The 110,398-nt window shown below is 56.7% G+C and carries 119 protein-coding genes, 1 tRNA gene, 4 pseudogenes and 1 other annotated feature (1 of these 125 only partly in view); of the genes and pseudogenes, 68 read left to right on the forward strand and 56 right to left on the reverse strand.

Annotated features, from left to right (window positions below; genetic code table 11):
• Positions 1-140 precede the first annotated feature (140 nt).
• The 13 genes from AFE_RS07060 to nifH all read right to left on the reverse strand — a co-directional run bounded on the left by AFE_RS07060 (position 141) and on the right by nifH (position 10,649).
• On the reverse strand, positions 141-734 hold the full coding sequence (locus AFE_RS07060) for a hypothetical protein (protein WP_012536569.1): 594 nt from the start codon (positions 732-734) through the stop codon (positions 141-143).
• Between the two features lie 66 nt (positions 735-800).
• Positions 801-1,454, reverse strand: a complete 654-nt coding sequence (locus AFE_RS07065; RefSeq protein WP_012536570.1) for a nitrogen fixation protein NifQ — start codon at positions 1,452-1,454, stop codon at positions 801-803.
• A gap of 21 nt (positions 1,455-1,475) precedes the next feature.
• On the reverse strand, positions 1,476-1,784 hold the full coding sequence (fdxB, locus tag AFE_RS07070; protein ID WP_012607081.1) for a ferredoxin III, nif-specific: 309 nt from the start codon (positions 1,782-1,784) through the stop codon (positions 1,476-1,478).
• Between the two features lie 4 nt (positions 1,785-1,788).
• Positions 1,789-2,052, reverse strand: a complete 264-nt coding sequence (locus tag AFE_RS07075; protein WP_012536572.1) for a CCE_0567 family metalloprotein — start codon at positions 2,050-2,052, stop codon at positions 1,789-1,791.
• Between the two features lie 57 nt (positions 2,053-2,109).
• Complete coding sequence (locus AFE_RS07080; RefSeq protein ID WP_012536573.1) at positions 2,110-2,577, reverse strand: NifX-associated nitrogen fixation protein; 468 nt, start codon at positions 2,575-2,577, stop codon at positions 2,110-2,112.
• Positions 2,570-3,067 carry a nitrogen fixation protein NifX gene (gene nifX, locus AFE_RS07085; RefSeq protein WP_229129793.1) on the reverse strand — a complete coding sequence of 166 codons (498 nt, stop codon included), beginning with the start codon at positions 3,065-3,067 and terminating at the stop codon, positions 2,570-2,572. Before nifX ends, AFE_RS07080 begins: the two co-directional genes overlap by 8 nt.
• Positions 3,039-4,400, reverse strand: coding sequence for a nitrogenase iron-molybdenum cofactor biosynthesis protein NifN (gene nifN, locus AFE_RS07090; protein ID WP_012536575.1), 1,362 nt, complete (start codon positions 4,398-4,400; stop codon positions 3,039-3,041). Before nifN ends, nifX begins: the two co-directional genes overlap by 29 nt.
• Positions 4,397-5,788 (reverse strand): nitrogenase iron-molybdenum cofactor biosynthesis protein NifE, encoded by a 1,392-nt coding sequence (nifE, locus tag AFE_RS07095; RefSeq protein ID WP_012536576.1) that lies wholly within the window; start codon positions 5,786-5,788, stop codon positions 4,397-4,399. The genes nifN and nifE overlap by 4 nt, the downstream gene beginning before the upstream one ends.
• 18 nt (positions 5,789-5,806) lie before the next feature.
• Positions 5,807-6,151 carry a 2Fe-2S iron-sulfur cluster-binding protein gene (locus tag AFE_RS07100; protein WP_012536577.1) on the reverse strand — a complete coding sequence of 115 codons (345 nt, stop codon included), beginning with the start codon at positions 6,149-6,151 and terminating at the stop codon, positions 5,807-5,809.
• A gap of 24 nt (positions 6,152-6,175) precedes the next feature.
• The gene (locus tag AFE_RS07105; RefSeq protein ID WP_012536578.1) at positions 6,176-6,520 is read right to left on the reverse strand and encodes a 2Fe-2S iron-sulfur cluster-binding protein; all 345 of its coding nucleotides are present in this window, start codon (positions 6,518-6,520) and stop codon (positions 6,176-6,178) included.
• A gap of 61 nt (positions 6,521-6,581) precedes the next feature.
• On the reverse strand, positions 6,582-8,141 hold the full coding sequence (gene nifK / locus AFE_RS07110) for a nitrogenase molybdenum-iron protein subunit beta (protein ID WP_012536579.1): 1,560 nt from the start codon (positions 8,139-8,141) through the stop codon (positions 6,582-6,584).
• Positions 8,142-8,219: 78 nt separating this feature from the next.
• The gene (gene nifD / locus AFE_RS07115; RefSeq protein WP_012536580.1) at positions 8,220-9,695 is read right to left on the reverse strand and encodes a nitrogenase molybdenum-iron protein alpha chain; all 1,476 of its coding nucleotides are present in this window, start codon (positions 9,693-9,695) and stop codon (positions 8,220-8,222) included.
• A gap of 63 nt (positions 9,696-9,758) precedes the next feature.
• Positions 9,759-10,649 carry a nitrogenase iron protein gene (gene nifH, locus AFE_RS07120; protein WP_009567494.1) on the reverse strand — a complete coding sequence of 297 codons (891 nt, stop codon included), beginning with the start codon at positions 10,647-10,649 and terminating at the stop codon, positions 9,759-9,761.
• Positions 10,650-11,107: 458 nt separating this feature from the next.
• Between nifH and AFE_RS07125 the strand changes: the two genes are divergently transcribed.
• From AFE_RS07125 to AFE_RS07215, 19 genes are all read left to right on the forward strand, one after another.
• Positions 11,108-11,494 carry a DNA-binding transcriptional response regulator gene (locus tag AFE_RS07125; protein WP_009567495.1) on the forward strand — a complete coding sequence of 129 codons (387 nt, stop codon included), beginning with the start codon at positions 11,108-11,110 and terminating at the stop codon, positions 11,492-11,494.
• Positions 11,495-11,512: 18 nt separating this feature from the next.
• Entirely contained in the window at positions 11,513-12,340 is an 828-nt protein-coding gene (locus AFE_RS07130; protein ID WP_009567496.1) for an NAD(+)--dinitrogen-reductase ADP-D-ribosyltransferase, read from the forward strand.
• Positions 12,341-12,349: 9 nt separating this feature from the next.
• Complete coding sequence (gene draG / locus AFE_RS07135; protein WP_009567497.1) at positions 12,350-13,738, forward strand: ADP-ribosyl-[dinitrogen reductase] hydrolase; 1,389 nt, start codon at positions 12,350-12,352, stop codon at positions 13,736-13,738.
• Positions 13,739-13,763: 25 nt separating this feature from the next.
• Positions 13,764-15,401, forward strand: coding sequence for a nif-specific transcriptional activator NifA (gene nifA / locus AFE_RS07140; RefSeq protein ID WP_012536581.1), 1,638 nt, complete (start codon positions 13,764-13,766; stop codon positions 15,399-15,401).
• 324 nt (positions 15,402-15,725) lie between these two features.
• The gene (gene nifB / locus AFE_RS07145; protein WP_012536582.1) at positions 15,726-17,294 is read left to right on the forward strand and encodes a nitrogenase cofactor biosynthesis protein NifB; all 1,569 of its coding nucleotides are present in this window, start codon (positions 15,726-15,728) and stop codon (positions 17,292-17,294) included.
• 50 nt (positions 17,295-17,344) lie between these two features.
• Positions 17,345-17,563 (forward strand): 4Fe-4S binding protein, encoded by a 219-nt coding sequence (locus tag AFE_RS07150; RefSeq protein ID WP_009563004.1) that lies wholly within the window; start codon positions 17,345-17,347, stop codon positions 17,561-17,563.
• A gap of 9 nt (positions 17,564-17,572) precedes the next feature.
• Complete coding sequence (locus AFE_RS07155) at positions 17,573-17,908, forward strand: HesB/IscA family protein (protein WP_009563003.1); 336 nt, start codon at positions 17,573-17,575, stop codon at positions 17,906-17,908.
• A 40-nt stretch (positions 17,909-17,948) separates the two neighbouring features.
• Complete coding sequence (locus tag AFE_RS07160; protein ID WP_012536583.1) at positions 17,949-18,179, forward strand: hypothetical protein; 231 nt, start codon at positions 17,949-17,951, stop codon at positions 18,177-18,179.
• Complete coding sequence (locus AFE_RS07165) at positions 18,176-18,685, forward strand: hypothetical protein (protein WP_012536584.1); 510 nt, start codon at positions 18,176-18,178, stop codon at positions 18,683-18,685. The genes AFE_RS07160 and AFE_RS07165 overlap by 4 nt, the downstream gene beginning before the upstream one ends.
• Positions 18,678-19,469, forward strand: coding sequence for a 4Fe4S-binding leucine-rich repeat protein (locus tag AFE_RS07170; protein ID WP_012536585.1), 792 nt, complete (start codon positions 18,678-18,680; stop codon positions 19,467-19,469). Before AFE_RS07165 ends, AFE_RS07170 begins: the two co-directional genes overlap by 8 nt.
• Entirely contained in the window at positions 19,466-19,759 is a 294-nt protein-coding gene (locus AFE_RS07175; RefSeq protein WP_012607085.1) for a nitrogen fixation protein NifZ, read from the forward strand. Before AFE_RS07170 ends, AFE_RS07175 begins: the two co-directional genes overlap by 4 nt.
• A complete protein-coding gene (locus AFE_RS07180) occupies positions 19,756-20,010 on the forward strand; it encodes a nitrogen fixation protein NifZ (RefSeq protein WP_009568025.1) in 255 nt (84 codons plus the stop codon). Before AFE_RS07175 ends, AFE_RS07180 begins: the two co-directional genes overlap by 4 nt.
• Before the next feature lie 2 nt (positions 20,011-20,012).
• Positions 20,013-21,188, forward strand: a complete 1,176-nt coding sequence (locus AFE_RS07185; RefSeq protein ID WP_225487438.1) for a cysteine desulfurase family protein — start codon at positions 20,013-20,015, stop codon at positions 21,186-21,188.
• A gap of 15 nt (positions 21,189-21,203) precedes the next feature.
• Complete coding sequence (gene nifT, locus AFE_RS07190) at positions 21,204-21,413, forward strand: putative nitrogen fixation protein NifT (RefSeq protein WP_012536588.1); 210 nt, start codon at positions 21,204-21,206, stop codon at positions 21,411-21,413.
• A 4-nt stretch (positions 21,414-21,417) separates the two neighbouring features.
• Positions 21,418-21,690: a hypothetical protein gene (locus tag AFE_RS07195; protein WP_012536589.1), complete on the forward strand. Its 273-nt coding sequence runs from the start codon at positions 21,418-21,420 to the stop codon at positions 21,688-21,690.
• Entirely contained in the window at positions 21,687-22,829 is a 1,143-nt protein-coding gene (locus AFE_RS07200) for a DegT/DnrJ/EryC1/StrS family aminotransferase (protein WP_012536590.1), read from the forward strand. Before AFE_RS07195 ends, AFE_RS07200 begins: the two co-directional genes overlap by 4 nt.
• 41 nt (positions 22,830-22,870) lie before the next feature.
• Positions 22,871-23,176 carry a 2Fe-2S iron-sulfur cluster-binding protein gene (locus AFE_RS07205; protein ID WP_012536591.1) on the forward strand — a complete coding sequence of 102 codons (306 nt, stop codon included), beginning with the start codon at positions 22,871-22,873 and terminating at the stop codon, positions 23,174-23,176.
• Positions 23,177-23,186: 10 nt separating this feature from the next.
• Positions 23,187-23,411, forward strand: coding sequence for a hypothetical protein (locus AFE_RS07210; RefSeq protein ID WP_012536592.1), 225 nt, complete (start codon positions 23,187-23,189; stop codon positions 23,409-23,411).
• A gap of 6 nt (positions 23,412-23,417) precedes the next feature.
• A complete protein-coding gene (locus AFE_RS07215; RefSeq protein ID WP_230959347.1) occupies positions 23,418-24,251 on the forward strand; it encodes an SIR2 family NAD-dependent protein deacylase in 834 nt (277 codons plus the stop codon).
• Positions 24,252-24,299: 48 nt separating this feature from the next.
• On the opposite strand, the gene modD is transcribed toward AFE_RS07215, so the two are convergent.
• The 3 genes from modD to AFE_RS07230 all read right to left on the reverse strand — a co-directional run bounded on the left by modD (position 24,300) and on the right by AFE_RS07230 (position 26,978).
• Positions 24,300-25,154, reverse strand: coding sequence for a ModD protein (modD, locus tag AFE_RS07220; protein WP_012607087.1), 855 nt, complete (start codon positions 25,152-25,154; stop codon positions 24,300-24,302).
• Between the two features lie 123 nt (positions 25,155-25,277).
• Positions 25,278-25,484, reverse strand: coding sequence for a TOBE domain-containing protein (locus AFE_RS07225; protein ID WP_009560719.1), 207 nt, complete (start codon positions 25,482-25,484; stop codon positions 25,278-25,280).
• 66 nt (positions 25,485-25,550) lie between these two features.
• Positions 25,551-26,978 carry an NAD-dependent succinate-semialdehyde dehydrogenase gene (locus AFE_RS07230; RefSeq protein ID WP_012536595.1) on the reverse strand — a complete coding sequence of 476 codons (1,428 nt, stop codon included), beginning with the start codon at positions 26,976-26,978 and terminating at the stop codon, positions 25,551-25,553.
• 201 nt (positions 26,979-27,179) lie between these two features.
• Between AFE_RS07230 and AFE_RS07235 the strand changes: the two genes are divergently transcribed.
• Complete coding sequence (locus AFE_RS07235) at positions 27,180-27,569, forward strand: group II truncated hemoglobin (RefSeq protein ID WP_012536596.1); 390 nt, start codon at positions 27,180-27,182, stop codon at positions 27,567-27,569.
• On the opposite strand, the gene AFE_RS07240 is transcribed toward AFE_RS07235, so the two are convergent.
• Complete coding sequence (locus tag AFE_RS07240; protein ID WP_012536597.1) at positions 27,566-28,984, reverse strand: MFS transporter; 1,419 nt, start codon at positions 28,982-28,984, stop codon at positions 27,566-27,568. The genes AFE_RS07235 and AFE_RS07240 overlap by 4 nt on opposite strands.
• 183 nt (positions 28,985-29,167) lie before the next feature.
• Between AFE_RS07240 and AFE_RS07245 the strand changes: the two genes are divergently transcribed.
• Genes AFE_RS07245 through AFE_RS07260 form a run of 4 tightly spaced genes read left to right on the forward strand, consistent with a single transcriptional unit; the run spans position 29,168 to position 35,159 of the window.
• The gene (locus AFE_RS07245) at positions 29,168-29,740 is read left to right on the forward strand and encodes a mechanosensitive ion channel family protein (protein WP_009562641.1); all 573 of its coding nucleotides are present in this window, start codon (positions 29,168-29,170) and stop codon (positions 29,738-29,740) included.
• A complete protein-coding gene (locus tag AFE_RS07250; RefSeq protein WP_012536598.1) occupies positions 29,737-30,648 on the forward strand; it encodes a PfkB family carbohydrate kinase in 912 nt (303 codons plus the stop codon). The genes AFE_RS07245 and AFE_RS07250 overlap by 4 nt, the downstream gene beginning before the upstream one ends.
• Positions 30,641-32,785 (forward strand): HAD-IIB family hydrolase, encoded by a 2,145-nt coding sequence (locus AFE_RS07255; RefSeq protein ID WP_012536599.1) that lies wholly within the window; start codon positions 30,641-30,643, stop codon positions 32,783-32,785. The genes AFE_RS07250 and AFE_RS07255 overlap by 8 nt, the downstream gene beginning before the upstream one ends.
• Positions 32,778-35,159: a sucrose synthase gene (locus tag AFE_RS07260; protein ID WP_012536600.1), complete on the forward strand. Its 2,382-nt coding sequence runs from the start codon at positions 32,778-32,780 to the stop codon at positions 35,157-35,159. Before AFE_RS07255 ends, AFE_RS07260 begins: the two co-directional genes overlap by 8 nt.
• Positions 35,160-35,303: 144 nt before the next feature.
• On the opposite strand, the gene AFE_RS07265 is transcribed toward AFE_RS07260, so the two are convergent.
• Positions 35,304-35,828 carry a methylated-DNA--[protein]-cysteine S-methyltransferase gene (locus AFE_RS07265; protein WP_012536601.1) on the reverse strand — a complete coding sequence of 175 codons (525 nt, stop codon included), beginning with the start codon at positions 35,826-35,828 and terminating at the stop codon, positions 35,304-35,306.
• A gap of 152 nt (positions 35,829-35,980) precedes the next feature.
• Positions 35,981-36,586, reverse strand: a complete 606-nt coding sequence (locus AFE_RS07270; RefSeq protein WP_230456340.1) for a YidH family protein — start codon at positions 36,584-36,586, stop codon at positions 35,981-35,983.
• Positions 36,587-36,793: 207 nt separating this feature from the next.
• On the opposite strand from AFE_RS07270, the gene AFE_RS07275 reads away from it, so the two are divergent.
• Positions 36,794-36,868 (forward strand) — tRNA-Val (locus AFE_RS07275).
• A 19-nt stretch (positions 36,869-36,887) separates the two neighbouring features.
• Here AFE_RS07275 and AFE_RS07280 read toward each other — a convergent pair.
• The 3 genes from AFE_RS07280 to AFE_RS07290 all read right to left on the reverse strand — a co-directional run bounded on the left by AFE_RS07280 (position 36,888) and on the right by AFE_RS07290 (position 38,715).
• Positions 36,888-37,883, reverse strand: coding sequence for a tyrosine-type recombinase/integrase (locus AFE_RS07280; RefSeq protein ID WP_012607090.1), 996 nt, complete (start codon positions 37,881-37,883; stop codon positions 36,888-36,890).
• A gap of 144 nt (positions 37,884-38,027) precedes the next feature.
• A complete protein-coding gene (locus AFE_RS16920) occupies positions 38,028-38,162 on the reverse strand; it encodes a hypothetical protein (RefSeq protein WP_257248164.1) in 135 nt (44 codons plus the stop codon).
• A gap of 319 nt (positions 38,163-38,481) precedes the next feature.
• Positions 38,482-38,715, reverse strand: coding sequence for a hypothetical protein (locus tag AFE_RS07290; protein WP_009564935.1), 234 nt, complete (start codon positions 38,713-38,715; stop codon positions 38,482-38,484).
• Positions 38,716-38,925: 210 nt separating this feature from the next.
• Between AFE_RS07290 and AFE_RS07295 the strand changes: the two genes are divergently transcribed.
• Positions 38,926-39,204, forward strand: a complete 279-nt coding sequence (locus AFE_RS07295; RefSeq protein ID WP_012607092.1) for a hypothetical protein — start codon at positions 38,926-38,928, stop codon at positions 39,202-39,204.
• Positions 39,205-39,206: 2 nt separating this feature from the next.
• Positions 39,207-39,545: a hypothetical protein gene (locus AFE_RS07300; RefSeq protein ID WP_009569651.1), complete on the forward strand. Its 339-nt coding sequence runs from the start codon at positions 39,207-39,209 to the stop codon at positions 39,543-39,545.
• A 131-nt stretch (positions 39,546-39,676) separates the two neighbouring features.
• On the opposite strand, the gene AFE_RS07305 is transcribed toward AFE_RS07300, so the two are convergent.
• The 3 genes from AFE_RS07305 to AFE_RS07315 are packed head-to-tail and all read right to left on the reverse strand — an operon-like array spanning position 39,677 to position 41,857.
• Positions 39,677-40,531, reverse strand: coding sequence for a DUF3037 domain-containing protein (locus AFE_RS07305; RefSeq protein ID WP_012607093.1), 855 nt, complete (start codon positions 40,529-40,531; stop codon positions 39,677-39,679).
• 1 nt (position 40,532) lies between these two features.
• The gene (locus AFE_RS07310; protein ID WP_012607094.1) at positions 40,533-41,255 is read right to left on the reverse strand and encodes a protein kinase family protein; all 723 of its coding nucleotides are present in this window, start codon (positions 41,253-41,255) and stop codon (positions 40,533-40,535) included.
• Positions 41,252-41,857 (reverse strand): helix-turn-helix domain-containing protein, encoded by a 606-nt coding sequence (locus tag AFE_RS07315; protein ID WP_041645813.1) that lies wholly within the window; start codon positions 41,855-41,857, stop codon positions 41,252-41,254. Before AFE_RS07315 ends, AFE_RS07310 begins: the two co-directional genes overlap by 4 nt.
• On the opposite strand from AFE_RS07315, the gene AFE_RS17075 reads away from it, so the two are divergent.
• From AFE_RS17075 to AFE_RS07345, 7 genes are all read left to right on the forward strand, one after another.
• The gene (locus tag AFE_RS17075) at positions 41,828-42,052 is read left to right on the forward strand and encodes a transcriptional regulator (protein ID WP_012607096.1); all 225 of its coding nucleotides are present in this window, start codon (positions 41,828-41,830) and stop codon (positions 42,050-42,052) included. The two genes, AFE_RS07315 and AFE_RS17075, sit on opposite strands and share 30 nt — an antisense overlap.
• A gap of 117 nt (positions 42,053-42,169) precedes the next feature.
• Positions 42,170-43,165 (forward strand): YdaU family protein, encoded by a 996-nt coding sequence (locus tag AFE_RS07320; protein WP_235826650.1) that lies wholly within the window; start codon positions 42,170-42,172, stop codon positions 43,163-43,165.
• 10 nt (positions 43,166-43,175) lie between these two features.
• Positions 43,176-44,036, forward strand: coding sequence for an ATP-binding protein (locus AFE_RS07325; RefSeq protein WP_012607098.1), 861 nt, complete (start codon positions 43,176-43,178; stop codon positions 44,034-44,036).
• Positions 44,033-45,229, forward strand: coding sequence for a hypothetical protein (locus tag AFE_RS07330; protein WP_012607099.1), 1,197 nt, complete (start codon positions 44,033-44,035; stop codon positions 45,227-45,229). Before AFE_RS07325 ends, AFE_RS07330 begins: the two co-directional genes overlap by 4 nt.
• Positions 45,226-46,116 (forward strand): DNA adenine methylase, encoded by an 891-nt coding sequence (locus AFE_RS07335; RefSeq protein WP_009566937.1) that lies wholly within the window; start codon positions 45,226-45,228, stop codon positions 46,114-46,116. Before AFE_RS07330 ends, AFE_RS07335 begins: the two co-directional genes overlap by 4 nt.
• Positions 46,117-46,178: 62 nt before the next feature.
• A complete protein-coding gene (gene ssb, locus AFE_RS07340) occupies positions 46,179-46,673 on the forward strand; it encodes a single-stranded DNA-binding protein (protein WP_012607100.1) in 495 nt (164 codons plus the stop codon).
• Positions 46,674-47,637: 964 nt separating this feature from the next.
• Positions 47,638-54,234, forward strand: coding sequence for a DUF3320 domain-containing protein (locus tag AFE_RS07345; protein ID WP_012607103.1), 6,597 nt, complete (start codon positions 47,638-47,640; stop codon positions 54,232-54,234).
• Between the two features lie 124 nt (positions 54,235-54,358).
• Here the strand turns inward: AFE_RS07345 and AFE_RS07350 are convergent, their stop codons facing one another.
• The 8 genes from AFE_RS07350 to AFE_RS16460 all read right to left on the reverse strand — a co-directional run bounded on the left by AFE_RS07350 (position 54,359) and on the right by AFE_RS16460 (position 62,085).
• Positions 54,359-54,847, reverse strand: a complete 489-nt coding sequence (locus AFE_RS07350) for a hypothetical protein (protein WP_041645816.1) — start codon at positions 54,845-54,847, stop codon at positions 54,359-54,361.
• Positions 54,837-55,820: a hypothetical protein gene (locus tag AFE_RS16070; protein WP_012607105.1), complete on the reverse strand. Its 984-nt coding sequence runs from the start codon at positions 55,818-55,820 to the stop codon at positions 54,837-54,839. The genes AFE_RS07350 and AFE_RS16070 overlap by 11 nt, the downstream gene beginning before the upstream one ends.
• A 178-nt stretch (positions 55,821-55,998) precedes the next feature.
• Positions 55,999-58,281, reverse strand: coding sequence for an EcoAI/FtnUII family type I restriction enzme subunit R (gene hsdR, locus AFE_RS07360; protein ID WP_012607106.1), 2,283 nt, complete (start codon positions 58,279-58,281; stop codon positions 55,999-56,001).
• Between the two features lie 9 nt (positions 58,282-58,290).
• Positions 58,291-59,292 carry a restriction endonuclease subunit S gene (locus AFE_RS07365; protein WP_236608983.1) on the reverse strand — a complete coding sequence of 334 codons (1,002 nt, stop codon included), beginning with the start codon at positions 59,290-59,292 and terminating at the stop codon, positions 58,291-58,293.
• 194 nt (positions 59,293-59,486) lie between these two features.
• Complete coding sequence (locus tag AFE_RS07370) at positions 59,487-60,941, reverse strand: type I restriction-modification system subunit M (protein ID WP_012607108.1); 1,455 nt, start codon at positions 60,939-60,941, stop codon at positions 59,487-59,489.
• Between the two features lie 98 nt (positions 60,942-61,039).
• Positions 61,040-61,414 (reverse strand): type II toxin-antitoxin system VapC family toxin, encoded by a 375-nt coding sequence (locus AFE_RS07375; protein WP_009565773.1) that lies wholly within the window; start codon positions 61,412-61,414, stop codon positions 61,040-61,042.
• Positions 61,411-61,608 (reverse strand): type II toxin-antitoxin system VapB family antitoxin, encoded by a 198-nt coding sequence (locus AFE_RS15630; protein ID WP_012607109.1) that lies wholly within the window; start codon positions 61,606-61,608, stop codon positions 61,411-61,413. The genes AFE_RS07375 and AFE_RS15630 overlap by 4 nt, the downstream gene beginning before the upstream one ends.
• 315 nt (positions 61,609-61,923) lie before the next feature.
• Positions 61,924-62,085 carry a hypothetical protein gene (locus AFE_RS16460; RefSeq protein WP_012536621.1) on the reverse strand — a complete coding sequence of 54 codons (162 nt, stop codon included), beginning with the start codon at positions 62,083-62,085 and terminating at the stop codon, positions 61,924-61,926.
• 352 nt (positions 62,086-62,437) lie between these two features.
• Here AFE_RS16460 and AFE_RS07380 point away from each other — a divergent pair, with 352 nt between their 5' ends.
• The 6 genes from AFE_RS07380 (at position 62,438) to AFE_RS16925 (ending at position 64,923) form a co-directional block, all read left to right on the forward strand.
• The gene (locus tag AFE_RS07380) at positions 62,438-63,112 is read left to right on the forward strand and encodes a hypothetical protein (RefSeq protein ID WP_012607112.1); all 675 of its coding nucleotides are present in this window, start codon (positions 62,438-62,440) and stop codon (positions 63,110-63,112) included.
• A complete protein-coding gene (locus AFE_RS07385; protein WP_012607113.1) occupies positions 63,109-63,432 on the forward strand; it encodes an integration host factor subunit alpha in 324 nt (107 codons plus the stop codon). The genes AFE_RS07380 and AFE_RS07385 overlap by 4 nt, the downstream gene beginning before the upstream one ends.
• A gap of 66 nt (positions 63,433-63,498) precedes the next feature.
• Positions 63,499-63,774: an HU family DNA-binding protein gene (locus AFE_RS07390; protein WP_012536624.1), complete on the forward strand. Its 276-nt coding sequence runs from the start codon at positions 63,499-63,501 to the stop codon at positions 63,772-63,774.
• 11 nt (positions 63,775-63,785) lie between these two features.
• Positions 63,786-64,139 carry a hypothetical protein gene (locus AFE_RS07395; RefSeq protein WP_009560827.1) on the forward strand — a complete coding sequence of 118 codons (354 nt, stop codon included), beginning with the start codon at positions 63,786-63,788 and terminating at the stop codon, positions 64,137-64,139.
• Positions 64,140-64,171: 32 nt separating this feature from the next.
• Complete coding sequence (locus AFE_RS15635) at positions 64,172-64,369, forward strand: HU family DNA-binding protein (protein ID WP_329394548.1); 198 nt, start codon at positions 64,172-64,174, stop codon at positions 64,367-64,369.
• Positions 64,370-64,791: 422 nt separating this feature from the next.
• Positions 64,792-64,923 carry a hypothetical protein gene (locus AFE_RS16925; protein WP_012607115.1) on the forward strand — a complete coding sequence of 44 codons (132 nt, stop codon included), beginning with the start codon at positions 64,792-64,794 and terminating at the stop codon, positions 64,921-64,923.
• Positions 64,924-64,968: 45 nt separating this feature from the next.
• Here the strand turns inward: AFE_RS16925 and AFE_RS07400 are convergent, their stop codons facing one another.
• From AFE_RS07400 to AFE_RS07410, 3 genes are read right to left on the reverse strand one after another with little or no spacing between them, the layout of a single operon-like run.
• Positions 64,969-65,106, reverse strand: a complete 138-nt coding sequence (locus AFE_RS07400) for a type II toxin-antitoxin system RelE/ParE family toxin (RefSeq protein WP_318253106.1) — start codon at positions 65,104-65,106, stop codon at positions 64,969-64,971.
• On the reverse strand, positions 65,093-65,362 hold the full coding sequence (locus AFE_RS07405) for a type II toxin-antitoxin system RelB/DinJ family antitoxin (protein ID WP_012536625.1): 270 nt from the start codon (positions 65,360-65,362) through the stop codon (positions 65,093-65,095). Before AFE_RS07405 ends, AFE_RS07400 begins: the two co-directional genes overlap by 14 nt.
• A gap of 24 nt (positions 65,363-65,386) precedes the next feature.
• Positions 65,387-66,283, reverse strand: coding sequence for a hypothetical protein (locus tag AFE_RS07410; protein ID WP_009560830.1), 897 nt, complete (start codon positions 66,281-66,283; stop codon positions 65,387-65,389).
• A gap of 261 nt (positions 66,284-66,544) precedes the next feature.
• On the opposite strand from AFE_RS07410, the gene AFE_RS07415 reads away from it, so the two are divergent.
• Together AFE_RS07415 and AFE_RS07420 are read left to right on the forward strand one after the other, a co-directional pair.
• Positions 66,545-67,105, forward strand: coding sequence for a 1-acyl-sn-glycerol-3-phosphate acyltransferase (locus tag AFE_RS07415; protein ID WP_012607116.1), 561 nt, complete (start codon positions 66,545-66,547; stop codon positions 67,103-67,105).
• Between the two features lie 255 nt (positions 67,106-67,360).
• Complete coding sequence (locus AFE_RS07420) at positions 67,361-67,879, forward strand: SIMPL domain-containing protein (protein ID WP_330217291.1); 519 nt, start codon at positions 67,361-67,363, stop codon at positions 67,877-67,879.
• Between the two features lie 242 nt (positions 67,880-68,121).
• On the opposite strand, the pseudogene AFE_RS07425 reads toward AFE_RS07420, so the two are convergent.
• Both AFE_RS07425 and AFE_RS07430 read right to left on the reverse strand, forming a co-directional pair.
• Positions 68,122-68,535: pseudogene (locus tag AFE_RS07425) on the reverse strand (IS21 family transposase); the annotation flags it as partial.
• Positions 68,536-68,597: 62 nt separating this feature from the next.
• Complete coding sequence (locus tag AFE_RS07430; RefSeq protein WP_041645821.1) at positions 68,598-69,239, reverse strand: hypothetical protein; 642 nt, start codon at positions 69,237-69,239, stop codon at positions 68,598-68,600.
• 169 nt (positions 69,240-69,408) lie between these two features.
• Between AFE_RS07430 and AFE_RS07435 the strand changes: the two genes are divergently transcribed.
• A complete protein-coding gene (locus tag AFE_RS07435) occupies positions 69,409-70,107 on the forward strand; it encodes a hypothetical protein (protein WP_146778652.1) in 699 nt (232 codons plus the stop codon).
• Positions 70,108-70,540: 433 nt separating this feature from the next.
• The gene (locus AFE_RS07440; RefSeq protein ID WP_041645825.1) at positions 70,541-70,891 is read left to right on the forward strand and encodes a hypothetical protein; all 351 of its coding nucleotides are present in this window, start codon (positions 70,541-70,543) and stop codon (positions 70,889-70,891) included.
• Positions 70,892-71,540: 649 nt separating this feature from the next.
• Here the strand turns inward: AFE_RS07440 and AFE_RS17080 are convergent.
• The 11 genes and pseudogenes from AFE_RS17080 to AFE_RS17085 form a co-directional block, all read right to left on the reverse strand.
• Positions 71,541-71,708: pseudogene (locus AFE_RS17080) on the reverse strand (helix-turn-helix domain-containing protein); the annotation flags it as partial.
• Positions 71,709-71,925: 217 nt separating this feature from the next.
• The gene (locus AFE_RS07450; RefSeq protein WP_009562152.1) at positions 71,926-73,062 is read right to left on the reverse strand and encodes an ABC transporter permease; all 1,137 of its coding nucleotides are present in this window, start codon (positions 73,060-73,062) and stop codon (positions 71,926-71,928) included.
• Positions 73,063-73,065: 3 nt separating this feature from the next.
• Positions 73,066-74,199, reverse strand: coding sequence for an ABC transporter permease (locus tag AFE_RS07455; protein ID WP_012607125.1), 1,134 nt, complete (start codon positions 74,197-74,199; stop codon positions 73,066-73,068).
• Positions 74,196-75,149, reverse strand: a complete 954-nt coding sequence (locus tag AFE_RS07460; RefSeq protein ID WP_041645828.1) for an ABC transporter ATP-binding protein — start codon at positions 75,147-75,149, stop codon at positions 74,196-74,198. The genes AFE_RS07455 and AFE_RS07460 overlap by 4 nt, the downstream gene beginning before the upstream one ends.
• The gene (locus tag AFE_RS07465; RefSeq protein WP_009561830.1) at positions 75,139-76,089 is read right to left on the reverse strand and encodes an ABC transporter ATP-binding protein; all 951 of its coding nucleotides are present in this window, start codon (positions 76,087-76,089) and stop codon (positions 75,139-75,141) included. Before AFE_RS07465 ends, AFE_RS07460 begins: the two co-directional genes overlap by 11 nt.
• Complete coding sequence (locus tag AFE_RS07470; protein ID WP_012607128.1) at positions 76,086-77,081, reverse strand: HlyD family secretion protein; 996 nt, start codon at positions 77,079-77,081, stop codon at positions 76,086-76,088. The genes AFE_RS07465 and AFE_RS07470 overlap by 4 nt, the downstream gene beginning before the upstream one ends.
• Positions 77,082-77,688: 607 nt before the next feature.
• Positions 77,689-78,930, reverse strand: a pseudogene (locus AFE_RS07475) (IS3 family transposase).
• Positions 78,530-78,646: a sequence feature (AL1L pseudoknot), on the reverse strand. (Overlaps the previous pseudogene by 117 nt.)
• Positions 78,931-78,986: 56 nt before the next feature.
• Positions 78,987-80,200 (reverse strand): annotated as a pseudogene (locus AFE_RS16760) (IS701 family transposase); the annotation flags it as partial.
• Positions 80,201-80,591: 391 nt separating this feature from the next.
• Positions 80,592-81,164: a PIN domain-containing protein gene (locus AFE_RS07490; protein WP_009566509.1), complete on the reverse strand. Its 573-nt coding sequence runs from the start codon at positions 81,162-81,164 to the stop codon at positions 80,592-80,594.
• Positions 81,165-81,629, reverse strand: a complete 465-nt coding sequence (locus tag AFE_RS07495) for a helix-turn-helix domain-containing protein (RefSeq protein ID WP_009566508.1) — start codon at positions 81,627-81,629, stop codon at positions 81,165-81,167.
• A gap of 17 nt (positions 81,630-81,646) precedes the next feature.
• Entirely contained in the window at positions 81,647-81,925 is a 279-nt protein-coding gene (locus tag AFE_RS17085) for a TIR domain-containing protein (RefSeq protein ID WP_009566507.1), read from the reverse strand.
• A gap of 139 nt (positions 81,926-82,064) precedes the next feature.
• Between AFE_RS17085 and AFE_RS07500 the strand changes: the two genes are divergently transcribed.
• From AFE_RS07500 to AFE_RS07540, 9 genes are all read left to right on the forward strand, one after another.
• The gene (locus AFE_RS07500; protein WP_012607132.1) at positions 82,065-86,414 is read left to right on the forward strand and encodes a DUF3560 domain-containing protein; all 4,350 of its coding nucleotides are present in this window, start codon (positions 82,065-82,067) and stop codon (positions 86,412-86,414) included.
• A 58-nt stretch (positions 86,415-86,472) separates the two neighbouring features.
• The gene (locus AFE_RS07505) at positions 86,473-87,669 is read left to right on the forward strand and encodes a hypothetical protein (protein ID WP_012607133.1); all 1,197 of its coding nucleotides are present in this window, start codon (positions 86,473-86,475) and stop codon (positions 87,667-87,669) included.
• Positions 87,666-87,944, forward strand: a complete 279-nt coding sequence (locus AFE_RS07510) for a hypothetical protein (RefSeq protein WP_012607134.1) — start codon at positions 87,666-87,668, stop codon at positions 87,942-87,944. The genes AFE_RS07505 and AFE_RS07510 overlap by 4 nt, the downstream gene beginning before the upstream one ends.
• A 10-nt stretch (positions 87,945-87,954) precedes the next feature.
• Positions 87,955-88,344 (forward strand): hypothetical protein, encoded by a 390-nt coding sequence (locus AFE_RS07515; protein WP_012607135.1) that lies wholly within the window; start codon positions 87,955-87,957, stop codon positions 88,342-88,344.
• Between the two features lie 22 nt (positions 88,345-88,366).
• Positions 88,367-89,326, forward strand: a complete 960-nt coding sequence (locus tag AFE_RS07520) for an LPD7 domain-containing protein (protein WP_012607136.1) — start codon at positions 88,367-88,369, stop codon at positions 89,324-89,326.
• Positions 89,327-89,389: 63 nt separating this feature from the next.
• The gene (locus AFE_RS07525) at positions 89,390-90,169 is read left to right on the forward strand and encodes a hypothetical protein (protein ID WP_012607137.1); all 780 of its coding nucleotides are present in this window, start codon (positions 89,390-89,392) and stop codon (positions 90,167-90,169) included.
• Positions 90,169-91,719: a DUF3363 domain-containing protein gene (locus tag AFE_RS07530; RefSeq protein WP_012607138.1), complete on the forward strand. Its 1,551-nt coding sequence runs from the start codon at positions 90,169-90,171 to the stop codon at positions 91,717-91,719. Before AFE_RS07525 ends, AFE_RS07530 begins: the two co-directional genes overlap by 1 nt.
• Positions 91,720-92,579: 860 nt before the next feature.
• Positions 92,580-92,759 (forward strand): Thivi_2564 family membrane protein, encoded by a 180-nt coding sequence (locus AFE_RS16990; RefSeq protein ID WP_009569006.1) that lies wholly within the window; start codon positions 92,580-92,582, stop codon positions 92,757-92,759.
• Positions 92,760-92,777: 18 nt separating this feature from the next.
• Positions 92,778-93,593 (forward strand): hypothetical protein, encoded by an 816-nt coding sequence (locus tag AFE_RS07540; protein WP_009569008.1) that lies wholly within the window; start codon positions 92,778-92,780, stop codon positions 93,591-93,593.
• Positions 93,594-94,009: 416 nt separating this feature from the next.
• Here the strand turns inward: AFE_RS07540 and AFE_RS07545 are convergent, their stop codons facing one another.
• Complete coding sequence (locus AFE_RS07545) at positions 94,010-94,267, reverse strand: hypothetical protein (RefSeq protein WP_236608984.1); 258 nt, start codon at positions 94,265-94,267, stop codon at positions 94,010-94,012.
• Between the two features lie 121 nt (positions 94,268-94,388).
• On the opposite strand from AFE_RS07545, the gene AFE_RS07550 reads away from it, so the two are divergent.
• From AFE_RS07550 to trbB, 6 genes are all read left to right on the forward strand, one after another.
• On the forward strand, positions 94,389-94,580 hold the full coding sequence (locus tag AFE_RS07550) for a hypothetical protein (RefSeq protein ID WP_012607144.1): 192 nt from the start codon (positions 94,389-94,391) through the stop codon (positions 94,578-94,580).
• Positions 94,581-94,699: 119 nt separating this feature from the next.
• On the forward strand, positions 94,700-94,948 hold the full coding sequence (locus AFE_RS07555; protein ID WP_113527129.1) for a type II toxin-antitoxin system RelE/ParE family toxin: 249 nt from the start codon (positions 94,700-94,702) through the stop codon (positions 94,946-94,948).
• 3 nt (positions 94,949-94,951) lie between these two features.
• Positions 94,952-95,251 (forward strand): addiction module antidote protein, encoded by a 300-nt coding sequence (locus AFE_RS07560; RefSeq protein WP_009566792.1) that lies wholly within the window; start codon positions 94,952-94,954, stop codon positions 95,249-95,251.
• Positions 95,252-95,359: 108 nt separating this feature from the next.
• The gene (locus tag AFE_RS07565) at positions 95,360-95,665 is read left to right on the forward strand and encodes a hypothetical protein (protein ID WP_009566791.1); all 306 of its coding nucleotides are present in this window, start codon (positions 95,360-95,362) and stop codon (positions 95,663-95,665) included.
• 151 nt (positions 95,666-95,816) lie between these two features.
• Positions 95,817-96,269, forward strand: a complete 453-nt coding sequence (locus tag AFE_RS07570; RefSeq protein WP_041645837.1) for a hypothetical protein — start codon at positions 95,817-95,819, stop codon at positions 96,267-96,269.
• Complete coding sequence (trbB, locus tag AFE_RS07575) at positions 96,266-97,234, forward strand: P-type conjugative transfer ATPase TrbB (RefSeq protein WP_012607146.1); 969 nt, start codon at positions 96,266-96,268, stop codon at positions 97,232-97,234. Before AFE_RS07570 ends, trbB begins: the two co-directional genes overlap by 4 nt.
• Positions 97,235-97,630: 396 nt before the next feature.
• Here the strand turns inward: trbB and AFE_RS07585 are convergent, their stop codons facing one another.
• Positions 97,631-98,422, reverse strand: coding sequence for a hypothetical protein (locus tag AFE_RS07585; RefSeq protein WP_009564719.1), 792 nt, complete (start codon positions 98,420-98,422; stop codon positions 97,631-97,633).
• Between the two features lie 204 nt (positions 98,423-98,626).
• Here AFE_RS07585 and AFE_RS07590 point away from each other — a divergent pair, with 204 nt between their 5' ends.
• The 8 genes from AFE_RS07590 (at position 98,627) to AFE_RS07625 (ending at position 105,516) form a co-directional block, all read left to right on the forward strand.
• Entirely contained in the window at positions 98,627-99,013 is a 387-nt protein-coding gene (locus AFE_RS07590; protein WP_012536660.1) for a TrbC/VirB2 family protein, read from the forward strand.
• Between the two features lie 3 nt (positions 99,014-99,016).
• Positions 99,017-99,394 (forward strand): VirB3 family type IV secretion system protein, encoded by a 378-nt coding sequence (locus AFE_RS07595; RefSeq protein ID WP_012607147.1) that lies wholly within the window; start codon positions 99,017-99,019, stop codon positions 99,392-99,394.
• On the forward strand, positions 99,394-101,916 hold the full coding sequence (locus AFE_RS07600; RefSeq protein WP_012607148.1) for a VirB4 family type IV secretion/conjugal transfer ATPase: 2,523 nt from the start codon (positions 99,394-99,396) through the stop codon (positions 101,914-101,916). The genes AFE_RS07595 and AFE_RS07600 overlap by 1 nt, the downstream gene beginning before the upstream one ends.
• A complete protein-coding gene (locus tag AFE_RS07605; protein ID WP_012607149.1) occupies positions 101,913-102,176 on the forward strand; it encodes a hypothetical protein in 264 nt (87 codons plus the stop codon). Before AFE_RS07600 ends, AFE_RS07605 begins: the two co-directional genes overlap by 4 nt.
• Before the next feature lie 82 nt (positions 102,177-102,258).
• Positions 102,259-102,999 carry a P-type conjugative transfer protein TrbJ gene (gene trbJ / locus AFE_RS07610; RefSeq protein WP_012607150.1) on the forward strand — a complete coding sequence of 247 codons (741 nt, stop codon included), beginning with the start codon at positions 102,259-102,261 and terminating at the stop codon, positions 102,997-102,999.
• A 5-nt stretch (positions 103,000-103,004) separates the two neighbouring features.
• Complete coding sequence (locus AFE_RS07615; RefSeq protein WP_236608985.1) at positions 103,005-103,265, forward strand: EexN family lipoprotein; 261 nt, start codon at positions 103,005-103,007, stop codon at positions 103,263-103,265.
• Positions 103,266-103,280: 15 nt separating this feature from the next.
• The gene (gene trbL / locus AFE_RS16930) at positions 103,281-105,050 is read left to right on the forward strand and encodes a P-type conjugative transfer protein TrbL (protein WP_012607152.1); all 1,770 of its coding nucleotides are present in this window, start codon (positions 103,281-103,283) and stop codon (positions 105,048-105,050) included.
• An 85-nt stretch (positions 105,051-105,135) separates the two neighbouring features.
• Entirely contained in the window at positions 105,136-105,516 is a 381-nt protein-coding gene (locus tag AFE_RS07625) for a hypothetical protein (protein ID WP_009567261.1), read from the forward strand.
• A gap of 173 nt (positions 105,517-105,689) precedes the next feature.
• Here the strand turns inward: AFE_RS07625 and AFE_RS07630 are convergent, their stop codons facing one another.
• The 5 genes from AFE_RS07630 to AFE_RS07655 all read right to left on the reverse strand — a co-directional run bounded on the left by AFE_RS07630 (position 105,690) and on the right by AFE_RS07655 (position 110,045).
• A complete protein-coding gene (locus AFE_RS07630) occupies positions 105,690-106,157 on the reverse strand; it encodes a phosphate-starvation-inducible PsiE family protein (protein ID WP_012536667.1) in 468 nt (155 codons plus the stop codon).
• Between the two features lie 366 nt (positions 106,158-106,523).
• On the reverse strand, positions 106,524-108,008 hold the full coding sequence (locus AFE_RS07640) for a trypsin-like peptidase domain-containing protein (RefSeq protein WP_012607154.1): 1,485 nt from the start codon (positions 108,006-108,008) through the stop codon (positions 106,524-106,526).
• Between the two features lie 50 nt (positions 108,009-108,058).
• Positions 108,059-108,322: a hypothetical protein gene (locus tag AFE_RS07645; RefSeq protein ID WP_009569201.1), complete on the reverse strand. Its 264-nt coding sequence runs from the start codon at positions 108,320-108,322 to the stop codon at positions 108,059-108,061.
• Positions 108,323-108,508: 186 nt separating this feature from the next.
• A complete protein-coding gene (locus AFE_RS07650) occupies positions 108,509-108,955 on the reverse strand; it encodes an Hsp20/alpha crystallin family protein (RefSeq protein WP_009569199.1) in 447 nt (148 codons plus the stop codon).
• Between the two features lie 334 nt (positions 108,956-109,289).
• Positions 109,290-110,045 carry an integrase catalytic domain-containing protein gene (locus AFE_RS07655; protein WP_009569195.1) on the reverse strand — a complete coding sequence of 252 codons (756 nt, stop codon included), beginning with the start codon at positions 110,043-110,045 and terminating at the stop codon, positions 109,290-109,292.
• Positions 110,046-110,232: 187 nt separating this feature from the next.
• Between AFE_RS07655 and AFE_RS07660 the strand changes: the two genes are divergently transcribed.
• A protein-coding gene (locus AFE_RS07660; protein ID WP_012536669.1) for an NAD(P)-dependent oxidoreductase crosses the window boundary here: on the forward strand, positions 110,233-110,398 show its 5' end (the start). It continues 716 nt past the right edge of the window; the window shows 166 of its 882 coding nt (coding positions 1-166); it begins with the start codon at positions 110,233-110,235; its stop codon lies off the right edge, out of view.

The raw sequence follows: 110,398 nt of genomic DNA on the forward strand, positions 1-110,398 counted from the left end.
TCATTAGTGCGTTTTTGTTGGTTTCTATACATCTCCCAGGATGGTTTTGCAAGAAAACGAACATCGCGGAGCGGCCCAGGATGTCAAAAACCCGGAGACCGCTGGTGTCCGGGTTTTCGCTAAAACAACGACAAAAGTGCTTATACGGGCCGGTTTTCGCCGGGATCACGTACCGGACCCATGCCCGCCAGGCAGTCTGCATAGCTGATCTCGGGGAATACGGCACTATATTGCAAGGCGTTCTCGGCGATGCGATTGATCTTACCTGCCGTGTCGAGTTTTTTGAGATCGTTGCGTTCCAGTCCGAACAATTCCAGCAGCTCATTGTAGACCGTCGCTTCATCCAGCGGCAGGATATAAAATGGGATGCCCTTATATTCCAGATGGTAACGCTTGCTGAAGTCGATATTGTTGCAGTAAATAAAATATTTACCAGAGGGTTCCAGATACTCGGACAACGCCGTTACCAGCGGGTCCAGATACCCAAAAGACAGAAGATAGCAGGAAAAAAAAGAAATCTTTTTAGCGCCCGGCTCTGCCGAACTGATGACTTGTTGTGCGAGGAGTTCCGGTGGACGTGCTTCATCGGCCACGGCGGTAGCAAATTTGATAGCCAGCTCGCCGCGAAAACCGAAGCGTCCCTGCGCACTCAGTTCGCCCTTGAATACCTGGTTCAGCAGTCTTTTCTGAGTGTCGAGCCCTGCAAACGCGCTTTGTTCGATGCTGATGGACATAAATGACTCCATATGGGTAGGGGTAAAATATTGCATCCGGACCGGGTTGCGGATGCTGACGGGTTTTTAGCCCTGGGCAGCCAGCAGGTTCCAGCCATTGGCATCTTCCGGGCCAAAGCACTGGGCATAATCATGACAAACAGCGCAACTGGGTGCCTGGCAGAGCCGGACTTCGGCCTGATCACACAACTGCTTATAAAAGAACTTCTTCCATTTCATGTTGCCGGTATTTTTTAAATACAGTCCCGGAAAATGATGCTTAATAATGTCACTGAGGTCCTCCCGATTCGTCAGGCCCAGGTCCTGCCACAAGTGATCATTGCCCAGGCAGCCCGCGGCGAGAATGGCTGCTACCCACTCCGTGGCCTGATGAACGCCGGCACGGTGATCCAGTAAGAGTTTGACCAGATCACCGGTTTCCTCATCGCGCGCGGGCGCTTTGTTTTCTTTCCCCTGGCACTGGCACAAAAAGGTCCCGCCTGCAGCACTATGGAGATATACTTTCGTGCATTGCGCGGTCGAACGCGATTCCTCTATCTGCGGGAAATAACGAGAAAACAGATGTCTCAGTTGCCTGGTCTCCAGGCCAAGCGCCATGCTGATGTTGCCCTTGCGTTCCATGGCGCGATGGCTGATACACAGCGCAAAAAAACGCGCGTCAGAGAATGCCTCATCCGGGTTGCGACCGGACATCAGAATGTCATATATGGCAGTCTTCATGGATGCACTCCCTCTGAAGCGCTATGCCGAGACGCTGACCGCCAGGGACATGGACGCGTGGGTATAGCAGTTTTTGGGGCAAACCCGGGAGCATGCCTCGCAGCCGATACATTTTTCGGGATGCGCAATCGTCATGAATTTGCGCTCTGCTTCGTCATCGTCTGCCGCCACCAGTTCCCCTTCTTCAGTGATACCAACAAGGTTCAGCACATCCCGACCGCAGGCGCGGAAACAACGCCCGCAGCCGATGCACTTTTCCTGGTTGATATGTTCGACAAACTGGGGGGTCCAGCCGAGTCCCCCCTTGGTGATGCCGGTTATGTCGTGCATACGGTCATCCCCCAGGGAAGGATGCGAGCCGCGCCCTGGCCACCGTCAGGTCGCGATAGGCAGCGTAGGTACGGTTCGCCAGTTCCAGAATATTCTCCCAGCCGACGGGCAAATCTTCGGCCAGATCGTGAAGATCCATTTTGGCCTGGGTGGCCTGGGCATTGAGCCGTTTGATTTCTGTTTTCAAAGCGTCTTTTTCGTCCACAATCAACTCCCAGTGATTGGTCTGTTCTTCTACTATCGGTAACATCTCCATCAATACAGACATGGCGTCATACTCCTGTGCGCTGATGAACCATAAGCGTGAGCTGCGCTGGTTCAAGGGTCAAAAGCGGGCCACCTCCGGAAATTTCTCGATCATTTCCAGGGCACCTGCCACCAGTTTGTCACCTTCTTCGGCCAGTTTTTCCATGCTGGGGAAACCAAAACGATGCACATCGCGCAACTGTTTGTTGACCACGATCAAACGTCCGGCAATCAGCACCATGCGGCCAAAGCCTTCATGACTCATTTTCATCATGGGGGACACCATGACTCCGGAAGCACGCTCCGTAGCCAGCCCCACGGCGTTATAAAAAAGTTCCACCCGCCAAAGTATTTCGGGATCGGGGTCACCAATGATGGGTATTGCCCGGCGCTGCTCCTTATCCAGCACGTAGGGTGCCAGCAGCTCCATGTCGGACTTTTTTTCCCAGGTACCATAGCTATCCTGTGCCCGCCACTGCTTGACCAGTTCGCGAAAAAACAGGGACTCTTCCGGCAAAAGCGCCGCCATTGCAGTATTCTCAGGCATGACTTAATTCCTCTTCGTCATAAAAATTAAACGCTTTTTCTGCACCCTTGTTCATGACCTTGCGGAGCCAGGGGGGGGGAGTTCCCTGTAATACGACCTGCAGCTTGTCGAGTATTCCATGGATGGGTTCCGGTTCATTCACCTTGATGGGATGAATTTTCATGGCCACCACCCGCGCTGCACCGGAGCCGCCGATGGCTGCCACATATAAAATGGCGCAATCCTTGATAGCTTCCAGCTTGGGAGCCAACTTGTCTTCGTTGCCATCCTCGGCAAGTTCGCCGTCAAATTGCACAGCCTCCAGAAAATGGTATTCTTCTGCACTGATCTCATAAATTGCGATATTTTTCGCCCAACCAAAATGAGCATCGACTCTCTGCATATCCTGGGTTGAAAATGCGACTTTCATGGTGCCTCCTGGGCGTTGACCAGATAAAAAGTGACTACTGCGTTCCGCATCCTTAACCAAACGCAAACGGCGCATGTGCATCGTGATCCTCCGTGGCTAGTGGCCAACTATCCGGGCGATTTTCTTCTTCCTGTGCCATTAACAGGTTGCCGATCTCGAAGGTCAGATCGCGGGCACCGCGATAGCCAAGAGACAGGCGATGGGCGGCGCCGAGCTGGTCAAAAATAGGCAGTCCCATGCGCAGGAAAGCGATATCCAGCCGCGCTGCCGCTTGTCGTCCGTGGGAGTGGGTGATGAGTAAGTCACATCCAGCACTCCGCGCCTCCAGGTCCTCCAGATCACCAATGAGCACTTCTTCACAAGGCATCTGTTCGAGTAGCGGCGAGTGGGTGGTGGTTACTGCAGCAGTGATGTTCGCCCCCATTTCGTTGAGCCACGACCCGATATTCCAGAGCAGGTCAGGTTCGGCGCCAATGGCGATTTTTTTGCCGCCGAAGAAAAAATGACTGTCGAGCATGGCGTCGATCAATTGACTGCGTTGGCGACGATATTTGCCAGGTACCGGCTGTCCGCTCAACTGACTCAGGCAGTCCAATAACTGATCCGTTGTTTCGATGCCGGTAATGCGATCGAAGAGCACATATGGCTGGCCAGTCTTGGTCATCAGGGCTTCTGCCCCAGGACGCATTTGTTCGCCCAGGGCAATGGTCAGTTCTGCCTCACCCATGCGCCGGATCGCATCCACTGGAGTGCCGCCCAGGGTATTGGGAGTGAAGTCATCCGGAATGTGGCCGTCCATGGATCCGGAAATATCGGGCAGGATGGTCGCCTCCAGCCCGAAGGATTCACTGATCTCCCGGAGCTCCTCGATGTCCGCGGCGGTGAGGTGGGACCCCGCGAGGAAATTGACGGAACCCTCCCGGCGCGCGCTGCTGGGTTCAGCCAACCCTTTTACCATGCTCTCCACGGCCTTTGCCCAGCCGTCCTGAAAAGCATCCTTGAAGTCTGGAGTAGAGACGTAAACCAGAGCTAACTGGTCCAGTTCGGGATGGGCGGCACGAAAGTTCTTGAGATAACCATCCACATCATCGCCTTTGGTTTCGGTGACGCCGGTGGAACAGATGCCGATGATGGCCGGTTTGGTGCGCTGTTGAATATTGAGGATGGCACTACCGATATGATCCAGGCCGCCCATGACTGTCGCCACCTCACTCATGGCAGTGGTCTGCATGGGAATGCCCTCATTGAAATGACGCTGAAAGAGCACCAGACCAAAGGCGGTACAGCCTTGGGAACCATGCAGCATGGGCATGCAGTCGGCAATGCCCATGAAGGCCAAGGCGCCGCCAATGGGCTGGCTCATTTTGAGGGGGTTGACCGTGCATGCCTTGCGGCTCTGAATGACGGTGCTCATGTCCGTGCCTCCCCCATATCCCAGGGCGCGGGTTTGCGCAACAAGGCCCACATGGGATTGTAGAGGGCCAAATCGATCTGTTTCACCAGGTTGACCATCCCTTCATAACCGTTATAGGCCTGATGGCGTTCCTGGTTGATGTCCACCCAGGGCATTTTGTTTTTGAGGGCCGCAAATTGTGAACGTCCGCCCGACAGCAACACATCCGCACGCGCCTCCTGAAACATTTTGTACATTTCCCGAGGGGTCAGGTCATCCAGCATATGCGCATCCTGACCCATGATTTCCTTGATTCTTTCCTTGTCCTCCCTGGTGGATTTCTTGACGCTGGTTCCCACCACTTCCATCCCGCCTTCCTGCAATGCAGATACCACCGACCAGGATTTGACGCCCCCCGTAAAGAGCAACACCCGTTTGCCGCGCAGGCGATGGGTGTATTCGGCGATACGTTGCCAGGCCCTTGCCTCTTCCCGGGCGATCAGCGCTTCGGTGCGGTCGTGGAGCTCTGCCGGGGCACCCTGCTGGATCAGCAGGCGGGTGATCTCCCGGAGCGACTCCGTGGTATCGGAGATGCCATAAAAGGACCCTTCAAAGAACGGAATCTGATAACGCTCTTCCATTTTGCGGGCGATATTGATCATGGATTTAGAGCAGACCATCATATTGGCCCTGGCACGATGGGATTGCGCCACGTCGTGATATTTGGCGTCACCGCTGATGCAACAGGTTACCCGGATCCCCAAATGATCGAGAAGTGGTTTGACCTGCCAGAGTTCACCGGAAAGATTGTATTCGCCAATGATATTGATGTCATAGGGCGTACTATATTCTGGCTCCTCCGTGCCGATCACATAATCCAGCAGGGCCTCTCCCGCCAGTTTGTTGCCGAGATTCTTGGCGCCGACAAAACCGGGGGCATTGACCGGAATAATGGGCTTTGCGAATTTTTGACTGGCCGCTTTACAGACGGATTCGATATCGTCTCCGATCATTGCCGTCACGCAGGTCTGATAGACAAATACCGCCGACGGATCGTATTTATCAAGTACTTCCTTGATGGATTTGAAGAGGTGTTTTTCGCCGCCGTAGACCACATCCAGTTCATTGATGTCGGTGGTAAAGCCGGTGCGATACAGTTGCGAACCAGACGATTTGGAGCCGCGGTTATCCCAGGAGTTGCCCTCACAGGCGATGGGACCGTGGACCAGGTGGGCGACGTCGGTAATGGGTTGCAAGGCAATCTTTGCCCCATCGAAAGCGCAACCACCGGCCGCGCCGCCCGGCTGCAGCGCCTTGGTGCAGCCTTTCTTGCGCTCTTTGTCGGACTTGCTCTGGTTCTTGCTGCATCCCGGTTCATTAAAAACATCCTGGATTTTGTTCTGCAACATAAGGCACCTCCTGGTAAGTCAGAATGCGACAAAGAATTGATCACCAGTCCCCACTATGCACTGGCAGGCCAGTCGCCAATAGGGTCCTTTCCACGGCTTCTGGCCTTCACTGTCCAGCACGGCGGGGAGCTTGCCGAGGCACCGCAACGTTTGCCTTTCAAAAGCACTCAGACACAACTGCTGTTGCTTTCCCTGTGGGGTCACCCGTACCGCGCAAGTTCCGCAAAGACCTTTCCGGCACTGGACGGGCAGGGGTACATTCCACATGCGGGCCATCTTCAGGAGAGATATGGACTGATGGTTGCGACAGGACATTGACCAGTCACCCCCGATACGCGGTGAAATAAATTGCACCAGTCCCATCGCTCTATCCTCACGAAGTAAAATTCAGAGCCTTACCAGAATGTCTTCATCGCGAACGATGTACTGGCATGCCAGGCGCCATGGTGGGGGCATGTCCCTCACCTCCGCATCTTCAATTTGTTGTTTGCTGATTTTTCCAGAAAACCGGAGAACTGTTTTTTCCTTTTCAGTTAGGTGAATAGCCATGGGTGTATCTGCCATCGCCACCACTTGTATTGCGCAAGATCCACATTCACCATTTTCGCATTCAAACTCAATCGGCACCTTATGTGCCTTGGCTACGGATAATAGGGTATGACAATCCCCCGCTGTGGCATAAACCGTGAGGTCTTTAGCCATTTTGGGGGAGGTGAAAGTGACATCTGCCATGCTGCTGCTCCTTGAGAGGCGGCGCTGACGCGCCGCCGGATAACCGACAACGCTTTAGCGATTAACGAATAATGTCGAAACTGTAATCGCTCTGACTCGGCACATTACTGTTGCTATCGATCTCATCAAAAATCTTGTCCAATATGCGAACCAGCATATTCAGGCCGCCCTGATAGCCCCAAATGGGATAACGGTGATGATGATGGCGATCGAAGATCGGGAAGCCGTAACGGATCAGGGGCGTACCCGTATCGCGTTCGAGATATTTCCCGTAGGTATTGCCAAAGAGGAAATCCACCGGCTCGGTGAACAGCAGACTGCGCATATGCCAGAGATCCTTGCCGGCATAGACATGACAATCCTTGCCGAAGGGTGAGCTGTCGAACAATGCCTGCACTTTCTCCGCCCAATGCTTGGATCCATTGGTGGCCAGCACATGGGTGGGTTCGCCGCCCAGTTCCATCAGAAAGGCCGCCAGACCGAGGCACTGATCCGGATCACCGTAGATGGCGAACTTTTTGCCATGAATGTGCGCTGTGGAATCCGCAATGGCATCCACCAGACGCCCGCGTTCCTTTTTCAGTTCATCGGGAATCGCTTTGCCGCTGACGCGGGACAATTCCATAAGGAATTTGTCCGTACCCGATACGCCGATGGGGCAATTCAGGGCGACGACTTCCTGACCGTGCTCTGCAATGAAAGGCAAAGTCTTTTCCGTGCAATATTCCTGCATGGAGAAAGTGGCCTTGGCATTCAGGGCTGCCGCCGTATCTTCCAGGGTGGTGCCGCCATCATACATGCGGAATTTCCCGTCGCTCGGCGTATCAAAGACATCGCTGGTGTCGGCCAGGATCGTATATTCCAGCTTCATAAGGTCCAGGATGCGCTTCACTTCCCGGGTGTTACCGACGGTATAACCGTCAAAACCGCCAATGAAGTTGATCTTCTCGTTGGGTTCGCGCACGAGTGCTGGTACGGTACCCGCCTTACCGTCCCAAAAATGCGCCAGTACACCCTTCAGAGCATTGTCATAGCCGGTGACATGGCTGCCGACGAAGGCCGGAGTATGGGCGAAAGGCACATCATATTCTTCTGGTACGCTGCCCTTTTCCTTGGAGGTTTTGATGAAGGCGTTCAGGTCGTCACCGATCACTTCCGCCATACAGGTGGTGGAAACGGCAATCATCTTGGGTTTGTACATGGCGTAGGCGTTGGCGAGTCCGTCCACCATGTTGTTGAGGCCCCCGAATACGGCGGCATCCTCGGTCATGGAAGACGACACACAGGAGGTGGGCTCCTTGAAGTGCCGACTCAGATGACTGCGATAATAGGCGACGCAACCCTGCGAACCATGCACAAAGGGCAAGGTGCTCTCAAAACCCACCGCGGCAAACACGGCACCGAGGGGTTGGCAGGCCTTGGCGGGATTTACCGTCAAGGCCTCACGGGCAAAGTTCTTTTCCCGATAATCCCACGTCTTTGTCCATTCACGAACCTGCACGAGCTTGTCCTGTGGTACCGGGTTTTCAAATTGTGCCTTCTTGTTCTTGAACATCTCCTGGTATTCCGGTTCACGGAACAGATTGAAGTGATCAAGCACTTTTTCAGCATTCTGACTCATGGCGATATTCCTCATTCGATCGTTGGGGCGGTCCGTTATCCGCCGATAAGCGGGCGGCCTGTGCCGCCCCCACGGTGCTTACTCCCAGGGCGTCTTGGTCAAACTCCACACCGGGTTGTTGATGGCCATATCCATATCCCGGGCGAAGATGGCGAAGCCGTCATAGCCGTGATAAGGACCGGAATAGTCCCAGGAGTGCATCTGGCGGAAGGGCACGCCCATCTTCTGGAAGACATACTTTTCCTTGATGCCGGAACCCACGAGATCGGGCTGGATGGTTTCCACCATCTTTTCAAACTCGTAGCCGGTCACATCGTCATAAATCAGCGTACCGTCTTTCACATCGTGGGTAGTACGCTGATAGTCGTCGTTGTGGCCGAATTCATAGCCGGTTCCCACTACATTCATGCCGAGATCTTCATAGGCACCGATGACATGGCGAGGACGCAATCCCCCGACAAAAAGCATGACCGTTCTGCCTTCCAGGCGCGGCCGGTATTTGGCGATCACTTCTGCGGTGAGGCGGTTGTACTTCTCGATAACCCGTTCCGCGCCTTCCTTGATGTGATCATCAAAATAACTGGCAATCGTCCGCAAAGACTCGGCAATTTTGGAAGGTCCGAAGAAGTTATACTCGACCCACGGCACGCCATGCTTTTCTTCCATGTAGCGGGAGATATAGTTCATGGAACGATAGCAGTGCAGGACATTCAATTTGGCCATGGGGGTGTTCTCCAATTCCGCCAGAGAACCATCGCCGGACCATTGGGCAATCACCCGCAAACCCATTTCTTCCAGCAGGATGCGTGAACTCCAGGCATCGCCGCCGATGTTATAGTCACCAATAATGGCGACATCGTAAGGGGTCTTTTCAAAGGCCTTGGGTTCCGCGCCTTGTTTCTCGAAGACATAGTCGCGGACGCTGTCGTTGGCGATATGGTGGCCGAGCGATTGGGATACCCCCCGGAAGCCCTCACAACGCACCGGAACAATGGTTTTTCCACCAAATTCCTTGGACTTCTTTTTGGACACCGCTTCGATATCGTCTCCGATCAGGCCGATGGGGCATTCCGATTGCACGGTAATACCGTGGTTCAGCGGGAAGAGGTCCTCGATTTCATCCATGATTTTTTCGAGCTTCTTGTCACCGCCGAAAACGATATCTTTTTCCTGAAAATCGGAAGTGAACTGCATCGTGACAAAGGTATCCACACCCGTTGTGCCAATATAATAGTTGCGTCGCGAGCCCCAGGAATACTGGCCGCAACCGACGGGTCCATGGGAAATGTGAATCATGTCCTTGATCGGACCCCAGACGACGCCCTTTGAACCCGCATAGGCACAACCACGAATGGTCATCACGCCGGGCACCGACTTGATATTGGATTTGACGCCGCAATCCGATTTACCGTCCTCGAAGACGTTCAGGTGTTTGGCGCGTCTCTTGGCGGTTTTTTCCGGATAGACCTTGAGAACTTCATCAATCAGGGCACGATTGCGCGTCTTGGTCTCGGCGACAATCTGCTCCCGGGTTTCTTCAGCGGTAATGCTCATCACATCTCTCCTTTAGCGAGGAAAAGAGAGGGCAGTCGCCTGACGGCAGGTGCCCTCTATCCATCAGACCGCAGCGGCCAGTTCGGCGGCCGACTTGCCGATCACGCTCTCGTCTACCGCACTCATGATGCCGAACTCCATGAGCATTTCTTCCAGCTCGTCCATGGTGATCGGGGTCGGAATCGTGCCGTTACCGCCGTTGGCATGGATTTTCTGTGCCAACTGACGGTACTCCTCGGCCTGCTTGGATTCCGGTGCGTATTCCAGTACCGTCATCCGCCGCAGTTCCGCATGCTGCACGATGTTGTCGCGGGGCACGAAGTGAATGAGCTTGGTACCCAGCTTGCCAGCCAGGGCTTCCGCCAATTCCAGTTCCTTGTCGGTCTGGCGTTCGTTACACACCAGCCCGCCCAGACGTACGCCGCCCGAATTGGCGTACTTGAGAATGCCCTTGGAGATGTTGTTGGCGGCATACATGGCCATCATTTCGCCAGACATGACGATGTAGATTTCCTGCGCCTTGTTTTCACGAATGGGCATCGCGAATCCGCCACACACCACGTCGCCCAGCACGTCATAGGAGACGTAATCGACGCCGTCATAGGCACCATTTTCCTCCAGGAAGTTGATGGAGGTGATAACGCCACGCCCGGCGCAACCGACGCCCGGCTCCGGTCCACCGGATTCCACGCAGCGGATATCCCTGTAACCGACTTTCATAACGTCTTCGATTTCCAGATCCTCCACGCTGCCCGCCTCAGCCGCGAGGCTCAGTACGGTGTCCTGTGCTTTGGAGTGAAGAATCAAACGGGTGGAGTCAGCTTTGGGGTCGCAGCCGACGATGAGAATCTTTTGGCCCATTTCCGTAAGGGCTGCCAGGGTATTCTGGGAGGTGGTAGACTTGCCAATGCCCCCCTTACCGTAAAAGGCGATTTGCCTTAATTTGTCACTCATTGCCATGTCTCCTGTTTCAAAATGGACTAACTTGCCAGGTGGAAGCCCCCAAAAACGGGGAAGAGTCGCGTTCCGTATCCGCTGTTGCAAGGGCCGTGCCAAGTCCGTAATGATCACTCTAACGCTCTGTAATTTCGGTAAAATACCGCCATTTTAGTGAACTCCGGCGGGCTGTTTGAAAACCTACAAAATGCGGTTTCTATGTCAGGAACCCCACAGCATTGACTGACTTATGCAGTTCACCGCGCTGCCATTGGGTCACGGGAGCGACTGGTTAAGGCTCAATAAACTCGGTTCTGTTTGAATGACTTAGTACCTTGTCTGGTCGCCGGAAGGTTTTTTTGCCTTCCAGCCGGGAGACAGTCCGGATCCGAACGCGGGACCGGAAATATATGGCATAAAACGTGCATTGATTTCCCAATCAGGCAGGAAGGCTTTCTCAGGTTTGGGAGGACGATATGCAGATCGGTGTGGATTGTAATCTCGCGGTGGGTAATTGGCGCATTTTTGTGCTCGATACGGATGAAATCGGACGCATGGCCGTGCAATTCATGCTTCATGACGAATATGAAACCCACGAAATCGCCAGTCTGCAGGCCGCTGTCGCCAAGGCTCAGGATTGGCCGCCAGACCTGATTATTCTCGGCGAGGCGCTACTGGATGACGGCAGGTTGACCGTAGAGATGGTGAGCGAACAATTTCCCAATGCACGACTGATGCTCGTGGTGGGGGAAGCGCGTTCCGCGCTGAGTCAGCCTGTAATCAGTAAAGGATTCGTGTTCCTCCATAAGCCTCTGCGGCTCGAAGATGTCCGCGCCAAGGTGGCTGCCGTATTGCAGAATTAGTCCTCGCAAGGACGCTTTTTGTCAGCAGCGAATCCCCTGGAGGGGCAGCGCCCGGCACGCGCGCCGTCCGTGAAGCTCGGTAGCAATCTGACCGGGATTCCGTCCGGGCTGCTGATCAGTGCGGAATTTCATGCGTTCCCGATGCCGCTACATATCGCCGGGGTGCGCGATGGGCACCCGGCACTTTTCCAGAGATTGTCTCTGGCGCGGGAACAGCGCGAGGCGGGACAGGTCTTCCAGGCGTACATGGATGAGATTTTTGCTGGCGGGCCTGACCGGACGAAGGGCCGACGCTTCAGGGCCAGCTATTTACGCCTGCTCAAAGGTTGGGGATATGACAGTAATTCACCGGAAGGTGCAGTCATGAAGGGCTGGGTGGAGAGCCGGTTCGGGATTGCCCCGAATTTTCACCGGCAGGTGATCGGCCGTGTGGGTGATACCGCCTGGATTCAGTATATGACCGACAAAATGTCGGGGCGATTTGATAACAATGCCATCTGGTTGCAGCTTGACCTTTTGTTTGAATTCGCACAATGGTCGGCGCGGCGTTTTCTGGCACCCGGACAGCGGCACTTGCGTTTGTTCCGGGGAACCAACGATTTTGCCGAACATCCTATTCTCTGGAAAGCCGGAGCGCGGCAGGGGGTGATCCGGCTGAACAACCTGGTATCCTTCAGCAGTGACCGGGACGTGGCCAGCGCATTCGGCGATTGCATACTGGAAGTGAATGTGCCGTTGGTAAAGCTGCTCTTTTTCAAGGGCCTGTTGCCATGTCGCGCACTCCAGGCAGAGAGTGAGTATCTGGTGATCGGCGGTGAGTACGCGGCACACATGCACTACTACTGAGGACGAGAAATGGGCTATGACTTGCGGGAGCGGGCATTAGGCGCCTACCTGGGATTGGCGATCGGGGATGCCCTGGGCGCGACGGTGGAGTTCATGAGTCCCACGGAAATCCGGGAGGAATATGGTGTTCACCGCAATATGACCGGTGGCGGCTGGCTGCATTTGCGTCCCGGACAAGTGACCGACGATACCCAGATGTGCCTGGTGCTGGGTCGGAGTATCCTTGCCGATGAACAATGGTCCGTTACCCGCTTTGCCGAGGGGATGGTGCAGTGGTTGCGCAGTCATCCCGTGGATGTGGGCAATACCTGCCGCCGGGGAATCCGGCGCTTTATGCTCAACGGCAGTACCGCCGCCGAACCGGCGGAATGGGATGCGGGCAATGGCGCGTGTGTGCGCAATCTCCCCGCGGTACTGGCCACCCTGAGCGCGCCTGCGACCTTCCGGCGGATCAGTGTGGAACAGGCGCACCTGACCCACCATCACCCGCTGTCGGATGTCGCGACCCTGACGCTCGGAGAGATGTTACGCTGCGCGCTGCGGGGTGAGGGTGTTTCATCCGTCCGCCGCCTGGCGGATGCACTGGTGGCACGGTACCCGGAATTCGCATTCAAAGAAATTCCCCAGGCACCTACGCCCTATATTGTGGATACGGTGCGCGCCGTCCTGTATGCGCTGCTTCATACCGATAACTTTAAAGACTGCCTGATTGCGGTGGTCAACCAGGGTGGGGATGCGGACACCACGGGCGCCCTCGCGGGCATGCTGGCCGGAGGTCTGTACGGAACTTACGGGCTTCCCGGCACCTGGCTGCAACGTCTGGATCCCGCGGTTCAGAAAGAAATCGCGGCGCAGGTGGATCAGCTTCTGATCCGGGGTGAGCGAACGGATCATGAGCAGTTGCCGGCCAGCATGCCGCCGCGTATCGTATTTTACGAAAAACCGGGCTGCGCCAATAACGCGCGGCAGATTGCACTGTTGAGGGCTGCCGGCTGTGTAGTGGAGGTGCATGACTTATTGCAGACCGCCTGGACGGCGGAAACCTTGCGTCCCTATTTTTCCGATCGGCCCGTGGCGGAGTGGTTCAACCCCGCCTCGCCGCGGGTAAAGTCCGGAGAGATCGTTCCGGAGGCGTTTACGGAAGCCGGGGCACTCGCCGCGATGCTGTTGGACCCGCTTCTCATTCGTCGCCCGCTCATGGAAGCGGGCGACGCCAAAATCGCCGGCTTTTCCGAGGATCAATTACGCCGGTGGACGTCCGCATCTCTTGACGTGTATGCTGAAGGCACCGGCGCCGCTACAGACAGTTGTCGGCGATCGGTCCCCTGCCCAAGCGTCCGGCAGGCCAGTAATCTCACCAAAACTCCAGCCGCCTCGTCCCACGCCAACGCCTCCTGAGCGCTGTAGAGAAGAGGGCCCTATCATGAAAGATCGCGTAACACCCAACCATTTTCAGGAGCTGACGACCATCTATGAGGTGAGTAAGGTGCTCAGCTCTTCCATGGATCTTGAACACACTCTGAACGATGTTCTGAAGACGCTGGAGAGCCATCTGCATATCTCACCGTCCATGATCGTATTGCGCATGAACGAGGAAATAGTGGGGGTAATCGCGGCCACGGGGTTGTCCGTTGCGGAAATAGAACGGGGGCGTTATCGGTTGGGGGAGGGGATGATTGGCAAGATCATGCGTGCCGGCATGCCGATAGTGATTCCTGATGTCTCTCAGGAACCGGCTTTTCTGCACCGCGCCTTTGAACCGGAGATCAGTCAGCGCTTGCATGCTTTTGTAGGGGTGCCGATCAAGGTGGGATATGAGTGTATCGGTGTGCTCGCCATCTATCGCAGTGAGCGACACAAAGGCGTGAGTTTCCGTTCCGATGTCCGCTTGTTGCAGATGATCGCCAATCTGGTGGGACAGACCGTTAATCTGCATCAGGGTATCTCCGCGGAACGAAACCGCCTTTTGCAGGAAAAGCATCGTCTGCAGAAGGAGTTACAGAAACGATACAGCATCAAGAATGTCATCGGCAACAGCCGGGCCATGCAGGCGGTATTCGCCGATGTGCATCAGGCGGCACCGGGCAAGGCGACGGTGTTGCTGCGCGGTGAATCCGGCACCGGGAAGGAAGTCATCGCCCGCGCCATTCATTATCTCAGCCCCCGTCGCGACAAAGCCTTTGTTTCGCTCAATTGCGCGGCGCTCCCGGAAAGCATTCTCGAGTCAGAACTCTTCGGACATGAGCGCGGCGCGTTTACCGGCGCCACCCAGGAGCGCAAAGGGCGCTTTGAACTGGCAGATGGCGGCACGCTGTTTCTCGACGAGATCGGCGACATCTCTCCGGCTTTTCAGGCGAAGCTCTTACGGGTGCTGCAGGAGCGTGAATTCGAGCGGGTAGGCGGAACGCAGACCCGGCGGGTCAATGTGCGCATTATCGCAGCCACCAATCGCAACCTCGAAGAGGCGGTGAGCAAGGGCGAGTTCCGCGCCGATCTGTACTATCGGATCAATGTCGTCAGTATTTTTCTGCCCCCACTGCGGGAGCGTCGCGAGGATATCCCCGCCTTGATCGAACATTTCCTCGCCCGTTACAACGCCGAGAATCAGCGCAAACTGACCCTCACCCCGGAAGCCTTGCAAACCATGGTGTCCTGCTACTGGCCAGGTAACGTGCGGGAATTGGAAAACTGCGTCGAACGTACCGCCACCATGATGCGCGGCGATATCATCCGCAATCTGGACGTGCCCTGTCAGCGCAATCAGTGCCTGTCCATGGCCTTGCGGCCGCTGGAAGGGAGTCATCCCATCGTCACCATGAAGCTGTCGAGCGGCATGAGTGTTCCGCCTCATGCAGCGCCTGATGTGGAGGGGCAAGTGACGGATGCATCCGGGGCTGGTGATGGGGAAGGTTCCTTGCCTTTGTCGGAGCGGGATCGCCTGATCCAGGCCATGGACCGCTGTGGCTGGGTACAAGCCAAAGCCGCCCGTTTATTGGGGACGACCACCCGCAAACTCGGTTATGCCCTCAATAAGCATGGCATAGAAGTTAAAAAACTCTAAACCAGAAACGCTCGGCCAGGGGGCGGCGAACGCCCCACCCGCCCCACCTTGCGTACCGCCTCTCGCACTTGCCCTGCTATTTTTACCCCTCCCCATTTGTCCGGTTTTCGACAATTTTTACCGCAGTGCTGAAAACGCACGTAACGTTATCGACAAAGCCCCGGATGGTTTTAATCTAATACCTTGAAAAACAAAGGCAGCATATGCTGGCATCACTTTTGCTAAAGGTAATGCAAGCGTCAGCTTCTTAGGAGCAAGCCGATACATCCATGAGGCGCGCGGTTTTCCATCGTTCACTGAAGATCCGTATGGAGGATTACGCCCATGGCATCCCAAATAATATCTCTTGCCAGTATTGCCACACCCAATAACGGGGTGGATCTGGACGAGATCATGCAGCAAAAGGCAGAACACCAAGGTTGTGGTACGAGTGGTGGTTCCGGCAAGGCCAGTTGTGGCAGCGGAGCGGGGCAGGGAGATCTGGCACCGGAGATATGGGAAAAGGTCAAGAATCACCCCTGCTATAGCGAAGAGGCGCATCATCATTACGCCCGTATGCACGTTGCGGTAGCGCCCGCCTGTAATATCCAGTGCAATTACTGTAACCGCAAATATGACTGCGCCAACGAAAGTCGGCCGGGTGTCGTCAGTGAAAAACTGACGCCGGAGCAAGCGGCTAAAAAGGTGCTGGCCGTGGCCTCCACCATTCCGCAGATGACGGTGTTGGGTATTGCTGGTCCGGGTGATCCCCTGGCCAACCCCGAAAAAACTTTCAAGACCTTTGAACTGATCTCGAAAACCGCGCCGGATATCAAGCTTTGCCTATCCACCAATGGCCTGGCACTCCCTGACCATGTCGATACCATTGCCCGCTTTAATGTGGATCACGTCACCATTACCATCAATATGGTGGATGCGAATGTAGGCGCCCAGATCTATCCCTGGATTTTTTACAAAAACAAGCGGTACAAGGGGCGTGAAGCGGCGCAGATACTCACCGACCGGCAAATGCAGGGACTGGAAATGCTGACCGAGCGCGGCATTCTCTGTAAGGTGAATTCGGTCATGATCCCTGGTATCAATGATCACCATCTGGTGGAAGTCAACCGGGCAGTTAAGAGTCGCGGAGCTTTCCTTCACAACATCATGCCCCTGATTTCCGCTCCGGAACATGGCACCGTTTTCGGCTTGAACGGCCAGCGCGGCCCGACCGCGCAGGAACTAAAAGCCCTACAGGACAGTTGCGAAGGCGAAATGAACATGATGCGCCACTGTCGGCAATGCCGGGCGGACGCCGTGGGCCTGCTGGGCGAAGATCGTTCGGCGGAATTCACGACCGAAGCCGTCATGGCGATGGATGTGGAGTATGACCTGGAATCGCGCAAGGCCTATCAGTCGCTGGTGGAGCAGGAACGTCAGGCGACGGCGGACGCCAAGCGCGCGGAACTGGAAACCCTGGCTGGCGAGCAATCCGATGTCAAAATTCTCATCGCGGTGGCCACAAAAGGCAGCGGGCGGGTCAATGAGCACTTTGGTCATGCCACCGAGTTTCAGATTTATGAGGCGAGTGCATCCGGGGCGAAGTTTGTCGGCCACCGCCGCGTGGACCTCTATTGCCAGGGCGGTTATGGCGAAGAGGAAGCCCTGGAAACCACCATCATCCGCGCGATCAACGATTGTACGGCAGTTTTTGTGGCCAAGATCGGTGGCTGTCCGAAAGCCTCTCTGGAGGCGGCCGGAATCGATGCGGTGGATCGCTACGCGTTTGAATATATCGAACAGTCCGTCATTGCCTACTATCGGGATTATCTCGATAACATCCGTAGCGGAGCCATTGTCCATGGCCAACGCGGGGATGCGGAGATCCGGCAGGGCGCATACATAGCTGCATAAGATTGTCGGGGGAGATCTCCTCCCCCATTTTTGTGAAAAGGAGAAACATCATGGCTTTTAAAATCGTTAGTTCCCAATGCACCAGTTGTTCGGCCTGTGAACCGGAATGTCCGAATATGGCCATTTCCGAAAAGAATGGCACCTTTGTGATCGATCCAGCCAAGTGTACGGAATGCATAAATTATTTCGATGAACCTCAGTGTGTGGCGGTATGTCCGGTGGACGACACCTGCATCATTGATAACAATTATCCCCGTTACGTCGCTTAGGAGTCTGTCATGGAACTTACCTTCACGCCTAAAGCAGAACGCTTTATCCAGCGGATGATCACCTTTGGCGGAGGAAATGCTTCCAGTGCTTTCCGCCTTGCGGTAAAGCCAGGCGGGTGCTCCGGCCTCTCTTACGATTTTCGCATTGTCGACGCAGCGGAGCCCGGCGATGTGGCCATCACCAGTAATGGCATTCCGGTACTGCTGGAACAGAAGAGTGTTCCTTTTCTCAACGGCGTCATCGTCGATTGCGAGGACAGCCTGATGAATACCGGGTTGGTCTTTACCAATCCCAATGCAGCGGCCAGTTGTGGTTGCGGAACTTCATTTACACCCAAGGAATAAAGCCGGGTCCCGGAAACGGTGAGATTGGAGGGAGAAAAACATGGAAACCTGGATCGTTCATCATACGAATACGACTATCCATCGTTGCGCAGCGAATATGGCAGCACTTCCTCCGCATCTCGACGATATCGATTTCCGCGGTGCGGAGATCTTTACGCGCATACCCGTGAGGGAGCAGCGCCATCTCGCACGTGCTTACAGCAGTTATGTCTGCTGTGCGGAGTGCGAAGCGGTGCTGCTCAACCCCGTGAAGCATAGGGGGGCAGCATGAGCAATATCTGGGACGATGAATGGTTGAACCGCCGTTACTATGAAGGCCTCCTACCGGAGGCGGCAGAACGCCATCTGCATCTCGCGGCGCGCTCTTATGCGGATGATGTGCGCGCCGAGGATCATCTGATGGATGCCATCGCCATCGCGCCCGAACACATGGTCGTTTACCTGGGTTTATACAAATTTTATTTCTATAAAGGTCGACTGAGCGAGGCGCTGGCTACGGCCCGTATCTGTCTGCAGCGCAGCGCCGCAGAATTGGGTATTGATCCGGACTGGCACAAGGTAAGGGAGCGGCAGGCGGACTTTGGCAGTTATGATGCACCGCAGGCGCGCTTCTATATGTTCGTGCTCAAAGCCTATGGCTACCTGCATTTGCGCCTGGGGCATCTGGCTACCGGAAGCAAAATCATGGACAAACTTATCGAACTGGACCCGACAGATAAAATACAGGCGCGTGTGCTGCTGGAAGTCCTGCAAAAAAAAGAGGAAGACGATGAGTGACCCGAATGAGGCCGTTGACTGGCAGGGCTGCGCAGTCTCCTGTAAGACTTGTCCCGAGCGCGAGATCCCGGGGCTGAAGTGTAAACTTTTGCATGCCTGTATGCACGATCGTTACGCCAAAAGAGTGGATCGCTTTTTTCGCTGGAATCCACAGATCGCCAAGGATTATCTGCAACACGGCTACTTTGAAGTGCGGGCTTGCGCCGCGCGTTATGCGGATATTTTTCATCTGCCGGCGCTCATGAACGATCCGGATGAAACCGTGCGCTGGGCAGTAGCGCAGCGGCTTCCGCAACGCTATCTGCTGCGCATGATCCACGATCCGCATCGGGAAGTGCGTATCCGGGTAGCGGCGCGGCTGGATGAACGTAATCTGTCTGCCATGATGCACGATGCGGATTATTACGTGCGTCTGGAGGTGGTGCGTCGCCTGCCCAAAGGTCTATTGGCGCTCATGATGCATGATTCCGACGTGGAGGTTCGGCGCGTTGTGGCCAAACGTATCGGCGTGGATGCTCTGGTCAAAATGCTGCGGGACGATGATCCCGGGGTCCGTCTCGATGCCATTGAACGTGTACCGGTGTCGACCCTTTCCACACTAGTTGACGATGCGGATTGGCGTATCCGCTACGAGGTGGCGGCGCGCGGGAGCCAGGAAGCGGTAATCAGCCTGTTGGCGGATGAGGATTATGAGGTGCGTCGTTGCGCCGCGGAACGCTTAGGGAAAGGCGAACCACTTTCCAGACAACGATTGCCAGGGGAGGGTGGGATATGGCCGGAATGAGCAGAGACAGCGCAACGGTGGAGTTGGGCGCAGAACCCGAGTTCAATTATGGGGATAAAGTCCGTTCCCGCAAACATGTGAAAAATGATGGAACATTTACCGGCGCCGATATTGGCGAGGTGATTGTTACCAAAGGCGATATCGGTTTTATCATCAGTATCGGCACCTACTTGCAGCAATTTTATATTTATGGTGTGGATTTTTATGAGCGTGGTCATCTGGTCGGCATGAAGGGCCGTGAACTGGATCTGATCGAAAGCAATCCGGTTCAGGAGGAGAGAATCCCATGATGGATTTACGTCTACCCCGATTTGATTGGGGCCTAACGGTACGGGCTTGCGATGATATTTTTAATGACGGGACTTATCCTGGGGAGGCCGAAGGGGCCTTGCTGGTAGCCAAGGACAGTCCGGGAGAAATCGTGCGGGTAGGACATCACGAAGAGGGCAACATGCCGCTCTACCTCGTGGAGTTTGCCAATGGCATGGTGGTCGGTTGCCTGGAAGAGGAAATTCTACCCGTCGAAGGGCAGAAGCCATGAACATGACGCGCAGCATTTATCTCGATAACAATGCGACAACGGCCTTGGCGCCGGCGGCACTGGACGCTATGCTACCCTATTTATCCACGGAATATGCCAATCCTTCCAGCGCCTCCGCAGCGGGTGTAAGTGTCAAGAAAGCGTTGGGTGAGGCGCGGGTCGCGGTGGCCAAGTTGTTGGGCTCCTCACCTGCGGAACTGATTTTTACCAGTGGCGCGACGGAGAGCAATCATACGGCGATCCTGGGCGCACTCTCCCTGACCAAAGGCAAACGCCACCTGATTACCAGCCAGGTGGAACATCCCTCGGTACTTTTGATGTGCCAGCATCTGGAACGCCTCGGGATAGAGGTGAGTTACCTGCCGGTGGATGAAGAGGGACGCCTGGACCTGGAAGACCTGCGCGTAGCCTTGCGTCCGGATACCGCCCTGGTTTCCCTCATGTGGGCAAACAATGAAACGGGTGTGCTCTTTCCCGTTATCGAAGCGGCTGCCATGGCGCATGACGCGGGGGCTTTTTTTCATACGGATGCGACCCAGGCGCTTGGCAAGCTGTCTGTGAATGCCGCCGCTTCCGGCGTGGATTTTTTATCCTGCTCGGCACATAAGATTCATGGCCCCAAGGGCGTTGGGGCATTGTTCGTCCGCAAAGGCATTGCCCTACCACCCTTGTTTCATGGTCATCAGGAACGGGGACGGCGGGGTGGCACCGAGAATGTTCCTGCCATTGCCGGTTTTGCGGCCGCTGCCCGTCTGCTCACCAATATCGAAGCCGAGGCGCACTACCTGCGGGAATTGCGTGATCATTTTGAACAAGGTCTGTTGGCGTTCATGCCCTGTGCGCGGATCCACGGTCAGGAAGCCGAGCGTTTACCCAATACCAGCAATGTCGGGTTTATCGCACTCGACGGCGAAGAACTGCTCTATCGCCTGGAGCAGGAGGGCATTACGGCTGCAGCCGGTGCCGCTTGTGCTGCCGGCGGGCAGGAACCTTCCCACGTGCTTACGGCCATGGGCTTTTCTAAAACCGCGGTGCTGTCCTCGCTGCGTTTCTCCTTTGGCCGCCAGAATCGGTCGGAGGATGTGGAGCGGCTGCTCCGGGTATTGCCAGGCATCCTGCTGGGCATGATGGACATGCCACCGGTGAAGGCCGGTGTCCCGATTTCTTGCGCACCGTAAAATAAGGAATACCCCATGAAGGTGATGATTCGTAAAAATGCCGCTGGTGAACTGACGGCGTATGTGCCCAAGAAAGACCTCGAGGAACCCATTACCGAGTGTCAGAAGCCGGAACTGTGGGGCGGGGTGGTGACGCTGGCGAACGGCTGGCGCCTGGAATTGCCGGAGATGCCCGGTGATACCCGTCTGCCGATTACCGTAGAAGCGCGTCGCCTGGAGGGTTGAGAGGATGGAACTCACTGACGAAGATCTCACGGTACTTTTTGATCTGGGCCGAAATGCCTGCCGGTCTGGTGAGGGTATCCTGCCTGTTTTGCGTACCCGCTTCCCCGGACTCCCCATTACCCAATGTCCCGCCGGCGATGTCAGCGACGAACCTTTCCGTACCGGTGAGTATTTTGACCTGCATTTGTTGGATACCCGCGACCATTGTCCGAAAATCACCTCCGACTCCCAGGCGGCAACCGGCCTGCTGCTGGCCATGCACCGGAGTACGACATGACTGCGCTGGAAATCCCGCTCTCGGACCCCGACATCAGCACCAGCGAACTGGAGGCCGTAGAGGCGGTATTGCGTTCCACCCGCATCAGCGCCGGGGAACAAGTGGAGGCCTTCGAAGCGGCGTTTGCCGCCTATCACGGGCGGCGCTACGCCGTCGCCGTCGCCAGTCCGACCCTGGCGTTGATGCTCTGTCTGCGCGCCTACGAACTCGAGGCGGGCGATGAAGTCATTCTCTCGCCCTATAGCTGGTGGCAGATCGGGCATGCCCTCGCGTGGTACGGGGTTCAACCGGTATTCGCGGATATCGACTACTACTCCGGCACGATCTCCCCCAAAGGGGCTGAGACCCTGATCACGGAGAAAACCGGGGCGATCCTCGCCGGCAATACCAAGGGGCATCCCGCCTTTTGGCGGGAACTGCGCACGATGGCCAACGAAAATGGCCTGATTCTGCTGGAAGATTCGACGGAGGCCATCGGCTCCCGTTATCAGGACAAACTGGTCGGCAGCTTTGGAGACAGCGCTATTTTTGCCTTTGCCCAGCCCTCTGCCCTGGTTTGTGGAGAAGGTGCCATGATCGTCACGGACGATACTGAAACCGTCAGCCGTCTGCGTCAATATCGTGCGCGGGGCATCAGTGATCGGGGCTCGGTGGTGGCGCCTACCCGCCCACCTCTGCAGGCAGAAATGAGCGATATTCAGGCTGCCATAGGGCTGGTCCAGCTCGCCCGTCTGGACGGCATCTTGCAACGTCGACGGCAGGTGGAAGCACTTTACTTTGAATACATGAAGTCCTTTGAAGGGATCAAGGATCCCTACCATGGGCCGGATGCCACCGCGGTGCACTGGTTTGTGTACGAAGTACACCTCGGTACCCGGTTCAGCCGCAGCAGTCGGGATGCCATTGTCACCGATCTCCGCGCCCAGGGTATCGAGGCGGCCTCTTACTGCCTGCCCATGCATACCCAATCCTATTATCGCGAGCGGGGCGGCGGTCACTGTCCAACCGCCGTGCGGGTGTCCGACCGCACCCTGATCCTGCCTTTTCACCCACGTCTGGGCGAAGAGGAAATCGCATTTATCATCGAAACCTTGAAGGATGCATCCGTCAACGTGGGTGCGGGCGCCGCCATTTATTAGTGCGTTGTTTTTACGTTTATTTTTATAGAGGAGAAGATTGAATGCCCATTATCACCATCAAACCCAGCGGTAAAACCGTCGAGATGCCCGTGGGGGCCAGTCTCGCCGCCGCGGTGATCGCTGCCGGTGAACCCATGGTCCTGAAGTGTGAAGGCAAAGGCGAATGCGATAGCTGTCATATTTTCGTCCAGGAAGGGCGGAAGAGCGTGTCGAAGATCCAGCGTCTGGAAAATGAACGACTGGATAGCATCGTTGGGGTTGGCAGCAAATCCCGTCTGGCCTGTCAGGCCATGATCGGCGAAGAAGATGTCGTTATAGAACTTTTGGGTTTTTCTTCTGGCTTATAAGGAGACCATTATGGAGCAAACGCTCGTCGTGATCCATGTACGTTTTGCCAACGATGGCAGTGTGCGGGAAATTGGCGAGTGTCCCAGCGGGACCAATCCCCAGGACTGGTTCAATGCGCTGAGCAGACACTCTGCCAATGGTTATGAATCCCTCTCCGGGGGAAGAGGCATTTTTCGCCTCGAACCAGCGGTCATCGAACAGGTCAAGGCTGCGGTTCTTTCTCTCGCTACATAAGGAAGCATGATTATGGACAAGGATCTTTCGGAAATCTTCAGCGGCCTTGCGGAAGGGCGCATCATTCCGTATCTCGGCCCCGGCCTGTTGCCGGAGGCCGGAGCCACCCTGCCCAGCGGGATGCCGGCATTGGCGGAAGTGCTCAGCGGCCAGGTGACGGTGCCTCACAAGGTTCGGCGCAATCTCACCGGGGCCGCGCAGTATATCGAGAACTTCAAGCACCGCAAGACCCTCGTGGGCATGATGGACAAGACCTTTGCCGGGGATCCGCCGATCCATCCCTTGCAGCGCGACCTGGCCGCCCGAAAACTCCCGTTGATCGTCCACCTCTGGTACGACAACGGTATGGCCAAAGCGTTGGCCGAACAGGGTACACGCTGGGGCCGTATCCAGGGACTCAGTCAGACCGAGCATTATGGCGACTGGACGGGATACATGGATGCCGAAGGCCAGTCGGTCGAAGCCGCAATGGCTGCCCAGTGGGACACGATACTGTATGAGCCTTGGGGTTCACAAAGTCCGGCCAACAATTACCTGGTTTCTGATACGGATTTTGTCGAAGTGCTGACGGAAATTGACATTCAGACGCCTATCCCGGAGATCGTCCAACAAATCCGCGCGGGGCGCCATTTTCTTTTTGTCGGATGCCGTTTCAATGACCAGTTGCAGCGCAATTTCGCCCGCCAGATCATGAAGCGTTCATCGGATCGTCATTGGGCGCTGATAGAGGCGCCGCTGACCAGGAACGAAGCGCGCTTTGTTCGCGAGCAGGGGATTCAGGTACTCCAGATGCCCTCTGGCGTCTTGTTAGGCGAAGCCGCCGTAGCCAAGGCGGGTTAGGAGGGTGCCTCGCGCTGGTTACAATCCTGTGACGCGGAAATCACGGTCTCATACGGGGCGAATCTCCACACCGATATCGGTCGGTGCGGCGTGATAGACAGCGCTGGTCACGAGGGCATCCATACCGGTTGCCGCATAGGCCTGAATATTCGCAAGGGTAATCCCGCCCGCCGCAAACAACGTTACCTCCGGCGCCACGGCACGCAGTTTCGCAGCGATTTCCACCAGGGGTTCGGGCGCCATTTTGTCAAACTGGATCCCGGCGACTCCGGCCTGTGCCAGTGCCAGCGCGTCCGTCAGGGTGTGATCCGTCTTTTGCACTTCCACCACGATCTTGCTGGAGGGGACCCGTCTCCGGTATTGCGCCAATTGTTGCAAAAAAGGCGATAAACCACCTAAAAAGGCCAGGTGCTGGTCGAATACCAGAACACTTTCTGAAATGCCCAGCCGGTGCGGCATGACCCCCCCTGCGAGAGCCGTCATGACGGCAAAACGCCGTATTCCGGGAATATTCTTACGCGTCGCAACCACGGATATTCGGGGATTGATCTGGCGTGCCTGTTGTACCAATTGCGCGGAGTAGGTCGCGATGCCACACGCGTACTCCAACACGTTTTGCGCCACTTTCCAGGCAGAATGGGCAGCACTTGCGGAACCTTCCGCCGCCAGCAGGGTGGTTCCTGTTGCGACCAATGCGCCCGACGGCTGACTTTCGGTCACCATAAGGCCGCAGGCGTCCAATATCTTCACGGCGAGTTCCGTACCGGCGACAGAAATATCCTGACGGCAGCGAAAACGCATGTCGGCAGCTTTGTCGCCAATGCCCAGCATCCGGGTGGTGAGGTCCAGGAAAGGCTGATCTTCCTGGATGAGTGCGGCAATTTCCTGCGGGGAGAAGAACATGGCGTAGCCCGTAATAACAATGGACCATCCGCAATGGCAGATGGTCCGTGACAGCGGTTGCAGAGTGACCGGGCAGCGATGCGCTCTGTTCCGCCGGACGGTTGATCACCTGGAACAGCCGCTTCAGGGTTTTTCGATACTTACTTCGCTGGCTTTGATTGCCGCGAAAACCTCGTCACCCACTTTGAGTCCGAGACGTTCGACGCTCCGTGTGGTAATCACGGAGGTGATTATACCGGCGGAAGTTTCCACCTCGACTTCCGAAACCGCCCCACCTTTGATGATCTCAATCACTTTACCCTTCAGATGATTACGCAGACTGGATTCCATGACCGCCTCCTGATTAACTATAAGAGGATAGTAGTATAGTCTGCCTGGGCGGGCAGGGATAGGCGATTACCCCGGCAATTGGAAGGAGACATAACGCAGTTGCAAATATTCCTCCAACCCCCATTTGCCACCCTCGGCGCCCAGTCCGGAGAGCTTGCTGCCGCCGAAAGGCGCCTGTGGGGTGGCGGGAGCCCCGTCATTGACGCCGACGATGCCGCATTGCAGCGCCTCCGCGATGCGGTATGCGCGCCCGAGATCGCGGGTCCATAGGTAAGCGGCCAAGCCATAGGGGGTGTCATTGGCGCGGGCGACAGCTTCCGCTTCGCTACGAAACCCCTGTATGGGCAGCAGGGGGCTGAAGCTTTCCTCGTGGAATATGCGGCTCTGCGGATCGAGGTCGGCGAGGAGGGTCGGGGAGCACCACAGGCCTTGTGCATCCCCTCCGCACAGAAGTCTTGCACCCCGGGCCATGGCATCCTGCAACTGCGCTTTGAACTTCTGGACAGCGACTTCGGAAACCAGCGGTCCGATGTCGGTATCCTCGGCAAAAGGGTCTCCGACCTTGAGGTGACCCATAGCTTCAAGGTAGCGCGCCGTAAACTCCGGCAGGATCGCCTCATCCACATAGAGGCGGTTGGCGGCGACACAGGACTGGCCGGCATAGCGGAATTTGGCATGGATGGTCATGGCCACCGCTGCGTCGATGTCCGCATCGGCAAAAATAAGCACCGGTGCATGCCCTCCCAACTCCAGAGAAAGCCGTTTGATGGTCGGCGATCCCTGCGCATAAAGCTTCTGCCCGACCGCCGTGGAGCCGGTAAAGCTCAACTTGGCTATGCGCGAGTCCGCCATCAGCCGTTCCGCCAGGGGTGCAGGATCAGCGCTGGGGAGCACCTGCAGAGTGCCGGCGGGTCCTTCCGCCGCGGCCCAGAGTTCGGCAAGTTTTAATGCGGAGAGGGGCGTTTGCTCATCGGGCTTGAGGATGACCGTACAGCCGGCAGCCAGAGCCGGCGCTATCTTGCGAACGACCATGGAGACCGGACTGTTCCACGGCGTAATGGCGAATACCGGGCCAATCGGCACTTTCCAGATCTGTAAGCGCTTGTCCGGAAACTGGGAGGGGATACTTTCGCCGGTGACGCGCTTGCATTCTTCGGCGTACCAGCGCGCCAGGGCGACTGCGGTTTTGATCTCCGCACGACTCTGGCGTATGGGTTTGCCCATCTCCCAGGTGATGAGACGTGCGAGGTCTTCTGCGTGAACCTGGATGAGATCCGCCCAACGGCTGAGGATGAGCGCGCGCTGGTAGACGGTAGTTTGACGCCAGGCTGCAAAAGCGACCGTCGCCGCCTGCACTGCTGCGTCAGCCTCCCGAGGTCCGCAATCGGACACTTCGGCGAGCATCTGTTGATTGACCGGGCTTTGTACCACAAAGCGCGCCCTGAGGTCTGTCCAGCATCCATCGATAAATGCGGCTGTCGGTGCGAGGGGCATGAAGTTTTCCTGTGTGCGGTATGCGGGTGGACGGTAGCAGGGACGTTGCCGAATAACGTCCAAAGAAGGTACTCTTGCGGGGCAGGTTGTATCGGGATGACTGTAGCGCAGGCATGGATAAAGCGCAAAAGGGCCATATCCGCGCAGCATGCATCATTAACATTGTGGCCTTTAATACACCTATCTGGAGCAAGACCATTGATGCTTGAACCCGAAAGTACGCCCTACGTCCGTCTTGGTGGTGAGGAGGCCGTTCGCAATCTGGTCAACCGGTTTTATGACCTCATGGACAGCGAGGCGCAATGGCAAACTCCGTTGCGGGATATTCATGCAAAGGACCTTTCCGAATCCAGGGAGAAGCTCTTTCTGTTTCTTTCCGGCTGGCTGGGAGGGCCTGATCTATATGTGCAGCGTTTTGGGCATCCCCGCTTACGCGCACGGCATGCTTCTGTCCCGGTGGATGATCAGGCGCGGGATCAGTGGATGGCCTGTATGCTGCAGGCCATGCACGAGGTAGGGATAGAGCCCGAACTCTATGGCCATCTGCAGGGTGCCTTTCAGCGCACGGCTGATTTCATGCGGAATCGCTAGGACTGCGCTTTCTGCGCTGCAACATCATTGTGGATGGCTGGCGCAGCGTCGGGGGTTTGTAATCCATGCCCCGTCAGCCAGCCGAACAGGATGCCGACCAGAGCTATGGCGGACAGGGATGGGTAGCCGATGAACTGTACCAGCGGACCGCCCAGAAAGGTACCCATCACCGTGGCCACTGCGCCACTGGCGTTAAAAAGTCCCATCGCCTCGCCCTGACTGAAAGGCGTGAGCCGCGCTGTCAGACTGGTTCCGGAAATGCTCTGCAGTGGCCAGGCGATAATAATCAGGACGAAGCCTGCCAGGGCAATCAGCGCCCGGGGTATGGGCAGGAAAAATACCAGCAGTAGCAGGCCAAATCCCAAAAAGCGGAGCATCAAAGACCAGCGATATACCCTTCCGGCGCCAAAACGCCCGGATAGCTGCCCACCCACGGAGTACAGCACCAACGCTATGGCGGCGGTCATGGCGTAGACACTGGAGGTCAGTGCCGGGGCCACATTATAGGCCTTTTGCATCGCTACCGGGAAATAGGCGAAAAATGCCGCTACGCCAAAGGCCACCGCAAACCAGGAAAATAGAAAGCGGCCAAAACGCGTATGTAGCATATCGCCAAACCGGCGCAGGCCTTGCAGAGAAAGGTGATGCGAAAACCGGAGCAGGCCACCCCCCAGCAGTTCCGGATGCCCGAAGTTGGCGAGGAAACGCCAGTCCAGATCGCGCCGCATATGACTACCGATCTCCACCGTCCAGTCATAACTTTTGGCGCCGGCAGGCAAGCCTCTGGCACCCAACCAGATAGCGGGAATCAGTGCCAAGGCTGAGCAGATCAGGCCGAGCTTGAAATTGCTGACGAAAATGCCGGCCAATAAAAGTCCGGCGACCTGCCCGCCGCCGTTAAAAGTTTGCAGCCAGCCCAGCCGTGGTTCCCATTCATTTTGGGGGTCGAACTCGACGATGAACAGGCTGGCCATGGTCGCCACGGCGGAGCTTCCCGCGCCGGCGAGCAGCGAGAGCGCGCTCCAGGTGAGAATGCCCGGAAAAAAAGGCATGACGGCCAGCGCCATTAACAATACCAGAAAGCCACAGAAAAAAATGGGGCGATGCAGATGTTTGCTGTCGGCCAGGTTTCCCCACAAGGGAGAGGTCAGCAGTCCGAGGTTGAATCCGCCCATGACGTAGGCAACCCAACTGAGATGATGAGTGAGGGCGACGATCATCAGAGGCAGGAGAATAGGCAGCAGCCCGGAGGAGACCGCCCCCAGCAGGGCATAGGCCAAAAACCAGACGGATACCCAGCGGTCTGGTTCTTTCAGGATGGCGCGAAAGCGATCGAGGTGTTCGCGTGCCCGTTGAATGCGGGCTGCGATCGCTTTCTCGCCCATGATGGTGCCGGGATTCCTGGTGTCTGCCATGATCTCTCCTGTGTCGCCCATCGGGCCGCCCTTTACGGTATCGTGCGAGGCATACCATTATCTGATAAGCCTTTTCTCGGTTGGTTCCCTGACAATTGGGTTGCCTTACGCCCGTAAGGCGCGGATTTGCCCGTCTGCGTTCGCTACGTTATGGTAAAAATCAACAGCGGAGGGGAGTGATGTATGGGCACGATTTTCCATGGGCTGACGATGGACCCTGAGTGGTTGTTACACCGGTCGATGTATACCCTGCTGATCGTGGCGGGTAGCTATCTGATATTACGCTGGTATGGCAATGTAGTTGTGCGTCTCATGGACTTTCTCGGCCGACGACGGGCCTTGTCACGCGGCTATGGCATGATGTTCCAGAGAATCACCACTTGGTTTCTCTGGCTCGTTGTCTGGGTTGTCATACTGCGGGTCTGGGGTGTCGATGTCACAGCCGTCTGGACTACCTTTGTCAGCTTGCTGGCGGTGATTGGCGTCGGTATGCTGGCGGTATGGGCCATGGTCAGCAACATTACGGCACGCTTTTTTATCTGGTTCTGGCAGCCATTGCAGTTGGGGCAACGTATCGAGATATTGCCGGAATCCCTGACCGGTGAGGTCATCGAAGAAAACCTCATGTTTACCGAGTTGCGCCAGGACGATGGCCAGATTGTGGTGATACCCAACAATCTCTTTTTCCAGCGCGTTATTCGTCGCTTGCCCGATGTCGAAAAAAAAGCCGGCCCGGATGAGAAGGCCGCACCATGAATGCTGACGTGCCCCCCGGCGTAGTTTTCGGCGAATGTCTGGTCGATGATTTTGGAGAGGCGCAACGACTTGGCGGCGCACCCTTCAATGTTGCGCAACACCTCCATGCGCTGGGGGTGGCATCCGTCTTTGTCAGCAGGGTAGGGCGGGATGCTTCGGGGCAACACATTTTGCAGCACATGCGGGACTGGGGGATGTCCACGAATGACGTGACAGTGGACGCGTTGCTTCCCACCGGCCGGGTACGGGTGACGGCGGACGCCCGACAGGGGCACCACTTCGAGATTCTGCCGCATCAGGCCTACGACGCCATTGGTATGCCCTCCAGCGTGATCGCCCCCATTCCCTGGCTCTATCACGGTAGTCTCGCCTTGCGGGAAGACGGGCCATCGCGGGCGACCTGGCGCCAGTTGCGCGCCCGTGCCCAGTGGCGCTTTGTGGACATCAATCTGCGCGATCCCTGGTGGAATCCGGAATTACTGGCCGAGATCATACGGGGTTCATCTATACTAAAATGTAATACGGAGGAACTGGAGCAGATCATTCGCACTTACGAACTCCCCCCGGCCTCGACCTTGCGGGAAGCGATGCAGATGGTGGCCGGACATTTTCATGTGCAAGCCGTCTTGCTGACCCGCGGTGCTGAGGGTGCCGCTTATGGGGACGGGACCAATTTTTACGAGGCGGAAGCACCCCCCACGGTGGTCCAGGACACCGTAGGGGCTGGGGACGCCTTCGCCGCAGGCTGGTTCTGGAGCCTGTTTCGCGGTGATGCCATTGCGCGGCGATTGCAGAGGGCAGGGGAATTGGCAGCGGCCATTTGTGCGATATCCGGCGCCATACCGGATCAACCCGAGTTTTACCGGGCCATAATGGCGCGATGGGCCAAGGAGGACGGATTTGGCTGACCACCAAGGTCTTTACATTCTGATGCTGAGTATCCACGGCCGCATTTGCGGTACCCCGGAACTCGGGATCGATGCAGATACCGGCGGCCAGGTTGGCTATGTACTCGACGAAATGCAGGCGCTGGCACGGGACCCGCGCGTTTCTCGGATCGACCTTCTCACGCGTCGCTTTGATGATTCCGACACGAATCCCATTTATGGAGCACCGCGCGAGCTATTGGAATCCGGCGCGCGGATTATCCGTCTGCCTGCCGGTCCAGCGCACAAATATCTGCAAAAAGAGCGACTTTGGGATTATCTGGATACCTTTGTGGACGGCGCGCTGCATTTTATCCGCAGTGAAGACTGTATTCCCGATGTCATCCACAGCCACTATGCCGATGCAGGTTACGTAGGGGTACGCCTCTCCCGGCTGCTGGGTATTCCGCTCATGCACACCGGCCATTCCCTGGGGCGGGATAAGCGGGAAAGACTGATCGCTGCCGGCCGTAAGGCGGAAAGTATCGACCGGCAATTTCATTTTCCGCGGCGTATTGCCGCCGAAGAGTCCGTACTCAGTGAAGCGTCCGTGGTCCTGGCCAGCACCCGTCAGGAGGTGGACGAGCAGTATGGCCTGTACGAGAATGCCGTGCGGGCGCATTTCAAGATCCTGCCGCCCGGTGTGGACTTGCGACGGTTTTCCCGACCAGGGCGGCAGCGTTCTTCACCGCTGCTGCCCGGCTTGCGCCACTTTTTGGAGGCTCCGCGCAAGCCCCCCATTCTGGCCATTGCCCGCCCCGATGAACGTAAAAATTTTCAGCGTCTGATTGAGGCCTATGCCACGGACCCTGTTCTACGGGAGCAGGCCAACCTGGTTCTGGTCATGGGCCAGCGTGACCGCCTTGGGCAGCTCCCGCACGGGGCGAAAAGGGTGATTCAGAGCATCCTGCATACCGTTGACGATTACGACCTTTACGGACGAGTCGCCCTCCCCAAGCACCACGAACCGGAAGATATTCCCGAATATTATCGCTATTCGGCCATCTATAAGGGTGTTTTCGTCAATCCGGCGCTCACCGAACCCTTTGGCCTGACCCTGCTGGAAGCCGCGGCCTCAGGTTTGCCGGTCGTCGCGACCCGGCACGGTGGCCCGCAGGACATCATCCGCTACTGCCGCAATGGCATTCTGGTGGATCCGCTGAATATCGGAGAGATGCAGGACGCCCTCAGGCAAATGCTGTTTGATCGCCAACGCTGGCAGCGCGCCAGCCGGGCAGGCTTGCTGGGGGTGCGCCGGGTCTATAGCTGGGAGGCCCATGCGCGCCGTTATCTGGCAGAAGTGGAACGGATTCTCCGGCGTCAGCGCAAACAGTTGCGGCGTGAGTCCGCCGCCCGCCAGGGGGTACGCCGTGCCTTACCGACGGCGGATCATCTGCTCATATCCGATATCGACAATACCTTGATTGGCGATCCGGCGGGGCTCGCCACGCTGATGGAATGGCTGAGGGAACATCCCCGGGTGGCATTTGGCGTGGCCACAGGACGGAATCTCAAACAAACCATGGAGATACTGGCGGCACACCAAGTTCCTCGCCCGGACATCTGCATCACCGACGTGGGTACACGTATCATCTATGGCAGCAAACTGCGCGAGGATCAGGACTGGGCCGCTCACCTGCACTATCGCTGGTGGCGTGACGGGGTATTGCAAGCACTGGCCAGGGTACCCGGACTGCGCCTGCAGGAAAAATTCACCCAGGGTGCGTTCAAGGTAAGCTACTATGTAGACCCCAAGCGCCCGCCAACGGCGAAGGATCTGCAGCAGCGCTTGCGTGAGCGGCAGATCGCCGCCCATGTGGTGCTTTCCCATAACTGCTTTCTGGATGTGTTGCCCATTCGGGCGTCCAAGGGCCACGCCATCCGTTTCCTGGCCTTTCGCTGGGGATTGCCTTTGCATGCGGTGCTGACTGCGGGAGACTCTGGCAATGACGCCGATATGATGGGTGGCGAAATTTGTGGGGTTATTGTCGGCAACCACAGCCCGGAACTACACGGACTAAAGGATAAACATCACATCTATTTTGCCAGTGCTCACCACGCCTGGGGTATTCTCGAAGGCATCCAGCACTACCGTTTTCCAGGACAAGCCCATGCCTGACAATCTGCGTCGCTGTATCAGCCAAAATCCCCATTGCGTAGCCGGGCTGTTGCGATATCTGTTCAATCTGCAACGCCCATTTCTGCTCTATACCGACTTGCAAAAGGCCATCGGCGACTTTGCCGCAGACTACGGCAGTGATGCAGACCTCGTGGTGTTGCAGGAGTTTTTCTCCAGACTGCAAGAGGCAGTGCTTGCGGAGCCTTGGATTTATCTGGCCTGGCGTCCCAGCCCTGGGCGCTGGACTTATCTGCGCATGCACTGGGAACAGCTTCATTTGGAGACACTCGCGCCGAGTGATTATCTGGCCTTTAAGGAAAGACAGGTGCTCCCCGCAAATGATCAGGAGCCGATACTCACCGTGGATTTCGAGGATTTCCGCGCTGCCCCCTATCACCTGCAGGATGAGGACACCATCGGACAAGGACTCATATATATGAACCGCCGTCTGGCTGGGCGACTGTTCGGGAACATCAAGACGGGGCGCCAGAGCATTCTCGACTTTTTGGCCGTGCACAAGCTCAACGGGCAATCGCTGATGGTGCATGATCAGCCGCCGGATTTTGAAGCACTACGCCAGACCGTGCAGTATCTGGCGACGCTCCCCAAGACCAAACCGTGGACGGAGTTTGCGGCGGAGATGACCTATCGCGGCTTCGCCCCCGGCTGGGGAGATACCGCCGGACGGGTGCGCGAGACCATGCGTCTGTTGATGGATCTCTTGGACGCCCCCTCGGCAGAGGGTCTGCAAGCATTCATCGACCGTATCCCCATGATCTCCAAAATACTGATCGTGTCTATTCATGGCTGGTTCGCGCAGGACAAGGTGCTTGGACGTCCGGATACCGGCGGGCAGGTCGTTTACATTCTCGATCAGGCGCGGGCGCTGGAACAGGAAATGCGCCAGCGTCTGGCCCGTCAGGGGGTGGATATCGTACCCCGTATTCTGATCGCCACCCGCCTGATTCCCAATGCCGACGGCACCACTTGCGACCAGCGCCTGGAACCCGTCCATGGCGCCGATAATGTACAGATTCTCCGTGTACCCTTTCGCTATGCCAATGGCGAAATATTGCCGCAGTGGATCTCCCGCTTCAATGTCTGGCCCTGGCTGGAACGCTACGCCGATGACCTCGAACGGGAAACCCTGGCGGAATTTGGTCGTCGTCCTGACCTGATTATCGGCAATTACTCCGATGGTAATCTGGTGGCCACCATCCTCAGTGCGCGGCTGAATGTCACCCAATGCAACATCGCCCACGCGTTGGAGAAGAGCAAATACCTCTATAGTGACCTCTACTGGCGCGATCACGATGCCAGCCATCATTTTGCTTGCCAGTTCACCGCGGACCTCATCGCCATGAATTCTTCCGACATTATCGTTACCAGCACCTATCAGGAAATCGCCGGGAACGACCGCGAGGTGGGCCAGTACGAAGGATATCAGAATTACAGCCTCCCCGGACTGTATCGGGTGGAAAACGGGATTGACGTCTTCGATACCAAATTCAATATCGTTTCTCCGGGGGCCGACGCCCACTATTATTTTCCCTATTCCGCCAGCGAAGCACGTCTGCGTTATCTGCACGACGATATTGATGCGTTGCTCTTTGGCGAGGAGCCCGCCGCGGATCGGCGCGGCGTACTCAAGGAACGGGATAAACCCATCATATTCAGTATGGCGCGCATGGACCACATCAAAAATCTCAGCGGGCTGGCTGAGATTTTTGGTGCCTCGGAACGTCTGCGCAAACTGGCCAACCTGGTGATCATCGGTGGCCATGTCGATCTGCAGAATTCTCAGGACGAGGAGGAGGGGGCGCAGATCCAGCGGATGCACGATATTATGGATGCGCATCAACTCGATGGTCAGATGCGCTGGATAGGCACTTTACTCGAGAAGAATGTGGCGGGGGAACTCTACCGGGTTATTGGTGATTCCCGTGGATGCTTCGTCCAGCCCGCACTCTTTGAAGCCTTCGGATTGACGGTGATTGAAGCCATGAGCTCGGGTCTGCCGGTTTTTGCCACTCGCTTCGGCGGACCGCTGGAAATCATCGAAGACGGTATTTCCGGCTTTCATATCGACCCCAATAACCAGCAGGAGACGGCAGAAAAGCTGGCGGACTTCCTGGAAGCTGCGGCCGCCGATATCCGTGTCTGGGAGACCATTTCCGATGGCGCACTGGCGCGGGTCGGCGCGCACTATACCTGGGGCAATTACGCCGCGCAGATGATGACTCTGGCGCGGATTTTCGGCTTCTGGCGCTTCATGCTCAAGGCCGATCGTCACGCCGCCCGTCGTTATTTGCAGATGTTTCAGCACTTGCAATGGCGGCCTCTGGCCCATGCGGTGCCGCTGGGGGAGTCATGAGGTGCAACCGCGCGAAGGCTGCGATGTCCGGCGGGCACCCGGTTACCGTCCTTCTCGGTTAGTGTTCGCCGTGACAAGCGCGGACCACCCGTCAGGCGTTCATTCCCTGATGATGTGGATTTGGTTTGCACTGCGGGCGCAACCCTAAAAATCACCACCCTCATGCCGCAACAGCCAGCGTTTACGCTCTATTCCGCCCGCGTACCCGGTCAGGGTGCCGTTGGCGCCGATGACGCGATGGCAGGGAATGACAATACCAATGGGATTCGCTCCGTTGGCACGCCCCACGGCGCGCACCGCCGATGCCCGCTCCATGCCCCTCGCCTGTTCTTGGTAGCTGCGGGTTTCTCCGGGGGGAATGCTGCGCAACCAGGCCCAGGCCGCCTGCTGAAACGCGGTGCCTGCGGTTTCTACGGGAATGGCGGAGACGGCGTTGAGATCACCCGCCCAGTAGGCTTCCAGACCGTTGCGAACCGGCTGCGGAGCTGTTCCAGATGTCAACGTTACCCCATCGGAGCCGTAGAGCAGGCGGAGTCGATCCAGCATGCGGGCCTCGCTGTCCGCCCAGTCCAGTGCACGCAAGGTATTTTGCGCGTCGCTGACCAGCAGCATGACACCCAACGGGGTGGTGACACGATCCAACTGCCATCGCAGCGCTTGGTTCAGCATGAAAATCTCCCCAATATGGACTCTGAAATGATGTTCTAGCCAGGCGCTGGAGAAATGGCAGGAAGGGATCAGTTAACTATCCGTTTCATTGCCTGCCATTGGGCTTGTGATGATCACCTGACGCCCGTACAGATGCTTTAGCAATGGCATGTTCAGGGCGACACATGGATGATCATGGCAGCCAGCACGATGGTGATACTCAGCAGAATGACTCCATAGAGGCCGTAGAGAAATTTGTGGACATGATAAGTGCCCTCGTCCACTTTTTTGACCGTACGAATGAAGTTGATGCCACCGATGACCAGATTGGTGACCCCGAGAAGAATGAAAACGATGCCCATCCCGGAAAAGCCCGCGCCCATCACGAGTTTGGTATGGAGCATGATGGAGAGTTGCTCCAGGAAAAAATCGAATTTTTCGATCACGAAACCGAAGGCAATCAGGCCGATGCCGGTGCGTACCCAGGCGAGGAAGGTACGCTCGGCGGCCATGTAAATGCGCGGATCAATGATTTCTTTCGCAGCCACGGGAGATCCTTTTTCGATATATTCCAGGTCCGACATAAAACGAAATCCTACCACAAAAACCAGGGCGATGGCGGGCCAGCTCAGCCAGTAGAAAAGCTCGGTAAAAAAGTGGCCCAGGGTAGCGTAGTGGAGTGCCTTGAAGAGAATGGCCAGGCGTGCGGAAAGCAGGCCGGTGCCTATCGACAGGAAGAGGAGCTTGAAATAACCCAGGTAGGTTCGTTCCAAGGCCATGTACAGCCGGGGTTCCTGTACCGTCGGCAAGTATTTCAGAAACATCATGGATGGAGGTGACCGTCTGCGCTTGGGCGTCTGCTGGTATGAAGTTGCGAGAGCTGGCAGTTTAACGGGAAACAAACCATGTGAGAAGGTGGGAAAATGGTTGACCCTGATGCCGTTGATTGGTATTTTGTTCCCTCTCCAGGTGAGCCTGCTCACCTTGGGCGGTTAGCTCAGCGGTAGAGCACTGCCTTCACACGGCAGGGGTCGCAGGTTCAAACCCTGCACCGCCCACCAAATAAATCAAGTAGTTATATCACCTACCCAAGGCCGGTTTTTTGTTGAGTGCATTGTTGAGTGCATTTTCCGAAAAAGCACGCTCCAAGGCGATGGATTGCGCGTCGGTTTGCAGGTGCGCGTAACGCTCTGTCATCTTAGTGGATGAGTGACCTAGGATACGGCTGATGGTGTACAGGTCTGCTCCTGATGCTAGCAGGATTGATGCGCAAGAGTGCCGTAGATCGTGAAAGTGCAAGTGCGGCAATCCGGCCTTCTCGCGGGCGCGACGAAATCCAGACTTAAGCCCTTCGGCGTTGATGGGGAGAGGGATGAATGGTAGCCAGAGGCGCATCGGTCCGATGATGGGTACGGTACGCGTTTTAAGCGTTTTAGTGTTCCCAGCGCGGATGGTGATCGTCGTTTCCCCTACGTCCTCGGCTTTGAGCTTCGTGATTTCGCCGCGACGGCAGCCGGTAAATAGAGCAATCCAAATCGCGGCAGCGACCGGATCGGATGCGTGGCTGGCGAGTTCGTTGACCTGCTCCAGCGTTAGGTAGATATGCCGCTCGTTGTGCTCCGGCAGGCGCTTGATCCTGGCACCGTAGTTCTCTGGGGTCAGTTCCTGTTCCCAGGCCAGCGTGAGGGCCTTCTTGAGCGCGCCCAGACTGCGGTTGATCGTCGCGGGCGCATAGGCTCCGGTCATGTCGCGGATAATCATCGCGGCGCATTTTGGGGCCTCTGAGGCGGTGTATTGGGCGAGCCAGGGGGTGATGCGGGCAGCATGGAATCGGGCGGTCTCCGGGCTACGCAGGTGCTCCAGATGCTTGAGGTACAAGGGCATGACAGCGGCAAGCGGTGGATCGCCGGCACGCTCCGGCAGGGGTCTTGCCGATGTCAGTTCGGCTCGAAGTCTGGCTTCGACTTGCTTGGCGTCACGCGCAGACGACCCGGCTGGCAGGATGCGATGTAGGCGTCTGCCGTCAACTTGAACTTGGACATTTCGACGATCTTTGTTGTCGATCCAGATGGACACTGCCTATTCCTTTTTGACCACTCAAGCACTTCTGCCAAATTGTACCTTTTACCACGCTTGCCTACCGGGATAAATGGCATTCCGTCATGCTCCATCCGGCGAATCGTGGACTCACTAGTCTGTAGTTTGGCGCAAAGCTGCTGTCTAGTTAGGTGCATTGATCATCCACCGTCTAGTCCATGCCGTAGCGTTATCCCATGCGTCGATCAGCGCTGGTATAGCATCTTCCAGGGAGTACCCGTAGGCGATGGTGGCACCGATGGTCGTCTCGAGATCCACGTAAACGCTCCTTACGGACGTTTCCCCATTGGGCTGAAGCCCGGTTATGGGCAGCCTGGTGCCATTAAGCCGGATGAGTGTGCTAAGGCGCGAGGCATCCTTCTTTGCTGCCGCGATCATGACGGAACCTCATCCCAGAGTTGAACAGAGCGCCGCCAAGAGGGGGTATCACCACGCGCAGCTATCCCGATGCGACCAGGCCTCTGGAACAGAAAGGATTCTCTGGGCGCGCACGGGAGTATCCGGCAAAGCAGCAACTCAGAACGGCTCCGTTGCTCCGCGTCCTTCCCTGTGGTTATGAACAGGAGGGTGCGCTCTATCACAGCACTACCTTCCGCACCGTGCCCGCGCGGGAGACCATGGCCATGAGGTCCACGATGGGTGTGGAGCGATCGAAGAGGAAGGTCAGCACGACGCCGTCGCGGTAGTTGACGGAAACCGTTGCGTGATTCTGAGAGGATCTGAGAGGGATTAGCTGCTGCGGGACAACTCCGTCCGCATTGGGGCGGACCCCCTGCTTGGTTAATTCATCATTGAGCATTGCTCTTTGCATGGCTGTTGACCTCCATGATGCCGCGCGGGTGGGCGGCTTCGATGAGTAAACTATAGCGGCGCTAAATTATAAAGTAAATAGCGCCGCTAATTTTTAGAACAAAATGTTTCTATGACAGTCATCGGTCGGTCTTATATCAAAACTCCCAGCTAGCGTGGCTATTGCAGTCGCCTCTGGATTGTATATACACTACCAACCGAAGGAGGGTGTATGTTCATTTCTGATGATGTTTTGAGGAAACTAAAAGAAAGGCATCATGTTGAGTCGCACGAAGTTTCGGAGTGCTTGAACAACAGAGAAGGTAAGCTGCTGAAAGATACGCGCCAGCAACACTGCACGGTGCCGGAAACTTACTGGTTCATCGCCCAAACAAAAAAGGCGAGGTGGCTGAAGGTCGTCTTGATGTTTGTGGATGGAGATCCCCATATCAAGAGCGCATTTGAGCCGAACGAGGAAGAATTTCGTATATACAGAAAATATGGAGAGTAGCAATGAGCAGCAGTGTGGACAACACAGAAGCTTGGGAGAATCGAGAGCTTGGTGCCGATGAGCAGTTCGTTACCGTGGCGGATGAAAGCGTAGAAACCGCCCTGGACGAAGCGTGCGGGACCAAGTTGATCTCTATTCGTATGTCCAAAGAGATGATTGATTGGCTAAAACTGATCGGTGAACGGAATGGTGGCCTGCGGTATCAGACCCTCATCAAAACCGTTTTGGCTCGCTTTATCGAGAGCGAGCAGAAGATTATATTGAACGAGATGTTGGCCGAAAAGCAGAAGGCGCTGGCTGCCGAAGATGCGCCGGAGCCGCAACGCAAGGTGGCTGGTTAAGTGGATCTCTGCAAGTGTCAGTAGGAGCTGCACAGGACCCCCAAACCCCATTGGCGGGGGGGGGCAGCTGCAGCTCTATTTCGCCGTGCGCCTGCTGGTCGGATAGATACTACCGACTGCGTGGATGGCGGCTAATTCCCTTCACCATCCGGGGAATGAAACAACGGTGTCCGGATTTTACCTGTAGCTCCTTCCATAGATGTGAGAAAGTTCTCTACATCCTCCGGAACATCCCATCGGACGACGTTTTCTGCATACCGGTCTAATAACGATACAATTGGCTTCATGTTTTTAATCTCTTCTCCTGATATAACTACATAGCTATTAACCGTTTCATTCCTTTCACGCGCAGCTACGTCAAAAATCAGCATTTTGCTCATTGCCTCTTGCCGCTTTTGAGAAAAGGTTCCAAGTCTGAGATCAACCGATTCGATCAGGTGAAGCTTCCCGTTCTTAAGAGCAAATTCAGCTTTTATGCCGAAGTCTTCAGCTACCGGAAAACGTGTAACAATCATGTGGTTATTAATATCTTTATCGTCATACCCTAGCCATCTATACGCTTTAAATGTTTCTTTAATGTCAGAAAATAGTCGATCAGTGACATTTCTTTTGGATTTCTTTCTTTCCGGGTTCACCAGAGATAAAAGAATATTTTCGACCATGCTCTCATATCCTTCTTCCCCTACATAAGAAAACATGCATGGGTCCGGAAAGCATTTGACCGCCCCAAACTTGGAGAGCACATTAAATATGTCTTCTCCCGTGCATCCCACCTGCTTCAAAAATGCCGGGATAGTAACGGAAAGGTCCTTGATTTCATTGATGTTTGCTGCAGGATGTACAGCCAATACCTTCCGGAGATTGTCCGCAATATGGACGCGCACATCTCCTGATGGCAGAAAGGATACGATGCCCACATTCACTTGTTCGTTCCGGAAAGGGTACGGCACGTAATATAGAACGGAGTAGTAAGCTAGCTGTCCCATGTTAAGGCACCTGATGGATGCGAGCCGCTCTGGCTTGGTCCCACGATTGTATCACTTGATTGATCCAAGCGGGATCCTGGTTGGGTATCCATTCTATCGGAGCGGCGTCTAACCATATTCTCACAGTCGCTCCCGGAATAGCGGCGATGTCCAAGTTTGTCTGGAGCGCGGAGTTCGAATCCCAATCGCCGCGTTGCTTGAGCGCATTTATCGTTGAAAGACTGTTGTTCGGGGTTTGCCACGGCCAGCCCGCAAACGTGGCAGGGTCGCATGCATGGGACCAGTCAAATGCCAATGCAACCATATGATTGCTCGGAAGCTGACGGACAAGGATATTGTTGATATGACGATCAATGTTGGGGAGGAAATAGTCCAGAGAGAGCATTCGGGAGAGGGGCGAAGCGAGGCTTCTGAGTATGCTATAAATAAATACCGGGTTGGGACTGAGGTACCCAAGAAGGTTGGTGTCTTGATCGATCCGGGAACCGAAGGCTAGTGTCCCATTGGGACGCTCTATCACATCCCAGCCGGGGGTCGGGATCCGGACGGTGGAGCACAAATGGTAGCAAAACCATTCGGTGATTGGGAGAAGTGCGCCATCATCAATGGTTTTGATCGCGTATTGTTCTCCGTTCAATGCGAATCCGGTCAGCCTAAGAGTGGCCGTACCGGAAAATCTCTGCTCCCTTACAATTTTGATTGGGAATATGCCTATCTGATTCATTTCAGGTCCTTACTGATCCTGCTTACCGCTCCCAGAAGAAACTGGATATCTTCGTCGGTCAGGGATTTCTCAGAAGATCTCTGTAGGATGATCTCGACCAGCGCTCTTGCAGCGGGGGGAGACTGAACCCAGATATTTTCTAGGCCCGGAGGAGCCCGGAAGGAACCTTCCCCAGTGCTGCCTGGCTGCTCCTCTGAGTGGTCCTGGTCCATCCGGGCAGACGGAAGGTTTTTCCTTGTCAGGCGAGGGCTAATCTCACTAGTGGAAACGCCAAGCACGTCGGAATAGACCAGAACAGCTTTCCAGGTTAGCGCCGTTACTCCAGACAGGTGCTGCGATACAACGGCTTTCGTGACCCCCATTTTGTTCGCCACCGCCTCCTGGGTGAGCCCTTTTGGTCTTCTCCCCCATAGAGCTTTTAGGCGTGCAGCATCCGCTAGCTCGTCAGGCGTTCTTTCATCTTTCCCGCGTCGCCGCTTCGGTTTTTCCATGACCTGAGTATCGGTGATGACGGGGCAACGTTCGACTAGCGGCGCTTGCCTATTATAAATAGCGGCGCTATTCTTATTCCCATGGATATCAGTTCTTACTGCCAGACTCATTCACAAACCCTCCTTGCGAGAAAGCTAGGGGTGACGCCGGGGCTTGTTTCTCAATGGATAACAGGTCGAACTGTTATTACGGCTGAACGAGCCGCCCAAATCGAGCTCTCCACTAATGGCGCCGTCACCCGTGCCGAACTCCGGCCCGACATCTTCGGCCCCTTGGATGAGATCAGAGACCGGGGAGCCACATGAGACACCATTCGACTACTACGACTTCTATGCCAGGAAACGGGGGCACCCGGATTGCGTTTTCAGCCGCGCGATCATTCCTGGCGCCCATTCGCAGGGCTGAGAAGGCTGGAAGAGACCATGCCAATTGACGCACAAGAACTGGATTGTTCAGCACTTTCGTCCCCACCTGTACCGGCAGACATTGATCTGCGTTCCTATTGCTGGATGAAGCTGGACCTGAGCCGACTCCATTCCAGCGACTTCATCCACCTGGCCAGCAATGAGGAGTTCGGTGCAGCGGTAAAGCTATGGACCGAATCCATGCGGCAGGTGCCTGCTGGCAGTCTTCCCAACGATGACAAGATCCTGGCGTGCCTCGCTGGGTATCGAGGTTCTCCCCGACGGTGGATGAAAGTCAAGACTATTGCACTGCATGGCTTCTCCCTTTGCTCCGATGGCCGCCTGTACCATCCCGTGCTTTCGGAAATGGTACTGGATGCCTGGGGCAACAAGACCCAACAGCCGACATCAAGCCCCTCGGACCCGCGCGCCAAGGATCGCGAGCGCCTTCGTCGCTGGCGGGCGGCACAAAGGGCCAGGCAGGAAAACGCTCAGTCTAACAGAACAGAGGAAGCGCACTCTACCCAAGCCGATGAAACGATTGAAACGTTTCAAGGCCGTTTCACTGAAACGTTTCCTGAAACGGCTGAAACGTTTCATAGAAAAGAAGAAGAGGGAGAAAAGAGAGAGAGAAGAAACGTGGATAACGTTTCCGAAACGGCGGGTGAAACGTTTCAGGAAACGCCGCTCACAGAGCCCTCTCCACTGCCGACTGCAACCCGCGAAGGCACGTTGTGCAAGAAACTACGGGGGCTTGGCGTCCGTGCGGCCCCTCACATGGTCGTTGTGCAGGAGATGTGCGCCCGTCATTCCGATGAGCACATCCTGGCGGCGGCGGAGATCGCCCTGGAGAAAAAAGGCAGCGGCATCCACGTCGGCTACATCGCCGCGATGCTGAAAGACGCGGAGAAATCTTCAGGGAAAGGAGGAAAGAACCAGCCGGCAGCGGGGCCGCCCAACCGCTCTCTCCTGCCGCCCGTCGCCGTTGCCGAATCTCATTTCATTGCCCTGTAGGAGAGCTGCCATGGCAATACCGAAGAAGTCCGATATCCACCATCAGCCATCCGTCCATGCGGGCGATGCTGCCAGGGATCTCCTTGCCAAATGGGGATTCGACCCTGCCAATGAGGCGATCCTGCCCGACCGTCATCCCCAGTACCGCGAGTGCGCGCGCCACGGCCGCTATCCGATCTCCATGGTGGATGAGCGGGACGTCATCCGCTACCTGTCCCCTGTTTGTCCGGTGTGCGCGGCGGAGCATGCCTCCCGTCGGCTCATGGAGAGCGCGGCCATCCCCAGTCGCTACATCGACTGCGGCTTCCACAACTATGTGGTCGAGGTCCCGGGTCAGCAGACGGCCCTCGACGTCTGCCGGGACTACGCAGATCATTTCGAAGAGCGCGCCCAAAAGGGATCCTGCCTCATCCTCTGCGGGAATCCCGGCACGGGCAAGAACCACCTGGCGTCTGCCATCGCCCACGTGGTGCTGGCCAAAGGGCACAGCGTGCTCCAGGTCACGGCCTACGACATCATTGCCCGGATCCGCCAGACCTGGCAGCGGGGAATCGGCAACAGCACGGAGCTGGAGGTCATCCGCGGGTTTGCGGAAGTGGGCCTGCTCATCATCGACGAGGTCGGGAAAACCTTCGGCAGCGATGGAGAGCGGGTGCATCTCTTCGAGGTGATCGATCACCGGTACCGCGACCTGAAACCGACCCTCATCCTGTCCAACGAGAATATGGAGGGCGTGGAGAAATACCTGGGTCCGGCCGCCTTCGACCGGCTGTGCCAAAATGGCGGCCTGCTACTCTTTGACTGGCAGAGCCATCGCCGGGGGAGGGGGTGCACATCCGACACGGCTCTCTGTCTGCGGGGTGAATCATGAACAGAAATCATGAGCAGCAACTGCTGATAGAGCCCCTCTCAGAAGGCCACCCGATGCTGAACACGCATCCTGTCCGCTCCGCTTGCGCCCGAAGCGCGACCAGGAACATGGCATCCTACCTGATCGACCTCGGCCCATTCTTTTCAGAGCCAAAGCAGTTCCTGGAGGGCCTGCGCGCGAGTGACTTTGCGCCGAAGGGATACGACTGCAGCGCACAGGTGGCCATCCGCCTCATGCGCTGGTCGCAAAGCATCCAGTTGACCCCCCGCCAAAATCACGTGATGAACGAGATCATCTCTGAGGCCATTCGGCGCGGAGCCGCGATCATCGAATCCAAAATCAGGACGGCTGAATGGTCTATACCAGATCATCGCGACGATCATCACGATCTTGCCGTCACGGCGGCCACCAAGGCATTGCAACACTTTACGGAGAAACACGACCTGGCGACGGTGCCGCACCCCAATATTGCGACATTCGTTGATGTGCATACCCGGTTTGCTTCCCGTGATGCCATGGAAGATTTCATGTATCGAAAACGGCTCGATGCGGAATCCGTGTTGCCCCACGAGCCGACGTTCTCGAAAGCATCGCTGGAAAGAGTCATCCGGCAGAGGCGGTCGGAACTCAAGCATCTCTCCGGAGAAAAACGGCAGAAGAAGATGCGGGAGTTGGAAAGAATGGAAGCCACGCTTCATGGAGCGAGAACAGAGGTTCGCCTGGAATATGCGCTGGAAGAAAGGGGAGACCATGAGGCACGAGGCAGTAGCGAGCGACTTTCGCTGGAGGACCAGGTGTCCATCGCAGTTGGGGGTATCGACCTGGAAGAGGAAGATGACAGTTATGAGATGCCCGCCGACCAGCGGGAGTTTCTGGACCTTCTGATTCAGGTGGGCAAGCAGCAAATCGCTGCAAGGCAGCTCATCCCTTACCTGGCCGAGGCCAGGGAATACCGTGCCATTCTCGGTCTTCTTCAGGTGCTGAAGAACACCGATGAAATCGGCCTTGAAGCAGGTTCGCTGCGTGAACTGCTGGGCCATCAAAACCTGGCCGATATTCGAAAGAAGGTCCTGCGCATTGGCCGGGCCGACAGCCGTGAAGTGGTCTCCCTTTTCGAGTCGTGCAAGGCATACCTTCGTGGAGAGAATGGTGAACGTGAGGTGTTGGCTGCACTGCAGGTCGCTTCCATATGAGCGTACATCCGCCATTCCCCTGGCTGGGCGGCAAGGGGAAACTGGCTGACCAGATTCTTGCCCGGCTTCCCGGGCCGTCGCGAGAGCTGACCTATGTGGAACCGTTCTTTGGCGGCGGAGCGGTATTCTTTGCCCGTCGTCCCTCGGGCATCGAGGTGATCAATGACGCCAATGGCGAGATCGTGACCTTCTTCCGTGTGCTCCGTGACCGCACGGACGAACTGATCCGGTATTTGCAGAACACCCCCTATTCGCGCCAACTGTTTTACGAGTGGCGGGCCATTCCGGACCCGGCAAGCCTGCCAGACCTCGAACGCGCCGCCCGGTTTTTCTATATCGCCAGATCCGCGTTCGCCGCCGAGTCCACCCGCAAAAACCCGGCGTGGGCCTTTGCCAAGGTTTTTGACAATAAGGCTCGGTCCATGGCGACGGTTATTGATTCGGAATTGCAACTGGTTCGTGATCGACTGCGGTACGCGCTGATTGAGAATGATGATGCCATTGCGGTGGTCCGGAGATTCGACAGCCCATCCGCCGTCATCTACTGTGATCCGCCTTATCTCCAGGCTACCCGTAGAGACGGGCAGTATGCCGATGAGATGACTGACCAGGACCATGAGAGCCTGCTTCGGGTGCTCTGTGCCTGTGACGCCTATGTCGCGATTTCCGGCTATCCCAGTGATTTATATTCGGATCATTTGGAGTCCGGGCAAGGATGGTCCTATGTGGATTTTGCCCACTCTTGTCACGCGAACCGGTCAGGGCAAGCTGGAGAAGATATTGATCGAGATCGGACAGAAAGGATCTGGATGAATCCGCGCCTTACGCAGTGGTATGAGCGGCATGCTCCGCGCCAGTGCTCCCTGTTGGATCTGTATGCAGTGTGACGCACTCCTGATCTATACCGAACCGAAAAAAGAACGGTTCGTCATCTCTCAAGGAGAAAGTCATGGCAGGAGTGAATAAAGTGATCTTGTTGGGCCATCTGGGGCGAGACCCGGAGATGCGGTACATGCCAGACGGGACGGCGGTCGCCAATATGACCATCGCCACGTCGGAGTCCTACAAGGATCGGGACGGCAACCGCCAGGAGCGTACCGAGTGGCACCGCGTTGCACTCTTCGCGAGGACGGCAGAAGTCGCTGGAGAATATCTTCGGAAGGGAAGCCAGGCGTATATCGAGGGACGTATCCGCACCAGAAAATGGACCGATAAGGACGGTCAGGAGCGGTATTCCACGGAGATCGTGGGCGACCAGCTCCAGTTGATTGGTGGGCGCCGCGATACGCCAGAGAGTGGCAGTCCCGCACCACAGCATGGTGGTGGGGGTGGCGGGGACATGGGGGCTGCACCGATGGAGGAATTTGACGACGATATTCCCTTCATCACCAAGGCGGAAACCATCTGTCAACCACGCTGGCGGCTTCCGCGAGTGCGGTTCTGAGGGGGGCGGCACTTGCTCAGACTCTGCCATTCAGGTGGTCCCGCCTGCGCCAACCCCTGACCTGTCGGTCTTCAAGGAAGAACATTTCCATAGAGCCGATTCTTGCCCAGCACGGCGTAGGTATTACCGCTCGGATCTACCCTGAATTCCCCGCAGTGCCAGTACCGGTGGAGCAGACCATCAAGGCGCTGCGCCCGGAGGGGTGGAAGTTCGCCAGGATGGCGCTAGTCGCATTTTATATCTGCTGGAGAATCCCATACCGGCCCACTCACTCTGACGGCGGCCGGCGAGATGTTTGATAAAGGTAGTACCAACAACAACTAACCAGGGGGCGCAATTTGAATCACTCGCACCCGCGATCGCCCCGGCACAACCCCTATATCTTGCGTTGGCTACGCGGGATTGTGGCTGGGTTTTATGGTGGTCGTGCTGGTGGTGGGGGCATGGCTCGCCTGGTCCGACTGGCAGTAAATTACTTCATAAGTGCGAGTCCTATGGCCAGATTTGCGCAGCACTGAAGGCACGGAGAAAGGCAGGGGCGCTGTTGCGAGGCAGGGTCTAAAAAAACTTGCGGAAATGAATTTCCACAAGCAGTCTGTTTGTTGACAACCAGTAGGCTCAACGGCGGCAGTGCAGCGGGAGTGGCCATTCCCCTTCAAGCTGCGAACGAGTAGTATCGGCCACATGCAGTCCTTCATGGGACCAGAAAAAGGCGACGTTGGCCGGCTGGTGTACCTCCGAAAGCCGTCAACCGCACGGTAGAAATGTTCGGAAAGCACGGTCACTTGTTCCGTGTAGCTTTTGCGGCTGGCAACAGATCAACTTCCTGCCATTGACCCGGAATGTACGTGTGACACTATGCGTCTCTTCGACGTCAACGCCGTTGGGCGTCAGCATTTTTCCAGAATGAGCCATGGCAGATATTTAAAAATGGCCGAATTCTGGTTCTGCTAGGGACAGGGAAATGAATGATACTGAACTGCTTGATGAATCAGAGTCCAAGAAACCGCATCTGACCATAGCCGTCGCATTGGGTGCGAAGCTCAATCTTGCCGATTTTCAAAATGCTGTCCCGATGCTCAGGGAGCTAAGCATTAACAATGATTCTGTTGAGGACGAGAGAGAACTCGACCTCAGTATCGTATCGGCTCCCACATTCCTGAAAACCAAGCAATGGCATATCGATGCCGTAAGTGCCGGCCAACGTTGTCACATCACCGATTTGGATGTGCAACTCGATGGCGCTCTGCTGTCTCGCCTCACAGAAGCCGAGACGGCGACGGTTTCGTTCGTCTTGCGCCGCCGTAGCGAAGCCCGCGAAGAATTGGCCCGGCTTGAACAGACCGTGGAACTCCTGCCACGGAACCAATGGGGCGGTTTATCGCACCTGCCAGATATGGTTGCCGCTTTCGTTCAGCCAAACGAGCCCGCAGTCGAACGTGTGCTCAAGCAAACAGCCGATGTCCTGCGCAAGAACGGCAAGAACCCGGCTCTGGACGGCTATAAAGGCGGTTCGAAGCGTGCCTGGGAACTAACTTCAGGCATCTGGAGCGCAGTGGCGGCAATGGGGCTGGATTATGCGCTGCCACCTGCCAGCTTTGAGCATATCGGCCAGAAAGTGCGTGGACCGGGCCAGATTTCCGAGTCAGGTTTGGCCACCTGCCTCGATCTCGCGTTGTTCTTCTGTTCGGCTATCGAGCAGGCCGGTTTGAACCCGTTGCTGGTCTTTACACGGGGTCATGTCTTTGCAGGCGTGTGGCTCAAGAACGAAGAGTTTTCGACCTCCGTGGTCGATGACATAACGGCCTTGCGCAAACGGATCAAGCTCAAGGAATTGGTGCTATTCGAAACCACGGTTGCAACACACCGACCAGCGCCGACTTTCTCCTATGCGGTGCAACTCGGGGCGCAGCATGTGGCCGGGGACGAAGAAGAGGCCTTTGAGCTTGCCGTGGACATACGTCGGACGCGGCTACAGCGGATCAAGCCGCTGGCCAGCGCCGAGGCGCACGCGGTAGTGGCTCCTATCGAGACCGCACCGGTTATCGAGCCTGTTTTCGATGAGGCGCCCGATCTGCCGGAAGATGAAACTGTTATCGAACCGGACCCGGCAACGCTGAATCCCAAGGATCGCCTAGCACGCTGGCAACGTAAGTTGTTGGACCTGTCCCTACGCAACAACCTACTGAATTTTCGTGGCAGCAAGAAGGCGATCAAGCTGGAGGCACCCGATCCTGGCGCCTTGGAAGATTTGCTATCGGATGGCCAACCCGTGCGTCTGCTCGCTAGGCCCAGCCTCATGGATGGCACCGATCCACGGAATCAGGCGATCCATGAAGGTCGTGAGCGGGAGAATGTGCGACGGGAACATGCTCGCGATGCTCTGCAACGCCGCGAGGTGTTCGTGGACCTGCCGCAGGAAGAACTGGATACTCGATTCGTGGAATTGTTTCGCTCGGCCCGCTCCACTTTGCAGGAGGGTGGCGCGAACACCCTGTTTCTCGCCATCGGTTTTCTGTCCTGGACTCGCGAAGACAAGGCCAGCCAGCGTTATCGCGCACCGCTGATACTTGTCCCTGTGAACTTGAGCCGCAAGAATATGCGTTCGGGCTTCACCTTAACCCTTCACGACGACGAGCCCCGCTTCAATCCGACGTTGATCGAAATGCTGCGCCAGGACTTCAAACTGAACCTGGGCGTGGCCGACGGCGAACTGCCCAGGGACGGTGCCGGCCTGGATGTGGCGGGCATCTGGAAGTCGGTTGCCCACGCAATCAAGGACATCAAGGGATGGGAGGTAACGGAAGAAGTCGTGCTGGCGATGTTCTCCTTCGCCAAGTATCTGATGTGGAAGGATCTGACCGAGCGTACCGAGCAGCTACGCGAAAACCCGGTCGTTCGGCACCTGATCGATACGCCGCGCGAGTGTTACCCCCCAGGGATCGATTTTCCGAATCCGAGAAAGCTCGACATCGAATTACCGCCCGAGCGAACCTTTTGCCCCTTGCCCGCCGATTCCTCGCAACTTTCCGCCGTCATGGCGGCTGCGCGCGGCAAGGACTTCGTCTTGGTCGGGCCACCCGGTACGGGCAAGAGCCAGACCATCTCCAACCTGATCGCCCAATGTCTGGCGGAAGACAAGCGGGTATTGTTCGTTTCGGAGAAGATCGCGGCCCTTGATGTCGTCCACCGGCGACTACGTGAGGTTGGTCTTGGCGAGTTCTGCCTGGAGCTTCACTCCAACAAGGCCAGGAAACTCGATGTGCTGGTCCAGTTCCAGAAGACCTGGGAGGCAAAGGGGACAGTCGACCCGAAAGTCTGGCAGGCAGAGGCACTGCGTTTGCGAAACCTGCGCGATCAGCTCAACGGCTATGTCGAACGACTGCACCATCGGCATGCTAACGGTATGACCATTTACGAGGCGATCGGCCGGGTTGTCGATGGCGCGGATGTTCCAGACCTTGGGCTGTCCTGGAACGCGCCCCAAGACCACGACTTCACTGCCATAGAGGCCCTCAGGGAAGTGGTAGACCGCCTGGAAGTCAACGCCCGAGCCGTGGGACGGAATGCTCTGCTCACCCACCCGCTCGCAGCCATTGGCCACGACGACTGGTCTCCGAGTTGGCAGCACGGGCTGATCGACGCTGCACGTAGCGTGATTTCTGCTGCGCAAGCGGTGGCACAAGCTTATGAAAGCTTCTCCCAGGCAGTCGGATTGCCATGGCTACCTCTAAACCGGCGTGTCCGGGGCCCGTTGGCCATCCTTGCCCGAACCTTGCCCCAGGCTGCCGGGCGGGATTGGCGATTCGTCTTGCGGCCTGAGACGAAAACGCTGGCCGACAGGTTGCAAGAAGCTATCGCGTTGCTGGCCGAGCACCAGGAACATAGTGCGGCGCTCTCGCCAACGTGGCCGGATTCGGTGGTCGGTGCCTGCAAGCATGGATTGCAGTTATTGCAGAGTCGACGGGAAACCCATGCCCAGCTTGGCCTGCCCTGGGCCATTGCGACAGTCCAGGAACTCAAGAAGGGATTGGGGTTGCTGGAAAATATCGACCAAGAGGTGAAACAACTTTCCGTCCAGTACGGAGAGCAGGTAGAGCAATTGAACGTCACCCAACTCCTGCGCGAGTGGGCCAAGGCCGAGAAATCCATATGGCCGATATCCCGGTTAGCGAAACGCAAGATCCGCAAGGTCTTCGACGCCATGTTAATGGGCGAGGGCGAACCGGATGTCGCCAAGGACCTCCGCACCTTAGTCAAGATTCGCGCCTTGCGTTCGGAAGCGATGGCGCTCGACCTGGATACCGATGGTCTATGGGTCGGCCTGAAAACCAAGCCCGGCCTGGCGTATTGCGCCCTGCGCTTTCAGGCCGCGCTGAGCGCCGCTAGAAGCGAACAAAGCTGGGAAGACACGGGTTTTGAGCCGATTGCCGATGGCCATTGCGGCGAGCGCCTTGCCCAGGAGTTGGCCCGCATGCGGACTTTGTGCGCCTTGGATAGCCAGTTGGCGGCGCTGGAATACCTGCCCTCAGCCACCGAATCTCTGTGGGCGGGGCTGGCGACGCGAAGCGAAATATTGGCGGCCGCGCTGCGCTTCCAGGAGGCCACGTCAGCCATACGGGAATCCGGCGCCTTGACCGGCGACCTCGATGCCGTGGCGTCAGGAGGCTGCGGCACCGCACTATCGGCGGACTATCGGCATCTGCGCGAGCGGGCCGTGGTCGAACAACGACTCGCCGCCTACGACGATCTGATAGACGTCACGGCTGGTCTTTGGAATGGACTGAAGACCCGCGTCGGCGAGGTGGAGAAGGCGTTGAAGTTCCAGTCCTCCATCTCGGTGGTCATCGCGAATCTCGCCACTACGCCGGAGGACATCGAGTCCATCAAGACTGCACTGGAACGGCTCATCGGCGCAGGCAACGCGCTACTGGAACCAAACGGTCCTATCGCGAGAGTCGGCGAAGCCTACCTCCATGCCTGGGGTAGCCTGCGACCGGCAATCGACCGTCTGGCTGCTGTGGGTGGTTTCTCGAATGCGGCCAAGAACGAATTCGGCGAACAGACCCTTGACGACCTTATTCAGCGCTGCGATGCAATCCTTCAAGCTGATAGCCGGCTGCATGCCTGGTGCGCTTGGCGCAAGGTCAGCGGCCAGGGCATGGCACTGGGCCTGGCGCCATTGGTTACCGGCATTGAGAACGGTGCGGTGGCCGATGGCCAGGTACGCCGTGCGTTCGAAACGGACTACAGCCGCTGGTGGCTCAACGCCGTGGTGGATGAAGAACCGGTGATCCGTTCATTTGTCTCGGCGGAGCACGAAAAGCGCATCGACGATTTCCGGGCGCTGGACGAGCGATTCACCGCGCTGACCCGCGACTGGATCCGGGCGCGACTCTGTGCTGGAATGCCGAGCCAAGACGATGTCACGCGAAACTCTGAGTGGGGCATCCTGCGTCACGAGATGAACAAGAAGAAGCGCCACATGCCGTTGCGCGAGCTGATGACCAGCATCCCGACGGTGCTGACCAAGCTGATGCCCTGCCTGCTCATGAGTCCTTTGTCGATCGCCCAATACCTGGCCGCCAACGCCACCAGCTTCGACGTGGTGGTCTTTGACGAGGCCTCCCAGATACCGGTCTGGGATGCGGTCGGCGCCATCGCGCGAGGCAAACAAGTGGTCATGGTGGGCGACCCCAAGCAACTGCCGCCGACCAATTTCTTCGACCGGAGCGAATCGGATCTGGACGACGAAGACGTGGAAGGCGACCTGGAAAGCATCCTGGACGAATGCCTGGGCGCCAGCCTGCCCATGATGAACTTGGCGTGGCACTACCGCAGCCGCAACGAAAGCCTGATCGCCTTCTCCAACCACCGCTATTACGGCGGCTCGCTGGTCACCTTCCCATCGCCCGTCACCGAAGACCGGGCAGTGAGCTTCCACCCCGTCAAAGGCGTTTATGAAAAAGGCGGGGCTCGAATCAACAAGCCCGAAGCCATGGCCCTAGTCACCGATCTGGTTGGGCGCCTCAAATCGCCCGGATTCCGCGAATCAAAGCTGACCATCGGCGTGGTCACCTTCAACACCGAACAACAGGGCCTCATCGAAGACCTGCTGGACGAAGAGCGGCGCAAAGACCCCGCTATCGAGCCTTGGTTCTCCGATATTGAGCTGGAGCCGGTATTCGTCAAAAACCTGGAAAGTGTCCAAGGCGACGAGCGCGACATCATGTATTTCTCGATTACCTACGGCCCGGACCTTCACGGCGCGGTATCGATGAACTTCGGCCCCATGAACCGGGCCGGCGGAGAACGGCGCCTGAACGTTGCGATCACCCGCGCCCGCCACGAACTGCGTGTGTTTTCCAGCCTCAAGGCCGAGCAGATGGACCTGGCACGTACCCAGGCTATGGGCGTGCGCGACCTGAAGCTATTCCTCGAATTCGCTGAACGTGGCACGCGTGCCCTGGCAGAGAGCACCGAAGGCAGTCGAGGCAATTTCGAAAGCCCGTTCGAGGAGGCGGTTGCCGCCGCACTCGCCAGGAAAGGTTGGGAACTGCACACCCAGATCGGTGCCTCGACCTTCCGCATCGACCTGGCCGTCGTCCACCCCGACGCCAAAGGCGTCTACCTGAGCGGTATTGAATGCGACGGCGCCACGTACCACCGCTCGGCCACCGCCCGCGACCGCGACAAACTTCGGGAACAGGTACTGCGCGGTCTAGGCTGGGATATCTTGCGAGTCTGGTCGACCGACTGGTGGATCGATGCCGCCGGCACCTTGGACAAACTGGATGCCAAACTGCGTGTGTTGCTCGAAATAAGCCGGGTGAAGCGCGCGGAAGCGGCGGAGAAAGAGGCAGCTCGTCTGGCGGCGGAAGAAGCTGTCGTCAAAGCCAAGGCGAAAGACGTGACGGCGCTAAAGGGCGAAGACGGGCGCGACCACGCCGCCATCCTCCCCTCGGGCTGGCAACAATTCGACAAGGGTCAGCCCCTGGAAACTGCTGATGTCTACGCCAGGAACGTATCCGAAACGCCGCCCGCGTCTGCCACATACTTCGCCGAAACCGATCCCCTGTCCGTGGTCGATGGTGTCGACGTCGATGCTTTTTTTAATACCGCCTACGACCCGATCCTGGCTAGCATGATCGCCCACGTGGTCGAGATCGAAGGCCCGGTTCTGGACGCAGTTCTGGCGCGGCGCATCGCCAGGGCCCATGGCTGGCAACGTACCGGCTCGCGCATACGGGAGCGGGTCGAAGCTCTTGCAGCAAAGCAGTTCAACATAACTGAGGAAGATGTCGGGACGTTCTACTGGCCGGCGGGGCAAAACCCGGATGGACCTATCGTATTCCGGCGAGCTGTTGGGGATACGGCCAGGATGGTTGATGAAATCTGTATGGAGGAACTGGCTGCGCTGGCGAAGACGGTAATTGCAGCCGGTTTAACGGGAGAAAGTGCCATCACCTCGATGGCACGGGCAGTCGGGCTACATCAGATAAGGGCCGTCAGCCGTAGTCGGCTTAATAAGGTAATGCAGATGGTTATGCGGGTGTCCTGATGACCGGCTTCGCAACTAAACTCCGCGTTGATTCGGTCGTCAATGGGCGCGCTTTACTTGTCATTGTTATCTTCGCGTTCCGAAAATATAATTTTCAACCAACTGATTATAAAATAAAACCCATTCATTTATTTATTTTATTTTTTATAACTTTGTGCATCCTCTTTAAAATTAATAGCATTGTTGTGAAGAAATTAAGAAGAAGAAAAAGCGATAATAATCGGATAGCGCAAAGCAAAATTAAAAATGATGATTTGTTTATTATGGAAAGCAGGAGGAGAAGGGAAATGTCAAAAAGAGCAACTAATATACAGTAAGAAATGTTATAATATATTTCATTTAGTTGGTCTTTTTCTATGTCCGTTGCATTTTTGTTCTTATCCAATATGAGAATCATGAGATTAAACAGCAGAGCTGCAAATACTGATAAAGCAATAATTATGTTTCCTTCTTGGCTGTGGTATGTCATCCCAAAGCAGGGGACTGCCAATATTGATATAAGCAGAGGAGCAATAAAAGTAATGGTTATATCAAGAACGCTAATTTTATCATCCCTATAATTTCTAAGTGTAGAAAGGTGGTCAATAACAACCTCTGTAATGTCAAATTTCATTGGTTTGGCCCTGAATTATTTGGGAGAAGTTTTCGTCAATATAGGTATCGCAGGCTGTCTCTAAGGAGTCAAAAGTGGGAAATCGAGTATCAGAGTACGACACGTATTTTGTTATATCATAACTTAGATTGAAAAGGCTGGACCTAGAGAAGTTAAATACTCTATCTTTTCCATTTATATTTAGAGTAACCTTTATGTTGTCTATATCTTCGCCATCATGGCTGACCAATTCAAGCAAGTCTTTGTCAAAGAAATCTTTGGGAGCCATTTCCTTCGGCTGGGTAAGCAAGGTTATCATCTTGGCAAAGAAAGAGGGCATGTTAACTTTAGTTAGTTCAAGTCCTTTAGCAATATGATCAATCTGGTAACGTTTAGTTGTAAAAGAATCAAATTTGTCCTCCGGCGTCTCGTACTTTACTATTTCTATTCTGTTTACAATTGCATTTTCAAGTGCTGCTTTGGCTAGCATTCCGGAAACTATAGGTCTTAAAGTAAAAATTATATCTTTATTCTCTTGGTTGTGTCTTGCAATAATAGCATCTAAGACAGACTTTATGCCGTGCTGCGAAAACTTCTGCAAGCAAACAATTGCATTATTTGATTGTTCACTAAATGTTAGGCTGAAATAAAATGGTATTTCTTCGGCATGGTAAGGCTCTCTTGTGATATCAAGCTTTACATCTACATCTCTTGTATCCTTAAGTGTGGTTTTATAACCATAGTTACCATGGTAGAAAAATCCAGAAATAGATTCCAAGCTGCAACTAAATGATTTTCTTTTTCTTGTAGTATGATTTTCTATCCTTGTAATGCTATCATCATCCTGTTTGCTACCATAATTCAAAAAAAGAGCAATAAGCGTATCTTTTATTTTATTGCTTCCAATGGCGCTGTCAAGTTTTAATAATTTCGTTGGCTCGCTGTGACTTCTTGCTGTTATTATGTATGTGTTTAGCGATATTGTTGGCTTCATGTCTTCTCCTGCTTTACTTAACGTTAGATTGGGTTTTTTAGTTTTATATAAAATATATAGTTAACACATTAAACAATTTTTGCTTATCAGAAACAATAAATAGCAATTCTTTTAACTTTTCATATTGTCTGTCTCCTGTGTTGCATCTCCGAACTTGTAACCAAGAAAATCGGACCCATTATTGATACAAATACCGCTGAAACCCACTGAACACCTTCCTCACCTCTGCCGGGCTACCCAGCTCCGCAAAGGCATCAGATATTGCATTGTTGTACTTCAGCCGGAGCAGGGGCGATAGCTTTTCGGTATCCAGTTCCGCATCACCCACTTTCACGTATTGCGCCAGTACAAAGTCCAGAAAGGCCCGCTGCTTGTCGGTGAACTGTTGGTCCATACTCTGTTTGGCGTGTTCAGCCCGTTCTGTTCTGGGGACCGGCTGCAAGGCAAAGGCCACATAGGCCAGCACGTCATAGAGATCGCTATTCCGCGCGTCGATGATTTGCTGCATCTCCATGAGCAGTTCCCGGTTATAGCCCTTCTCGGCCAGTCCCTGCAGAAAGCTCTTCCGCGTCTCAGGATCGCTCCATATCTGGCGAAGCGCGTCCTCATCCTTGAAGAACTCCGGCAGTGTGCCAAAGAGCCCTTCCAGAAACTGCGCTGCCGTAACGGGATTGCCATCAGGTCCGAAATAGATGGTGGAAGATATGCTCTGGATGCTGCGCTCCTTCCCATCCCGCAGCTTCACCCGGATTTTGACGGGCCGCTCGGTTGGCGGTAGAGGTAGACGGGGTTCCCGCACTTCGCCGCTTCCCCCTGTGGATTCCGCTTCCAGCGGCTCGCCATCCCATTCCGGATCACCAAAATGATGATGCGCCTTCACGAAGTCATAGACGGTGAAAAAGTCCTTCCCCTCATACAGCCGGGTGCCCCGACCGATAATCTGCTTGAATTCGATCATGCTGTTGATTTGGCGTAGCAGAACAATATTGCGAATGTTCCGGGCATCAACACCGGTGCTCAGTTTTTGGCTGGTGGTCAGGATGGTGGGGATACTCTTTTCGTTGTCCTGGAAGTCTTTCAGATACTGATCGCCCATACTGCCGTCATTGGCCGTCACGCGGACACAGTAAAGGGGATCGGTGCTGGTCTTCTCCTGGTTGATGATGTCCCGCACCATGGCGGCGTGCTCCTGATTGGCACAGAACACCAAGGTCTTCTCGCGCTGGTCGATCTGGCTCATGAAGAGCTTTACCCGATAGCGTTCCCGCTCAGGGATGACGATTTTGCGATTGAAGTCTTTTTCCAGATAGGTCTTGCCGCGCTGGATTTCGCCTTCGAGGAGATCATCATCGGGGGTGTATATGTATTCGTCGATGGTGGTGGCGAATTGCTTGACCTTGAAAGGGGTCAGGAAACCGTCATTGATGCCGTCCTTGAGGCTGTAAATATAGACCGGCGCGCCAAAGTACGCATAGGTGTCCACGTTGTCGTTGCGCTTGGGGGTGGCGGTGAGGCCCAACTGTACCGCAGGCGCAAAGTATTCGAGGATGCCGCGCCAGCTGCTTTCGTCCTTGGCGCCGCCCCGATGACATTCATCCACCACGATGAAGTCGAAGAAGTCCGGCGGATAGTCCCCAAAGTACGGCGTGTCACCGGGGCCACTCATGAAGGTCTGGAAAATGCTGAAAAAGATACTGCCGTTGGTGGGGACGCGGCCTTTCTTGCGGATATCCTCAGGGGCAATTCGCACCAGGGCATCTTCGGGGAAAGCGTTGAAGGCATTGAAAGCCTGATTGGCGAGGATATTCCTGTCCGCAAGAAAAAGAATACGTGGCCTGCGGCTGGGTTCGCGGGAGAGGTTCCAGCGGGCCTGAAAAAGCTTCCAGGCGATCTGGAAGGCGATGAAGGTTTTGCCCGTGCCGGTGGCCAGCGTCAGGAGGATGCGTTCCTGTCCCTGTGCAATGGCTTCCAGGACGCGCTGTACGGCGGTTTCCTGATAGTAACGGGGTTGGAATGAGCCGCCGACACTTTCAAACGGAATGGCGGCAAAACGATCCCGCCAGGCATTTTCTACGACATGGGTTTGATTCCAGAGTTCTTCGGGGGAAGGATAACAGGGTAGTTCACCTTCCGAACCCATTTCCATGTCGATGCCATAGATGGATATTCCGTTGGTGGCATAGGTGAAGCGTATGGCCATCTTCAGGGCGTATTGCTTGGCCTGCGTCACTCCTTCGGTATGGGGCAGATCGCGGCGCTTGGCTTCGACGATGGCGAGCTTCTCGTTGCGGTACTCCAGCACGTAGTCAGCAATTTCCGGCTTGCCGCGTTGTCCGGCGCCCTGCAGTCGCCCCTGAGTAATCCGATACTCCCGCAATACCCGGCTGCCTTCCACCACACCCCAGCCAGCGGCCTTGAGGGCGGGATCTACCAGTTGGGCGCGGGTGTCGGCTTCATTCATGGCAGAATCCTATAGGTCGCCGTTAAAGGCTTGGTGTAGGAGGGATTGTTTTAGTTCGTCGAGGGCGATGAGTTTTTTCTGGTAAAGGGATTCGAGGCGTTGGGTTTCTTCATGTAAATTATCGAGACGAGCAACAATATGGTTCTGCTCATCAACGGTCGGGGGAATGAATATGGAAAGGGAACTCCACTTCGACTTGTTGATAATGGGAAGGGTCGCTTGTCCAGCATTCTCATGAACGCGACGCTGGAAGTCTACAGTGATCATCTGGTAGTAGACCATTTTGGCAGATATTCCAGTCGCTGGAGTTAATGAGTTAATCTGTTGATTAGTTGCAATTATCCTGTTTGCATACGCGGATTTGCCAATGGTTGCTCCAATACATACCATGATTGCTGATGGTGCCATAACCAATCGTGCTTTTGCCGCTCCATTCTGGCTTAACCCTTCGTTATCGTAGGTAATGGAGCCATCAGGCTTAAAGTCACCTGGTTTCACGAAGGGAATATGTTTACCCAGGTTTTCGGGCTCAGATGCCTTTGGTGTAGAACCGGTTTGAGTCTTACCGACTTCATCCAACCGCTTCTCCACCCATCCCTCACCTCGCTGCGAAAACACCGCATTCAGATGGCTCTCAAAGACCTCACGGGCATTCTGAAGATTCTTCTCGGCGTTCGCTTTTGCGGTTGCTATGCCTTCAAAGGCTTCGTCGAGGATGGCGACTATGCGGCGCTGTTCAGGAATGGAAGTAGGGAAGCTGACGTGGTAATCGTTTGCTAGCTTGGAACGTGCTAACTCGGTCTGGCCTCCACAACCTTCACCGCCCTCCTGAATCTGATTTTCTATAGCGATTAGCGCGTAACCAAAAAATTCAGGGAAGAAGAGCCCATCTTTGGGCCGAACAATAGTAACATGAGAGTCTACGGTCGTCGGTTCATGAGGCTCATCACGGACTTGCGCAACACGCCCTAATGTTCCGGTACCTGTAGAGTTAACGAGCACATCCCCCACACGGACCAGTTTGTCAGCCGACACTCGTTTGGTGGTAACACAGTGGCGTCGTCCAAGGTCATAGTTAATTGAGTGATCGCGAATACACTTCTGATTTAATACAGCCGTTCCGCCGTCATCAAGATATACCGGAGATATGCCGCGATTTATAAGCTGACATACTTTGCTCAGTGGCTCGACGTGCCACCCATCCCTCACAGCAGCCCCCGAATAGCCGCCAGCACCTCAGCACTCTCCGCATCCAGTGCGGCAATCTCATCCAGAATCTCTTCCGGGCTACGCAGCACCTTTTCATCACCGCCATTGGGATTTTTGGCCGACAGGTCATAGGTGCGGGTGTCGATGCCGGACACGTCCACCGTCCATGATTGCGGCGAGTCGGCCTTGGTCTTCTGAAGTGCGACAAACTCCGCCAGATCGTTGTCATTGAGGGGGTTCGTCTTCCCCATGTTCCGTCCGGGGTTGAGCTGGTAGTACCAGACCTTGCGGGTCGGCGCGCCCTTGTCAAAGAACAGCACCACGGTTTTTACTCCCGCCCCCTGAAAAGTCCCACCCGGCAGATCCAGTACCGTATGCAGGTTGCAATCTTCCAGTAGCAGTTTGCGCAAACTGACCGAGGCATTGTCCGTATTGCTCAGGAAGGTGTTTTTAATGACTACACCGGCCCGGCCGCCAGCCTTCAGCATGCGGATAAAGTGCTGCAGGAATAAAAAGGCCGTCTCGCCGGTCTTGATGGGGAAGTTCTGCTGAACCTCCTTGCGTTCCTTGCCGCCAAAGGGTGGATTCGCCAGCACCACATCTACCCGGTCTTTTGGCTGGATATCCATGAGATTTTCGGCCAGGGTGTTGGTATGGACGATGTTCGGCGCATCGATGCCATGCAGGATCATGTTCATGATAGCGATGACATAGGCCAGACTCTTTTTCTCTTTGCCGTAGAAGGTACGCTCCTGCAGCGTCTGCATGTCGCCGGTGGTCAGTCCCGGCTGGGCCTTGAGATAGTCGAAGGCTTCGCAGAGAAAGCCCGCAGAGCCCACGGCGCCGTCGTAAATCTTCTCGCCGACCTTGGGCGCCACCACCTGCACAATCGCCCGAATCAGAGGGCGGGGTGTGTAATATTCGCCGCCGTTACGACCGGCATTCCCCATGTTCTTGATCTTGGCTTCATACAGGTGGGAGAGCTCGTGCTTCTCTGTCTGGGACCGGAAGCGCAGACCATCAATGATCTCCACGATCTCCCGCAGGTTGTAGCCACTTTGAATCTTATTTTTGATCTCGCTGAAGATCTCACCGATCTTGTACTCGATGGTGTTGGAACCAGTAGCACGGCGCTTGAAGCCTGACAGATACGGAAACAACCGGATATTCACAAAGTCCCGGAGGTCGTCCCCGGACATGGCCTTGTGGTGGTCCATCCTGCCATCTGCCGTTTTGGGCGCCGCCCAATGCTCCCAGCGGAAGGCATCCTCCAGGATGAAGGTGTAGGGACGGCCTTCCAGCTCAGCCTCCATGGCGCGGTCCTGCTCCAGGGCATCGAGGTATTTTAAAAACAGCAGCCAGGAGGTCTGTTCGGTGTAATCGAGTTCGCTGGAGGAGCCTGCATCTTTGTGGAGGATGTCATCGATATTCTTGAAGGCCTGCTCGAACATGCGTCTCTCTTGCGGTCGGTAGTTGTTATAGATGTGGCTTGAATATAAGGCATTGGAGGCACGGCGGGAAGGAGCGCGGCGTGGGACTGAACTGCCTTCTATTCGGATGACGTCGGCGAGTACGCGCAGCCAAGTTCGGTAGCCAGAGCCATGAGACGTTTGTCGCGGGACCATAAATTGGCCTGCACGAGCATGGCGGAGGCTAGGATACTCGCGTCAATATAGCCTATACCGCGTCCCATCAGGCCGTGACGCCCAATAAAAAACAGGGTTTCTTCTGGAGAGGTGGCGGTGCATCGGGGTAAGCCTGAGAGCAGATATAAGGTCTGCTGCCGATTTTTGAGATTCCCGCAAGCGATTTCTCCGATGATGAAATCGTGCGTTTGCACCATGGCATGATCAAGCAGAGTAGAGAGGTGTGCATCTCCAGAGCGAAAATGGTCGATCCAGACGGAGGTATCGACCAGAATCAAGCGGCAGGCTCTCGTCTGCGAGGAGTGTTCTGTAACTGCGGTTCTGTTCCACCCAGGCGAGCGAGGCGACGGGCACTTTCCCGTTCAATCAAAGCACGCAGGGCCTCTTTTAAGAGGGCACCACGGTCTTCTACGCCACAGAGCGTTTTGGCTTGGGCCAGGAGCTCATCATCCAGGTTGATTGTCGTTCGCATAAGATGGACCTCATCATGGCATCACATGATGTTATTTTAGATGCTTGGCACTGGTTTGTCATGAGCTCGGTGCGCATAGTCGGATGATGATTTTTATGTTGTGTAGCGACCGCCGTAACCTGAGGCCGCCGTCTTTTAGCCGGTGGAGTATTCACTAGAGAGGGGAGGGGAGGGGAGTGGAACGGAACGCAAGATAAAGAAGGGGGTAACGTGCAGGCATCCTGCGCAATATCAACGCGTTGGCAACGCTCCTCGCTGGATCAAAGCACTGACCAAGTTTGGCTTCATCACCTCCGCCACCACCGGGAGCGTTCTTTACAGCAGTAAGAGCACCGCCACCGCCGGGTGCACCGCCACCTCCGCCACCACCAGGAGGGCCTCCTGAATTTTTTGGCGGACCCCCTCCAGGGCCTCCGGGTGGACCACCTCCGCCACCATGAACTCTGCCGCTCCGATTCCCCCGATGAGTCGGAGCATTCTGTTAAGCCGCGCCACGAAACGGCGTCGGCTTGGACGGATTGTTCATGTGAAAGAGACGGGGTTTACGGGCACAGAAGCTCCTGGCCTGTGAGGACCATTTTACGGGATCTGAAAGCGGCTATGCAGGATCTGGCAGAAATCCGAACTTGACCAGCTTAGGATGACGAAGCCATTCTGACAGATACAGGTGGAAAGCGTCTGGGACACGCAGTTCCCAGATGAACCCTGCGGGAAGCTATGCATTCCTCTTTGCTGCGTATTTCCGTCTGCCCCGGTGGAAGGCCACACACCCCGCCAAGGGGCTGTCTGTAAGATTTGCGAGTCCCCGCCAACATGCTAAATTGCAGCCATGACTAATGTTCACCCATTTCCCAAAGAACGCATCGGCAAATCTGCAAAAGCCAATCGCAAGGAACGCGGCCTTGCAGGCGGCTACCCCGCATTTCATCTGCCGGATATACATAACGAGCCTGTGGATGTACTCATGGCGGTTATTCAGGCTGGTGGCCTGTATCTTACCCCCACGGCGGAACGCCCTGCCGATGACCTGCCAACGACCCACCTGCTGCGCACTATCGACGGCCTCAATGCGCTGACGGACGCGGCCAACGTGCTCATTGATTACGCCATGCGTCATCCAGCGGAATTTCCCCAGGAAGATGTGGACAGTCTGGCCCGGCGAGGCGAACAGGCCCACAAAGTGATGCACAAGCTCGATGAGATGCTGCCGTCGGACGATTTCATCATGACCATAGACAGCTACGGTCCTGACCTGATGGCGGAGTACGCCACCAACGCGGCCATCATTGTTGTCAGTGCCTTTGCCCTGGATATCATGGCGCACTACGACGAATCGTTCATCCAGACCGGCAAGGACAAGCGCAAAGCCATGTTCAGAGATTTTCAGGGGGCCTATCAGGAAGCCCAGGATGAATGCCTGTCCCGTTCAGAAGGGCATGAATTTCTGATCAAAGAATTGACATCGGCGCAACGTGCCCTAAAAAAGCTACTGAAGGAACCATGACTATTACCAAGAAAGATGTGGCAAATCATTTGTGGGAAGTGGGCGGTTGGACCCATCCGCAAGCCGAGCAATTTGTGGATGCCTTCTTTGAACACATGCGTGCCGCTATCATCACAGAGTCGGAACTCAAGTTATCGGGATTCGGTAGATTTACCGTGCGGGCTAAATCGTCGCGCCCTGGCCGCAATCCCAAAACCGGACAACCATACGAAATCAAAGCCCGTCGAGTGGTGACATTCAGCGCAAGTGCTCTGTTGCGCGCGAAATCTAATCAGATTTTTCCGTATTCTCGGCGTCTACGCCATAAAACCCCTCAGTAGCCGCTTGCGGATTGGAATGGCATTCCTTAAAGTAAGGCGCACCCTTTCCTTTTGTTGAGGTCAATCATGAATAAATTAGAATTCGTCGCTGCCCTGGCGCAACATGGGGCCATGTCCAAGGTCGACGCCGAAAAAATGTTTCAGGTCTTCCGGCATACGCTGGAAACAGAGTTGCCGACAGCCGGGAAGATCGTCTTTCCGGGTTTCTGCACGTTTGAGGTTGCAGAAAAGCCAGCCCGTAAGGGTCGTAATCCGGCGACAGGCCAGGAAATCGACATTCCCGCGAAGAAGAGCATCAAGTTCAAGGCGGGGAAAGAATTTGCGGATAAAGTGAATAGCTAAAGGATCTCATCATGGAAGCAACCAAAAAGTATGTTCGTCGTACTGCCGAGCAACGTCTGGCGGATTTGGAAAAGCAGCAAGCCGAAATTCTGGACCGTCAGCGTGCCGCGCTTGCCAAGATTGAGGAAGAAAAGAAAAAACTGATGCAATCCCCGTCCAGCCGCAAGAAAAATCTGGAACAAGAAAAACGCTTTGCGCGCGCTGCATCGACTCTCGCACCAGATTGGGATTTCCGGCATTACATAGCGGCCATTGAGAAGGTGCTGGCAGATTCCGCTGATGCAGCCGACCTCTCGGTGCGTGGTGAAGCTTTGCTGGCAGAGCATGGTAAGGGTAAGCGTGGACGGCGGCCCAAGAACGGATAGGTCCGACTATGACGGTTACCAGACAGGAATTGATGGATTACCTGGTGGATACCTTCGGTTTCAGCCATAAGGGATGCGCGGAATTGGTTGCCAGTTTTTTCTCAAGACCGGGGCGCAACCCCGGAACTGGCGTGCCATGTGAAATTACTGCGTGTCGCGTGGTCACTTTCAAGGCCCGCCCCAAATTGCGGCAACGATGTAACCCACACGTTCAGGATGCGGAAGCATAGGTGGACCATGGGTCAAAAGTCATTATACCGGACATCAACGGCTGTCCCAGTAGACAGATCGTTCGTGTGATTGGCCCCGTGTATGGCCGGGTGTCCGATCCCACAACATTGTCGGCAATTTCCTTAGCGGCGTCCGCGCCATCTTTGCCGGCAAGCAATGTCACGGGTCGGCAATATGGCGCCATTACGCCGACTACGGTGTGGCGCCATATTGCCGATCCGTGACAGCCGCCCCCTATCGTCAACGATCCGCCGTTCTGATCTGAGAAATCGCTCTCTCCGAGCCATGCCGCCCCGTTCACAAAATTGGGCTGCATGGCCTTTTTATGCCGCCGTTTGCCCCTCATGTAACTTGACCAGAGAACCATCAATTTGGCTGACCACATTCAAGTTTGGCGTTATAACTCACACAGCTTCGAATCATGCGCGATCGCAAATACCTATTTTCTGGTGCCGACTGGTTCTCAGTCGAGCGCAACCAACTACAAAAGATGTCCGTGGAAATTGCGGGTGTAAACGGCGAGCGCCTGCTCAATACGCGGTTGATGATCTAGCACGGTTCTTCGAGTCAAAGTTCCAAGTAGAAGTACCTACGCTCGTCATGCATCGAGGGGCTGATCAGTCGCCAGTGCCACCAATACCGGCCTGAGCGTGTCATCGAGCGTGGCCCGGTGTTGGCCCTTGGCCTCGCGCTTGTAGTCGCGTTTGAACGCGGAGGAACGGTCAATCGTCCGCATGCAAATCCGCCATCAGATCGTCCACGCTAGTGAACTTCTTGCCTTTGCCCGCTTCCAGCTCGGCAATGGCCTTCTTGGTGGTGGCGTTGGGCACCTTCACGTGGAAAGGCATGCGTTGTTCGTCGGCGATGCGCAGCATCAGCAGACGGATGGCGTCGGAAACCGACAGCCCCATTGCTTCAAGCGCGCTGGCGGCCCGCTCCTTGGTGTTGGTGTCAATGCGGGCGCGGACGTAGGTGTCGGTGGTAGTGCTCATGGTAATTTTCCAGGAATGCTCAGGCTACACCGTGGGCAATTTTAGCTGTGTGGCATGAGTTTTGTGTTCCAGAACTTTTAATACGGCATAGTCCGTTTTTACCCCGGCATCTGTTTGCCATTGCGTGACCCGGACGCGGCAAATCAAAACGTCCGATTTTGCAAAAGATTCCTTATCGGAGTTCACTCGAAGAAGGAATTCTGTATCCTCAATAGACACAAATACGGTCGCCTGCCCATCATACAGTCTCCACTTGTTGCCTTCTTGAAACGCCAGATTAGCGATAGAGAAAGCCTGTGTTCGCTCTTCAGAGAACAAAATCTCATCCGTGGCTGGTGGAGTAACAAAGTATCCACGCTCCTTTTTGCTAACAGTGACATCGACAGATTCATCCCGGCCTAACGCTATAGTCTCAATGCCATCACAGTTCAGGGGATCCAATGCTTTTTCGAGCTTTTCCCGAAATTCGCGGTGCTGAAGCAAAATAAGAGTATATTCTTCGATTTCAAGCTGATCCTCATCTTCCGTGATGAGAATTCGTTTGTTCCCGTGAATATCTATCCTGTGAATTTTTCGTCCGCGCAACCATTTCAGAGCAGCGATGGCGCCACCGCCAAAAGCCCCCAACCCCAGGAGTACTGCTGTCGCGTTGGCCAGCCCTTGCCCGTCCTTACCGGCAAACCAGTCTATCGTTGACTGGAGCACACCGGATGTCAAAGTAAGGTCTACACCAAAACTGCCGGTCTTGAACGATGCCTTGACGTTTACCACCATTTTGCTCTTCGGGCCAAATAGTGCCTGACTGGCAGCATCACAAGCGTCTGCCAGAGAGAGCAGCGCGGGAGCCAGATCCCGCACATCCATTTCGTGCGTATCCAAGGCTGGACCATCGTAGGTAATCCGAAAATGTTCAGTGCTCATCGAAATTTTTGTCCGATCTGAAGCTGCTCCTAGGGTAGCACCATCTGCTCAGATTTTCTTCCGCCAGGTCGTGCGCTTCTTGGCAAATTTGTTCTCAGTCCCAACTATGCTTTGCGGGTGCTGAATTTTTCGCCATGCGCAGAGCACGAAGCCCCGACTACAGCCCTGGCTTAGTCGCGGGAGGATTCACTGTCCGCATGCTCCGATACCCGCCCTGTGCATGATCTATACCCTCCCATCAGCCTTCACGGGAGTATCGCCATGCCGGGTCACCTGATCCTTGTCCGTCCGCATACGTCGTTGCTGGACGGCCCTGTCATTGCCCGTTACCTGCATCAGATGGGTGGACATTGCGGCTACCTGTTCGCCGTCGATCCAGATTATGCTCGCCACCCTTTCTGGCGAAGGGCGCTGACTTGGTATGGCCGGGTCCACGGCCACCAGCGCATGGTCGCCCTTGACCAACGATCACCCATGGCGCTTCGGGTGATTTTGCGCACCCTGGAGGCGGGCCACGGAGTGGTGCTGTTCCCGCAGGGAACGGGCATTTCCAATCCGGTCCGGCCAGATCTGCCTGGAGCATCCTGGTTAGCCCGTAAATCCCGATGCCTGGTCACGGAGATCCGCCTGGATCACTCCCGCTGGATTCCTCAAGTGGCGTATCATGGACGTGTGCGCCACGCCACTCATGGGGCACCAGCCATGGGACCTCCTCGTGCGCTACATCGTCGCCCAAATTACCCGGTCACCCGTGGCCACCAGAGGGGGCGATTCCTGCTCTGGCCGGGCCGTAACTGCTTTTTTTCGGTTAATCCGTTTTAGGGGGTTGAGAGTGGCGATTATTACGAGAGCACGCGTGGTAAGATCATCAAAGCATCCGGAATCAACCGGCTAAAAGAAGTTTCCCGTGCGCAAGATCGTGGCAACCGTTGGTTTTGCTATCCTCGCCTTGCCTACCTGCGCGGCGGTGCACGGCGTAAACCCCATCCCGCGCGCGCAGATCCGCCTCACTACGACAGCCGGCTACCGTGTGCCTGACACCGAACTGCGCGCCAGCCTTTCGGCGCAGTCCAGCGGATCCGGTCCTCGACGCTTGCCGCCCAGGTCAACCGGACGGTGGCATGGGCGGACGCACAGGTTTCGTCGGTACACCGTTTGCAACGGCACGCCGACGGATATGCGGCCGTGCGCACGGGGAACAAAACGGCCCCGTGGCGCGTACAGGAAACCCTGGTCGCCGAGAGCGCAGACCCATCCGCCTTATTACCACTTCTGGGCACGTTGCAAGAACGGCTGCACCTCGATGGACTGGAATACACTGCGTCACCAGGACAAATCCGCACAGCGAACGATCGCGCCGAGGTAATCGCCCTGCGCCGTTTTCTGGCCGCAGCCAAGCGTGATTGCGCCGCACTTGGGTTCCCCGGCGCGGCGCGTCCTGTGAAGGTGGACCTGCAGGCCGGTTCACCACCAATTCCTGTCCGGCCCTATCCCGTGATGATGGCGGCCATGCGGGAGGCTCCGGGGCCGGTGGCGGCCAACCCGGGCGTTACTCACGGGACCGTTACGGTCAGCGGGATCGCTGATTGCCGGTAGTTCCGGCAATGGATAGCGAACGATCCCAGGATCGCGGGGAGATCATGCTCGACGACCGCAAGGTTGATCCAGATAGGAGGGAGGCAGTTTCAGGTTCGATACCTGAAACTGCAGAAAACGCTGCCCGAGTGGGAAATTACCGTGTCCAGTGCGGTGGGTAGTTACGTGGCCAGCTTCCGGTTCACAGGCGGCCACGGATATTTGGTGGAGGTGCGGTAAGGCATTTGATCACCATTGCCTCCATAGAGAGGTTGATTCCCCTTGCGGAATTCTACCCAGTCCACTTGCATCTGCTCACCCGGTGCCGTCTCGAAACGCACCACCGGATCGTCGGGCAGCGCAGGTTTGATCCCGCGCAGGAAACGACGCAGTTGGCTCATCCCTCCAGCATAACCCTGGGCGGCAATCTCCCGGTGCAGCACCGTGGCCGGTATCCAGTGGGGATGTGCTGCCGCCTGCCGTTCCCGCAGGTACGCTTCATAAGACGATAACTTGCTGGTCCGCTTCTTCTGCCGCTCGTAGTACGGTGTCCGCCCCTTCGACAAGTGGCTGCGCACCGTATTTACCGCACATCCTACCTCGGCCGCTATCCGCCGCAGGCTGAAACCGTGTTTCCTTAATACCTCGATTTCCATATACACCTCGTTCGTGATCACCGGCGCCTCAAATACGCCGATCTTCTCAACCCGGTGTATCAACTTTCAATCGCTGGCCTGTATCAATTTACATCCGCCGCTGACAGGGGGTTTCCCTGGCGGAGGAGCTCCTGTTGTGCGGCTATGGCCGCCGCCTGGTAGGATTGGAGGCGAATATAATCCTTGGCTGTGGCCTGTTGTCGGAGGAAGGCCGCCAAGTCCTGGACCAGACCCGTCATCAAGGGTGCCGTAGCCCCGGGGAAAGCACCACCGATGTGATGAAAAAGCCCGATGATCACCTGGCCGACATCCCCCACGGTCGCGGCGGCCGTCATATTGCCACCGAGCGCGAAGCGGATGGCCCGCTCTCGCCATGGGGCGAAGTCCAGCGCATTCACCACATCACCAACAATCACTCCTCCGCCCGAACGCAGGGCTCGCCCTCCCGGCCCCTGCCCTTCGGGGATGTCTGCCAAGCTACTGATGCGCAGGCCCTCCGTGTACTCCCTCGCAGCGCCCGCAGTGGCCATCACCTGCACCCAGGTAGCCCCGGGCCCTAGGCGACCGACCCACGCCACGGGCAGATCCAGATCCGCAGCCAGTCGTTCGGCCACGCGCTGGAATACGGTATCAACGGCGTTTTCCAGGCCATCCCGCAGGATGCGCACCATGGCCAGCAGGCTACAATAAAATTGCTCTTGGGACTGCTGTGTTTCCAGGATCACCGGGCGCGGCTCCATTTTTCGGCCATTTGGCTGGGAAGATAGCAAAGCCGTTATCGCTTTGCCATTGACTAGCCTTGTCCAACGACACAGAGTCTGAACGGGGTAGCATGTTTCCACGCTGAGATGAGTCTGAAAGCGGACTGGAGTCTGGGATCATCCGGAGATGATCGTGACTCTACATACCGAAAAACTCAGCACCCTGGAGCAACTGCGTGCCTTCGCCGACGGCACCCAGGCCAGCTCCTTTGAGGCGTCTAGCTGCCAGGAAGCCTATGACTGTATCGCCGACACCCTGCGCCGTTTCCACTACGAGCTGCGCCGCAAGGCCGACAAAGGGCTTATCACCCGCTTTCTCTGCCAGGTGACAGGGCTATCCCGTCAGCAAGTGGTCCGGCATATCCGCCAGTTCCGTGAGACCCGGCAGGTCCAGGACCGGCGCGGGGCACCCGCCAAGCCGTTTGCGCGGCGCTACACGGACGAGGACGTGCACCTGCTGGCCGAGCTGGACCGTCTGCACGCCTTCCTTCTTGATGGCTTCAAACATCATCAGTGCGGTACGTCGGTCGCGCTTGGGCGGTGTGCGTCGGCTTCCAGCCACAATCTCAGCCGGGCCTCAAATGGCGTCAGCTTGACGATGGCGCGGGCTCTGCAACACGTGGGCTTGGTACCGTCTGGCGCCCGCAGCCACTTCTTGATGGTGTTGCGCGACAGACTGGTGCGTCGCCCAATCTCGCTGATGGATACATGTTCCCGGAAGAACATCCGACGAACCTTCGCATACATGACCATGGTAATCACCTCTTCATTCCTCCTTCTTAAAAAAGCAGGATACGTCGTGGGTTACCTGGTCAAAATTCAACGCGCATAAGCGCGTCTAAATGGTCAATATTGGGTTAGCGTCCACATCCGTGACTTCAGTTCCGTGTTTTCCGCGAGAAGAAATCGGATCAGATCATCCTTGGCAGCGGGGTCCATCGCGCTCAGGTTAGGCTGATTCATATCATCCTTGTGGCTTGATAGCTTGCGACATTTTACGTCAAAACGATCCATGAAACACTAGGTGGTGAACAGTTACCACCATGATTTATATATAGATATTACACAAGCAACAGAATCATGTTTGTTTTTTGTAACAGTTATTTAACATGTGCACACGCTGGGCATAATGTAACACTCTGGAGCTTGCAGTTATTTTCATATGGCACATTATTTGCTTATTATTTATCGAAACAGCCGCGCCTGACTAAAAGCGCCGAAGACAAGGGAAATGCCCGACACCTTCATTGTGGAGGGGAAGTGCCATGAACAAAATAGCTGACAGGAATTTTATTTCTACCATGAGCCTTGAGGAAGATGTGGAAGCTCTTGTGAGGGATATTTCCTTCTGTTGTGGGCGAAATGTGTGTATATCGTGCTATGAGATACATGATGCCAACACGGGAGAATGCATAAACGCCAATGTATTATCTCTCTCTCCCGAATTCCGGGAACGGTTCAACCTTCTGAAAGAAAAGTTTGAGGCAGCAACTGCGGAACTCCTGAAAGAGAAATACCCGCTTCAGACTGACCATGATAACCAAGATGATGAAGGCTCGGAGTGGATGTGGTGCCGCCTTCGTTCAGTGGCACCGCTTTTTTGCGTAGCAACATGAGTTGCTGACACATGGGGCAAAAACCCTCGTTCCCAGCCAATCCTCACTTTTACAACCGTGGCAGGGACTAGGATTGAAGCAAAATTGTGAGAAGCTGAGCCATTCATCAATATTATGCCATCGATGTAACTGTTCATTGCCCTTTTCCGGCGCCAGAATCCCATCCATTGATGCACCTTGCCCCCCACCCAATCAGTCCGATCAGGAGCTTTCAATCACTCGGGCCACCTCCCCGTGGCACTTTGAGCATCTTCCCTTCAGGATTAGGTTGCCGTCCTAGAGGGTTCCGGAGAAATCGGTGATTGTCACTGAGCATCGGCATTGCCAGCACCAAACATTGGCCAATAATATATCTTCCACCGCTTTGTCGAAGAAAAAGGACGGAAGATAAAGGGGTTCAGCGAAGCCGCCCTGCATACCATGAACCACTACGACTGGCCTGGCCCGCAGATACTGATGAAGTCCCACTCCACGCAGCGGCGCTTTCCATCACCGCGTTCGGTCAGGCCCCGATGGTGTGCTCGAACGAGGCGATTTGCCGTTTCCACGCTCGCTGCCGGAGTTTCAGCGGTTGTTCCCAGATGAGGCGGTGTGCGCAGCCTAACTTGAGCGTGCGCGATGGAGCAATGGGTTTGCTTGCTCTCTGGAATGCGCCCAACTTCGGGATCGGCTGATGCTCGCGTTGATAGCGGGGTTCGGTTTCGGCTTTGAGGTACTTCCTGACAGTATTGCGGGAAAGCCTGAAATCCCGGGCAATGGCGCTGATGCTCTCGCCCTTGACCAGGTGGCGTCGACGCAACTTGACGATGGTTTCCATGCATAACACTCCAGGTCCCTCCGGCCAAAGACCGGATGATGGCACAAACCCGGGGTGGTCAATTTTGCACGCCAATCACCCCGATAACCTGGTCAGTTTTGCACGCCGGTTAACATAAGTATCTTTCGACGTCTCACGTGGTCAACTGCCTCAATGCTTTGAGACGGGTGCGCAGGCGGAATCCACCATTCGCGTGGGAGTGCGCTGAAATGCCGTACTAATCAAGTGATTTACGAAAACGCAGCACGCTTATCGTCAACATTATCAACGCGAGCAATGCCAAGGCCCCGAGTTCCGGCCAGAGTACCGCGAAGCCTACCCCTTTGAGAAAAACCGCCCGGATGATCACCAAAAAATAACGCAACGGATTGATCATGGTAAACCATTGCAAGACTTTTGGCATGGCGGCGATCGGAAAAGCGAATCCCGAAAGGATGAAAAAGGGATTGAGCAGAAAGAAATTGAGGGCGAAGGCTTGCTGCTGCGTGCGCGAAAAAGTTGACATCAGTAAACCCATGCCCACCACCGCCAGCAAAAACAGTGCGGACCCGACCAGCATCACCCATGGGTCACCGATGAAAGGCACGTGGAACCAGGCGATGCCGACGAAACTGACCAGCGCGATGTCGCCGAGCCCAATGAGGAAAAATGGCACGGTCTTGCCGAGAATGAACTCAACGGGCCGGATTGGGCTGACGAGAATCTGTTCGAGCGTGCCAACCTCGCGCTCGCGTACGATGGCGAACGCGGTGAGGCTGACCACCTGCATCAGTGTCAGGGTGCCGATCACTCCGGGGATGAAGAACCAGCGCTCGTCGAGCCCTTCGTTGAACCAGGGGCGCATCTGCAGCGAAATACCGACGACCGGAGCCGCAGCGGGGCCTGGCCGGGAAGGAAAGACGCGGCTTGCCGCCTGCTCGGTGGAGAAGTTGGCGACGATCTGGGCGATGTAGCCGAGTGCAATGAGTGCCGTGTTCGAGTTTGTACCATCCACGATGACTTGCAGTGGTGCGCTCTTCCCGTTTTCCAGGTCGCGGCTGAAGCCGGCGTGAATGACGATGGCGATCACGGCCCTGTCGTGGTCGATGTCGCTGGTGATTTCCCTCTGATTCGTGGCCATGTCGACGATGTCGAAGCGGGAGGTGGCGGCGAAATGCGAGATCAGGCTGCGGCTGGCCTGGCTCTGATCGAGATCGAGCACTGCGGTGGTGACATGGTGCACGGTGAAGGTGGCGGCATAGCCGAAGACAAGCATCTGGAGAATCATCGGGACTATGAGGCGGAACATCGCCCAGCGATCGCGCCGGAGTTCCAGGAACTCCTTCATCAGCATGACCGAGAGACGCTCGAACATGGCCTACAGATGCTTGCGGAAGGCTCTGGCGGCGAGCCAGATGATGATCGCGGCATAGGCGACGAGGCCGAGGACTGGCGTCCACAGATCGGTCAGCCCGCTACCCTTGAGGAAGATCGCGCGCAGAATGGTAACGTAGTATCGCGAATAGACGGCATATGTGAGGACCTGGATCGCAGCCGGCATCTGGTCGATGGGGAAGGTGTAGCCTGACAGGAGGGTGGTAGGCAGCATGGTCAGCAAAAGGGCGACCTGGCTCGCCCCGAGTTGGTTGCGGATGCGCACGGAGATGAGGTAGCCGATCCCCAGCACGACAAGGTCGAAGAGGGCGGTCGTCACGAACAGTATGCCGATGCTTCCGCGGAACGGGACGTGGAACCAGAAGACTGCGACGGCCAGGCAGAACGCCGCATCGAGCAAACCGATGGCGAAGTACGGTATAAGCTTGCCGAACATGACCTCGAGCGGAGTGACCGGGGTTGAGATCAGTTGCTCCATGGTTCCCCGCTCCCACTCGCGCGAGATGGTCAGCGAGGTGAGCTGGGCGCCGACCAGCGCAAGGATCACCGCGACTACCCCAGGGATGATGAAGTTGCGGCTTTCCAGGGTTTCATTGAACCAGACGCTGGGTTCGAAATCGACCTGTCCGACCAGCGACGGCTGAACGCCATGGCTGGCGGCCCATCGGGCAGCAATCGTGGCATTGGCTTGGGCGACCACACCCTGGGCATAGCCCATCGCTATGTTGGTGGTATTGACGTCGGTGGCGTCGAAGATGGCTTGCACCGGCGCACTTCCGGTCGCGGCGAGGGTGCGGGAGAAGTCCACCGGGATGACGACCGCTGCGGCGCATTCACCGCGGTCCATTGCCCGGCGGATGCCGGCCTCGGAGGCGATGGTATGGCTGATGGTGAACCAGTTCGAAGCCGTGAAATCGTCGACTACCGCGCGGCTGGCCTGGCTGTTCTCCTGGTCGTAGACGCACAGGGGCACGTGCTTGATGTCGAGACTCACGCCGTAGCCGAGCAGGCCCATTTGCATCAGCGGCATCAGCAGCGCGACGGCCAGGCTGCGCGGATCCCGCCAGACTTGCAGCGTCTCCTTGTAAGCCATGGCCAGTAGGCGCTGAATATTCACGACGCGGCCCTTGTTTCACGCGTGGTGGAAACCAGTCTGACGAAAACGTCTTCCAGGGAGGGTGTGGCGGGGCGGACTGACCCGACCCGGATTTCCCGTTCGGCAAGAAACCGGGGAAGCTCCTCGGCCGAAAGGCCGCCTTGGCCGAGCACGATATGGAGCTTGTCGCCGAAGATGGCTGCTTCGACCACCCCCCGTGCGCTGCCGAGCGCCTTGAGCGCGGCGCCCAATGGCACGCAGTCGACCTCAAAGAGATCGCCGCCCAGACTCCGTTGACGTAACTCGCTCGGGGTACCCATGGCAACGAGCCTACCCCCATCGATGAGGGCAATACGATTGCAGTATTCCGCCTCCTCCATGTAATGGGTGGAGACCAGGATGGCGACGCCCCCGGCCGCCAGTTCGTGGATGAGGTCCCAGAAGCGCCGCCGGGCCTCGGGCTCGACCCCGGAAGTAGGCTCATCCAGGAAAAGGATAGGTGGGCGGTGAAGGATGGCGCAACCGAGGGCCAGGCGCTGTTTCCATCCTCCTGCAAGCGTTCGTACCAAGACATCCTCCCGCCCCTCCAGTCCGGCCATGGAAATGGCGAAGCGCATCCGTTCGCCAAGGTCGTGATGCGGCACCCGATAAATGCCGGCAAAAAACCGCAGGTTTTCACGAACCGTCAGGTCACCGTAAAGCGAGAATTTTTGCGACATGTAACCGATGTGTTCGCGCACCTCCTCCGGTTGCCGTCCCACATCGAAGCCAGCCACCGATGCCCGGCCCTCGCTGGGGCGCAACAGGCCGCACAGCATGCGGATGGTGGTTGACTTTCCTGCCCCGTTGGGGCCGATAAAGCCGACGACCTCGCCCTTTTCGATCCGCAGATCGAGGTGATCGACGGCGGTGAAACTGGCGAATCGTTTGGTCAGTCCCTCGGCCAAGACTGCCGGGTTATCAGGGCTCATGCGGCTTCTCCTCTCCGAGGAGAGCGACGAAGACATCCTCGATGCCGGGTTCGGCGGGCGTGATCACGGCGTCCGCGATGCCCTGGTCGGCGACGGCGGCGCGTAGTTCGGGGATACGCCGCCCGGCGTCGTCGACACGCACGTGGACGCGGTCACCCATGAGGAGGGCGCCGAGTACTCCGGGTTTGCCAGACACGGCCCCGCGCACGTCGCGCGGGTGAGCGGAGGCAATGGCGAGCAGAGCTCCCGGCATGGCCTCCTTCAGGTGTTGCGGAGTGTCGCAATGGCGTATTTCTCCGCCGTGGAGCAGAGCCAGGCGGGAGCAGCGCTCCGCTTCATCCATGTAAGCGGTGGAGAGTACGATGGTCACGCCGCCCTCACGCAGGTTGTAGAGGATCGCCCAGAAATCACGGCGGGAGACGGGATCGACCCCGGTGGTCGGCTCATCGAGCAGCAGCACCCGGGGGGTGTGGATGAGGGCGCAGATGAGGCCGAGTTTCTGCTTCATGCCGCCCGAAAGCTGGCCGGCCAGCCGGTGCCGAAAAGGAAGGAGTCCGGCAGCTTCCAGCAGCTCCTGGCTGCGCGCGATGCGCTCGCCGCGCGGCACGCCGAAGAGGGCTCCATAAAAGAAGATGTTCTCCGCAATGGTGAGATCCTCATAGAGACCAAAGCGCTGCGGCATGTAGCTCAGATGCAATTTGGCGCGCTCGGCCTCGGCGACGACATCCACGCCGTCGACAAGGATTTCGCCTGCGTCGGGGCGCAGCACGGCGGCCAGCATCCGCATGATGGTGGTCTTGCCCGCCCCATCCGGGCCGACCAACCCGAAAATTTCCCCCTGGGCGACCGCCAGGTCAATATCCCGCACCGCTCGCACCGCTCCGAAGCTCTTGCTGAGCCCGTGCACTCTGACGGCAATTTCGTTAACCTCTGCCATCATCGTCCCGCCGGCAAAAGCGCGATCGTCGCATCCGCCGGCATTCCAGGGAGCAGTTCATGTGTCGGGTTGTAGATGTCAATGCGGATTCGGTATACGAGCGTAACCCGTTCTGCGTGGGTTTCCACCGTTTTGGGGGTGAACTCGGCCTGCGATGCGATGAAGCCGATGCGGCCGTGATAGACCTTTCCGGGGTAGGTGTCGGTAGTGACGTCGACCGGTTCACCGAGGCGGACCTGCCCCAGATTGGTTTCATTCACATAGGCACGGAGCCAGACATGGTCGAGGTCGTCGAGGGTGAAGATCGCTACCCCGGGGCTGGCCAACTCGCCCAGCTCAGCCTCGCGTACCGCCAGAACACCGCTGAAAGGCGCTCGCAACGTAGTATAGGATAAGGTCACTTCGTCGAGCTTCATTTTTGCGTCGGCCGCGGTGAGGTTGGCGCGCGCAAGAGAAATGTTGTCACGCGCCACCCGGACCAATGCCTGATCGCGGGCGAGTGCGGCAGATGCTTGCGCCGCGGCGGTGAAGGCAAGGTCATAAGCCTGACGGGAAACGGCACCCAGCGGAAGTTGTTCCTTGTCGCGGGCAAGGTCGCGCCGCTTCTCGGCAAGGTCGAAGCGGTCGCTCACGACCGTGTTTTGGGCGGCGGCGAGATTGCTGGTGTCTACGGCAACCTGTCGGCTCGCCACCTCTAGGTTGGAACGATCAATCTGCACCTGCTGGCGATAGAGACGGTTATCTACCCGGGCCAGTGGAGTGCCGGCCTTGACGTACTTGCCTTCGTCGAAGGGGAGATAGACGATCGGCGCCTGGACGTCGGTGAAGCTCAATACGCTCTGATGGGCCTCGATGTTGCCGGAAACCACGACATGCGCGGGCCCAGCCGACGGACCGAACAAAGCCTGCCGGATGGGTCCCCAAAACAGCAGCCCGACTGCAACAAGGATGAGAATGATGACTGCGGCTATGCCAAAACGCGTGCGGGGCGTCATACTCACCGGATTTCGGGTACATCGCCCCATAACGACGATGGTCGCGTTTCTGGCATTAGTGGATTGATTGGGCATTCGGGCTGCGATGAGACCGCGGTCGGATGACCATATGGTGCATTCACAGTTGGTCGATGCACCCTAGACCGTCGTCGAGCGCCGAAGTGGATATTGGACGCGACCTTCACTGTTTGCGCGTCGCAGTACCACAAGCCGGGGCATTTATGGCATGGCGGATGGGTTGGGTTCACGGCACCCCCATAATTTTCATTGGACTGGCTTTGGGGGGTCAACCTTCCGCTCGTACGGTAAGGTCTACTCCAACTGCCTCAGTATAAAGCACTATAGGCCGATGGCCGGTGGTTGGGTAGATCTGTGACTGAAGTTTAGACATACAACCCCCTCGCCAGATCTTCTTGGTGGCGATATGGCGCAATAAATTCGGGTTAAAACTGAGTCAGGCGGCCTTTTTGCGGGGTGGGTCATCGGTATCGGCCCAAAAGGCGGGTGTGGGGCACTGGAATTTCCCGGACTTCGGATCAAAGCCCTTCCAGAAGAGGAACCCGCAGAAATTGTTGAACCGCCCCGGGTTTCGTGGAGGCCATTTGGTTTAAGTGCAGGCCGTTAATTCGGTCTGTTCGGCGAGTTGCCGATAGTAGTTTGCCTCAGCTTTTGCCGGAGGGATATAGCCGATAGGTTCGAGCAGCCTGACATGGTTGAAACCACGCCACCCATTCGAGGGTCGCCAGTTCCACCGCTTCCCGCGTCCTCCACGGGCCGCGCCGGTGAATCAGTTCCGCCTTGTACAGCCCATTGATCGTCTCGGCCAGGGCATTGTCATAGCTGTCGCCCTTGCTGCCCACGGAGGGTTCAACACCCGCTTCGGCGAGACGCTCGCTGTAGCGGATGCTGACGTACTGCGAGCCCCGGTCAGAGTGATGCACGAGGCTGCCATCGCATTCGGGCTGACGGGCGTAGAGCGCCTGCTCCAGTGCGTCCAGCACGAAGTCCGTCGTCATGCTTCGACTCACTCGCCAGCCAACGATGCGCCGGGCGAACACGTCGATCACGAAGGCCACATACAGCCAGCCCTGCCAGGTCGAACCATAGGTGAAATCCGAGACCCAGAGCTGGTTCGGCCGATCCGCCTTGAACTGGCGGTTCACCCGATCCAGCGGGCACGGTTGTTTGGAGTCGGGTACCGTCGTGCGCACGCTTTTACCCCGCACCGCGCCGCGCAATCCCAGGCGGTTCATCAGGCGCTCGACGGTGCAGCGCGCGACCTCGGTGCCTTCGCGCTTCATCTGCCGCCAGACCTTGTCCGCGCCGTAGACCTGAAGATTGGCCTGCCAGACGCGTTCGATCTTGGGTATCAATACATCGTCGCGTTGCGCACGCGCACAACGCAGCGCGGGATTGCGCTGGCGTGTGGCATGAAGCCGGTAGCCCGACGGGGCGATCTGCAAGACACGGCAGATCGGCTCGACCCCAAAAACATCACGATGCGTATCGACAAAGGTGTTCATGACTTCAGACGGCGGTCGAGCTCCGCCTGGGCAAAAAACGCACTTGCCAGCTTCAGGATTTCGTTGGCACGGCGCAATTCCTTGACCTCACGCTCCAGCGCCTTGATACGTTCACACTCTTCGCTGGTGACGCCGTCGCGCAATCCGGTATCGACTTCATGCCGTTTAACCCATTCATGCAAGGTATGGGGCGAACAGCCGATCTTAGGAGCAATAGACTCCACCGCCGCCCAGGGCGAAGAATACTCGCCGCGGTGTTCCTGCACCATGCGCACCGCGCGTTCGCGAACTTCAGGGGAATATTTGGGTGTTTTAGCTTTGTTCATCATGGCTCCATTCTCTTGGAAAAAGGAGCCTCCTCAAAATCCGGGGCGGTTCATTGTAGATGCAGCCATTGGGCCATTAATCCTGCGGTGACGGGGGTAGCGATACGCCAAGGCGCTACCGTGGTCATGGGGAAGTCCTCCGCGACCGTTTCCGCGAGGATCTGCACCATGGACCAGGCGATGCAACGAATTTGCACCCAGCGTTCGAGAACAGCGCGCCTTTGCTGCCAGAGGTTATGGATGCCCCACCAGCGTTTCAGATTGTGGAAGAGGGGTTCGATCTGCCAGCGGTTACTGTAGAGGGCGACGATTTCGCTGGCGGCGAGATCCGTCTCGGAAGCGAGATAGAGGCGGGTGGGAGACCACCGATGATGCCTTTCATCGTAGATCGCACTCCATACGGCACGGACCGGATGGCCGTTCAGGAATCGTGCATTGGCGATGATGGATTGAAGACGGACCTTCTGCCATTTCCCATAGACAAACAGGTTGAGGATCTCCGTGGGGAGTGTGGCAATGGCTTCTGGGGTCAGTTTGTCCCCATATTTCCGGGGCCGACCCCGTTGTACTTTGGCGGATTTGGGCGGGGGTTGCCGATACAGTGCGGTATCATGGCGCCCCTGGCCGATGAACTGGCCTGCCGGCTGCAGGCCGCTCTGACGCAGCAGGGGCAAGAGCAGGCGGCGGCGCATGAACCAAGCATCGGTGAGCAACCGGATGGGTACGGGGATGTGGGGTATAAAGGCGCGCAGCAATGCCCCGGCGATTTTCGGCTTGTGGGTATTGCCGGTAAGGGGCACGAGGCGCAAGCGAATGGGAAAGGAAAGGGCTTTGCCGGAGCGGCTACGCAAGGTCAACGCCAGGCCTACCCAGTTCTGAGCGAGAACATAGCGGGGACGGTTGTGCTTATGGCTGTGATCGAAGTGGATGGCCGCACCTGGGGCCTTGGTAGAGTGTCGCAGGACCAGCGTATCGTCGATGATCATCTCGACGATCGGCAGCAACGGCAAAACGGACAGGAGCCAACGGACTTGAGCGATGGCCAAAGCCTGTGTCCGCAAGGATTCACGCTCCAGGAGTTTGTAATAAGTGGTCCAATGGCAGCGCAGTGAAATATGGCTGAGGGCGCGGGTGACCCAGCCTTCGGGCGAGATCAGACAACCGCAAAAAGCAGCTCAACAAAACTGCGCCGCGAGCGGGGCGGCACGACCGTCAGAAAGTAGGAAATCCACTCCGAGAGGCGGAGGGCAACGAGACGATGAAAGGGCATGGCAGTGATTCCGAGAAGCCTAAAACGCTCCTCATTGGCCGACCCTTTTTTACAAGGGTCGGCCGCACGGCACCATCACCGTGTCAAGCACTTTCGTAGCAAAAATAGCAGATAAAAACCCGGCAGTGCCGGGCTGAATGTCTAAACTGGAGGATCTGTGATATACTACTCAATTACCGTACGACTGAGCCGCATCAAACGTATCATGGCGCCACCGTCACCGGCGTACCGGGAACCTCGAAGAACCAGTCGTTTTTGATCGGTACAGAAGATCTCAGGTGGGGCCGTAACACTGTAACGCCTCCTGCGGGCATCCAGGCAAAATCCGTAAGTCCCCAGTTTGGGACGTCATGGAAAAATGGTGCTGGATGAGGCAGGTTAACCGAGTCCGTCAGATCGCTACCTTCCACTCCCGCAACTGGCCGACGGTCTGTGTCAGTCCCTGCTTGAGCAGCGTGTCTAGGTACTCGTCAACTGTCTTGGGTGGGTACTTCAGCGATCGGCGATGGTTGGCAGCCGCCTCGCACACTCGGGCTGCGTGCAGATCCAGTAGATCGAAGATGAAGTCGTCGGGATGCTGGGCGGTCAGGTTGTAGGGTTTGAGCCGTTCCGGCGGAAAATCCTTCAGGTTGAACGTCACGATCAGGCTGGCACCACCGTGAATAGCGGCAGCCACCACATGCCGGTCATCGGCGTCCGGCAACTCGACGGACGGGATCAGATGCTCGAAGCCGGTGACCAGGCTGTCGCGGACATGGTCATTCATCAACAACCGCGTTCGCTCCAGGTCTTCGGCCTTCAGATCTGGCCGCTGCTTCAGAACGTTACGCGTCCACTCGTCGTGGATCATGTCCGTCCAACGCGCCCGGTACAGATCGGTCAGCGCCAGGCGCATCAGCAGGTCGCGCAACGGTGCCGGGTAGAGCACGCACGCGTCGTAGACGACGATGAAGTTCGAACTCATTCATTCGTACCCCATCTTGAGCGCCTGGGCTTGCTCGGCCAGTGCATCAAGGGCCTTGCTGCGCTCAGCGTCGATCCGCTCCTTGTACGCGATCACGTCCTGGTAACGGACACGACGATGAGTTCCGATCTTGTGGAATGGGATCTCACCGCGCTCCAGCAACTGGACGAGGAACGGTCGCGAGACGTTGAGTACGTCCGCTGCGTCTTGTGTTGTCAGTTCGGCGTGGATCGGGATGATACTGACCGCGTTGCCCTCACCGATTTCGGTCAGTACGTCCACGAGAAGGCGCAGCGCCGACACTGGGACGCGGACCGAATGAGACGCGCCCTTGTCGTTGAATATCTCAATCTGCTGGGTTTCCGCGCGGGTCTGAAGGAAGGCGGACAGCGCCCGGCCGCTCTCACGGGCGATGGCAACTTCTTCGGCCGTCGGCAACGAATGGGTGGGAGAGCGTGTGGTCATGGCAGCCTCCAGGGAGCTTAAAACAGCATTATGGGAGGAAGTATAATCGAAATAAACGAATAATCGCAACATCCGAAACAGGATGGTCTTGCCGGGCAGGTAACCAAAGGGACACCTACGCTCTTGCCATGTTTGAGACTCTCGGTGATCTCCCATTCGACCCACTTGCTCTCAGCACTGTCAGGAGTCAGGTGGACCGCTGTCACCGGTGTCCGATGGATGCGCTCGCGGATTTTCTGTTTGATATCGTCCTCATTCTCGCTGTTGACCGTCTGTTTCAACGAAAAAGTCGTCATACATAGCTTATGAGCGGCCTTTTAGCAGAAATCACGACGATGATGGGCCGCTGTTTCCCTGCTTTCGGCCCGATAAAGCTATACCACGATCGCCCGATCTATACCCTCCAGTCGAAGATTGACTGCGCTGGAGAGTACGATGCCCGTCCCCACCCCGTCCCGTTCCGGGAACAACGCCGAAAAGAAAGACCATCGTCTTGAGCTTGCCGACAGACTGATTGAACAGATCGAACAGGGCACGGCGCGATGGCAGCGCCCCTGGAAGGCTGGAGAGATCCTTGCGCCCGTGAATGCGGTGACCGGAAAGCCCTACCGTGGGGTGAATTACGAAAACCTGATGGTTTTTTCGCCGGACCCGTCTGATCCTCGCTGGTGTACCTACAAACAGGCCCAGGAGCAGGGCTGGCAGGTGCGCCAGGGTGCTTCCGGCTTGCCGCTGGAAGTCTGGAAGGAATACGAGCACAAGCGCACAGAGGAAGAAATCCAGCGATTGGAGAAACAGGGTGTGACAGATCCCGAGCCGACGGAGCGCCGGCTGGGTGTCCGGTATTACACCGTGTTTCACGCCTCGCAGATGGACGGCATCCCGCCTCTGGAGCGCCAGGAGCCGGACCTGAAACTGGAGGGCAAGCCGGATGTGCGGTTGCCAAAGCTGGCCGAGCACCTGGGCGTGGAATTGCGGTACGGCGGCGGCCGGGCGTTTTATCGTCCGTCGGAAGACCGGGTGCAGATGCCTCCCGTGGAATTTTTCGAGCAGGCTGTGGGGCATGACACCACCCTCCTGCACGAACTGTCCCATGCCACAGGTCATGAGAGACGACTGAACCGCGATCTGAAAAACTCCTTCGGCAGTGAGAAGTACGCCATTGAGGAGTTGCGGGCGGAGATGTCGGCGGCCATGACCGCGGCGAGTTTGGGGATCGGCTTTGATCCCGCATCCCAGGACCTGGAAGAAGGCCGCGAGATGGGTAATTCCGCAGCCTACCTCGCTTCATGGCTCAAAGCCCTGCCGAAGAAAGAGCGCAAGCAGATCCTGATGCAGGCCATCAAAGATGCCCAGGGGATCAGCGACTATCTGATCGAACGGACGCCGGAATTGCAGGTGGAGCAGGAGCGACCAGCCCTCTCCCGTGGCGATTACGTCCGATACAGGAATGAGATTAGGCAAGAGGTTGAGGGCGTGGTGTTTGACGCCGCCCAGGCCGGTGAAGCGACGCGACTGAGGCGCATCTACCGGTGGCCCAACGGCACCCCCGGCCTGGACGGGGCGGACCACATCGCGCCCACGGTACTGCCTAATGACCTGGTGGAACACATCCCGGGCGCTGTCATCCCCGGTCCGGATCTGGACGCCATCGATCCGCAGACCGATGCGTACCAACGCACCATGGGCATGGACGATTCGCGCGATCGGGCGGGCCGCGCCGTGCTCATGGCGGTCGAAACCGCACGCGGGCAGCCGGAGCGGGCGGCGGCCCTGCAGGCGGCAGCCTTGCCGGAACGCGCCCTGGACTCGGAGCTGATTGCGTTTCTTGAAAACCGCAACAGCGTCCGGCAAGGCGAACACCCGGACTTTGCCGGACTGAGCGATCTCGTCGCCAATGCCGAAGCCTTCGTGGAGCGGCAAGGCCGTACCGATCCCCAGCGTTCCGCGCAATGGGCCAGAGCGCTTCAGGAAAGCCCGGTGGCTTATGGCGAGGCTGTGGGCCTCAGTCCGGCCACGGCGGGTCTCGTTGCTACTCAGCTGAATGCGGGGGTGCAGCGCATGGAACGACCCCAGGTCGGCGATCTCGTGCGTTTTGAACCGCATGAACCGGGCGTGACATCCAGTCCCTTCTCAGGACGGATCATCACGGCCCTGGATACCTCTGGCGGCGATATCCGCTATCAGTTGCGGGCGGAGACGGGGCCAGATCAGGGTATGGAGGCACGGGTCTATGGTCGAGACGGACAGTTCCGCGAGATCGCTCTGGAGCAGGCCGTGGGATTCGACCGGGCTCTCGCTCCAGAGGCAAAGAAAGCCCCCCAGATGAAGGAACAGGCGCTTCAGGAGTACCAGGCGTTTTACGCCCAGTTGCCACAGCGGGAAGAGAAACTGGTGACGGTAGTCCGCGAGCGCTCCGAGCGTCTGGCTCCGGCGGATTTTCGGGGCTTCTCCGACATGATGCGGGATTTCCGCACAGGCGTGGACGATACCTTTGGGGTCCTCCGGGAGGGAGAAAACCGGGGAGCGTCGGCCCCGGAATTGCGCCTGGCGCAGGCATTCTCTCTGGAAGAAATTTCCGATCTGCCCGCCGTCCAAACCGCCCATGACCAGGCAAGACGGCTTGGCGAGCGATTTCACGATCTGGACCGGGAAATCCGGGACACTTTCAAGGCACGGCTCAGGGAGCATGGCAAGGCACTGCTGGAGTCCGGCAGCCTGCGCGAACCCCGGGAAATCGCGCAGGCGACCTACTGGAAGCACGGGATTGAGGCAAGTCCGGACAGCCCGATGATCGGAAAAGTGGTCGGGGCGATTCAGGACAAGGATCTCAAAACCCTGCTGGGAATGATTGGCCACAACAGCCAAAACCCGGGATCGGAAGAGGTATTTACGCACATTACGGGTGTAAAACTGGGCAAGACCCAAAAAGAACGGGTCGCACAGTTGCTGGACTGGGCCGGCCCTGAAAAGGCGCAGGCCCTGCGGGAAAGCAATGCGCTGGCGGAGCGGGAACGGGAAGCTCGGGGCTTGCGGGATGGCGTGGTCAGCGCCTGGGCGGATCTGAAGGGTCTGCGCGTGGATGTTGGTGGCCAGGTGGTGAATGGACAGGAGTATGTAACGCTGAAAGTCGCAGGCGGCCAGGATCGCATTGCTTCTGGCAAGGAGGGTGCGGCAACCACGTACCATCTGGTCAATGACCGGGGCGAGTATTCCCGCGTCAAGGACGTGCGGTTCACGGCCTTTGCCAAGCGGGTTTTGGCCATGGACGCCGATGGTATGGTGCGTAACGCCCTGGAGAAGGCGGACATTGTGCAAGGGATTGCGCCGGAAGGGGTTACCCCGAAACCGGCTGCCGATCTTCAGAAAGAGCAAAAAACATCAGAAGCTCCCGGGAAGAACGCCTACGAGCAAAAAATCGAGGCGCGCAAGGAACGGTATCTTGCCCTTTCGGAAAAGACCCGGGCGCGGGCGAAAGCCCGCATGGAGCAGGCCAGGCGCATGGCGGACGCCATCCCTTTTGGTCAGCCGATCCTGGTTGGCCACCACAGCGAAAAACGCGATCGAAAGTTTCGTGAGCGTATCCACCAGAACTTTGGCAAAGGCTTCGACCTGCTGGAGAAGGCAGCGTATTACGAACGCCGCGCCAAGGGCGTCAACGACTACGCCATCAGCGCGGATGATCCGGATGCCGTGAAAAAACTCAGGGAACGGGTGGAGAATCTGAAGTCTTCCCAGGAGCGCATGAAGGCGGCGAACGCCGCCATCCGCAAACATCAGAAGGAGGGCCCCGAGGCGCAGCAGGCGGCCCTGGAGCGTCTGGGTTTCCAGCCGGACCGGGCAAAAGCCATTTTGACCCCGGATGTCATGGGGACCGTGGGTTTTGCGTCGTACTCCCTCAGCAACAATAACGCCAACATCCGGCGGCTGGAAGATCGTATTCAGATCCTGGAAAAGGCCCAGGCCCTGGAGGACCGTGAGACACCGTATGCCTGGGGAACGGTTCGGGAGAACAGGGAGATCAACCGCATCCAGTTCCGGTTCGAGGACAAGCCTGACGAAGAGGTCCGCAATCTCATGAAGTCGAGCGGCTTTCGGTGGGCGCCTTCCGAGGGCGCCTGGCAACGGCAGTGGACGGGCAATGCCGTATATGCCGCGCGGGATGTTATCAAAAAGCTGGACGCACTGATGCCGCCCGAGCAGACGGTGGCAGCACCAGAACCGGCCCAACGGCTCGACAACGCCCCCGCCCCAAAAGGTCATGCGGTGCATCCATCTGATGCTATCCGCGACCCAGGTGCCGCGCTGGTTGCGGCCATCAAGGACCGCGACGGCGACTGGTACCACCTTTCCGTGCAGGAAAACGATGGCCGTCTGGTGGGGACCTTGCAGCGGCGCGATGCGGAAACGGGTCTGGTGGAGACGATGCCAGCCGGTGTTTTTCAGCCTGACGTGAATTATGGGGTGGTGGCCAGGTTTGAGCGCGAGTCCGGGGAACTCCTGGCGGTTGGCCTTTCCCGTGGTCGGGATGGTGGTGTGGAACTGAAGGTCTTTTCCCAGTCGAGGGACGCCGCAGTCTTCGCCTGGCAGCGGATTCATGAGTACCCGGGGCATCTGAAGGCCAACGACGCGCTCCAGAAAACCCCGGACCACCGGGAGGGCAAGGTTATCGAACAGGCTTTGGGCGTGGACCCGAAGAGGCTCGATCCCCTGCCGGCGCGGGAAGCCTACAAGTCCCCCGCCAGACTGCAGGAGCGACAGAAGCAGCAGGGCATGGAGTTCTAGGACATAGAGCGTATGAAAGTTTTTTGACATCTTTTGCTGAGACGAAAAGGAGAAAGTGATGGCTACTCGAATGATGCAACGGAACAACCTGGCGGATGCTTTTGTGCTGGTCAATGACGAACAGACCAACGCAGCACTGAAAGCCGCGCGGGAACAGATTGGGGACGCGGAATGGAAGAAGGGGTACTCCCCGGAGAACAAGGCGATCGTCCGCGACGCTCTGAAGGAACATGGGGCACGGTACGAACAGCTGCTAAAGGGCAATCTGGTGGGTGTGCAGGTCGCGGAAACGCAGGCCAATGGGGAGACCTTCAGGAAGCTGCGCGTCACGCTGGAGAACGAAGCCGGCAGGACCATCCTGTCGGCGGACATGGGCTCCGAGTTTGCTCAGCGGCTGATCACCAAGCTCGACACAGCGACGCGGGAACATGCCGGAGGCGAAATCAGCATTGGCGCCTTTGCCAAGCAGACGGAGCGGGATGATCGGACTTTCGTGGATCATGTGGCCACCATGAAGGGCCCTGACGGGCAGGAAGTTCCGGCTACTCCCGGGCACTTCGAGAAGGCCAGGGAGCGGGTGGAGGCGGCACAAAAGCCGATGCTGGATGCCGGTATGAAGGACAGGAAGATCCTGAACCAGATCGCCGCCAGCACCCGGGAGAGCTACTTCGCCGAGGTTGCCGCTGGTCTGTCTGAGCGGCTGGTGGAGCAAGGGATTACGCCGAAAACCGTAGCGAACGAGCGCGGCGAATTCCCGGCCCTGGAGGCGGGCATCAAGGATCGCGATGGCACCTGGCACAACATGTCCGCCTATGAGAAAGATGGGCACCTGGTGGGGACCTTGCAGCGGCGCGGCGGCCAGCCCGGAGAGTACGAGAAGGTGCCGCTGGAGTTTCACCCGGGAGAACTCGGCGGCTTGCAGGCGGAGGCACAGTTTACGGATGGTGCTCCACTGCTGGTTTCGCTGTCCCGGTCGGAGCCCTCTGAGACACAGCCTTCCAAGGTGGATGTGCGCATCTTCGCCAAGGGCCAGGATCTGGAGGGGAAGGACACCCTGGAGCAGATTCACGAGCACCCAGGGCGTCTGCGGGCCAACGACGCGCTTCAGAAGATCCCGGATCATCGGGAGGGCAAGGCCATCGAGCAGGCGTTGGGCGTGGATCCGAAGATGCTCAACCCGGTACCGGCGCGTGAGGCCCAAAGAGCTCCAGCTAAAGCACAGGAGAAGCAGCATTCCCAAGGGGTGCAGCTATGAGTCTGGCCGAAGAACTACTGGAGTGGGCCGAGGAAGAGCTGGAGCGCGGCGACGCCGCGCACCGGGAGCGGGTTGCGCTGATCCTCGCGCAACTCCGTGAACTGCCCGACCCCGAATCGCTGCCGGTCGGGTCCACCCAGAGATTTCTCGCACAACGGCGCGTGGACAAACTGGCCGAGAGCGCCGAAGGGCTGGGTTTTGAAACGCCCGGGAAGGCGCTGAAAAAGGAGATCGGCAAACAGATTGCCGGTCACGTTCTGGGCATAGAACTGTAAGGAGACGGTGATGTTCGGATTTTTCAAGGCCCTGACGGGGTTCCGTCACACCCTTGCAGGGAGCGAATCCACGAAGGGGAAAGGCCAGTGCAATCTGTGTATTGGCGGTCATCCGGATCATCTGCGTCCGGTGGACGATTCCCAGGGGCTGGGCGGGTATCAGCTGGCCATCGAGGCGCTGATTCGTGATGAATCACCCGAGGTGATTTATCTTCTCTCGGAAACCGGAGACCTGTCCGTGGTCCGCAAGAGTCTGGAGTACCTTTCCCGAATCGGCGGGCAGGTCGGCGTTGCCGATCAGCTTCCCGATGAGGAAGTGGCCGCCATTTTTGGTGTCGATGTCCGGTCGTACCAGTCCGCCGTTGTGAATCCGCAGGGGGATGCGGCGGCCTATGGTTGAGGCAATTTCGCGCGGAGGTCACATGGCAGCACAATTAGATCACCTTTTGTCCTACGGCCCTATGGATGTAGTGGCCAGCAATGATGAGAAGAACCCAGGGCTTCACATCGTCCACATGGATGCGGAAAACCGCGCGTTCATTCCCCAGGATGACCCACTGCATCGGGAAATCCGGAACCTCATTGAAAAAAACCCGCATAGCAAAGGCTTTGTGGCCAACCAGATCCACGCACGTCTGGAGCAGGAGGGGCGCTGGGATGGGCCGGGGTTGCACCCTGCGAAGGGGCATGATGCCGAGGGCCTGAGTTTCACCCCATCCCTGAACCCGGAGCAGGAGAAGGGCGAGGCCCTGAATGTCGGAGAGACTCTGGCCCAGGGGACTGCAGGGCCAGAGATTGCGGAACCCGCACAGCCAGCGCCTGAAAAATCGGTTGAAGCGGAAATTGCGGACGCGACTGGGAAAAAGCCCGATCAGGAACCGCAGCAAAGGACGATAACGGAACCCGACCCCCTTGCGGATTGGCCAGGGACATCCCAGAAGTCCCCTGAGCCGCTCATGCCGCCGGAGAAGCCACGATTCGAGCGCAAGAATCCGCCGGAAGTCCTCTTCGCCAATCCCAAAGGCAAGCCCTATGTGCTGGATCATGGCGACAAGGTGACGGTGACGAACCGCGCCATGCTGGGTTTGGGGCGGGAAGCTGCGGAGAAACGGCAAAAAGCGGTCGAGATCGGCCTGAAAGCCGCCGTGGACCGGTTTGGGGAGCCTGTGCGTTTTCAGGGCAATCGTGCCTTCCTGGAAGAGACGGTGAAGGTTGCCCTGGAGCCCGGCGGTCCCATGGCCCGGGACATCTACGAACGGGCGATCAAGGAGCGCGGGAATCAGCTTGGACCGTCGAAGGGCTGCACCCTGCCAAGGGTTGCCCCATATCGGGCGCCGGAGAAGAAGCGGGAAGTGGATAAAGGCAAAGGCATCGGGCTCTGAGGCCGGTTATCCCTCCGTGCGCTGATCTATACCCTGTCGATGCTCCTGATGACAGGAATGGCCATGGATGAACTGGACGAAATCGCACAACTGGAGGCGGCAGGTCAGAAGCTGATGGCCGAACCCATCTCCGCGCTGCGAAAACGGGAGGCGGCAGAGGCAAAGCGGGCGTCCATCGCGGACTCCGTCCATGTCGAAGCCCTGCTCGCCGAGATCCGTGATCGCCTGGATCTCCTGTTGCAGGCGAATGGCTCCTCGCAGGGTACCAACGCCTCGCAGGGTGCCAACCCGTCGCAGGGGAGCCTTCCTGAAACCCCGCCGGTTCCCGACACGTCGGTTCCCACAGCCGAGGAAACCGATGAACTCCGGAAAGTGTTTCCGCATGAGGACGCAGGCCCGCCAGTGGCAGCCCCGCCGCGTGCAGCCCTGCCGGGTGCAGCCCCCGCGAACATCATGATTTCCGACCCGGATATGACACGGTTGTTGGCCACCGTGGAGGACCGGGTGACCCGTCATGCGTTGACGCACCATTCTTCGGTCGTCGTTCTGCTGGGGTGGGCAATGGCCCTGCTGGCGGCGGGTCTGGGCATGGGGTATGGCGCCATCGTCGCGTCGGGTCGGTATCCATTCTGGGCTACGGCCAGCCAAGCCAGTGTTCTGTCCAGGATTTCCGCCGCAGTTCTCGGTGCCCCGGTTGGTGTGGTCCTGTTACCCATCGCGGGGGCAATCCTCTGGGAAGCAAGCAAGGAAGCCAGCAGTGAGAAGCAGCAAACGGTATGGAGACTGGCGGCGATCGGGGTATTTCTCGCGGGCATTCTGCTTCCCCTGTTTTCGCTGTTCTGATGAATCCCAAAACATCACCCAGCCAAACCCGGAAGGGGCGATTTCTGTCGTCCACCGAAACGCTGGATGATCAGCTTTCTCCGGACGGTTCTCCACGTGGACACCATCGCGCAGTCGCATCTCGTGTTCACAACAAGGTGCATCGAGTAAGGGGGAAACAGGGATCCGGGGCGGTACGCTCCCTGATCAGGCGTCTGCTTCCCCATGCCGGGAGCAATTTCTACAAGGCCCCGTCGTCCCGAGGGCCGGCGTTGCAGCATGCCGGGCGTCGCTGCACGGTAAAGGTGTCCTATGTGCGGAGCAAGGGGCCGGATCAGTGGCAGGCCCACGGCAAGTACCTGAGCCGCGAGGGCGCGCAGCAGGACGGCGAGAAAGGCGAGGGCTTTGACCGGGATTCCGATAGCGTCAACCTGTCGTCGCGTTTGTCTTCCTGGCAGGAGGAAAACGATCCACACCTGTTCAAGGTCATTCTGGCACCCGAAGACCCGCTGCGGCCAGAGGCCCTGCGGGATATGACGCGCCGATTCAATGCGCGCATCCAGCGGCAGATCGGGCGGGATTATGAGTGGGCGGCCATCGACCACCACAACACCAGCCACCCCCATGTTCACCTGCTGATTCGTGGCAAGGGCAAGCTCGAACTGGAGCCAGATATGATTCGCCGGGGGATGCGCGCCGCCGCCCAGGAGATTCTCACGGAAAGCCTGGGATATCGCAGCGAACGGGAAATTCAGGCAGCGCGGGAGCGGGAACTGGATCAGCGGCGTTTCACCGCCCTGGATCGGGGAATTCTCGACAAGGCGACATCCGCGCCGCAAGGCGGCCACCTGCAAGGCTATTCACTGGTCGATGAGTCGCCCCCCAACTTATTGAATGACAAAGATCGCGAAAACCGACGACTCCGGCTCGCCCGACTGGAAAAGCTCGTGGAAATTGGTGTGGCCGACAAGATCGGGCCGAATCTCTGGCGACTGGAGCCTGGTTGGGACAAGGCCCTCAAGGAGCTCCAGATATTGCAGACCCGGACGAAGATGCTGGCTGAGGCGCGGGCCTTGATGACGGAGCCTCGCTGCCCGCCACAGGTCACGAAGATCCGGGCAGGCGACCGTCTGGTGGGACGTGTGCTGAGTACGGGACTGGATGAGCAATATGACCGCAGCTTCGTACTCATCGAGGGCGTCGATAACCGGGCGCACATCGTCTACCAGACGGGATCGATAGAGAAAGCCAGAGGAAGGCAGGATCTGGGCCTTCGGCATCTCGTCGCCCTCACCGGCCTCGACCGTGGCGTTGCCGTCAAGGACTACGGCATCGAGATCCCGGACCAGGGCTGGAAACGGACAGAGATTCCCGAAGCGGCACTGGATGACCAACTGGCGCATGAACGACGGAATCCACCCAAGGAAATGATGGACCCGACTACCGGCTTCGCGGCGGAATGGCATCGCCGGCTGCTGGATCGGCGCAAGCAAAAAGAGAAAGAACGGGCACTACAGAAAAAACGGGCCCGGGAACAGGCAAAGCCGCAGCGGGGATCGGAGATCGAGTAGAGATTTGGGAGCGGGAATGGACAAGATTGGGGATTTTGCGTTCAGTGTGTTGGTATACTCTTGCTGCTGGATCATATTCAGGAAGCGAAAGACGGTGGATTTTTTCGTGCGGTGAGCTACTGGATCAGCCTTGGTGCGGAAAGCCGTGAAGGCAGTGCCGAAGATCGTGTTTTGTGATACCTGTCAGAAGTATATGACCCCGGTATCTCTTTGCCCTGGGTGAGCCGCCTGCTGGCGGGCTTGGGGTTAGTCGGTTGCGTGGCGGCGCTAATCATACTGGTCAACGGGCTCTGCTCCCTCTATCTCATGTCAGCTCCACTTTCGCGGTATTGGATCGGTTGGTTTGAAATGGCCATGCTCATCGGTGTCCTTCTGCCTATTTGGTGATATTTTCTGGAAAATGGCGGGACACGGTCAATCAGCGGCGACTCGGTGCTGATTGCAGGATTTTTGGCAATCTTGATCGAGCGGCCGCAGTAGCCTATGGGTTGCGAAACAAATATCCAGACGCATCCGATGTACCTACCACCTGGGTCTGCTTCCGCCGACGGCAAAGCTCTTGATGGCGCCGCTCAGGTAAGGCCAGAATGAATCGCAGAGCCTGTCCGTTTGCTCAAGGTTAGTCGCCTAGTCAGGCCACCGGGATCACGACACGCCGGCCGGTGGACGACGAAATATATGCTATACTTCAAGGTGATATTTATAAGGACTTGTTGTGGTATGGTATTGATAGTTTAAATTGTTCTTCTGCTTGGTAGATTATAAGTTTTGCTTCATTAATAAACATAACCAATACGATGCTGTGCGGGTGTTAGAGATAGAACCAAATATTGCTACAATACAGACCAAGGAGATATGAGATGACACCTTTGATTCACATAGTGCTGGTCCTGATCGTGGTTGGCGTCCTTCTCTGGCTCGTCAATAACTATATACCCATGGCATCTTCCATTAAGTCAATACTGAATCTGGTCGTGGTCGTTGTTGTGATTTTATGGCTGCTAAGCGTCTTTGGGATTTTTAGTCTTCCCTCCAGATAAAGCCAGCGAGGTGCTACTGTGGATGATCTCATCATAAGCATGAACTACGGGCGTGCGGTGGACATCATGCGCGCAAATAGCCCATTGGATTTGTTAACTCGCTTGGGGACAAGTGTGCAGGACAAAGCTCAGGACATGGTGATGTTCTGGCGTAAAAAACTTTTCAGGAAGGATGTCGTGGGGGTATTAATGGGGCTATATTGTGCTGTTATGGGTCTGGCTTATTCCCAGTTCGCTGCAGCGCAAATCATCAGTGATCCTGCTGACGCCTGTAGCTTTCTGGCACGTAATGTCTTGCCAGTGAACACCTCAGAGCAACAAGCCGTACAGAATACCGAGGCGTTGGAGCCCGTTCCCACACCTGTGCCGGTATATCTGGATCCTCCCGAGATCATCGCGCGTGTTGCGCACATACCAGGCGCGCCTTATCTTACGGCCGTTAGCGGAAACACCATACGCTGTGTCGCGGTAGCGCCGCAGTGGCTATTACCCCTGTCTACGCCAGAACGCACCTGGCTCATTCTCGTGGGTATCGCCAACAGTCAGGATCCGCACACTTACCATCTGTTGGTGCTCGCGGCCGGCAATCAACTGCCCGGATGGCTCTCCGGACTTACCGACTGGTTTGGCAAGCGCGCAGCCCACCAAGCCATCCTGCGCTCAGAGACGCAGGCCACGATCTGGTTGGCGCAGGATCATGGGGGTGCCGTGGGCATCGCCAGCCATGCGATACTCATGTTGGGCAGGGTGCCAACTTTTGCCACGAACCCCTGGTTGCCATCGCTCGTGGAACAACTTGCGGCCATCGGGAAAGCGTTCACAGTTCCAGGTTAAGAGGTGGCAAGTATCGAAACTTTCAGTGGTCAGTGACTGTTTCCGCTGTAATGTGCTGCACGACCGGTTGGGCGAAAGAACCAGCCCGCACGGCCTGCGCGAGATCCACAGTCTTGCCCACCCGAGTTCGACAGTTCATCGGCAAAAATCGTCAATTTCGTAACGCCGCCCCAGCATTCATGGGAGTTTCAGCGCCTATTTTCTAAAACTTCTGCGGTGGCACGTTTTATCACGTAGTCTCTTTTATTGACATGCCTATGAACGCTGATAACGTGGCGGCATGCATGTGAAGATAACCACCTCCGGCAGTCGCTGCTATGTGCAGCTTGTCGAGTCCTACCGGGATGATGCCGGAAAGGTCAAAAAGCGCAAAAATTCAGCCTAAACCCTGGTCAAAATTGGACGCTGTTAGGTGGTCAATTTTCGACGCTGATTGACAGGGATCGATAAAGAAAGCCCGTGGACGGCAGGATCTGGGACTTCGGCATCTCATCGCCCTCACCGGCCTCGACCGCGGCGTTGCCGTCAAGGACTACGGCATCGAGATCCCGGACCAGGGCTGGAAACGGACGGAGATTCCCGAAGCGGCACTGGATGACCAACTCGCGCATGAACGACGGAATCCACCCAAGGAAATGATGGACCCGACTACCGGCTTCGCGGCGGCGTGGCACAGACGGCTCCTGGAGCGGCGCAAGCAAAAAGAGAAAGAACGGGCACTACAGAAAAAACGGGTCCGGGAACAGGCAAAGCCGCAGCGGGGATCGGAGATCGAGTAGCGATTTGGGAGCGGAAATGGACAAAATTGGGGACTTCGCGTTCAGTGTGTTGGTATACACTTGCTACTGGATCAGCCTTGGCGTGGAAAGGCGTCAAGGCAGCGCCGAGGATCGTGTTTTGCGATACCAGTCCGAAGTATATGGCTCCGTGATTTCGATACCCCGGGTGAACCGCCTGCTGGCGGGCTTCGGGATGGTTGTACGGTAACTGAGCGGCGTACTCCTCACAACCGGACCCAGCGGCTTGACAGGTGTATAATTTGGGATACACTCCTCCACATGATCAGCATCAAAACGACGGTGACTTTTGATCGCTGACTCCATGGCCTGCGGGATCGCAGGGCGAGGGCGCGCGTTCAGGTGCGAATCGATCGCATGGAGTTGGCCCATTTTGGCGACTGCGAACCCGTCGGAGAGGGCGTATCCGAGATGCGTATCCATTACGGTCCCGGCTATCGGGTGTACTTGAAGCGGTTTGGCCTGGAACTCGTCGTGCTTCTGGCCGGAGGCGACAAATCCACGCAATCGGCCGACATTGCCCTAGCATTGAAGTTGGCACGACAACTGGAGGGGTGAATCATGGAAAAATTGGAATTGCACACATGGGACAGTGCCGAGCACCTGAAAACCGAAGCGGACATCGCGGCTTATCTCGACGCCTGTTTTGAAGAGGCGGGGGATGACGCGGCCTTCATCGCCAGGGCGCTGGGTACCGTTGCCCGCGCGCGCGGCATGACCCGGCTGGCCCATGACGCCGGCATGGGCAGGGAAAGCCTCTACAAAGCCCTTTCCGGAGAAGGCAACCCCAGTTTTGCCACCATTCTCAAGGTAGCCAAAGCCTTGGGTGTGCGCATTCGCGCCGAAGCTCTGCACGTCTGACCGGATCATTGCTGGGGTCATTCCGGCATCCTGTCAGCGGCTTATCGCATCCAATCCTCTGCCACAGGTGGTTTTTGCAGTCATAGTGTCACCACCACGTCGTCGGCGTTGATCTCGCTGGGCCTTTCGATCCGCCCGGACTACGCCGCATTTGAAGCTGGAAAATCGTTTTTGTTTGCCTACGGATTTCTGGTGCTCTCTTCCCTGTATGCTGCGCATACAGCGCCTCGCTTTTTGGAGACGGTAATTTTGGCGTTATCACTCTATTTCGTGCCAGTCGTATTTCAAGGGGTACTTGCCGCCTTTAGCGAATGGAGTCAGAAACGAGACGATCTCATGGCCTACCCGATGTCTGTTTTTTTGCGGGATATCCGAATCCTCGAAAATCAAAGAAAACTATTTTCCTTTGATTGAGGGGGGGCTTTCGTTCGCATAGGATCCCAGCGCAGATCCCTTTGCGCATGTCCCCAGTATCCGTCCCGCCGAATCTGCTGCTCCCTGGGGCAGCTATCGTCTCCGCGCCCGATCTATACCCAAATGGAATAATAGCGATAGGGATAGATTCATGGCACTGCCCATCACGGTAAAGATCAAGCTCACGGGCACCTACGCCGACAAGGTGCGGGTCGAGGCGGCATCCCGGCGCATGTCTTTGGCGGCCCTGACCGCCGAGTATGCCATGCGCGGGCTCGATGCAGAGGCGCAAGATGGCAGCGAACTGGCCGGTTTTGAGCGCCGGATTGCTGCAACCATACTGGCGTCCAGAAGTGACCTCGAAGCCGTCCAGGCGGAGATCGATACCCTGGCCGCGATGCTCGACACCTTCGTCAAACTCATGCTGGTTCACCTGCCGGAACCGGGCACGGAGAAGGAGGCAACCCAGGCTTCCGCCCTGGCCCGGTATGAACGATTCATCCAGCAGGTCGGCACGGCCTTCGAAGGTGACCGTCCGCAGGCCCTGAAAAAGATCGGAGAGCTGATTCAGCAGCGGATTGGGACGGCGGATGAAAATCAGTGAACATCCACGCGCACGATCAGCAGGAACAGCAGGCCCATGCCCGCCGGATCGAGCAGATGCGGCGCATTCTGGGGCTGGAGATCGCCGCCCTGTTCGATGACACTGGCGTCGTCGAGATTATGGCCAACCCCGACGGACGGGTCTTCGTCGAGCGTCTGGGGTCGGGAATATCCCCCCTGGGCGAGATCGATGCGAGCCGAGTCCAGTCCCTGCTGGGGCTCATGGCTGACTACCTGCATACCACGGTGAGCCGTGACCGGCCCATCGTCGAGGGGGCCATGCCCATCGAGTTCCTGCGCAGCCGCTTTGCCGGCGCGATTCCGCCCCTGGTGGAGGGCGCGTCTTTCAGTATCCGCCTGCCGGCCCGTTCGGTGTACACCCTCGATCAGTACGTTGAGGCGGGCATCATCACGGCGGCGCAGATGGACACCCTCTCCGATGCCGTGCTTTCCCGCAAGAATATCCTGGTGAGCGGTGGCACAGGATCCGGCAAGACCACCCTGGCCAACGCCCTCATCGACAGGATCTCCAAACTATCCGATATCGGCACCCGCATCGTGATTATCGAAGATACCCGGGAGCTCCAATGCACCGCTCCCAATGTGATCCAGTTCCTGACCGACGATGATGCGGGCATCGACATGACGCGCCTCTTAAAGCTCACGTTGCGCTATCGGCCCGACCGCATACTGGTGGGCGAGGTCCGCGACAAGGCGGCCCTGGCGCTGCTCAAAGCCTGGAATACGGGACATCCGGGCGGCATCGCCACCCTGCACGCCAACAACCCCGAAGCGGCCTTGTTGCGTTTGGACCAGCTCTGCCAGGAAGCGGGTGTTCCCGCGCAGCAGACGCTGATCCATGAGGCGGTGGATATCGTTTTGCAGATTGCCCGTGACCCGAATCATCCTGCTGGTCGCAGGATTTCGGCCATCCTCAATGTGAAAGACGGCGTGCTGATCTCGTGATTCCTCAAACGAAGTGACGTTTTTCTCGCCAATCGGAGGTGGTAAGTAATGAATAGGCAAACAAAGACGTCTATGAGTCGGTTCATGATGTTGTGGCTCATAATTACATGGGCGATTCCGACGGTTTTGGAAATATACCGACCAGGAGGTCCTCTTTGGATAGGCATAGTAGCGGCTGGTTCACCTTTACTCTTCGTATTTTTTATCGTCTTGATAAACAAATCGCTGATTGTCAAATACTATACGCAAAGAGCATATGCCATCACCATGTTGATCACTGCTACCATAGCTATAATCACCAGAATGGTACTCGTTATAGGAGCTTACTGGATAAACGTGTCTATCCTAGTATATCTTGTATCTGTGATAGGATTTATTGCCAGTCTCACCTCGTTATTACTTTTTAACTACGAGGCTTTTGAAGATTGACATCTGCTGATCTGTCGGAACAGTTGCAAATATAGCAATATTCCTCCTTTGCAGGATCACATAGTCTCCAGAAACATTACCATTGGAAAGATAAGGTGAAACGACAAGATGCTCAGCTCCGATGAATCGTATATCAACTTTGTTAAAGTCCTTAGTTTGCGATGAATAAATATAGGCTCCGGGCTTGGCTATGCCCGTGAGATCTATCAGGAACCTCGGGTATACTGGTATTATGACTGCCAATATCATAATCAGGTAAGTCGCTTTTATCAGCGACAACAGCTTCTTTTCGTTGAAATGGCGTCCTGCAATTTTATAGCTCACCAAGCTAATTAATAAGGTTATCGCCGTAACGGCCAGATTGCTAATAAGCCTGCTTAAAGATCCCTCGTTATCAACCCACAAGAATACTACAAACATCACTGTACAAATAGATATACCAAACGGTAGGACCCACCCATCCGCCTGTCTCAGATCTCTAGAGGTCATTAAATATTTTGCAAAAAGGCCAGGAGCAGAAGCAATAAAATAAACGTATAAAACAACAGCAAGCCCTACGACAAATATATAAGGAGCAAGTATTATCACTCCAGACAATGTTGATGGAGCGTAATGTATTTGAAAAAGATATGCGAATACAACGATAACGCCATAAAGTGAAGCCGCCCTTATCACCACCGTAACTATAGGCGCATAAACATGTTTGTGACGTCTGATCATGTCGTCGATCAGCATCATTATGGATTTTGTATTGATCATTTGTTTTTCCTAATGCAACTCAACTTGAGTACCATCAAGCCTCCCAGCCGTGAATCGTGATTCACCCGCCTTGAGACTGGCGGAATCAGAGGCGCGCGATCGGGCCTTTACGCCTGATCCTCTTGCCCCCTAAGGTATACCAAAACCCGCCGATCTATACCCGCGCAAGGACAAATGCGTGTCCGTCCACGAAAGGGTGTTCACATGAAAAAGCGGTTGAAGGCAATATTCTCCGGGGTTCGCAAGGTCAGCGCCGCGGGCCTCATGGTCCTGGCCCCCGGCATGGCGTTCGCGTCCACATCCGGCGGTGTGTTTTCTCCCATTGCGGGGCCGCTGAATACGGTCCTGACGGGTATGCAGGATTTGGGCGGGCTGGTCGCCGCTGGCGGCTTCGTCGCGACGGGACTTTCCTGGTGGCATGGCGGCGAACACAAAAAGGCCATGATGATTGGCATGGGTGCGACGGTCGGGGGCATTGCCATGGCCAATGCGAAATCGCTCGCCACCAGCATCACCGGCGGCGCCACGATGGGCCATGTGGGCATCCTGGGCCTCGCCGCATCACACGCGCTGCACGTCGTGGGGCTCTAGGCCATGGCGGCGGAGCATACCCGCCGTCTCCCGCTCCACCCCTCCCTGACCAAGCCCATGCTCGTCGCGGGGGGTGAGCGGGAGGCCACATTTGCCCTTTGGTTCGTCTGTCTCTCTATACCGGTTCTGGTCTCTCTCTGGTTCATCCCGGTGGGTCTCATCGTCGGCGGAGTGGGGCAGTCGTTTCTGCGAACACTCGCAAAACACGACCCGCAATCCTTTGGCGTCGTGCGTCGCCACTGGAGCCAGCAATCCGTCTACCTGGGCGGGGCCAGCGCTTATGCGCCAGTCCAATACAAGGCCCCCAAAGAACAGACGCAAAGTGCCGCGTCTGGTGGCGTGCTCAAGGCCTTGGCAAACCTCATGAGGAAGAATAAATAATGCGCTCCCTGAAACAGTACCGCGATCAGGCCCTGGGTCTTCCCGATCTGTTGAACATCGCTTTTCTGGTGGATGGCTGGCAGACGGATGCCGGGGAAATGGCCATCGCGCTGCAAAAAGACGGGAGCTTTCTGGCGGGGTTCCGCTATGACGGGCCTGATCTCGAAAGCCAGTCCACGCAGGATCTGGAGGCGCTCTCGGCCACCTGGAATAACGCCATCGCCCGGCTGGGCACGGACTGGGGCGTGCATGTCACGGCGATTCGCGAGCCGGCCGACGGCTATATCGACGAATCGGAGTGCGCCTTTCGCGACCCGGTGTCGCGCCTCATCGAGGCCGAGAGGCGGGCGCAGTTTGGATCGGAAACCCATCACTATGTCAGCCGCTATTACCTTACAGTTGCCTGGCGAACGCCCATTGATGCGGAAGTGCAGTTGGTACAGTCCATGATCCAAAAGAAAGCCGGTAAACAACCCGGGCAGCTGGCCGATGCGGCATTCCGGGACACGCTGGCCCGCTACCGGCAGGTGATTGAAGTTATCCTGGGCATTTTCAGGCACGGATACCGGGTGAAGGCCATGGATGCCGACGCCCTGCTGACCCATATCCATGAGTGCCTGACCGGCGCCACGCATCGCGTCAATGCGCCCCGGATTCCGGCGTATCTGGATGCCCTCATCGGGCACCATGATTTTGTGGGCGGTCTGGAGCCGTCCATGGACGGGGAAGAGATTCGCGTCGTAACGGTTCTGGGCTATCCCAGCATGACCTTCCCCGAGATGCTGGAGAACCTGCATAGCCTGCCCATTCCCCTACGCTACACGCTCCGCTTCCTGCCCCTTGATCCGCCGGATGCGGTGGCGGACATGGCGAAGATCCGGGATCGCTGGTTTGGCTCCCGGGCCAACATGAAATCCCTGCTTACGGAGAAGATGACGGGCGAAGCCCAGGGACAGTTGTCCGCCGACGATACGGTGGTGAACCTCGCCTATGACGCCAAGCAGGCCGTCAATGAGGCGCGGGAGGGCGCTGTGAAGTTTGGCAACTTCACGCTATCCGTCGTGCTGCGTTCCGCCGATGAAAAAGTGCTCGCGGACCGGATCAAGGCGATCAAGACCTTCTTCGACAATGCCGGCTATGTCGCCCACCTGGAAACGACCAATACGGTAGAAGCGTTCCTGGGCAGCATCCCGGGTCATCTCTATGAGAACATCCGCCGGCCACTGATGCACTCGCTGAATGTTGCGGATTTCGCGCCCAAGACGGAAATCTGGGCCGGTGAAGCGCGTTGCCCGAGTCCGCTGATGAATCTGTCTGACGGCCGCAAAGCTCCGCCCCTGCTGTACGCGGCGACCACGGGAAATACGCCCTTCCGACTGAATCTCCATGTCGGCGATCTGGGGCACAGCCTGATTGCCGGCATGACCGGGGGCGGAAAGAGTACGCTCCTGGCCCTGTTGGCCGCGCAATGGCAACGTTATCCCGACAGCCGGGTGATTGCCTTCGACAAGGGCATGAGTCTCTACGCCCTCACGGAAGCCATGGGTGGGCAGCATTATGATCTGAACGGCCCGACCTCCGATCTGTTTTTTGCACCCCTGCAGCACGTCGATGATCCGGCCGAGGCGGCTTTTGCGGCCGACTGGGTGGAAGCGTTGGCCACCTTGCAGGGCATGACGATCACCTCTACGGAGCGTTCGGCCATTCGTGACGCTGTGCATGGCCTGGCCCGGGAATCCGGGCGCTCGCTCACGGCGCTGGTCCAGATGATCCAGAACCGGGGGATCAAGGATGCCTTGCAGTATTACACCCTGACCGGGCAAACGGGGAAGCTGCTTGATGCCGAGAGTGACGGGCTGTCGATGGCCGATGCCAGCATGATCACTTTCGAGATGAGTCACCTGATGAACGGCGGCCCGGCGGAGCACCGGGTAACGGTTCCGGTACTGCTGTATCTGTTCCACCGGATCGAACAGATGCTGGATGGACGGCCCACCCTCATTTTGCTCGATGAGGCCTGGACCTTCCTGGACAACGAGCTGTTTCTGGCGAAGTTGCGGCAATGGCTGAAGGAACTGCGGAAGAAGAATGCCGCCGTCGTTTTTGCCACACAGTCCCTGAATGATCTCAAGAACAGCCCCTTGCTCCCGGTCCTGAAGGAGTCCTGCCCGACGAAAATCTTCCTGCCCAACCGGGCTGCCACCAGTCCGGATCTCAGACCCCTGTATATCGACATGGGGCTGAATGATCGGCAAATCGATCTGGTGGCGGCGTCCACGCCGAAGCAGGACTACTACCTGTCCACACCCGAATGTCAGCGCCGGATTCAGTTTGGCATGGGGCCGGTCACCCTGGCTTTTTGCGGTGTCTCCGATCCACGTGAGGTCAAGCGGGTAGTGGAGCTCAAGACGCAGCACGGCGATCGATGGCCGATCGCCTGGCTGAAAGAGCGGCTGTCACCCAGCATCCGGGATGGCTGGGTGAGCTATGCGGAGTCCCTTTACCAGGGAGAACGGGCATGAAAAAGCAGATCGAAGTGGCGGTTCTTGGGTCCCTGTTTGCGGCCTTGTCAGTTTTTGCGCTGGGCGGCGATTCCGCGACAATGGCGCAGTTGCAGGCGGAGAACGCCGCGATCACCGCAGGAAACCTTTCGGTGAACCCGCAGGCGTCCTTGCGGGCCATTACCCCAGTGGGGCAGGGGGGTGGAACCGTATCCTCCGAATCCTCCGAATTGCAGGCCGTCCAGGCGGACAATGCGCTGACGCAATCGCTATCGCAGTAAGCGACAGGCATCTCCACCCAGCCCTGATCTATACCCATGGAGTCCGGATGATTGCGCCTGGATCGGCGCAGGGAGGTTTTCGATGAGCATCCAAAGCAAGGCAGTCATGCTGAGCGTGAGCCTCGCTCTATTGCCGGCGCCCGCCTTTGCCGTCAGTGAAGTGGCCGGTGCCACTTTTCCTGAACAGATCGTCCAGGAAGCGACGTCTGTTCAGCAGTTGGCGAAGCAGGCGCAGGAAGTGACGACACAGATCAGCATGTACGCCAACGATATTGAGCGCTATCAGAACATGGTGGCCAACACCCTGAACATGCCGGCGGCCATGTACGCCCAGATCTGGAATCCGCTGGTGGGATCCATTCAGAAACTGACCAGCATTTATAGCCAGGCACAGGCGCTGGGCTACGCCGGGCAGAATATCGGCGCTGAACTCGCGCAGGAGTATCAGGGGGCTGGCAGCTCCATCCAGAATCTGTCCTCCGTCTATGCCAACTGGAACCAGACGACCAACACCGACATGGAAGACGCGCTGGAGTCCCAGCACCTGGCGGCGCAGAACTTCGCGACACAGGATGCATCCATGCAGACGATCCAGAATGAAGCGCAGACAGCTCAAGGCCGGGAGCAGGTGGCCGCTGCCGCCGTGGCTGCGGCCAACGTCACCACCAAGTCGATCCAGCAACTGGAGCAGATCACCATGGCTGGCAAGGACGCGCAGATCGCTTATCTGAAGCAGAAGAAGGCGGAAAAGAACGTGACTGCGCAAGAAGCTGCAGACGGACTCTTTTCCGGTGGCACGAACAACCCCAGCCTTTTGCCTTGAAGGAGATGATGATGAAAAAAGCGCTATTACTTGCAGTGCTGGGCGCCATGCTGGCCGGTTGCGCACACCAGCCTGTGTACACCGCGCAGTATTACCGGACCCACAAGGCAGCGCTCAAAAAGGAAATCGCCTTCTGCGCGAAGGCGGAAAAGGTTTCCGATAGCGAGGCGAAGAACTGTCGGACGGCGCAGGCGGTACAGTCGGATGAAGAGGCGGCAAATGGGCTCTTCTCCGGCGGTACGAACAACCCCGCATTGCTGCCGTAAGGAGCGACCAGGCTTATGCGTGGACACCGCAGGTTTCCGTGGGTCATGGGCATGCTTCTGGGTGCCTTCCCCGGCATTTCGTTCGCAGCGGGTTCGGGATCGTTGAGTCAGGTGCAAAGCCTTTTGCGAGGCAAAATTCTTCCCTGGCAAAGTGTCATGCAAACGGCGGCCACGGATCTGTTCTACGTCCTGGCGGCGGTCGAGTTCTCCGTCCTGTTTCTGAACCATGTTCTGCAAAAGCGTGGGCACGAAGATCTCTTTGCCGGTATCATCAAGAAGGTGGTGACGCTGGGGTTTTTCCTGACCCTGCTCGACAACTCCGGGACCTGGATTCCCGACATCATCAATGGTCTGGCCGGTGGAGCGCACGCGCTTGGCGTGACGGCCGTGACACCCGGGCAGATCGCGACGGAGGCTCTTCAGGCATTTCTCGGGATCGTGCTGTCTCCAATAGCTGCCGCGACCCACAACCTGGGCAATACCTTCAGCGACATTTTCAGTGGTAACTTCTCTGCGGCTTTTTCTTCTGCGGGCAAAGCGGTCGCCAGCAGCAACCCGGCATCGCTCCTGGTAGAGACCCTCCTGGCGGGGATCATTGGCCTACTGGCGGGCGTGGGCATTCTGGTCATGGCCCTGGAGTTTCTGATGGTCCAGATCGAGAGTTACCTGGTGATCGCCCTGGGCGTGATCATGCTGGCCGGCGGCGGGCTGCGCTGGACGGCCAAGTATGTCGGCAGTTATTTCGATTACGCCATCAACGTGGGTGTCCGTCTTTTTATCCTGACCGCGCTGGCGTATCTGGTGACCTACAGCATCGTGCCGCTGATCCAGACGATCCTGGAGAATGTCACGAATCCTTTGCAGGCTGGATTCGAGGTGCTTATTCTGGGCGCCCTCATCGCCCTGTTGCCCCGCAAGGCATCCAGCATTGCCAGTAGCCTCCTGTCCGGTAACTCATCCTTCTCCGGCGGAGAACTGGCCAAGGAAGGCGGGATGATCGCTGGTGGTACGGTAGCACTGGGAGCGGCTGGCGTGGGCCTGGCCGCCGCTGCGGGCGGGGGGCTTGCCGCTGGTGGACTCTCCGCGGCGGCGGGTGCTGGAGGCGGTGCTGCCGGAGGGGCTGGCAGTCTTGCAGGCGGCCTTACCGGGGCGGCGGGCGCGGGAGAAACCGGCGCGGCGGCTGGTGTGGCGGCACCGGAAGCTGGGGCGATGTCCGCAAGCGGTGGCGCGAGTTCCGGCGCGGGCGCAGGGAACGCCGTACTGGCCCCCGGCATGGGTGGTTCGGCGGGTAGTGAGGCTCCACAGGCAGCCAGGGCTGTGCAGGCTCCAGCGCCCATTACGCAATCCACTGGCCAGCAAAACCCATCCAAGGGTGTCGAGGCGCCGAGCCAGGAAACTGTAAAGGAAGCGGGCCAGGATAAGCGGAACGATCAGGAAATGAGTGCAAGCGAACCCTTCGCAGGGGGCGAACCCCAGCCCGACGCGCCGCCCGTCCCGGTCAATGCGGTTCCGGCGCCAGAACCCGTCAGCGCGCCTTCCGGCGGTGGCGGTCAGGGAAGCACGGCGGCTCCGGCTCCGGGTGCGGCCGTGAGTGGCGGTGCCACGATGGACGATGTGGTCGAGCAGCTGAAACAGATGCAGGGGCAGCCCAAGGGAGTGGCGGATAGGATCAAAAAAGGTTTTGCCGGTAGATTTCTAAAACATGTGGAGGAAATAACTACGGCAAAATCAAATCAAGTCCAGAAGAACGCCATAGATTCCAGTCACCCAAGAGATTTTGATTGATGGCCTGCTCTTGACATGGCGGGATATCCGTGACGGTATACCACAAACAACGGGATTGGCAGGGCCACGGGCCAGGATATCTGAAATGACCGCAACGATTTTTCGTTATAAACCTAATGGCGAGCGGGACTATTACCTTGAGCAGATAGAACGCGAGGCGGCGGAGCTTCGCGCCCGGCCTGTGGACGGCGAGCTTTGGGCGTATATTTTTGGTCTTCCCATCAGGGCCCTCGCTTTTGTCCTGTTCCTACCCGTCCGCTACGGCTACGGCAAGCAATATCTGTGGGCGCTGCTTTTCCTGTTTTTCGTGGCTCCCGTCACCCTTTTCGTTGGGGCGTTTGTCTTGGGAGTCCACGCACACCCCCAGGCATTCCTTGCGTTCTGGCAGACGTATGTCATCCGGCACCCGGGAGCAGCCTCGTGGACTTGGGCGATTCGGGGATTCACGGATCTCTGCCGTTGGTAAGGGATATCCGGTGGGACCAAGGCCAGTCCCACGATAGCCAGGAGTTCTTCTGGTGGGAGGGGGACACGTTGGTGGTCAACATTCTGGGCAAACCCAGCGCGGGCCGGGATCAAGACATAAGTTGTCGCCTTTCTGAAAATAGAGTCAGACGTAGGGTAGGGGCGGAAAGTGGATTATCGAAATGACGAATTACTGCTCTCCCTGATATCAAGAACATAGTAAACTATTCCCAGGCACAATATAGAAATTCCATAGCCAACGATGATGGCGGCGTGCAGTGGTTTTGCGTCTAGCAGAATGTACTCTCTCGAAATGCCTAATATCGCAATGAGGACAACGGTTTTCACGCGGACTATTTGTCCACGGTGTTGAATGGAATGGAAAATCGTATGGTTAAATTCCAGGGCCATCAATAAACTCATGATGGATCCAAAGACGACTGGAAACTGGTCTTCCTGCACTACAGCGCCTGGCGTGTTGATTAGATGCGCGACGCTGGAAATCAGGTTCCAAAGAGCAGCCATGATGAGAATCGAAAGCAATAGCGAAATCACTAATGAGACGATCTGCTCGAAACGTTCGTAAATCGTAAGAACCGTCCAGTTTGTGCGGAGTCTTTCAAGAAACCATCTGTTCCTCATCGCGTGATCTCCAGTCTCTATTTCGCATTATTTATTCTTTCTTTTTTGAAATACGTAAATATTCATCACCTGAAATGCTATTAATAACAGAAAGACAGTGGATGTTGTCGTGTAGCACATCGGCCATGACATGCCAGAAATGAAGAAATCAACACCTGTCATGACGGATGTCCATAGAATTATGCTTTTTATATGATTTATATACATATGAATCAGATCCTTGCACAGCGCCATTGTTTATCTGGATGATTTTCTTGCCATTGCCTGACCGCTGCTTGTGGAATCTGCTCTGTCAAGCAGCGGTGAATGGGCACCATGGAGACACCAACAAATGGATAATCACATCCCGAACAATCTCCACTTCGACTATCGTGTGGGCAGCGTAATCACGACGAAAATACTCCCATGGTGATTGCGAATACGCATGGAAATGGGTGTATTCGCAGGGAGAGATTTCACCAGTTGAGCCAATTGTTCAGGGCTGGTTACCCGCAGTTGGTTGATGGACAAAATCGCCATTCCACTCCGTAGGCCAATAAAAGATGCTGGCCCCGGATAGACGGACTGAATCAATACGCCGTGATCCACCCCGAGTTTCTGCTGCTCCTTTGGTCCCAAGGTGCCAACGCGTACCCCTAGACGACGAATGTCGATGCTCTGTTGATCGGCAGCCACCAGCATCTTTTGCGGCATCTCGCCGACCTGAACCTGCAATGTCCTGGGCTTCCCGTGATCGAGGATGCCGATGGGCACAATCCTGCCTGGTGGTGTGTCACCTACTAATGGAGGGAGCGTGCTAACGTTGTAAATAGGACGGTGATCATAAGCCACGATCACTTCCCCGGACTTAATGCCCGCTTTTGCCGCAGGACTCGAGGGCATAACCTGCGCGATCAATGCGCCTACTGGTTCCGGAAGGTGCATCGCCTGCGCCATTTGTGGCGTCATTGACTGAATTTCGACACCCAGCCAACCAAATTTTACTTTCTGATGGCGCTCGAATGCATGAACGGCACGCATCGCGGTATCAATCGGGATGCTGAAGGATAACCCCATGTAGCCGCCATCGTTAGTATAAATCTGATCATTGATCCCGACGACCTGTCCACGCATGTTGAAAAGCGGACCGCCAGAATTTCCAGGATTGATGGGCACATCGCTTTGAATGAATGGTATGTACTGATTATCATGAGGTAGTGATCTATTCATGGCGCTGACCACGCCTTGGGTTACGGTGTTATAGAGTCCAAACGGCATACCAATAGCCAGCAGCCACTGACCGACCTGAAGGTTCTTTGAGTTCCCCAGTTGTACGATAGGCAGATCGTGGGCATGAATCTTCAGCAACGCGGTATCATAATGGACGGATAATCCGACCACTTTGGCTCGATACGCGTGATGATTATTCAGGGTCACCATAATATGGTGCATGCCTCTCACGACATGTCCCGCCGTGACGATGTAACCGTTGTGAGAGATGATGAATCCAGACCCGAGAGCCTTGGTCACCTCCTTTTCCGGGGGCGTGTAATTTGGTAGCCCATGAAAGAAACCAAAAAACGGCGAGTCTTTCGGAAATGGATTAAAAAACCCCTGATGTTCATGAACTATTTTTGTGTCAGAATCGCTGATTCTAACGATTGCGTTGCCATATTTTTTTACGATTGGGCTAAAGTCCGGTATCTTGACCAATCTTGGCCTTGTTTCTGCCTCACTTGGTGAGGGCAGAGGCGTAATGGTATGACCTGATTCCCCAAAAACCCATCCCGTTGCTCCCAGTCCGAAACCCAACGCAACGGCAACAGCAAGGGATACTATATAGCGTGGTCTTTTCCATTGGATTTTTCTCATGACGCACCTCTATCGTATGCTTCTTAACACTTAACTCTCTATCAAGGGAGCTATCCACGGCCTGTTTCCGCTTCCCGGTGGTGGTTAGTCTTTGTCGTCCACAAATCCGATATGTCTGGTGAAGGTTTGTAAATTCGGCAGCCCGGGACGAGATAATCCGGATTGATATGCTGCATCCTGGCCTGCTCTGATGTCTTACATGCGTATATATCACCGGCCACCTGCGTCAAATGGTTTGACAACTGGGCGAATGCCGGAACAGAGAAGGACAACGGCAGGATGATGGCAGGTAACACCATTTTTTGGGTGTTCATTTGAAGTCCTCCAGACAATTGGCAGGGTTGTACCTGTGCCGTTTCTGCTAAATCGGATCAGACACCGATCATCTGGATCAGTTCCACTATGAAGTTATCAATTTCCAATATGTTATCACCCGTTCCAGGCGATATCATGGAGGAAGTGAGACCTCATGAAAATACACGAGGCCTCACCCCTATCGCTCAGGAAATCGCAATCTTTTTGCGTTTGGCAGATTCTGTTTTAGGCAGAGTCAACTCTAAAACACCATCTTTGTATATGGCCTTGGTTTGATCGCCATTCACATCTGCAGGGAGCTGCACGGTGCGAGAAAACTCTCCATATCGACGCTCTCGGTAGATATAATTCCCTTCTTCCCGAGAGCTATCTTCTTCCTTGACGCCACTGATATAGACCTGGTTACCGTGTACCTGGACATCCAGCTTATCCTTATCTACGCCGGCAATCTCCGCCTTCAATACAAAAGCGTCATCGTGATCAAGGACATCAATATGCGCGATTTGGGGTTGCGTGGCCTGTCGGGTAATGAAAGGAGAAAATACTCCAGGCCACACTGTTTCTATTAAGTTTTCCAAAGGTTCTACCTGACGAACACTCTTGACCACCGGACGTGAAACTTCATTTGCCATTTTACACCTCCTTCACGGGCATCAATAGGACGCCAGCCAAGCGACTGTACGCCTGGACTCTGGCATGCAACGTTATGGGTACGAGTTCAGATGATTTCAAGGGGGGCTTTAGGCCTTTTGGAGGAAACTGAACCGCCCCGGGTTTCAAATAGCCTTCTGCCTGGGGCAGTGACTTGAGCTTGTCATAGGGCGTCATCATGTTTTCGTAGCGGTAGAGCTTGCGTTGTTTGCCTTTGGTATCGGTGCGGGTTTCCGGGAAGAAGCAGAGGCGGTGGAAGTTGATATAGGGGTTGAGGTGTTGCTGGTTGAAGGTGTTGATCAGCGCCGCCCAGCGTTATGGAATATGGCTGTAACCGAATAGCTTTCTCACCACGGCGCCGTTTTTGCTTTCGGCCCGGGCGTTGTCATTGGAATGACGTGAGCGGGACTTGGTGAACTCGATGCGCAGTTTCTCCAGCAGCTCGGCGACCCGTTTGTTGATGTATTCCGAGCCGTTGTCGGAGTGGAAGCTGAGCACGGTAAAAGGGAAGCTGTCCAACAGCTGTTCCAGGGCCGGAATGAGGTGCTGCTCGCTGATTTTCTCGACGCTCACGACGATCTCAAACTGTGTCTGTTCATCCACCGCGTTGATGTGATACACGCCTTTCTGTTTGTCCAAGTCGCCTTGATGAACCGTATCGATGCGGATATAGCCGGGTCGACCGTTGGGCTGGGGTTGGCGCCGCTCGCCGAGCGTTGACGGCTTGGGTCGGGTCTTTGCAAAGTGGCGCCGCTGGCGAGTGTAGATGGTGGATTTTCTCAGGTTATAGAGGTGGTTCACGGAGATCGAGGCCAGCCGCTCATACTCGGCCTGACCGAAGACCGCGCAGGCGCGCTCACACAGCTTCTTGATGGCCTGACCGCAGGACGTGTCGTGGCGCTCATCCATCGCCGCCAGCAGGCGGATATCTTTGGCGGTGTACTGGTGCTGGAAACCAGCCACGGTGCGCTGGCGGCGCTGTAACCGACCGTGTTGGCGATACTGGGCAATCAGCCGGGTGATCTGCTGACGGAAGTAACCACTGATTTTCATCAGATAGCGGATCACCATCCCTCCATCATGAACGGAGCCCGATTCCGTTGCAGCTCACTCCAGACTCATTTCATGTTGGAAACACGATCCACCCTTCAGACTCATTTCATATTGGACAAGGCCCATTGTTGACGGAAACAGTAACTCTAACTAAGATCTATGCCGACCGGTCGGTATGTAACGGATACAAGTGAAGGAGGTCATCATGCAAGTAGGTTTCATTGGATTGGGGCAGATGGGTTCGGGAATGGCGGCCAGACTGCTAACTTCCGGAGAGAATATCAAGGTGTTCAACCGCACTCCCGAAAAAATGCAGGCTCTTGCGGACCAAGGTGCACAAGCCGCCAGCAATCTTCAGGACTTTGCAGATG

The organism is Acidithiobacillus ferrooxidans ATCC 23270 (assembly GCF_000021485.1).
GTDB lineage: Bacteria > Pseudomonadota > Gammaproteobacteria > Acidithiobacillales > Acidithiobacillaceae > Acidithiobacillus > Acidithiobacillus ferrooxidans.

What these genes read in the sequence shown, in the direction of transcription:
- AFE_RS07060 (WP_012536569.1), bottom strand. Translation starts at nt 734, where the DNA reads ATGTCCATCAGCATCGAACAAAGCGCGTTTGCAGGGCTCGACACTCAG.
- AFE_RS07065 (WP_012536570.1), bottom strand. Translation starts at nt 1,454, where the DNA reads ATGAAGACTGCCATATATGACATTCTGATGTCCGGTCGCAACCCGGAT.
- fdxB (WP_012607081.1), bottom strand. Translation starts at nt 1,784, where the DNA reads ATGCACGACATAACCGGCATCACCAAGGGGGGACTCGGCTGGACCCCC.
- AFE_RS07075 (WP_012536572.1), bottom strand. Translation starts at nt 2,052, where the DNA reads ATGTCTGTATTGATGGAGATGTTACCGATAGTAGAAGAACAGACCAAT.
- AFE_RS07080 (WP_012536573.1), bottom strand. Translation starts at nt 2,577, where the DNA reads ATGCCTGAGAATACTGCAATGGCGGCGCTTTTGCCGGAAGAGTCCCTG.
- nifX (WP_229129793.1), bottom strand. Translation starts at nt 3,067, where the DNA reads ATGCACATGCGCCGTTTGCGTTTGGTTAAGGATGCGGAACGCAGTAGT.
- nifN (WP_012536575.1), bottom strand. Translation starts at nt 4,400, where the DNA reads ATGAGCACCGTCATTCAGAGCCGCAAGGCATGCACGGTCAACCCCCTC.
- nifE (WP_012536576.1), bottom strand. Translation starts at nt 5,788, where the DNA reads ATGTTGCAGAACAAAATCCAGGATGTTTTTAATGAACCGGGATGCAGC.
- AFE_RS07100 (WP_012536577.1), bottom strand. Translation starts at nt 6,151, where the DNA reads ATGGGACTGGTGCAATTTATTTCACCGCGTATCGGGGGTGACTGGTCA.
- AFE_RS07105 (WP_012536578.1), bottom strand. Translation starts at nt 6,520, where the DNA reads ATGGCAGATGTCACTTTCACCTCCCCCAAAATGGCTAAAGACCTCACG.
- nifK (WP_012536579.1), bottom strand. Translation starts at nt 8,141, where the DNA reads ATGAGTCAGAATGCTGAAAAAGTGCTTGATCACTTCAATCTGTTCCGT.
- nifD (WP_012536580.1), bottom strand. Translation starts at nt 9,695, where the DNA reads ATGAGCATTACCGCTGAAGAAACCCGGGAGCAGATTGTCGCCGAGACC.
- nifH (WP_009567494.1), bottom strand. Translation starts at nt 10,649, where the DNA reads ATGAGTGACAAATTAAGGCAAATCGCCTTTTACGGTAAGGGGGGCATT.
- AFE_RS07125 (WP_009567495.1), top strand. Translation starts at nt 11,108, where the DNA reads ATGCAGATCGGTGTGGATTGTAATCTCGCGGTGGGTAATTGGCGCATT.
- draG (WP_009567497.1), top strand. Translation starts at nt 12,350, where the DNA reads ATGGGCTATGACTTGCGGGAGCGGGCATTAGGCGCCTACCTGGGATTG.
- nifA (WP_012536581.1), top strand. Translation starts at nt 13,764, where the DNA reads ATGAAAGATCGCGTAACACCCAACCATTTTCAGGAGCTGACGACCATC.
- nifB (WP_012536582.1), top strand. Translation starts at nt 15,726, where the DNA reads ATGGCATCCCAAATAATATCTCTTGCCAGTATTGCCACACCCAATAAC.
- AFE_RS07150 (WP_009563004.1), top strand. Translation starts at nt 17,345, where the DNA reads ATGGCTTTTAAAATCGTTAGTTCCCAATGCACCAGTTGTTCGGCCTGT.
- AFE_RS07155 (WP_009563003.1), top strand. Translation starts at nt 17,573, where the DNA reads ATGGAACTTACCTTCACGCCTAAAGCAGAACGCTTTATCCAGCGGATG.
- AFE_RS07160 (WP_012536583.1), top strand. Translation starts at nt 17,949, where the DNA reads ATGGAAACCTGGATCGTTCATCATACGAATACGACTATCCATCGTTGC.
- AFE_RS07165 (WP_012536584.1), top strand. Translation starts at nt 18,176, where the DNA reads ATGAGCAATATCTGGGACGATGAATGGTTGAACCGCCGTTACTATGAA.
- AFE_RS07170 (WP_012536585.1), top strand. Translation starts at nt 18,678, where the DNA reads ATGAGTGACCCGAATGAGGCCGTTGACTGGCAGGGCTGCGCAGTCTCC.
- AFE_RS07175 (WP_012607085.1), top strand. Translation starts at nt 19,466, where the DNA reads ATGAGCAGAGACAGCGCAACGGTGGAGTTGGGCGCAGAACCCGAGTTC.
- AFE_RS07180 (WP_009568025.1), top strand. Translation starts at nt 19,756, where the DNA reads ATGATGGATTTACGTCTACCCCGATTTGATTGGGGCCTAACGGTACGG.
- AFE_RS07185 (WP_225487438.1), top strand. Translation starts at nt 20,013, where the DNA reads ATGACGCGCAGCATTTATCTCGATAACAATGCGACAACGGCCTTGGCG.
- nifT (WP_012536588.1), top strand. Translation starts at nt 21,204, where the DNA reads ATGAAGGTGATGATTCGTAAAAATGCCGCTGGTGAACTGACGGCGTAT.
- AFE_RS07195 (WP_012536589.1), top strand. Translation starts at nt 21,418, where the DNA reads ATGGAACTCACTGACGAAGATCTCACGGTACTTTTTGATCTGGGCCGA.
- AFE_RS07200 (WP_012536590.1), top strand. Translation starts at nt 21,687, where the DNA reads ATGACTGCGCTGGAAATCCCGCTCTCGGACCCCGACATCAGCACCAGC.
- AFE_RS07205 (WP_012536591.1), top strand. Translation starts at nt 22,871, where the DNA reads ATGCCCATTATCACCATCAAACCCAGCGGTAAAACCGTCGAGATGCCC.
- AFE_RS07210 (WP_012536592.1), top strand. Translation starts at nt 23,187, where the DNA reads ATGGAGCAAACGCTCGTCGTGATCCATGTACGTTTTGCCAACGATGGC.
- AFE_RS07215 (WP_230959347.1), top strand. Translation starts at nt 23,418, where the DNA reads ATGATTATGGACAAGGATCTTTCGGAAATCTTCAGCGGCCTTGCGGAA.
- modD (WP_012607087.1), bottom strand. Translation starts at nt 25,154, where the DNA reads ATGTTCTTCTCCCCGCAGGAAATTGCCGCACTCATCCAGGAAGATCAG.
- AFE_RS07225 (WP_009560719.1), bottom strand. Translation starts at nt 25,484, where the DNA reads ATGGAATCCAGTCTGCGTAATCATCTGAAGGGTAAAGTGATTGAGATC.
- AFE_RS07230 (WP_012536595.1), bottom strand. Translation starts at nt 26,978, where the DNA reads ATGCCCCTCGCACCGACAGCCGCATTTATCGATGGATGCTGGACAGAC.
- AFE_RS07235 (WP_012536596.1), top strand. Translation starts at nt 27,180, where the DNA reads ATGCTTGAACCCGAAAGTACGCCCTACGTCCGTCTTGGTGGTGAGGAG.
- AFE_RS07240 (WP_012536597.1), bottom strand. Translation starts at nt 28,984, where the DNA reads ATGGCAGACACCAGGAATCCCGGCACCATCATGGGCGAGAAAGCGATC.
- AFE_RS07245 (WP_009562641.1), top strand. Translation starts at nt 29,168, where the DNA reads ATGGGCACGATTTTCCATGGGCTGACGATGGACCCTGAGTGGTTGTTA.
- AFE_RS07250 (WP_012536598.1), top strand. Translation starts at nt 29,737, where the DNA reads ATGAATGCTGACGTGCCCCCCGGCGTAGTTTTCGGCGAATGTCTGGTC.
- AFE_RS07260 (WP_012536600.1), top strand. Translation starts at nt 32,778, where the DNA reads ATGCCTGACAATCTGCGTCGCTGTATCAGCCAAAATCCCCATTGCGTA.
- AFE_RS07265 (WP_012536601.1), bottom strand. Translation starts at nt 35,828, where the DNA reads ATGCTGAACCAAGCGCTGCGATGGCAGTTGGATCGTGTCACCACCCCG.
- AFE_RS07270 (WP_230456340.1), bottom strand. Translation starts at nt 36,586, where the DNA reads ATGGCCTTGGAACGAACCTACCTGGGTTATTTCAAGCTCCTCTTCCTG.
- AFE_RS07290 (WP_009564935.1), bottom strand. Translation starts at nt 38,715, where the DNA reads ATGCAAAGAGCAATGCTCAATGATGAATTAACCAAGCAGGGGGTCCGC.
- AFE_RS07295 (WP_012607092.1), top strand. Translation starts at nt 38,926, where the DNA reads ATGTTCATTTCTGATGATGTTTTGAGGAAACTAAAAGAAAGGCATCAT.
- AFE_RS07300 (WP_009569651.1), top strand. Translation starts at nt 39,207, where the DNA reads ATGAGCAGCAGTGTGGACAACACAGAAGCTTGGGAGAATCGAGAGCTT.
- AFE_RS07305 (WP_012607093.1), bottom strand. Translation starts at nt 40,531, where the DNA reads ATGGGACAGCTAGCTTACTACTCCGTTCTATATTACGTGCCGTACCCT.
- AFE_RS07310 (WP_012607094.1), bottom strand. Translation starts at nt 41,255, where the DNA reads ATGAATCAGATAGGCATATTCCCAATCAAAATTGTAAGGGAGCAGAGA.
- AFE_RS17075 (WP_012607096.1), top strand. Translation starts at nt 41,828, where the DNA reads ATGGATATCAGTTCTTACTGCCAGACTCATTCACAAACCCTCCTTGCG.
- AFE_RS07315 (WP_041645813.1), bottom strand. Translation starts at nt 41,857, where the DNA reads ATGAGTCTGGCAGTAAGAACTGATATCCATGGGAATAAGAATAGCGCC.
- AFE_RS07320 (WP_235826650.1), top strand. Translation starts at nt 42,170, where the DNA reads ATGCCAATTGACGCACAAGAACTGGATTGTTCAGCACTTTCGTCCCCA.
- AFE_RS07325 (WP_012607098.1), top strand. Translation starts at nt 43,176, where the DNA reads ATGGCAATACCGAAGAAGTCCGATATCCACCATCAGCCATCCGTCCAT.
- AFE_RS07330 (WP_012607099.1), top strand. Translation starts at nt 44,033, where the DNA reads ATGAACAGAAATCATGAGCAGCAACTGCTGATAGAGCCCCTCTCAGAA.
- AFE_RS07335 (WP_009566937.1), top strand. Translation starts at nt 45,226, where the DNA reads ATGAGCGTACATCCGCCATTCCCCTGGCTGGGCGGCAAGGGGAAACTG.
- ssb (WP_012607100.1), top strand. Translation starts at nt 46,179, where the DNA reads ATGGCAGGAGTGAATAAAGTGATCTTGTTGGGCCATCTGGGGCGAGAC.
- AFE_RS07345 (WP_012607103.1), top strand. Translation starts at nt 47,638, where the DNA reads ATGAATGATACTGAACTGCTTGATGAATCAGAGTCCAAGAAACCGCAT.
- AFE_RS07350 (WP_041645816.1), bottom strand. Translation starts at nt 54,847, where the DNA reads ATGAAATTTGACATTACAGAGGTTGTTATTGACCACCTTTCTACACTT.
- AFE_RS16070 (WP_012607105.1), bottom strand. Translation starts at nt 55,820, where the DNA reads ATGAAGCCAACAATATCGCTAAACACATACATAATAACAGCAAGAAGT.
- hsdR (WP_012607106.1), bottom strand. Translation starts at nt 58,281, where the DNA reads ATGAATGAAGCCGACACCCGCGCCCAACTGGTAGATCCCGCCCTCAAG.
- AFE_RS07370 (WP_012607108.1), bottom strand. Translation starts at nt 60,941, where the DNA reads ATGTTCGAGCAGGCCTTCAAGAATATCGATGACATCCTCCACAAAGAT.
- AFE_RS15630 (WP_012607109.1), bottom strand. Translation starts at nt 61,608, where the DNA reads ATGCGAACGACAATCAACCTGGATGATGAGCTCCTGGCCCAAGCCAAA.
- AFE_RS16460 (WP_012536621.1), bottom strand. Translation starts at nt 62,085, where the DNA reads ATGCTCCGACTCATCGGGGGAATCGGAGCGGCAGAGTTCATGGTGGCG.
- AFE_RS07380 (WP_012607112.1), top strand. Translation starts at nt 62,438, where the DNA reads ATGACTAATGTTCACCCATTTCCCAAAGAACGCATCGGCAAATCTGCA.
- AFE_RS07385 (WP_012607113.1), top strand. Translation starts at nt 63,109, where the DNA reads ATGACTATTACCAAGAAAGATGTGGCAAATCATTTGTGGGAAGTGGGC.
- AFE_RS07390 (WP_012536624.1), top strand. Translation starts at nt 63,499, where the DNA reads ATGAATAAATTAGAATTCGTCGCTGCCCTGGCGCAACATGGGGCCATG.
- AFE_RS07395 (WP_009560827.1), top strand. Translation starts at nt 63,786, where the DNA reads ATGGAAGCAACCAAAAAGTATGTTCGTCGTACTGCCGAGCAACGTCTG.
- AFE_RS15635 (WP_329394548.1), top strand. Translation starts at nt 64,172, where the DNA reads ATGGATTACCTGGTGGATACCTTCGGTTTCAGCCATAAGGGATGCGCG.
- AFE_RS16925 (WP_012607115.1), top strand. Translation starts at nt 64,792, where the DNA reads ATGCGCGATCGCAAATACCTATTTTCTGGTGCCGACTGGTTCTCAGTC.
- AFE_RS07400 (WP_318253106.1), bottom strand. Translation starts at nt 65,106, where the DNA reads ATGCGGACGATTGACCGTTCCTCCGCGTTCAAACGCGACTACAAGCGC.
- AFE_RS07405 (WP_012536625.1), bottom strand. Translation starts at nt 65,362, where the DNA reads ATGAGCACTACCACCGACACCTACGTCCGCGCCCGCATTGACACCAAC.
- AFE_RS07410 (WP_009560830.1), bottom strand. Translation starts at nt 66,283, where the DNA reads ATGAGCACTGAACATTTTCGGATTACCTACGATGGTCCAGCCTTGGAT.
- AFE_RS07415 (WP_012607116.1), top strand. Translation starts at nt 66,545, where the DNA reads ATGCCGGGTCACCTGATCCTTGTCCGTCCGCATACGTCGTTGCTGGAC.
- AFE_RS07440 (WP_041645825.1), top strand. Translation starts at nt 70,541, where the DNA reads ATGAACAAAATAGCTGACAGGAATTTTATTTCTACCATGAGCCTTGAG.
- AFE_RS07450 (WP_009562152.1), bottom strand. Translation starts at nt 73,062, where the DNA reads ATGTTCGAGCGTCTCTCGGTCATGCTGATGAAGGAGTTCCTGGAACTC.
- AFE_RS07460 (WP_041645828.1), bottom strand. Translation starts at nt 75,149, where the DNA reads ATGAGCCCTGATAACCCGGCAGTCTTGGCCGAGGGACTGACCAAACGA.
- AFE_RS07465 (WP_009561830.1), bottom strand. Translation starts at nt 76,089, where the DNA reads ATGATGGCAGAGGTTAACGAAATTGCCGTCAGAGTGCACGGGCTCAGC.
- AFE_RS07470 (WP_012607128.1), bottom strand. Translation starts at nt 77,081, where the DNA reads ATGACGCCCCGCACGCGTTTTGGCATAGCCGCAGTCATCATTCTCATC.
- AFE_RS07490 (WP_009566509.1), bottom strand. Translation starts at nt 81,164, where the DNA reads ATGAGTTCGAACTTCATCGTCGTCTACGACGCGTGCGTGCTCTACCCG.
- AFE_RS07495 (WP_009566508.1), bottom strand. Translation starts at nt 81,629, where the DNA reads ATGACCACACGCTCTCCCACCCATTCGTTGCCGACGGCCGAAGAAGTT.
- AFE_RS17085 (WP_009566507.1), bottom strand. Translation starts at nt 81,925, where the DNA reads ATGACGACTTTTTCGTTGAAACAGACGGTCAACAGCGAGAATGAGGAC.
- AFE_RS07500 (WP_012607132.1), top strand. Translation starts at nt 82,065, where the DNA reads ATGCCCGTCCCCACCCCGTCCCGTTCCGGGAACAACGCCGAAAAGAAA.
- AFE_RS07505 (WP_012607133.1), top strand. Translation starts at nt 86,473, where the DNA reads ATGGCTACTCGAATGATGCAACGGAACAACCTGGCGGATGCTTTTGTG.
- AFE_RS07510 (WP_012607134.1), top strand. Translation starts at nt 87,666, where the DNA reads ATGAGTCTGGCCGAAGAACTACTGGAGTGGGCCGAGGAAGAGCTGGAG.
- AFE_RS07515 (WP_012607135.1), top strand. Translation starts at nt 87,955, where the DNA reads ATGTTCGGATTTTTCAAGGCCCTGACGGGGTTCCGTCACACCCTTGCA.
- AFE_RS07520 (WP_012607136.1), top strand. Translation starts at nt 88,367, where the DNA reads ATGGCAGCACAATTAGATCACCTTTTGTCCTACGGCCCTATGGATGTA.
- AFE_RS07525 (WP_012607137.1), top strand. Translation starts at nt 89,390, where the DNA reads ATGGATGAACTGGACGAAATCGCACAACTGGAGGCGGCAGGTCAGAAG.
- AFE_RS07530 (WP_012607138.1), top strand. Translation starts at nt 90,169, where the DNA reads ATGAATCCCAAAACATCACCCAGCCAAACCCGGAAGGGGCGATTTCTG.
- AFE_RS16990 (WP_009569006.1), top strand. Translation starts at nt 92,580, where the DNA reads ATGACACCTTTGATTCACATAGTGCTGGTCCTGATCGTGGTTGGCGTC.
- AFE_RS07550 (WP_012607144.1), top strand. Translation starts at nt 94,389, where the DNA reads ATGGACAAAATTGGGGACTTCGCGTTCAGTGTGTTGGTATACACTTGC.
- AFE_RS07560 (WP_009566792.1), top strand. Translation starts at nt 94,952, where the DNA reads ATGGAAAAATTGGAATTGCACACATGGGACAGTGCCGAGCACCTGAAA.
- AFE_RS07570 (WP_041645837.1), top strand. Translation starts at nt 95,817, where the DNA reads ATGGCACTGCCCATCACGGTAAAGATCAAGCTCACGGGCACCTACGCC.
- AFE_RS07585 (WP_009564719.1), bottom strand. Translation starts at nt 98,422, where the DNA reads ATGATCAATACAAAATCCATAATGATGCTGATCGACGACATGATCAGA.
- AFE_RS07590 (WP_012536660.1), top strand. Translation starts at nt 98,627, where the DNA reads ATGAAAAAGCGGTTGAAGGCAATATTCTCCGGGGTTCGCAAGGTCAGC.
- AFE_RS07595 (WP_012607147.1), top strand. Translation starts at nt 99,017, where the DNA reads ATGGCGGCGGAGCATACCCGCCGTCTCCCGCTCCACCCCTCCCTGACC.
- AFE_RS07600 (WP_012607148.1), top strand. Translation starts at nt 99,394, where the DNA reads ATGCGCTCCCTGAAACAGTACCGCGATCAGGCCCTGGGTCTTCCCGAT.
- AFE_RS07605 (WP_012607149.1), top strand. Translation starts at nt 101,913, where the DNA reads ATGAAAAAGCAGATCGAAGTGGCGGTTCTTGGGTCCCTGTTTGCGGCC.
- trbJ (WP_012607150.1), top strand. Translation starts at nt 102,259, where the DNA reads ATGAGCATCCAAAGCAAGGCAGTCATGCTGAGCGTGAGCCTCGCTCTA.
- AFE_RS07615 (WP_236608985.1), top strand. Translation starts at nt 103,005, where the DNA reads ATGATGATGAAAAAAGCGCTATTACTTGCAGTGCTGGGCGCCATGCTG.
- trbL (WP_012607152.1), top strand. Translation starts at nt 103,281, where the DNA reads ATGCGTGGACACCGCAGGTTTCCGTGGGTCATGGGCATGCTTCTGGGT.
- AFE_RS07625 (WP_009567261.1), top strand. Translation starts at nt 105,136, where the DNA reads ATGACCGCAACGATTTTTCGTTATAAACCTAATGGCGAGCGGGACTAT.
- AFE_RS07630 (WP_012536667.1), bottom strand. Translation starts at nt 106,157, where the DNA reads ATGAGGAACAGATGGTTTCTTGAAAGACTCCGCACAAACTGGACGGTT.
- AFE_RS07640 (WP_012607154.1), bottom strand. Translation starts at nt 108,008, where the DNA reads ATGAGAAAAATCCAATGGAAAAGACCACGCTATATAGTATCCCTTGCT.
- AFE_RS07645 (WP_009569201.1), bottom strand. Translation starts at nt 108,322, where the DNA reads ATGAACACCCAAAAAATGGTGTTACCTGCCATCATCCTGCCGTTGTCC.
- AFE_RS07650 (WP_009569199.1), bottom strand. Translation starts at nt 108,955, where the DNA reads ATGGCAAATGAAGTTTCACGTCCGGTGGTCAAGAGTGTTCGTCAGGTA.
- AFE_RS07655 (WP_009569195.1), bottom strand. Translation starts at nt 110,045, where the DNA reads ATGGTGATCCGCTATCTGATGAAAATCAGTGGTTACTTCCGTCAGCAG.